We start from the raw sequence: 115343 nt of genomic DNA, 5'->3' as shown, positions 1-115343 counted from the left end.
CACCCTGCGAATGACCCACCACCGCGTCCGGAACAACACCGAACGAACGCCACACCTCCGCCAACGACACCATCACCGCCCACAACACCGGCTGCACCACATCCACCCGCGCCAGCAGCACCTCCGAACCCAACGCCTCCGTCAACGACCAGTCGACATAAGGCGCCAGAGCCCGACCGCACTCCGCCATCCGCCCCGCGAACACCTCCGACCCGGACAGCAACCCCGCAGCCATCCCCACCCACTGCGAACCCTGACCCGGGAACACCAGCACCACACGACCGTCGACCGGGCGGCCGCCGTCCCACGCTCCCGAGTCGTCGTCGGCCATCTGCCCCAGCAGGGCGCGGAGTTGCTCCTGGTCCCCGATCAGTGCCTTCCGGTACTCGAAAGCGGTGCGCGCGTGCAGGGCGGACCCGACGTCGCGCGGGTCGGGTCCGGGGCCGCCGTCGAGGTGGCGGCGTAGACGGTCGGCCTGGAAGCGCAGTGCCCGCGGGCTCTTCGCCGACAGCAGCCAGGGCACCGCCGGCAGGGGGGTGCGCTCGGCCGGCGGGCCGTCGTCCTCCAGGGGGGTGTGTTCGAGGATGGTGTGGACGTTGGTGCCGCTCAGGCCGAAGGAGGACACCCCGGCCCGGAAGGGGCGACCGTGGGACGGCCAGGACTGCTGCTCGGTCGCGAGGGCCAGCGCTCCGCGCGTCCAGTCGACGTGGCCGGAGGGCCTGCCGACGTGCAGGGTGCGGGGCACCTGCCCGTGGTGCATGGACAGCACCGTCTTGATGACCCCGGCCACACCCGATGCCGCCTGGGCGTGGCCGAGGTTGGACTTGAGGGAGCCGACCAGCAGGGGCCGTTCGGCGGGCCGGTCCTGGCCGTAGGTGGCCAGCAGGGCCTGGGCTTCGATGGGGTCGCCGAGGGTGGTGCCGGTGCCGTGCGCCTCCACCACGTCCACCTCGGACGCCGTCAGGCCCGCGTCCGCCAGCGCCGCACGGATCACCCGCTGCTGCGACGGGCCGTTGGGGGCGGAGAGTCCGTTGCTGGCGCCGTCCTGGTTGACGGCGGAGCCGCGCACCACCGCCAGTACCGGATGCCCGTTGCGGCGAGCGTCCGACAGCCGCTCCAGCAGCAGGACGCCGACGCCCTCGCCCATGCCCATGCCGTCCGCGTCGTCCGAGAAGGCCTTGCAGCGGCCGTCCTCGGCGAGTCCCCGCTGACGGGAGAAGCTGATCAGGGCGCCGGGGGTCGCCATCACGGCGACGCCGCCGACCAGGGCGAGGGAGCAGTCACCGCCGCGCAGCGCCCGGCCTGCAAGGTGCATGGCGACGAGTGAGGAGGAGCAGGCCGTGTCGATGGTCACCGCGGGGCCTTCGAGGCCCAGGGTGTAGGCGACCCGGCCGGATACGACGCTGGGTGCGCTGCCGGTGAGCAGGTGGCCGTCTCCTTCCTCCGACCGGGCGACGACGGCCGCGTAGTCGGCGTAGTTGACGCCGGTGAACACTCCGGTGCGGCTGCCGCGCAGGGCGGCCGGGTCGATGGCGGCGCGTTCGATCGCCTCCCAGGTGGTTTCCAGGAGCAGCCGCTGCTGGGGGTCCATGGCCAGGGCTTCGCGCGGCGAGATGCCGAAGAACTCGGCGTCGAAGTCGGCGGCGTCGTGGAGGAAGCCGCCCCGCCGGGTGGTCGAGGTGCCGGGGCGGTCGGGGTCGGGGTCGTAGAGGGCTTCGATGTCCCAGCCGCGGTCGGTGGGGAGGTCCGAGACGGCGTCGCCACCGTCGGCGAGCAGGCGCCACAGGTCTTCGGGGGTGCCGATGCCGCCGGGGAAGCGGCAGGCCATGGACACGATCGCGATCGGCTCGTCGTCGGGCGCGGGCGGGTGCGCGGCAGCGTCCGAGTCGGAGGGGCGCGGCTCGGTGGCCTGCCGGCCGAGCAGTTCGGCGCGGATCTCCCGGGCGAGCGCGGTGGACGACGGGTGGTCGAAGATCAGGGTGGACGGCAGCCGCAGTCCGGTGGCGGTGTTGAGCCGGTTGCGGAGTTCGACCGCGGTGAGGGAGGCGAAGCCCAGGTCCTGGAAGGCCATGCCGGGCCGGATCGCGTCCACCGTGGGATGGCCGAGGACGGCCGCCGCGTGGGTGCGGACCAGATCGAGCAGCAGGCGGTGCTGTTCGGATTCGCCGAGGGCGGCGAGCCGTTGGCGCAGCAGTGCGGCGGCGGGTGCCACCGTGTCGCCGGTCGCGACCTCCAGCGCACGGCGGGCCTCGGGGACGCCGGTGAGCAGCGGGCTGGGGCGGGTGGAGGTGAAGACGGCGGCGAACCGCTCCCAGTCGACGTCGGCGACGGCGAGTACGGTCTCGTCGTCGTCCAGTGCCTGTTGCAGGGCGTGGACCGCGAGGTCGGGGGCGATCCGGGGCAGGCCGTGCTGCTCCAGTTTGAACAGGTCGGCGTCCGCTCCGGCGACGCGGTCCTGCCAGGGGTTCTCGGCCTGCCAGATGCCCCAGTCGACGGTGGTGGCGGTGAGGCCGCGGGCCCGGCGGTGCTGGGCCAGGGCGTCGAGGTAGGCGTTGGCCGCGGCGTACGCGCCGTGGTCGCCGCTGCCCCAGACTCCGGCGATCGAGGCGAACAGGACGAAGGCGTCGAGTTCGCGGTCGAGCAGGGCGTCGAGGTGTTCGGCGCCGGCGGCCTTGGCGGCGACGATCTGTTCGAACGCGGACATCGGTGTGCCGTCCAGGGGGGCGAGCGCGACGAAGGCGGCCGCGTGGACGACCGCGGTGACCGGGTCACCCGCCGCCTCCAGGCCGGTGAGCAGCTCCGCTACGGCCTGACGGTCCGCCAGGTCGCAGACGGGCAGGGTCAGTCGTACGCCGAGGGCGGCCAGTTCCGCGGCGAGTTCGGCCGCGCCGGGTGTCTGGGGGCCGCGGCGGCCGGGCAGGACGAGGTGGGTGGCACCGCCGCGGGCCAGCCAGCGGGCGAGGTGCGGACCGACGGCACCGGTGCCGCCGGTCAGCAGGACGGTGCCGCGGGGCTTCCAGTGCTTCGTACGGCCGTCGTTGCGGGGGGCGCGCCGGAGGCGGCGGGCCAGGAGGCCGGTGGGGCGCAGGGCGAGCTGGTCCTCGCGGCCGACGCCGGCCGTGCCGGTGCCGGGGCCGCCGCCGGTGGCCGTCAGTACAGCGGCGAGCCGGGCCCTGGCGCGGGTGTCGAGGTCCGGCGGCAGGTCGATGAGTCCGCCCCAACGGGCGGACAGTTCCAGCGCGGCCACCAGACCGGTGCCCCAGACCAGTGCCTGGCGGGGGTGGGTGACCGGGTCGTCCGGGCCCGTGGACACCGCCCCGGCGGTGGCGCACCAGAGGGGTGCCGTGACGGCGAGGTCGCCCAGGGCCTGCACCAGGGCGACGGTGAGTGCCGTCCCGGTGGGCAGGGCCGGGTGGTCGGGGTGGGGCTGGTCGGCGGCGGCCAGCAGCGACAGCACGCCCGTCGGGACACGGTCGCCGAGGGCGGTGGCGAGCGTGCCGGCGAGGTCCGTGCGGCGGACGGCGTCGGCCGTGAGTTCGGCCGTGACGACGGTGGCGCCGGCTTCGGTGAGGGCGAGCAGCGGGCCGCGTACCCGTGCGTCGTCGTCGTGTCCGGCGGGCAGGACGACGAGCCAGGTGCCGGCGGCGGGGGTGGCGGCCGGCGGGTCGGGCAGGGGCTGCCAGCCGACGCGGTAGCGCCAGGAGTCGATGACGCTCTCGTCGCGCCGCTGTTTGCGCCAGCCGCGCAGGGCCGGCAGGACGGGGGCGAGGGCGTCCTCGTCGACGGCGAGGTGGGCGGCGATCTCGGCCGGGGCGTCGTGGTCGACCATGTGCCAGAAGGCCGTGTCGTGCGGGTCGGCGGCGGCCGGTCCGGTGTCCGGCACCGCCTCCGGCTCCAGCCAGTAGCGCCGCAGCTGGAAGGGGTATCCGGGCAGGGCGGTCGGGCGGGCACCGGTGCCGGCGTACACCACGGACCAGTCGACGGCCGCGCCCGCCACCCACAGTTCGGCGGCCGAGCGCAGGGCCCGGCGCAGTCCGCCCTCGTCGCGGCGCAGGGTGCCGACGACCACGGGCGGCTCCGCGGCGCCGGTGGCCTCGGCGGTGTCCTGGAGGGCCATGGTCAGCACCGGGTGCGGCGACACCTCGACGAAGACCTCGTGGCCCTGCTCGACCAGGGAGCGTACGGCCGCCTCGAAGCGGACGGTCCCGCGGAGGTTGCGGTACCAGTAGTCGGCGTCCATGGCCGTGGTGTCGAGCCGGTCGCCGGTGACGGTCGAGAACAGCGGGACCCGGGCCGGGAGCGGGCGTACGCCGGCCAGCGCCGCCAGCACCTCGGACCTGATCCGTTCGACCTGGGCCGAGTGCGAGGCGTAGTCCACGGGTACGGGCCGGGCCCGGACACCCTGGGCGTCGCAGTGGGCGAGCAGTTCGGCCAGGGCCCGGGTCTCCCCCGAGACCACCACGGCGGCGGGGCCGTTGACGGCCGCCACCGACAGCATCCCGGCCCAGGGGGCGATCTCGGCGCGGACCCGGTCCTCGGGCAGGGACACCGCGACCATGCCGCCGAGTCCGGCCAGCGCCCGGATGGCCCGGCTGCGCAGCGCGACGACCTTCGCCCCGTCCTCCAGGCTCAGCGCTCCCGCGACCACGGCGGCGGCGATCTCTCCCTGGCTGTGCCCGACGACGGCATCGGGCCGGACGCCCCAGGACTCCCAGTGCGCGGCCAGTGACACCATCACCGCCCACAACACCGGCTGCACCACGTCCACCCGTTCCAGGGAGGGTGCCCCGGGCGCGCCCTCCAGGACGGCGGGGAGCCGCCAGTCGACGTGGGCGGAGAGGGCGGCGTCGCAGGCGACGAGGCGGTCCCGGAAGACGGGGCTGGTGGCGAGCAGGTCCCGTGCCATGCCGGCCCACTGGGAGCCCTGGCCCGGGAACACCAGTGCCGTCCGGCCCTCGACGACCCGGCCGGTGCCCACGACGACGTCGGCGGGCGCGGCCTGGTCGGTGGGGAGGTCCGTGCCCGGTCCGGACAGGGCGGCGAGCCCGCCCAGCAGTGCGGGGTGCCCGTCGCCGATCACGACGGCCCGGTGTTCGAAGGCGGACCGGGTGGTCGCCAGCGAGAACCCGATGTCGGCCGGCCGTGCGGGCGCGTCCGTGGCGAGCCGGGCGCGCAGCCGGGCCGCCTGGTCCCCGAGCGCGGACGCGGTGCGGCCGGACAGCACCCAGGGCAGCACGGCCCCGGGCGCGCCCGGCCCGGCCACGGTGTCCGGCCCGTCGGTCACCGCTTCCGGTCCGTCGGCCGGTTCCGGCTCCGGTGCCTGTTCGAGGACGACGTGCGCATTGGTGCCGCTCATGCCGAACGAGGACACCCCGGCCCGGCGCGGCCGGTCGACGGCGGGCCAGTCGCGGGCCTCGGTGAGGAGTTCGACGGCGCCCGAGGACCACTCGGCGTGCGGGGTGGGCGCGTCCACGTGCAGGGTGCGCGGCAGGACACCGTGCCGCAGCGCGAGGACCGTCTTGATGACCCCGGCGACCCCGGCGGCGGCCTGGGTGTGCCCGATGTTCGACTTCAGCGACCCCAGCCACAGCGGACGCCCGGCGGGCCGGTCCTGACCGTACGTGGCCAGCAGCGCGTCGGCCTCGATCGGGTCGCCGAGGGTGGTGCCCGTGCCGTGCGCCTCCACCATGTCCACCTCGGACGCCGTCAGCCCCGCGTCCGCGAGCGCCGCCCGGATCACCCGCTGCTGGGAGGGGCCGTTGGGGGCGGTCAGGCCGTTGCTGGCGCCGTCCTGGTTGATCGCCGACCCGCGCAGCACGGCCAGCACCGTACGGCCGTTGCGGCGCGCGTCCGACAGCCGCTCCAGCAGCAGCATCCCCACGCCCTCGCCCCAGCCGGTGCCGTCCGCGGCCGCCGCGAACGGCTTGCAGCGGCCGTCGGGGGACATCGCACCCTGCCGGCTGAACTCGACGAACACCGCCGGCAGCGCCATCACGCTGACCCCGCCGGCGAGGGCGAGCGAGCACTCACCGGCCCGCAGGGCCCGCGCCGCGAGGTGCAGCGCCACCAGCGAGGCCGAACACGCGGTGTCCACGGTGACGGCGGGACCCTCGAGACCGAGCGCGTAGGACACCCGCCCGGACATCACGCTCATCGAGTTCCCCGTCATCAGGAACCCCTGGACGGCTTCGGCGGCGCCGGAGCCCAGCGTCGCGTACCCCTGGTCGATGGCCGCGGCGTACACCCCGGTACGGCTGCCCCGCAGGGTGAGCGGGTCGATGCCGGCCTGCTCGACGGCCTCCCAGGACGCCATCAGCAGAAGCCGCTGCTGCGGGTCCATCGCGACCGCCTCACGGGGCGAGATGCCGAAGAACCCCGGGTCGAAGTCCGCCGCGCCGTCCAGGAACGCCCCCTGCCCGGGGACCGTGCCGCCGGACGGCCAGGCGGTCTCCCAGCCCCGGTCGCCGGGGGCGGGCGCGATGGTGTCGCGGCCTTCGACGAGCAGTTCCCACAGGTCCTCCGGGGTGCCGACACCGCCGGGGAAGCGGCAGCTCATCGACACGATCGCGATCGGCTCGCTCGTGCGCGCCTCGGCCTCCCGGAGCCGCTGCCGGGTGTCCCGCAGGTCGATGGTCACCCGGTTGAGGTAGTCGCGCATCCTCTGGTCGCTCACTGGACACCGCTGCTTTCGTCTCGGGCTGCTCGGGTCTCGTCTCGGGCTGCGCGGGGTGCGCGGACGGCGCGGACCGGTGGCCTGGTCATGCGGATCCCAACTGCCGGTCGATGTAGTCGAACACCTCGTCGTCGCTGGCCGCCTCGATCAGCTCGGGGGCGAGGTCGTCCACGTCGCCCGTGGGGCGGACGGTGGTGGCCGGTGTCCCGCCGGGCAGCGGGCGGGACAGCACTTCCCGTATCCGGGCCGCGAGTTCGTCGCTGACGCCGTCCGGCGGCAGGGCGTCGAGCAGGGTCTCCAGGGTGTCGAGCCCGGCCCGGACCGCCTCGTCGCCCGTCGGGCGGGCGGCGGCGGCCCGCTCGGCGAGGTGGCGTGCCAGTGCCTCCGGGGTGGGGTGGTCGAACACGAGCGCGGCCGGCAGCCGCAGCCCGGTCGAGGACGCCAGCCGGTTGCGCAGTTCGACCCCGGTGAGGGAGTCGAAGCCGACGTCCTTGAACGGGCGGGCCGGGCGGATCAGGTTCGGCGAACTGTGGCCGAGCACCGCCGCGGCGTTGCCGCGCACCAGGTCGAGCAGGGTCCGGTACAGCTCGGCCGCGGGCAACTCGGCGAGCTGCCGCGCCATCGAGCGGGCCGGTGCCGCGGCGGAGGCGGCGCCGGTACGGGCGGGGCGGACCAGGCCGCGGAGCACGGCGGGCAGCCGGTCGTCCGCCCGCAGCACGGACGGGGCGATCCTGGCCGCGAGCCGGTAGGCGTACGGGGAGTCCAGTGCCGCGTCGAACAGGGCGAGGCCCTCCGCCGAGGTCAGCGCGCCCGCCCCGGCGCCCCGGCCCGCGGTGACCGCGGCGGTCATCCCGCTGCGCTCCTCCCACAGGCCCCAGCCGATGGACAGTCCGGGCAGCCCCTCGGCCCGGCGTTCGGCGGCGAGGGCGTCGAGGACCGCGTTGGCGGCGGCGTAGTTCGCCTGCCCGGCCGCGCCGAACTGGGCGGCGCCCGAGGAGAACAGGACCAGCGCCGCGAGGTCGAGGTCGCGGGTGAGTTCGTGCAGGGCCAGCGCCGCGTCCGCCTTGGGCCGCAGGACGCGGTCGAGCCGGTCCGGCGTCAGCCCGGCGATCGTGGCGTCGTCCAGGACACCGGCCGCGTGGACGACGGCGGTCAGCGGGTGCGCGGCGGGCACCGACCCGAGCAGGGCGGCGAGCGCGGCGCGGTCGGTGACGTCGCAGGCTGCCACGGTCACCGACGCCCCGAGCCCGGTCAGTTCCCGTACCAGCTCCGGCATGCCGTCGGCGGATCCGCCCCGACGGCCCGCCAGCAGCAGGTGCCGGGTGCCGTGCGCGACGACCAGGTGCCGGGCCAGGAGCCGTCCCAGGGTGCCGGTGGCCCCGGTGACCAGGACGGTCCCTTCGGGGTCCGGCGGAGCGGGCAGCAGCAGGACGTTCTTGCCGACGCCCCGGGCCTGGCCGAGCGAGCGCAGGGCGGCCGGGGCCTGCCGGACGTCCCAGCCGGTGACGGGCAGGGGACGCAGCACTCCCTGCTCGAACAGGCCCAGGACGTCGGCGAGCATCTCGCCGATGCGCTCCGCACCGGCCTCCATCAGGTCGAACGCCCGGTAGCGCACCCCGGGGTGCTGCCGGGCGACCGTCCCGGGGTCGCGGACGTCGGTCTTGCCCAGCTCCACGAACCGGCCGCCGTTCGGCAGCAGCCGCAGACCGGCGTCGACGAACTCCCGTGCCAGGCTGTCGAGTACGACGTCGACGCCGCGCCCGCCGGTGGCCGTCAGGAACTTCTCGGCGAAGTCGGTGGTACGGCTCGAGGCGATGTGCGCGGCGTCCAGTCCGCCGGCCCGGAGGACGTCCCACTTGGCGGGGGAGGCGGTCGCGAACACCCGCGCACCGGCGTGCCGGGCGAGCTGCACCGCCGCCATGCCGACACCGCCGGCCGCGGCGTGGACCAGGACCGATTCCCCGCGCCGCAGTCCGCCGAGATCGAACAGACCGTAGTAGGCGGTGAGGAACACCACCGGCACGGATGCGGCGCGGGCGAAGGACCAGCCCGCCGGTATCCGGGCGACGGTGCGGCGGTCGGCGACGGCGGTCGGGCCGAACGCGCCCCTGAAGATCCCCATCACCCGGTCCCCGGGCACCAGGTCGTCCACACCCGGGCCCACCTCGACGACGGTTCCGGCGCCCTCGCTGCCCAGGCCCTGCTGTTCGGGGTCGGGGTCCAGGCCGAGCGCGGCGATGACGTCGTGGAAGTTCAGCCCGGCGGCGCGCACCGCGATCCGCACCTCACCCTTGCCCAGCGGGGCGAGGGCCGCGGGAGCGGGCTCCGCCGCGATGTCCTCCGGGGAGCCCCGGCCGTCGGTGGTGAGCCGCCAGGCGGCGCCCTCCGGCAGGGACAGCGTGCCGTCCGGCCGGCCGCCGCGGACCAGCCGCGGCAGCAGCGGCGGGCCGGTCCGCAGCGCCAGCTCGGGTTCCCCGGCGGCGAGCGCCGTGGGCAGGGCGTCCGCCGGCCCGCCGGTCCCGGCCGCGTCGATGAGGACGAAGCGCCCGGGGTGCTCGGCCCGCGCGCTGCGCACCAGGCCCCACAGGGCGGCCTGGGCGGGATCGACGGGACGGTCGACCGGCCCGGTACGGACCGCGTCCCTGGTGAGCAGGACCAGCCTGGCCTCGGCGAACCGCTCGTCGGCCAGCCACTGCTGGACGAGGGCGAGGCCCTGGTGCGCGGTGGCGCGGACCCGGTCGGCGGGGTCGGGCAGGTCGGCGGTGGCGATGGCCGCCACGATCACCTCGGGGAGGGCGGCGCCCGCTCCGAGGGCGGCCCCCAGGGCGTCCAGGTCCGGCCACGACACCGCGCCGGGGACGGCACCGCCGAGGGCGGCCCAGGTGGGCACGGCGCTGTCGGCCGGCTCGGCGGCCGGGGTCCAGTCGAGGCGGTACAGCAGGTCGGCGTGGGCGGTCGCGGAGAGCGGCCCGCCCGCGGCCGGAGGCCGCAGCAGCAGGGACTCCACGCCGAGCACCTGCCGGCCGGACAGATCGTGGGCGTGCAGGGTGACGGTGTCCGGCGCGTCGGTCGCGAGCCGCACGCGCAGCGTGGTGGCCCCGGTGATCCCGCTGGTCACACCGTTCCAGCTGAAGGGCAGCCGGGCCCGGCCGTCCTGGTCGGGCAGCAGGGCGGCGATCTGGAGGGCCGCGTCCAGCAGCGCGGGGTGCAGCACGCAGCCGACGGCGTCGGCGTGCTGCGGCTCCGGCAGCACCACCTCGGCGAACACCTCGCCGCCGCGGAGCCACGCGGCACGGATGCCGCGGAAGGCGGGGCCGTAGTGGTAGCCGGCCTCGGCGAAGCGCTCGTAGAGGTCGCCGGTGTCCACGGGTTCGGCACCGGAGGGCGGCCAGTTCAGCAGACCGGACGCGGCTCCGGCCGGGTCCCCGGCGGGCCGGGATGCCAGGGTGCCGGTGGCGTGCTCGGTCCAGGGCGCGTCGGCGTCCAGTGCCGTCCGGGCGAACACGCTGAGCCCGCGCCGGCCGTCGGCGTCGGGCGCGGCGACCCGGAGCTGCAGGTGGACGGCTCCCTCGTCCGGGAGCACGAGCGCCGATCCGAGGGTGAGTTCCTCGACCACCGGGCAGTCCGCCTCGGCCCCGGCGCGCAGCGCGAGTTCGAGAAAGGCCGTGCCGGGGAGGAGGACGACGCCCGACACCGCGTGGTCGGCGAGCCAGGGGTGGGTGCTCAGCGAGATCCGGCCGCTGAGCAGCAGTTCGTCGGCGTCCGCGACCTGCACCGCCGCACCGAGCAACGGGTGCCCGGTCGTGGCGAGCCCCGCCGAGGCGACGTCCCGGCTCGTGGTCGGAACGTCGAGCCAGTAGCGGCTGCGCTGGAAGGCGTACGTCGGCAGCTCGACGCGCCGCGCCCCCGGGAACGCACCCGACCAGTCCACCCCCAGCCCCCTCTCCCACGCACGGCCCACCGCACGCAGCACCTGGTCCACGCCGCCCTCCCCGCGGCGCAAGGTCCCCAGCACCGCGGCATCCGCACCCGCGGCCTCCACCGACTCCCCCACCGCCACGCCCAGCACCGCATGCGGGCTGGACTCGACGAAGAACCGGAAACCCTCCCCCAACAGCGCCTCCGTGGCCTGCCCGAACTCCACGGTCTGCCGGAGGTTGCGGTACCAGTACCCGGCGTCCAGGACCTTCGTGTCCAGCCAACCGCCCGTCACCGTCGAGAAGAACGGCACGGAACCGGAAACAGGCACGATGCCGGCCAGGTCGGCGAGCAGCTGCTCGCGGATCTCCTCGACGTGCGCGGAGTGCGAGGCGTAGTCCACCTCGATCAGACGCGCCCGCACCCCTTCGCCGACCAGGGCGTCGACCAGCTCCGCCACCGCGTCCGCGTCGCCCGACACCACCGTCGACGACGGACCGTTGACCGCGGCCACCGACAGCAGGCCCGCCGAGGAGGCGATCCGCTCCCGCACCTCCTCCACCGGCAACGGCAGCGACGCCATCCCGCCACGACCCGCCAGCACCTTGATCGCGCGGGAACGCAACGCCACCACCCGCGCACCGTCCTCCAGACTCAGACCACCCGCCACACAAGCGGCCGCGATCTCACCCTGGGAGTGGCCGACCACGGCGTCCGGAACCACGCCGAACGAACGCCACACCTCCGCCAGCGACACCATCACCGCCCACAGCACCGGCTGCACCACATCGACCCGCGCGAGCAGGACCTCCGAACCAAGCGCCGCCGTCAACGACCAGTCCACGTAAGGCTCCAGAGCGCGTTCGCACTCCGCCATCCGCCCCGCGAACACCTCCGACCCGGCCAACAGCTCCGCAGCCATCCCCACCCACTGCGAACCCTGACCCGGGAACACCAGCACCGAACGACCGGAAACCAACCCGCCGCCGGACACCGCAGCACCCTGCGACAGCGCGGTCAGATGCTCGGCGAGGTCCTCCTCCGTACCCACCAGCACCGCGCGGTGTCCCAGCGCGCTGCGGCCCGTGGCCAGGGAGAAGGCCACGTCCGCGGCGCGGACGCCCGACCCGTCTCCGATCCGTGCCGACAGCGCCGCGGCCTGGGCGCGCAGCGCCTCCGGAGTGCGTGCCGAGAGGAGCAAGGGGACGGCGGCGGGTGCGGTCTCCGGTGTCCCGGACCCGTCAGCGAGCGTGGCCGCGGAAGCTGTCGGGTCGTCCGGGGCCTGTTCGAGGATGACGTGGGCATTGGTGCCGCTGACGCCGAAGGAGGACACACCCGCCCGGCGCGGGCGGCCCGTGTCGTCCCACGCACGGGCCTCCGTCAGCAGTCGGCCGGCCCCCGCCGACCAGTCCACCTCGGGCGTCGGACCGTCCACGTGCAACGTCTTCGGCATCACACCGTGCCGCAGGGCGAGCACCGACTTGATGACCCCCGCCACACCGGCGGCAGCCGAGGCGTGTCCGATGTTGGACTTCAGCGAACCGATCCACACCGGACGGTCCACCGGACGGTCCTGCCCGTACGTCGCCAGCAGCGCCTGCGCCTCGATCGGGTCGCCCAACCGCGTCCCCGTACCGTGCGCCTCCACCACATCCACCTCGGACACCGACAACCCCGCGTCCGCCAGCGCCGCACGGATCACCCGCTGCTGCGACGGACCGTTCGGCGCCGTCAGACCATTGCTCGCACCGTCCTGGTTCACCGCCGAACCACGGATCACCGCCAGCACCGGATGCCCGTTGCGCCGCGCGTCCGACAACCGCTCCACCAGCACCATGCCCGTGCCTTCGCCGAAGGCGGTCCCGTCGGCCGCCGCGGCGAAGGACTTGCAGCGGCCGTCCGGGGCGAGTCCGCCCTGTCGGCTGAACTCGACGAACAGTTCGGGGCTGCACATCACGTTGACGCCGCCGGCCAGGGCCAGCGAGCACTCGCCGGACCGCAGCGCCCGTACCGCGAGGTGCAAGGCGACCAGGGAGGACGAGCAGGCCGTGTCCACGGTGACCGCGGGGCCCTCCAGGCCGAAGAAGTAGGCCAGGCGTCCGGAGACGATGCTTCCCGAGTTGCCGGTGCCGAGGAACCCTTCGACGTCCTCGGGGATGTGGGGCAGCAGCCGGGCGGCGTAGTCCTGCTGCATCAGGCCGACGTACGTGCCGACCGGGGCGCCGCGCAGGGTGGACGGGTCGATGGCCGCGCGCTCGAAGAGTTCCCAGGTGGTCTCCAGGAGCAGCCGCTGCTGCGGGTCCATGGCCAGGGCCTCGCGCGGCGAGATGCCGAAGAACTCCGCGTCGAACTCGGCCGCGTCGTGCAGGAAGCCGCCGTTGCGGGTGATGGAGGTGCCGATGCTGTCGGGATCGGGGTCGTAGAGCGTCTCCGGGCTCCAGCCCCGGTCGGTGGGGAACCCGGAGATGCCGTCGCGGCCCTCGGCCAGCATCCGCCACAGGTCCTCGGGCGAGCGGACACCGCCGGGGAGGCGGCAGGCCGCGGAGACGATCGCGATCCGGTCGTCGTCCGCGTCCCGGTTCCGGTCGGCCGGCCCCGCGGGTACGGCGGCCGTGGCGGCTCCGGTGTCCGTGAGTCCGGCGCCCAGGAAGTCCGCGAGCGCCGCCGGGTTCGGGTGGTCGAACACCAGGCTGGCGGGAAGCCGCAGGCCGGTGGCGGCGGTCAGGCGGTTGCGCAGTTCCACCGAGGCCAGTGAGTCGAATCCCAGTTCGCGGAAGGCCCGTCCGGGGTCGAGGGTGTCCGGGGAGGCGTGGCCGAGGACTGCTGCCGCGTGGGTGCGGACGAGTTCGACGAGCAGCCGGGTCCGTCCGGTGCCGTCGAGGGCCGCGAGGCGAAGGCGCAGGGCGTTGTCGTCGGCCGTCGCCTCCGCGGCCGTGGCCGCCCGGCGCGGCGGTGTGCGCACCAGGCCGCGCAGCAGCGGCGGCAGGGTGCCGTCCGCCGCCGCGGACCGCAGGGCCACGGTGTCGAGGCGCATCGGGACCAGGACGGCCCGGTCCACGGTGAGGGCGGTGTCGAAGAGCGCGAGTCCTCGCTCGGTGGAGAGCGGCGGCATCCCGGACCGGGCGAGGCGTCGTACGTCGTCCTCGTCCAGGTGTCCGGTGAGGGCGCTGGGCTGCTCCCACAGGGTCCAGGCCAGGGACTGGCCGGCCAGCCCCGCCGCCCGGCGCCGGGCGGCCAAGGCGTCGAGGAAGGCGTTGGCGGCGGCGTAGTTGGCCTGTCCGGGGCCGCCGAAGGTGCCCGCGGCCGAGGAGAAGAGCACGAAGTGCGTGAGGTCGAGGTCGCGGGTCAGTTCGTGCAGGTGGAGGGCGGCGTCGACCTTGGGCCGCAGCACGGCGTCCACCCGTTCGGGGGTGAGTGCGGTGACGACGCCGTCGTCGAGGGTGCCCGCGGTGTGGACCACGGCGGTCAGCGGGTGCGCGGGCGGCAGGTCCGCGAGTACGGCGGCCAGGGCCACCCGGTCGGCGGCGTCGCAGGCGACGATGGCGGTCTCGGCTCCCAGCCCGGCGAGTTCGGCCCGCAGTTCTTCGGCTCCGGCGGCGGCCGGGCCGCTGCGGGAGAGCAGGAGCAGGTGCCGGACGCCGTGCCCGGTGACCAGGCGGCGGGCGACGTGGGAGCCGAGCAGGCCGGTGCCGCCGGTGATGAGGACCGTGCCGTCCGGCTCGAAGGCCCGGAGGGGCCCCGCCGCGTCGTCCGAGAGGTCCGGGTCGTTCCTGAGGACCCGGACCAGCCGGGGTACGCGCACCTCGTCGCCGCGGACCGCGGACTGCGGTTCTCCCGAGGCGAGGGCCGCGGCGACGCCCGCGGAGGTGCCGTGCTCGTCGTCGGCGTCGAGGTCGAGCAGGGCGAAGCGCCCGGGGTGTTCGGACCGGGCCGAGCGGACCAGGCCCCAGAGCGCGCTGTGCGCGGGGTTGCGTACGTCCTCCCCCTCCCCGGTGCCGACCGCGCCCCGGGTGGCGAACACCAGGCGCGAGCCGGCGAAGCGGTCGTCGGCGAGCCAGGTCCGGACGTCGGTGAGGGCCTGGTGGACGGCCGCGCGGACCGCCGCGGCCGGGCCGGCCGCGTCCGCGGGCTCCGCGCAGTCGAGCAGGACCGTTTCGGGCACCGGGGCTCCGGCGTCGACGGCGGCCAGCAGCGTGGCCAGGTCCGCCGTGCGGTGGACGGGTGCGCCGCCGCCGCGCGGGGGTGCGGTGACCCACTCCGTCGTGTAGAGGTCCTGGTGGCGGCGGCCGTGGGGGGCGCGGTCGGCGCCGAGGCCGACGGTGCCCGCGGGCCGCAGGACCAGCGCGTCCACGGTCGCCACGGGGGCGCCGGTCGCGTCGGCGACGGCGAGCGTCACCGCGTCGGGTCCGGCCGGGGCGAGCCGGACGCGGATCGCGTCGGCGCCGGTGGCGTGCAGGGTCACGCCGTTCCAGGAGAACGGCAGCCGTCCCTCGGGGTGGGCGTCCGCGCCGGGGGTGCCGGGCACGCCGGTGGCGTGCAGGGCCGCGTCCAGCAGGGCCGGGTGCAGGCCGAAGCGGGCGGCGTCGGGTGCGGGCGCGGCGGGCACGACGGCCTCCGCGAACAGTTCGTCGCCGCGCCGCCAGGCCGCCCGCAGCCCCTGGAAGGCGGGACCGTAGGCGAATCCGCCCGCCGCGAAGCGGTCGTACAGTCCGTCGAGGGCGAGGGGTTCGGCCCCGGGCGGCGGCCAGGGCATCGGCCCGTCGGCCTCGGCGCCTTCCGCGCCGTCCTGGGCCAGGACGCCTTCGGCGTGCCTGGTCCACTCGTCGTCGGGGTCGCCGTCGGCGGGTGTGTCCGGCCGGGAGTGCAGGCTGAGCGGGCGGTGGCCCAGGCCGTCGGGGGCGCCCACGGTGAGGCGCAGCACGATGCCGCCGTGTTCGGGCATCACCAGGGGGGCCTCCAGGGTGAACTCCTCGACCCGGGGGCAGCCGACGCGGGCTCCGGCCTGGAGCGCGAGTTCCAGGAAGGCGGTGCCCGGGAGCAGTGCCCGGCCGCCGACGGCGTGATCCGCGAGCCACGGGTGGGTGCGGGCCGACAGGCGGCCGGTGAGGAGCAGGCCCTCGTTGTCGGCGAGGACCACGACGGCGCCCAGCAGCGGATGGTCCGCGGGGGTCAGTCCGGCGGAGGTGACGTCGGCGACGGGCGCGGCGCCGTCCTCCAGCCAGTACGGGGCGCGCTGGAAGGCGTAGGTGGGCAGTTCCACCCGTCCGGGGCGGCGGCCGGCGAAGACGGCGTCCCAGTCCGGGGAGACTCCGCGCAGGTGGAGTTCGGCCAGCGACTCGGTGAACCGGCGCGGGCCGCCGTCGTCGCGGCGCAGGGTGCCCACGGCGGTGGCGTCGGCGCCCGCGTCCTCGGCGGTCTCCAGGACGCCGACGGTGAGGACGGGGTGCGGGCTGCTTTCCAGGAGGACGTGGTAGCCGTCGGCGAGCAGGGCGCGGGTCGCCTGTTCGAAGCGGACGGTCCCGCGGAGGTTGCGGTACCAGTAGTCGGCGTCCAGGGCGGTGGTGTCCTCCAGCAGGCCGCCGCTGAGGGTGGAGTAGAAGGGGACGGCGGACGGGCTGGGGGTCAGTCCGTCGAGCCGGGCGAGCAGTTCGGTGCGGATGTCCTCGACGTGGGCGCTGTGCGAGGCGTAGTCGACGGGGATGCGCCGGCTGCGGATGTCCAGGGCCGTCGTCCGGTCGAGGAACGCGTCGAGCGCGTCGGTGTCTCCGGAGACCACGGTGGAGGCGGGTCCGTTGACGGCGGCGACGGAGAGCCGGCCGTCCCAGGGGGCGAGGTGTTCGGCGACCTGTTCGGCGGGCAGGGCCACCGAGGCCATGCCGCCGCGGCCGGACAGGGCGCGGATCGCCCGGCTGCGCAGGGCGACGACCCGTGCGGCGTCGTCCAGGGAGAGGGCGCCGGCGACGCACGCCGCCGCGATCTCGCCCTGGGAGTGGCCGACGACGGCGCCGGGGGTGATGCCGTGGGAGCGCCACAGTTCGGCCAGGGAGACCATGACGGCCCACAGCGCCGGCTGCACCACGTCGACGCGTTCGGCCGGCGGGGTGCCCGGGACGCCGCGCAGGACGGCTTCCAGGGACCAGTCGACGAAGGGGGCCAGGGCGCGCTCGCAGTCCGCGATGCGGGCGGCGAAGGCGGGGGCGGAGTCGAGGAGTTCGACGGCCATGCCGACCCATTGGGTTCCCTGTCCGGGGAACACCAGGGCGACTTCGCCGCCGGTTCCGGCGGTGCCGAGGACCAGGCCTGGGGCTGTGCGGCCGGCCGCCAGGGCGTCGAGGCCGGCCCGGAACTCGTCGGGGTGGGTGCCGATCAGGACCGCCCGGTGCTCGTGCGCGGCGCGGGTCGTCGCGAGGGCGTGGCCGACTTCGGCCGGGCCGGGTCCGGGGTGGGCGTCGAGGTGGTCGCGGAGCCGTGCGGCCTGGGCGCGCAGCGCTTCGGCGGTGCGTCCGGAGAGCACCCAGGGGAGGACGGGCGGCGGTGTGCCGTCGGGGTCCGTGGTGTGCCGGGCGGGTCCCTGGCGGGCGGGGGCGTCGGCGTCCTCGGGGGTGGCCCGGTCCACGAGGCCCCCGGGTTCGTCCGCCTGTTCCAGGACGACGTGTCCGTTGGTGCCGCTGACGCCGAAGGAGGACACCGCGGCCCGGCGCGGCCGTCCGGTCTCGGGCCAGGGGGTGTTCGCGGTGACCAGGCGTACCGCGCCCGCGGTCCAGTCGATCTGCGGGGACGGGTCCTGCGCGTGCAGGGTGGGCGGGACGGTGCCGTGCCGCATGGCGAGGACGGTCTTGATGACGCCGCCGACGCCGGCCGCCGCCTGGGTGTGCCCGATGTTGGACTTCAGCGAGCCGAGCAGCAGCGGCTGCCCGTCCGCGCGGTCCTGCCCGTAGGTGGCCAGCAGGGCCTGGGCCTCGATCGGGTCGCCCAACGGGGTGCCGGTGCCGTGCGCCTCGACCACGTCCACGTCGGCGGGGGTGAGTCCGGCGTTGGCCAGGGCGTGGCGGATGACGCGCTGCTGGGCGGGGCCGTTGGGGGCGGTGAGCCTGCTGCTGGCGCCGTCCTGGTTGACGGCGGTGCCGCGGATCAGGGCGAGGACCGGGTGGCCGTTGCGCCGGGCGTCGGAGAGGCGCTCCAGCAGGAGCATGCCGACGCCCTCGCCCCAGCCGGTGCCGTCGGCGGCGGCGGCGAAGGACTTGCAGCGGCCGTCCCGGGCCAGGCCGCCCTGGCGGCTCATCTCCACGAACGGGACGGGTGTCGACATGACCATCGCGCCCCCGGCCAGGGCCAGGGTGCAGTCGCCGCCCCGCAGGGCCTGGGCGGCGAGGTGGATGGCGACCAGCGAGGAGGAGCAGGCGGTGTCGATGCTGACCGCCGGGCCCTCCAGGCCGAAGGTGTAGGCGACGCGGCCCGAGGCGACGCTGTCGGAGCTGCCGCTGCCGACGTAGCCGGCCACGTCGTCGGGGACCTGGCGCAGCCGTACCGCGTAGTCCTGGTACATCACTCCGGCGAAGACGCCGGTCCTGCTGCCCCGCAGGGTCGCGGGGTCGATACCGGCCCGTTCGAACGCCTCCCAGGTGGTCTCCAGGAGGAGCCGCTGCTGCGGGTCCATCGCGAGCGCTTCGCGCGGGGAGATCCCGAAGAATCCGGGGTCGAAGTGCCCGACGTCGTCGAGGAAGCCGCCCAGGGCGGTGTGGCTGGTGCCCTCGCGCAGCTGTTCCGGGTCGTCCAGGTGGTCCAGGTCCCAGCCCCGGTCGCGGGGGAAGCCGGTGATGGCGTCGGTGCCGTCGGTGACCAGGCGCCACAGGTCCTCGGGGGACCGTACGCCGCCGGGGTAGCGGCAGCTCATCGCGACGACCGCGATCGGTTCGCGGCCCGCTTCCTCGGCCTCGGTCAGGCGCCGGCGGGTGTGGTGCAGGTCCGCCGTCACGCGCTTGAGGTAGTCCCTCAGCTTGTCGTCGTTCACCATCGGGAGCCGCCGTCCTGGTTCGCGTGTCGGGTCGGTGTCATGACAGGCCGAGTTCGTTGTCGATGAGGTCGAAGAGTTCGTCGTCGCTGGCGCCGTCCATGCGGTCCTCGATGGAGTCCGCCGCCGTGCCGTCGCCGCCGGCCGCGGTGACCGCCAGGCCGAGGCGGCCCAGGACCTCCCGGAGCCGTCCGGCGAGCCGGTCGCGGTCCGCCGGGTCGTCGGGGGCGCCGGCGAGGGCGTCCTCCAGGCGGTCCAGTTCGGCGAGGCCGGGGACCGGGCCGGGCCCGGCGTCGGGGACCAGTTCGGCGGCGAGGTGTCCGGCGATCGCGGCCGGGGTGGGGTGGTCGAAGAGCAGGGTGGCCGGCAGGGGGTGACCGGTGGCGGCGCGCAACCGGTTGCGCAGTTCCACCGCGGTCAGCGAGTCGAAGCCGACCTCCAGCAGACCGCGTCCGGGCTCGACCGCGGCCGGGCCGCTGTGGCCGAGCACCAGGGCGGCGTGGGAGCGGACCAGGTCGAGGAGGACCCGGCCGCGCTGGGTCTCGTTGAGGGAGCCGAGGCGCTGCTTCAGGGCTTCGGGCCCGTCGGCGCCGGTGCCGGCGGCGGGGCCTGCGGCGCCGCGCCGGGCGCCGGGGCGCACCAGACCGCGCAGCAGGGCGGGGACGCCGCCGGTGGCGGCCTGGGCGCGGACGGCCGCGGTGTCGAGCCGCAGCGGGAGGACGACCGGCTCGTCGAGGGTGCCGGCCGTGTCGAAGAGCGCCAGTCCCTGGGCCGGGTCGAAGGCGACGATCCCGCCCCGGGCGATCCGTCGCAGGTCGGCCTCGGTGAGCCCGCCGGTCATCCCGGTGCTGTTGGCCCACAGGCCCCAGGCGAGGGAGCGGCCGGGCAGCCCGTCGGCGCGGCGCCGGTGGGCCAGTGCGTCCAGGAAGGCGTTGGCGGCGGCGTAGTTGCCCTGGCCCATGCCGCCGAAGACTCCGGCGATGGACGAGAACAGGACGAACTCGGACAGGTCCAGGTCGGCGGTGAGTTCGTGCAGGTTGACCGCCGCGTCCACCTTGGGGCGCAGCACGACGTCCAGTTGCTCGGGCGTCATGGTGGCGACGACGCCGTCGGCCAGGACGCCCGCGGCGTGCACCACCCCGGTCAGCGGGTGTGCGGCGGGCAGGGCGGCCAGCAGGGCCGCGAGGGCGTCGCGGTCGGCGGCGTCGCAGGCGGCGATCTCGGCGTCCGCGCCCAGGGCGGCGAGTTCGGCGAGGAGTTCCGCCGCGCCGTCGGCGGTGGGGCCGCTGCGGCTGGTCAGCAGCAGGTGCCGGACGCCGTGTTCGGCGGCCAGGTGGCGGGCGACGTGGGCGCCGATGGCGCCGGTGCCGCCGGTGATCAGGACGGTTCCGTCGCCGCCCCAGCCAGGAGTGCGTCCGGTGGCGGCCAGCGGTACGCGGGCGAGCCGGGCGATGTGGACGGCCCCGGCCCGGACCGCGAGCTGGGGTTCCCCGGAGGCGAGGGCTTCGGCGAGTACGGCGGGCGGGGTCTCGTGGGCGTCCAGGTCGAGCAGGACGAAGCGGTCGGGGTTCTCGGTCTGCGCCGAGCGGACCATGCCCCAGAGTGCGGCCAGGGCCGGGTCCGGGACGTCGTCGCCGGTCACCGGGACCGCACCCGCGGTGACCAGGACCAGCTTGGAGCCGGTCAGGCGCTCGTCGGCCAGCCAGTCGCGCAGCAGGGCGAGGACCGTTCCGAGGCCGTCGTGGACCGCGTCGCGAAGGGCGCCGGGCGGCGCGTACGGGGCCGGGGCGGGCGGGCAGGCGGCCAGGACCAGCCGGGGCGGCGGCGCGCCCGCGTCGAGCAGTGCGGACAGCGCGGCGAGGTCGGTGACCGTACGCCCGGGGAGCGGTGCGGCGCCGGAGAGCAGGGGCGTCCCGGTGCCGAGCACGGTCCAGGACTCCGGGCCGAGGACGGAGCCCGCCGCCGCGGCACGCTCGGGCAGGGCCTGCCACTCCGGGCGGAACAGTTCCTCGTGGTGTCCGGCGCGGGTGGCCTTGAAGCGGTCGGCCGAGACGGGCCGCAGGACGAGGGAGCGGGCCGAGACCACCGGCCGGCCGGTGGCGTCGGTCGCCCGTACGGCGACGGCGTCGCGGCCGGTGGGGGTGAGCCGCAGCCGGAGTTCGGTGGCGCCGGAGGCGAGCAGGCGCACCCCGTTCCAGGAGAACGGCAGCCAGCCCTGCGCGGGTCCCTCCAGGACGTCGAACACCAGCGCGTGCAGGGCGGCGTCCAGCAGGGCCGGGTGCAGGCCGAACGCGGCGGCGTCCGGCTGCTGCTCCTCCGGCAGGCTCGCGACGGCGTACACCTCGTCGCCGAGCCGCCAGGCCGCGCGCAGGCCCTGGAACGCGGGGCCGTAGGCGAATCCGCCGTCCGCGAAGCGCTCGTACAGGCCTTCCGTGTCGAGGGGGACGGCTCCGGGCGGCGGCCAGGCCGCGGGGTCCGCCGGGTCCACCGGGTCCACCGGGTCGACCGGGGCGGGTTCTCCGGCGGAGCTGAGCAGGCCGCTCGCGTGCCGGGTCCAGGGGGCGTCGGGGCCGTCGTCGGCGGCCCGGGCGTGGACGCTCAGCGGGCGGGTGCCGGAGGCGTCCGGGCTTCCGACGGTGAGCTGAAGTGCGACGGCTCCGCCCGCCGGGAGCACCAGCGGTGCCTCCAGGGTCAGTTCCTCGACCTGGTCGCAGCCGACCTGGTCGCCCGCGCGGACCGCGAGTTCCAGGAACGCGGTGGCGGGGAACAGCACGCCCTCGTAGACGCCGTGGTCGGCCAGCCAGGGGTGGCTGCGGACCGAGAACCTGCCGGTGAAGAGGAACCCGTCGGAGTCCGCGAGTTCCGTTCCGGCGCCGAGCAGCGGGTGGTCGACCGTCACCAGTCCGGCCGCGGGCAGGCCGGCCGCGGGCAGGCCGGCCTGCAGCCAGTAGCTGCCGCGCTGGAAGGCGTAGGTCGGCAGGTCGACGGCGGAGCGGGACGGGCCGCCGGCGTGGACGGCGTTCCAGTCCACGGGGACGCCCGCGACGTGCAGCCGGCCCAGGGCGGCCGTCGCCGCGGGTGCTTCGGGCCGGTCCCTGCGCAGCAGGGGCACCAGCACGGAACCGCCGGTGGCGCCGGTCAGGCAGTCCTGGCCCATGGCGCTGAGCGCGCCGTCGGGTCCGAGTTCCAGGAACGCGGTCACGCCGTCGCGTTCCAGGTGGCGTACGCCGTCCTGGAAGCGGACGGTACCGCGCACGTGCTCCACCCAGTAGTCCGGTGAGCCGAGTTGCTCGGCGGTGGCCGGCTCGCCCGTCAGGTCGGAGATGACGGGGATGGTGGCCTCCCCCGCGACGATCCGTGCCGCGACCTCGCGGAACTCGGCGAGCATGGGCTCCATCAGGGGCGAGTGGAAGGCGTGGGAGACCCGCAGCCGTCGGGTCTTGCGGCCGCGCGCGGCGAGCTCGGCGGCGATCTCGTCCACCGCCGCCGCGTCGCCGGAGATCACGGTCGAGGCCGGGCCGTTGACCGCAGCGAGGCCGACCTCGCTCTCGCGGCCCGCGAGCAGCGGCAGTACCTCCTCCTCCCCGGCGGCAAGGGCGGCCATCGCGCCGCCCGCCGGGAGGGCCTGCATCAGCCGTCCCCGCGCGACCACCAGCGCCGCGGCGTCGGGGAGGGTGAACACCCCGGCGACGTGGGCGGCGGCCAGCTCTCCCACCGAGTGGCCGAGCAGCCGGTCGGGGCGCAGGCCCCAGTGCTCGACGAGGCGGAACAGCGCGACACCGAGGGCGAACAGGGCGGGCTGGGTGTACTCGGTGCGGTCCAGCAGGCCGTGGCCGGGCTCGCCGGGCGCCGCGTCGATCACCTCCCGCAGCGGGCGGTCGAGCAGCGGGTCGAGTTCCGCGCAGACCGCGTCGAAGGCGTCGGCGAAGACCGGGAACCGCGCGTACAGTTCGGCGCCCATGCCGGTGCGCTGGCTGCCCTGGCCGGGGAACAGGAAGGCGGTCTTCGCGGCCGGGCCGGTCACACCGCTCACCAGGTCCGCCGACGGCTCGCCGGCGGCGAGGGCGGTGAGCCCGTCGAGCAGGGTCTGCCGGTCCGTGCCGGTGAGGGCGGCCCGGTGCTCGAAGGCGCTGCGGTTCAGCGCCAGGGAACGGCCCAGGTCCGCGACGTCGAGGGCCGGGGCGTGCTCCACGTGCCGGAGCAGCCGGGCGGCCTGCTCCCGCAGCGCGTCCGCGCCGCGGGCGGAGAGCAGCCAGGGCAGGGCGGGGGCGACGGGCGTGTCAGGGGTCGGCGCGGGGGCGGCGGCCGGGGCCGGCTCGGTGGGCTGTTCGAGGATGGTGTGGGCGTTGGTGCCGCTGACTCCGAACGACGACACCGCGGCCCGCCGGGGGCGGCCGGTCTCCGGCCACGGGGTGTCCTCGGTGAGCAGCCGGACCGCGCCGGCCGACCAGTCGACGTGGGGTGTCGGCGCGTCGACGTGGAGGGTGCGCGGCAGCGCCCCGTGCCGCATGGCCTGCACCATCTTGATGATGCCGGCGACTCCGGCGGCGGCCTGGCTGTGTCCGATGTTCGACTTCAGCGACCCCAGCCAGAGCGGCTGCCGCGCGCCGCGTTCCCGGCCGTACGTGGCCAGGAGTGCCTGGGCCTCGATCGGGTCGCCCAGCCGGGTCCCGGTGCCGTGCGCCTCCACCGCGTCGACCTCGGAGGCGGTCAGTCCGGCGTCGGCGAGGGCCGCCCGGATGACCCGCTGCTGGGACGGTCCGTTGGGGGCGGTCAGGCCGTTGCTGGCGCCGTCCTGGTTGACGGCGGAGCCGCGGACGAGGGCGAGCACCGGGTGGCCGTTGCGCCGGGCGTCCGAGAGGCGTTCCAGGACGAGCAGTCCGGCGCCCTCGGCCCAGGAGGTGCCGTCGGCGGCGGCGGCGAACGGTTTGCAGCGGCCGTCCTCGGCGAGCACCCGCTGCCGGCTGAACTCCACGAACGCGCCCGGTGTCGACATCACGGTCACCCCGCCCGCGAGCGCCAGCGAGCACTCGCCGGCCCGCAGCGACCGGGCCGCGAGGTGGACCGCGACCAGCGACGAGGAGCACGCCGTGTCGACGGTCACCGCGGGCCCTTCGAGGCCGAGGCTGTAGGAGATCCGCCCGGACGCCACGCTGCCCGCGCTGCCGATGCCGAGGTAGCCCTCGAACTCCTCGGAGGGTTCGGTGACGCGCGACCCGTAGTCGTGGTGGCTGCATCCGACGAAGACGCCGCTCGCGCTGCCCTTGAGCGACAGCGGGTCGATGCCGGCCCGCTCGAACGCCTCCCAGGAGAGTTCGAGCAGCAGCCGCTGCTGGGGGTCGATGGTCAGCGCCTCGCGCGGGGAGATCCCGAAGAAGGCCGGGTCGAAGCGGTCGGCGTCGTGGAGGAAGCCGCCTTCCCGCGCGTAGGTGCTGCCGGCCCGGTCCGGGTCCGGGTCGTAGAGGCCGTCCAGGTCCCAGCCGCGTCCGGTGGGGAAGCCGGTGATCGCGTCCTGTCCGCCCGCGACGAGCTCCCACAGCTCCTCGGGGGTGCTGACGCCGCCGGGGTAGCGGCAGCTCATGGCGACCACGGCGATCGCCTCGTCCTCGGGCACCGTGGCGGCCGCGGGCACCTGCCCGGGAGCGTCGGGCGTCTCCGTGGCGGGCGCGCCCGGCAGTTCGGTGCGCAGGTGTCCGGCCAGGGCCGTGGCCGTCGGGTAGTCGAAGGCCAGGGTCACCGACAGGCGCAGGCCGGTGGCCACGGCGAGCCGGTTGCGCAGTTCGACGGCGATCAGCGAGTCGAAGCCGATGTCCTTGAACGCCTGGTCGGGTCCCACCGCCTCGGGCCCGGGGTGGCCGAGCACGGCGGCGACCTCGCGGCGGACGAGGTCCAGCAGCGCCCGGTCCCGTTCCGCCGGGGGAAGTGCGGCCAGCCGCAGGGCCGGCGGCTCGGCGCCGTCGGCCGTGCTCCGGGACCCGCTCACGGCGGCGAGAACGTCCCGTACCTCGGGCAGGTCCCCGAGGGCGGCACTGGGCCGAAGCGCCGTGAACGCCCGGGTGAAGCGGTCCCAGGCGAAGTCGGCGACGAGGACGGCCGTGTCGTCGTGGTCGAGGGCCTGGCGCAGCGCGATGGTGGCCGCGGCGGGATCCATGGCGGGCAGGCCGTCGCGGATCAGCCGTTCGGCGACCGCTCCGGAGGCGAGGCTGTCGCCGCCCCACAGGCCCCAGGCCACCGAGGTGCCGGGCAGTCCGAGGTCGCGGCGCTGCCGGGCCAGCGCGTCGAGGTAGGCGTTGGCGGCGGCGTAGCTGCCCTGGCCGGTGCCGCCGAGCGTGCCGGCGAGCGAGGAGAACAGCACGAAGGCGGTCAGGTCGAGTTCACGGGTGAGCGCGTCGAGGTTGCGTGCGCCGTCGAGCTTGGGGCGCAGGACGCCGGCCGCGCGTTCGGGGGTGATCGAGTCGATCACCCCGTCGTCGAGGACGCCCGCGGTGTGCAGTACGGCGCGCAGCGGGCGCTCGGCAGGAATGCCGGCGAGCAGTTCCGCCAGTGCCTCGCGGTCGGCGACGTCGCAGGCCACCGCGGTGGCGGCGGCACCGAGTCCGCGCAGTTCGGCCAGCAGGGCGGCGGCCCCCGGGGCCTGTGCGCCGCGCCGGCTGGTGAGCAGCAGGTGCGCGGTGCCGGTGCGGGCGAGCCATAGGGCGATCTGGGCGCCGAGGCCGCCGGTGCCGCCGGTGATCAGGACCGTGCCCTCGGGTGTCCAGTCGCGGACGGGGGCGGTGTCACCGAGTCCGGCGTGGACGACCCTGCGGCCGTAGAGGCCGGTGGCGCGTACCGCCAGCTGGTCCTCGCCGTCGGGGCTCGTCAGTGCTTCGGCGAGCCGGGTCGCGGCCCGGTCGTCGAGCCGTCGGGGCAGGTCGACCAGGCCGGCCCACCGCTGCGGGTACTCGACACCGGCGACCCCGCCGAGGCCCCAGACCAGGGCCTGCAGCGTGCTGTCGATCCGGTCGGAGCGGCCGACCGACACCGCGCCCCGGGTGGCGCACCAGAGCGGGGCGTCGGTGCCGAGGTCGCCCAGGCCCTGGAGGAGTGCGACCGTCAGGGTGAGGCCGCGGGGAAGCGCCGATCCGTCGCCGTGCGGTTCTTCGGCCAGGGCGAGCAGCGACAGGATTCCGGCGGGCGGCCCGTCGGTGTGGTCGTGGGCGTCGCGGAGCAGTGCGGCGAACCGCGTCCGGTCGGTCGCGTCGGGGCCCGCCTCGACCAGGACGGGTGCGGCGCCGTGTCCGCGCAGGGAGTCCACGGCGAACGCGACGGCCGGGTCGTCGGCGGCGCCGGCCGGGGCGACGACGAGCCAGCTGCCGGTGAGCCGGGGCTGCTCGGGTGCCGGCAGGGGCTTCCAGGAGACCCGGTAGCGCCAGCTGTCGGCGGTCCGGTCGGCGGCCCGGCCGCGTGCCCACTCGGCGAGGGTGGGCACCAGGGAGGCGAGGGAGGCCCTCAGTTCCCCGTCCTCGACCCGCAGGGTGGTGGCGAGGGCGTCCAGGTCACCGTGGTCGACCGCCTCCCAGAAGCCGGAGTCGGCCGGACCGGTGCCGGTCATGGCGTCGGCGGGCCGGTCCGGGGTGGTGTCCAGCCAGTAGCGCTGCTGCTGGAAGGCGTAGGTGGGCAGGGGTCGTTTGCGCGCGCCGGTCCCGGCGAACACCGTGCCCCAGTCCACCGGCAGTCCACGCACCTGGAGTTCGGTGAGCGCGGCGAGGAAGCGGCCGGGGCCGCCCTCGGCGCGGCGCAGGGTGCCGACGACGGCTCCGTCGCCGGCCCCGGCCGCTTCGACGGCCTGCTGGAGCCAGACGGTCAACGCGGGGTGGGTGCTGCACTCGACGAAGGTGTGGTGTCCGTCGGCGATGAGTGCGTCGACCGCCCGTCCGAACTCCACTGGCCGGCGCAGGTTCTCGTACCAGTACGCGGCGTCCAGGGCCAGGGTGTCCAGGGGGCCGCCGCTGACCGTGGAGTAGAACGGGATGTCGGACGTCCGCGGCGCGGTGCCGCCGAGGAGGGTGAGCAGTTCCTCCCGCAGCTCCTCCACCTGGGGCGAGTGTCCGGCGAAGTCCACGCCGGGAACCGGCCAGGTCAGGACGCCCGCCTCGGAGTACTGCTCGCGCAGTCGTTCCAGTGCCGCCGGGTCGCCGGAGACCGTCACCGACGTCGGCCCGTTGACCGCGGCGACGTCGAGTGCCCTGTAGTCGGCGGACAGTATGTCGCGGACGGCCTCGACCGGCTGCGGCACGAACAGCATGCCGCCCCGTCCGGTCAGGGCCAGCAGGGCCCGGCTGCGCAGGGCGACGATCCGGGCCGCGTCGTCCAGCGAGAGCGCGCCGGCCACGCAGGCGGCGGCGATCTCCCCCTGGGAGTGGCCGACCACCGCGTCGGGGACGATCCCGTGCGCCCGCCACAGCGCGGCCAGCGACACCATGACGGCGAACAGCACCGGCTGCACCACGTCCACCCGGTCCAGCGGGGGCGCGTCGGGCTCCTCCCGCAGGACCGCGAGCAGCGACCAGTCCAGGTGCGGGGCGAGGGCGCGTTCACAGGCCGCGATCCGGTCGGCGAAGGCCGGGGCGTGGTCGAGCAGTTCCCTGGCCATGCCGGCCCACTGGGATCCCTGGCCGGGGAAGACGAAGACGGTCCTGGCCGATCGGGCGACGGTGCCTTCGACCAGGCCGGGTGCGCGGTCTCCCGCGGCCAGCGCGGCCAGGCCGCCCAGCAGGGTCGCGCGGTCGTCGCCGACGACGGCCGCACGGTGCTCGAAGGCGGTCCTGGTGGTGGCCAGGGAGTAGCCGACGTCGACGGGCGACAGCTCCGGATGTTCCGTCAGGTACGCGTGCAGCCGCTCCGCCTGGGCCTTCACCGCCTCGGCGGTCCGCCCGGACAGGACCCACGGGACGGCGGCCTGCGGAGTGTCCGGATCCGTCGCACCGGACACGGCGGACGGCCCGGCGGTGGGGACGGATACGGATCCGGCAGGCGCATCGGATCCGGCGGCGGGTACGGACCCGGCCGGCGAGGCGGGCAGCGGGAGTGCGGGCTCGGCGGGCGGCTGCTCGATGACGACATGGGCGTTGGTGCCGCTCAGGCCGAACGAGGACACTCCGGCCCGGCGCGGTCGGCCGGTCTCCGGCCAGGGTGTGGCCTCGGTCAGCAGTGCGACGGCGCCCGCCGTCCAGTCGACGTTCGGGGACGGCCGGTCGATGTGCAGGGTCCGCGGCAGCTCGCCGTGCCCCATGGCCAGCACCATCTTGATGATGCCGCCGACCCCGGCGGCGGCCTGGGTGTGCCCGATGTTCGACTTCAGCGACCCGAGCCACACCGGCCTGTCGGCCGGCCGGTCCTGGCCGTAGGTGGCCAGCAGCGCGTCGGCCTCGATCGGGTCGCCCAGCCGGGTACCGGTGCCGTGCGCCTCGACGGCGTCCACGTCGGCGGCCGTCAGCCGGGCGTTGGCCAGCGCGTCGCGGATCACCCGCTGCTGGGCCAGGCCGCTGGGCGCGGTCAGCCCGTTGCTCGCGCCGTCCTGGTTGATCGCCGAGCCGCGCAGCACCGCGAGCACCGGGTGGCCGTTGCGGCGGGCGTCCGAGAGGCGTTCCAGGAGCAGCAGGCCCACGCCCTCGGCCATCCCGAAGCCGTCCGCCGAGGCGGCGAAGGACTTGCAGCGCCCGTCCTCGGCGAGCCCGCGCTGCCGGCTGAAGCCGGTGAACGACAGCGGGGTGCCCATCACCGTGGCGCCGCCCGCCAGTGCCAGCGCGCACTCGCCCGAGCGCAACGACTGCGCGGCGAGGTGGACCGCCACCAGTGACGAGGAGCAGGCCGTGTCCACGGTCACGGCGGGCCCCTGGAGGCCGAGTTGGTAGGCGATCCTCCCGGACAGGACGCTGGTGGAGATGCCCGCGATGAACAGGCCCTCCAGTTCCTCGGGAATGTCACGCAGGGTGCCGCCGTAGCCCTGGTAGGAGGCGCCGGCGAAGACCCCGGTCGGGGTGCCGTGCAGGGACGCCGGGTCGATTCCGGCGCGCTCGATCGCCTCCCAGGAGGTTTCGAGCAGCAGTCGCTGCTGCGGATCCATGGCCAGTGCCTCGCGCGGCGAGATCCCGAAGAATCCGGGGTCGAAACGGTCCGCGTCCCTGACGAACCCGCCCGCGGCGGTGTAGCTCCTGCCGGGCCGGTCAGGGTCCGCGTCGTACAGCGCGTCGAGGTCCCAGCCCCGGTCGGACGGCAGCCCGGAGACGGCGTCGCGCCCGTCGGCGACCAGGCGCCACAGGTCCTCGGGGGTGCGTACGCCGCCGGGGTAGCGGCAGCTCATGGCGACGATCACGATGGGGTCGTCGTCCGCGGCGGGTGCCACCGACGGCGGCTGCCGGACGGTGGCGGGTTCCTCGGCGGCGCCCAGCAGTCCGGTCTCCAGGCGCCGGGCGAGCGCGGTCGCCGACGAGTAGTCGAAGACGACGGTGACCGGGAGCCGCAGGCCGGTGGCGGTGTTGAGCCGGTTGCGCATGTCCACGGCGGTCAGGGAGTCGAAGCCCAGGTCGCGGAAGGCGCGGCCGGGGGCGACCGCGTCCGGCGAGTCGTGGCCGAGGACCGCGGCCGCGTGGGTCCGGACCAGGTCGACCAGCGCCCGGGTCCGCTCGGCCGGCGGGAGCGGCTCCAGCCGGTCACGCAGCGCCGAGGGCGTGCCCTCGGCCCCGGCCCCGCCGGTCTCCGGTTCGGCGGCCAGCGCGGTGCGCACCTCGGGGAGTTCCCCGATCAGTGGGCTGGGGCGCGCCGAGGTGAAGACCGTCGCGAAGCGGTCCCAGTCGATGTCGGCGACCACGACCACCGTCTCGTCGTGGTCCAGGACCTGCTGGAGCCCGGTGATCGCGACCGCGGGCGGCATGAAGAGCACGCCGTGGCCGCGCAGGGTCTCCTCCGCCAGTTCGGCCGCCATCCCGGCCCCGCCCTCGGGGTTCCAGATCCCCCACACCACGGAGGTCGCGGCGAGGCCGCGGCTCCTGCGGTCCTCGGCGAGGCCGTCGAGATAGGCGTTGGCGGCGGCGTAGGCGCCGTGGACGGCGCTGCCCCACACCCCGGAGATGGAGGAGAACAGCACGAACGCGTCGAGCGTGTCCCGGTCGAAGAGCAGGTCCAGGTTCCTGGCCCCGCCGACCTTGGCGTGGAGGGTGCCGGCGAACTCGTCCGCGTCGGTGGCGGGCAGTGGCACCAGCAGCCCGGCCCCCGCGGCGTGGAAGACGGTACTGATCCGGTGGCCGTCCTGTTCGAGGCCGTCCTTCAGTGCGCGCAGGGCCTCCAGGTCGGCGACGTCGCAGGAGGCCAGGGTGACCCGGGCGCCGAGGGCGGCCAGTTCCTCGGAGAGCTCCGGCGCACCCGGCGCGTCCACGCCGCGCCGGCTGACCAGCACCAGGTGCCCGGCTCCCCGCCGGGCCAGCCAGCGCGCGATCTGCGCGCCGATCCCGCCGGTACCGCCGGTGATCAGCACGGTGCCCCCGGGCTGCCACCTCCGCCGCGGCGCGGTGTCGCCCAGGGCGGACCGGACCAGCCGCCGGCCGTGGCAGCCGGTGGCCCGTACGGCCACCTGGTCCTCGTCCCCGGCCTCACCGGCCAGCACCCGGCACAGCCGCGATGCGGTGTCCGCGCCCAGGACCTCCGGGAGGTCGATCAGACCGCCCCAGCGCTGCGGGAACTCCAGCGCGGCGACCCGGCCCAGACCCCAGAGCAGGTTCTGCGCGGCGCTGACCGCGCTCCCGGTGTCCGTGCCCCCGACCGACACCGCACCCCGGGTCGCCCACCACAGGGGCGCGCCGATCCCGGCGTCGCCGAGGGACTGCACCAGGGCCAGGTTGAGCGCGGTGCCCAGCGGGACGGAGGGGTGCGCCGAGTGCGGGCGCTCGTCGAGGCCCAGCAGCGACAGCACTCCCGTCACCGGGCCGGGCAGCGCGTCGAGGGACGCGCGGACCCGGTCGGCCAGCACGGCGCGGTCGGCCTCCGCCTCGGTGATCCGTACGTGGACCACCGCGGCGCCGGCCTGTTCCATGACGTGGACGACCGCCTCCGACCGGCGCACCCCGTCCTCGGGCTGACCGTCCGACGACAGGACGAGCCAGCTGCCGTCCAGTGGGACCGGAGGGCCCTCGGGCAGGGCTCGCCAGGTCACGCGGTAGCGCCAGGAGTCGAGCACCGAACGCTCGGTGCGCTCGTCGCGCCAGGTGGCGAGCGCGGGCAGCACCACGTTCAGCGGGTCCTCGGGCGCCACCCCGAGGGCCGTGGCGAACCGGTCCAGATCACCCCCGCCCAAGGCCTCCCAGAAGTCGTCGCCCTCCGAGGACGTTCGGGAAGGACCGCCCGCCGCGGGGCCGGTGTCCTCCAGCCAGTACGGGCGACGCTGGAAGGGGTAGGTGGGCAGGGAGACGCCGTCCGGACGGTGTCCGGCGAACACCCGGTCCCAGTCGGGCATCAGACCGCCCGCGTGGGCCTCTCCCAGGGACGTCAGGAAGCGGTCGAGGCCGCTCTCGCCGCGCCGCAGCGTGCCCACGACCACGGCGGGGCCCTGCGCGGAGCCGGCGGTGTCGGCCTCGTCGGCGCTCTGCTGGACACCGAAGGTGAGCACGGGGTGCGGGCTGGACTCGATGAAGAACCGGAAGCCCTCCCCCAACAGCGTCTCCGTGGCCCGCCCGAACTCCACGGTCCGACGGAGGTTGCGGTACCAGTACTCCGCGTCCAGCACCTCCGTGTCCAGCCAGCCACCCGTCACCGTCGAGAAGAACGGCACCGAGCCCGCCCCGGGAGCGACCCCGTCCAGGTCGGAGAGCAGGCGCTCGCGGATCTCCTCCACGTGCGAGGAGTGCGACGCGTAATCGACCTCGATCAGACGCGCCCGCACACCCTCCGCGACCAGTTCTTCCACCAGTGCCGTGACCGCGTCCGCGTCACCCGACACCACCGTCGACGACGGACCGTTCACCGCCGCCACCGACAACCGGCCCACCCACGGGGCGATCCGCTCCCGCACCGCATCCACCGGCAGAGGCAGCGACGCCATCCCACCACGACCCGCCAGCACCTTGATCGCGCGGGAACGCAACGCCACCACCCGCGCCCCGTCCTCCAGACTCAGACCACCCGCCACACAAGCCGCAGCGATCTCACCCTGCGAATGACCCACCACCGCGTCCGGAACAACACCGAACGAACGCCACACCTCCGCCAACGACACCATCACCGCCCACAACACCGGCTGCACCACATCCACCCGCGCCAGCAGCACCTCCGAACCCAACGCCTCCGTCAACGACCAGTCGACATAAGGCGCCAGAGCCCGTTCGCACTCCGCCATCCGTCCCGCGAAAACCTCCGACCCGGCCAACAACTCCGCAGCCATCCCCACCCACTGCGAACCCTGACCCGGAAACACCAACACCACACGACCCGACGACACCCCGTCGCCCCGCACCAGCCCCGGCACCGACCGGCCCTCGGCCAGCGCCTTCACGCCGTCGATCAGCCGGTCCGGGTCGGTGCCCACGACCACGGCCCGCCGCTCGAAGGCGGTACGCGTGAGGGCGAGGGCGCGGCCGGTGTCGGCGGCCCGCACGGGTCCGGGACCGGCGCTCAGGTGCGCCAGCAGCCGGGCCGCCTGGTCGCGCAGCGCCTCGTCGGTACGCCCGGACAGCACCCAGGGCAGCGGGTGCGCATCGCCACCGGCCGCGGTGTCGGCCACCGGTTCGGCTTCCTTCGCCGGGGCCTGTTCCAGGATCAGGTGGGCGTTGGTGCCGCTGACGCCGAAGGCGGACACCCCGGCCCGGCGCGGGCGTCCCGTGTCGTCCCAGGCGCGGGCCTCGGAGAGGATTTCCACGGCTCCCGACGACCAGTCCACCATGGGCGTCGGCCGGTCCGCGTGCAGGGTCCTGGGCAGTTCGCCGTGCTCGATCGCCAGCACCATCTTGATGACGCCGCCCACGCCGGCCGCCGCCGAGGTGTGGCCGATGTTCGACTTCAACGAGCCCAGCCACAACGGCCGTTCGGCGGGCCGTCCCTGGCCGTAGGTGGCCAGCAGGGCCTGCGCCTCGATGGGGTCGCCGAGGGTGGTGCCGGTGCCGTGCGCCTCCACCACGTCCACCTCGGACGCCGTCAGGCCCGCGTCCGCCAGCGCCGCACGGATCACCCGCTGCTGCGCCGGGCCGCTGGGCGCCGTCAGTCCGTTGCTCGCACCGTCCTGGTTGGTGGCCGAACCGCGGATGACGGCCAGCACCGGGTGCCCGTTGCGCCGGGCGTCCGACAGCCGCTCCAGCAGCAGGACGCCGGCGCCCTCGGACCAGCCGGTTCCGTCCGCGTCGGCCCCGAACGCCTTGCAGCGGCCGTCGGCCGACAACGCGCGCTGGCGGCTGAACGCCACGAACGCGTCGGGGGTCGCCATCACCGACACCCCGCCGGCCAGGGCCAGCGTGCAGTCACCCGCCCGCAGCGCGCGGATCGCCAGGTGCAGGGCGACGAGAGAGGAGGAGCAGGCCGTGTCCACGGTCACCGCGGGCCCTTCCAGGCCCAGGGTGTAGGCGATCCGGCCGGAGACCACACTGCTCGCGGTCCCGGTGTCCAGCAGGCCCTGGACATCGGGGAGGTGGCGCGAGCCCGCGCCGTAGCCGTTGCCGATCGCCCCGAGGAAGACACCCGTGCCGGTGCGCCGCAGCGTGCGGGGGTCGATCGCGGCCCGCTCGACCGCCTCCCAGGCGGTCTCCAGTGCCAGCCGCTGCTGGGGGTCCGTCGCCAGGGCCTCGCGCGGCGAGATGCCGAAGAACTCCGCGTCGAACTCGGCCGCGTCGTGCAGGAAGCCGCCGTTGCGGGTGTAGGAGGTGCCGGACCGCTCGGGGTCCGGGTCGTAGAGGCCCTCCAGGTCCCAGCCGCGGTTCACCGGCCAGGCGGAGATCGCGTCGGCGCCCCGGGAGACCAGGTCCCACAGCCGTTCGGGCGTGTCGGCGCCGCCGGGATAGCGGCAGGCCATCGAGACGACGGCGATCGGTTCGTGGCGGGCCTGCTCGGCCTCGCGCAGCTGCCTCCGGGCGTCACCGAGGTCAGCGGTGGCGCGCCTGAGGTAGTCGAGCAGCTTCTTGTCGTCGGACATCAGTGCCAGCTCTCTTTCAGGCGTTGCCGAAGTCGTTGTCGATCAGGGCGAACAGCTCGTCCGCTGTCGCCGTTTCCGTCGCCGTGGCGGTGTCGTCCGGTCCGGGTGGTGGTGCCTCGCCGCCCGGTACGCCGGCTCGCCGGCGCCAGCCGCGCAGCAGTTCGTCCAGTCGTTCGCCGACCCCGTCGGTGTCGGCCGCTCCGGGCGGGACGGCCGCGAGGAGCGCGGCCAGCCGGTCCAGCTCGGCCGGCAGCGGCGAGGGGGGTTCGGGCGCGGCGGACAGCTCCGCGTCCAGGTAGGCGGCGAGCGCCTCGGGCGTCGGGTGGTCGAAGACGACCGTCGGCGGGACGGTCAGCCCGGTCGCCTCACACAGCGCGTTCCTGAACCGCACCGCGAGCATCGAGTCGAAGCCGACCTCGGAGAAGGAGCGTTCCGGTCGCACCGGACCGGCTCCGGGATGGCCGAGGACCGCGGCCGCGTGCCGGATGACCAGGTCGGTCACCGCTTGACGGCGTGCCTGCCGGTCCAGCGGGGCCAGCCGGGCGGCCAGTCGTACGGCGGGGGTGCCCTCGTCGTCACCCGCGGCCTCCGGCGTGTCCTCGGCCGGCACCCCGGTGGCGGCCGGGACGGCCGTCCGGCCCGGTGTGGGCAGCCAGTACCGGTCGCGTTGGAAGGGGTAGGTCGGCAGCAGGACGGGTGCCGGGCCGCCCGGCCCGGGGGTCCCCGTCCAGGGCGACCAGTCCACCGGACCGCCGCCGGCCGCCCACGCCTCGGTCAGTGAGGCCAGCAGCCGGTCCCGGCCACCGTCGCCGCGCCGCAGCGTGCCGACCGCCGCCACCTCCCGCCCGGCCTCCGCGGCCACCGCCTCGATCCCGGCGAGCAGCACGGGATGCGGGCTGACCTCGACGAACAGGGTGTGACCCACGTCCAGCAGGGCGCGGGTCGCTCCGACGAAGTCGACCGGCTCGCGCAGGTTGCGGTACCAGTAGGCGGCGTCGAGCGATTCTCCGGCGACGGGTTCGCCGGTCACCGTCGAGTAGAGCGGGACGGCCGAGGCGCGGGGGCGTATCCCGGTGAGGGCTTCGCGCAGTTCGTCCTCGATCTCGGCGACCTGGGCCGAGTGGGCCGCGTAGTCCACCGGGATCGTCCTGGCCCGTACGCCTTCCCGGTCGCAGGCCGCGAGCAGGGCGGCCAGCTCCTCGGGCTCCCCGGCGACGACCACGGCTGCGGGGCCGTTCACCGCGGCCACGCACGCGCGTCCGCCGGCGGGCAGCAGGCTCGTGGTCCGCTCGGCGGAGGCGGCGACCGACACCATGCCGCCGCGTCCCGCCAGCCTCAGCAGCGCCCGGCTGCGCAGCGCCACCACGAGGGCCGCGTCGTCGAGCGACAGCGCTCCGGCGACGCAGGCGGCGGCGATCTCGCCCTGGCTGTGCCCGACGACCGCGTCCGGGGTGACCCCGGTGTCGCGCCAGTGCGCGGCCAGCGCGACCATCACCGCGAAGAGCACCGGCTGGACGACGTCCACGCGCTCGAGCGTCGGTGCGCCGGGCGCACCGCGCAGCACCTCGGTCAGGGACCAGTCGGTGTGTGGGGCGAGCGCCCGTTCGCAGGCGGCGATGGCGGCGGCGAACGCTCGGGAGGAGTCGAGCGCCGCCGCGGCCATGCCGGCCCACTGCGAGCCCTGGCCGGGGAAGACGAAGACCGTACGGCCGCCGCGCGCCCGGTCCTGCACGGCGTCGGGCGCGGGTTCTCCCGCCGCGAGGGCGTCCAGCCAGCCGAGGAGCGCGTCGCGGTCGCGGCCGGTGGCGGCTGCCCGGAAGGGCAGGGCGGGGCGGGTGGTGGCGAGCGCGCGGGCCAGTCCGGCGGCGCCCCCGTCGGGGTCGGCCCGCAGGTGCTCGCCCAGTCGGCGCGCCTGTCGGCGCAGGGCCGCAGGGGTCATGGCGGAGAGCAGCCACGGAACCGTGGTCCCGGTGCCCTCGGACGGTTCGCCGTGCGTGCCTTCGGGCAGCGGGGCGTCGGCGTCGGCGGGTGCCTCCTCCAGAACGGCGTGGGCGTTGGTGCCGCTCATGCCGAACGCGGAGACGCCGGCCCGGCGCGGCCGGTCCCCGTCCGGGGCGTCCCAGGGGCGGGCGTTCGCGAGCAGCCGGACCGCGCCGGCCGACCAGTCCACCCGGCTGGACGCCTCCTGTGCGTGCAGGGTGCCGGGGAGCACGCCGTTCCGCAGTGCGAGCACCGTCTTGATGACCCCGGCGACCCCGGCGGCGGCCTGGGTGTGCCCGATGTTGGACTTCAGCGACCCCAGCCACAGCGGGCGGTCGGCGGGCCGGTCCTGGCCGTAGGTGGCCAGGAGGGCCTGCGCCTCGATGGGGTCGCCCAGCACGGTGCCGGTTCCGTGCGCCTCGACCAGGTCGATGTCGGCGCCGGACAGTCCCGCCGTGGCCAGCGCGCTCCTGATCACCCGCTGCTGCGCGGGGCCGCTCGGGGCGGTGAGGCCGTTGCTGGCACCGTCCTGGTTCACCGCGGTGCCCCGTACCAGGGCGAGGACCGGATGCCCGAGGCGGCGGGCGTCGGAGAGGCGTTCCACGAGCAGGACGCCCACCCCTTCGCCCCAGCCCGTACCGTTCGCCCCTTCGGCGAAGGAGCGGCAGCGGCCGTCGGGTGACAGGCCCTGCTGGCGGCTGAACTCGACGAAGACGTCCGGGCTCGCCATCACCGCCGCGCCGCCGACCAGGGCGAACGAGCAGTCGCCGGCGCGCAGTGCCTGGCCGGCCAGGTGCAGTGCCACCAGGGAGGACGAGCAGGCCGTTTCCACGGTCACGGCGGGGCCGCCGAGTCCGAGGGTGTAGGCGACGCGGCCGGAGGCGACGCTGGTGACCGTGCCGCTGAGGAGGTGCCCCTCGACCTCGTCGGACGGGTTCTGCGGGCCGGTGCCGTAGCCCTGGGCGGCGACGCCGACGTAGACGCCGCCCTCGCTGCCGCGTACCGACGCGGGATCGAGTCCGGCCCGCTCCAGTGCCTCCCAGCTGGTTTCGAGCAGCAGTCGCTGCTGTGGGTCCATGGCCAGTGCTTCGCGCGGGGAGATGCCGAAGAACTCCGCGTCGAACTCGGCTGCCCCGTCCAGGAATCCGCCGCCGGTGGTGTAGAAGGTGCCCGGGTGCAGGGGGTCCGGGTCGTAGAGGGTGTCCAGCGGCCAGCCGCGGTCGGCGGGCAGCGCGGCGACCGCGTCCACCCCGTCGGCCACCAGTCGCCACAGGTCCTCGGGCGAGCGGACGCCGCCCGGGAATCGGCAGGCCATCGAGACGATCGCCAGGGGTTCGTCGGCCGCTCCGGGCCCGGCCGCGCCGTCGACGGAGGCTGCGGAGTCCGTCCCGGCCATGCCGGTCGTGCCGTCGGCGTCCGGTTCCGTGCCGCTCAGCGCGGCGAAGAGGTGCGCGGCGAGGGCGGCTGCCGTCGGGTGGTCGAAGACGGAGGTGAGCGCGAGCGGCAGAGCGGTGGCCTCGGCCAGCCGGTTGCGGAGTTCCACGGCGGTGAGCGAGTCGAAGCCCACCTCGCGGAACGGGCGGTCGGCCGCGAAGCCGGCGGCCGACTCGTGGCCCAGCACGGCGGCCGCTTCGCTCCGGACCAGCTCCGTCAGCAGTTTGCGGCCCTCCGGCTCGGACAGCCGATGCAGCCGGTGCAGCCACGACGGGTCGCCGCCCGTACCGGGTCCGGACCCGGCGGAGGTGTCCGCGGCTACGGGGCCGCCGTCCGCCGCCCGGGGCTCCGGGGCGGTCGGCAGACCGCGCAGCAGCGCACTGTCGCGCACTGAACCGAAGGTGGGCGCGAAGCGGCTCCAGTCCAGCTCGGCGACGACCGGTTCGCCCTCGTCCAGGGCCAGCGCCAGGCCGAGCGCGGAGAGCGCTGCGGCGGGGGCCATCGGCACCAGCCCGTGGCGGCGCAGGCCGTCGCCCACGGCGCCGTCGGCCATGCCCGCTCCGGCCCAGGGGCCCCAGGCCACCGAGGTCGCCGGCAGGCCCCGGCCGCGCCTCGCCGCGGCGAGGCCGTCCAGGTAGGCGTTGGCCGCCGCGTACGCGCCCTGGCCGCCGCTGCCCCAGGTGCCCGAGATCGAGGAGAACAGCACGAAGGCGTCCAGCGGGCGGCCTTCGAACAGGGCGTCGAGGTGGGCCGCGCCGCGTGTCTTGGCCGCCGTCCGCCGGGCCAGTTCCTCCGGCGTGCAGTCCATCAGCGCGGTGTCCGAGGTGAGTCCCGCGGTGTGCACCACAGCCCGTACGGTGTCGCCCTCCTCGCGCAGCCGCTCCAGGACCCGTTCCAGCGCGGTGCGGTCGGCGACGTCGCAGGCCACGAGGGTGCTCCGGGCGCCGAGCGCCGCCAGAGCGTCGACCAGCGCAGCGGCTCCGGGGGCCTCGGGGCCCCGTCGGCTGAGGAGGACGAGGTGTTCCGCGCCGCGCTCCGCGAGCCAGCGCGCCACCTGGGCGCCGAGGCCTCCGGTGCCGCCGGTGACGAGGACCGTGCCGCGCGGCGTCCACGGTGCGGGCGCGGGTGTCGCGGGCTCCGGCGCGGGGACGAGCCGGCGGCCCAACGGCAGCGGCGCGCGTACGGCCACCTGGTCCTCGCCGTCCTGTCCGGCCAGCACCGCGCACAGCCCGTCCAGCGCGGGCCCGTCCAGCAGCTCCGGCAGGTCGACCAGGCCGCCCCAGCGCCGCGGGTGCTCCAGTGCCGCCACCCGGCCCAGGCCCCACACCTGGGCCTGTTCGGGGCGGACCTCCTCCGTGCCGTGAGCCGCCACCGCGCCGCGGGTGGCGCACCACAGGGGTGCGTCGATGCCGCTTTCACCCAGTGCCTGGAGCAGCAGCAGGGTCCCGGTCAGGCAGGCGTCGAGGGTCCGCAGGCCCGGGTGGGGTCCCTCGGCCAGGGCCAGCAGGGACAGGACGCCCTCCAAGGCGCCGAACTCCGGGAGCAGCAAGGCCAGCTCAGCGCGCTCGACGGCGGCCCCGACCCGGATCACGACCACGTCGGCGCCGTGTCCGGCGAGAGCTTGTTCGCAGGCGAGTGCGGTGTCCTCGGCGCCGGGTCCGTCCGGGGTGACGAGCAGCCAGCGACCGGAGAGACGGGGCTCCGCGGGCGCGGTGAGCGGCTCCCATGCGATGCGGTAGCGGTGGGGGCCGGCGGGGACCGCGGTCCCCCGGCGGGAGCGCCAGGCGGCGGGGGCCGGGTCCAGCGCGGCTTCCGGCCAGAAGCGCCTGCGCTGGAAGGCGTAGGTGGGCAGGTCGACCCGCCGCACGTCGGTTCCGCTCCAGCCCGCCGACCAGTCCACCGCTACGCCGCGCAGGTGCAGCGAGGCGAGTGCGGTGCGGACGGCGTCCGGCTCGCCGCGGCCACCGCGCAGCAGCGGTACCGTCCCGGGGCCGCCGGGGGCGGGGCCGGAGGTGGTGGCGGAGGTGGGGTCGGGGAGGCAGGCCTGGAGCATGCCGGACAGCACGCCGCCCGGTCCGAGTTCGAGGTAGGTCGTCGCACCCTCGGCCCGCAGCCGGCGGGCCCCTTCCAGGAAGCGCACGGTGCCCCGGACGTGGCGTACCCAGTGGTCGGGGGAGCGGAGTTCCGCGGCCGTGGCCGTACGCCCGGTCAGGTTGGAGACGATCTCGATGCCGGGCGCGTGGTAGGTCAGCGACTCGGCCACCTCCCGGAACGCGTCGAGCATCCCGTCCATCCGGGCGGAGTGGAACGCGTGGCTCACGCTCAGGCGCCGGGTGCGCCGTCCGCGGGAGCGGAACGCCCCGGCCAGGCGCCGTACCGCGTCCGCGTCACCGGACAGGACCACGGAGGTGGGCCCGTTGACGGCGGCGATGTCCACCGCGTCCCGGCCCGGGTCGTGGTCCGCTTCGCGCTCCGGGACGGGGTGCCCGGTGCCGTCGTCCAGCAGGGCCCGGCGCACTTCCTCCTCGGTGGCCTCCACCGCCACCATCGCCCCGCCCTCGGGCAGTTCGTCCATCAGCCGTCCCCGGGCCGTCACCAGTGCGCAGGCGTCGGGCAGGTCCAGTACGCCCGCCGCGTGGGCGGCCGCGAGTTCGCCGACGGAGTGCCCCATCAGCAGGTCCGGCCGCACACCCCAGTGCCGTACGAGCCGGAACAGCGCCGTCTCCAGGGCGAACAACGCGGGCTGGGTGTACCGGGTGCGGTCGAGCAGATCCGCACCGGGGGTTCCGGGCTCGGCGAACAGGATGTCGCGCAGGCGCAGGTCGAGGTGCGGGTCCAAGCCGGTCAGCACCTCGTCGAGGGCGTCGGCGAACACCGGGTCGTCGCGGTAGAGCTCCGCACCGGCTCCGGCCCGCTGGCTGCCCTGTCCCGGGAAGAGGAAGGCGGTCCGGCCGGAGCGTACGGCGCCGCCGGTGAGCAGTCGGCCCGCTGCCGTGCCGCGCGCGAGCGCGGTGAGCGAGCGCCGGACGGATGCCCGGTCCCGTCCCAGGACGGCGGCCCGGTGTTCGAGCGGGGCTCGTCCCGTGGCGAGCGAGTAGGCGACGTCCGCCAGTTCGACGTCCGGGTCGGCGTCGAGCCGGGTCACCAGCCGGCCCGCCTGTGCCCGCAGTGCCTCCGGTGTCCTGGCCGAGAGCAGCAGCGGCACGGGCGGGCCGGTACGGCGGGCGGTGGGGGTGGCGGTGACCGCCGCGACGGCCATCGTGGCGGTCGCGGCGGTGTCCGAGGTGGGCACGGCCGGGGCGTCGGTCCGGTCCGGGGCGTCGGTCCGGTCCGGGGCGTCGGTCCGGTCCGGGGCGGGCACGACCGCGATGGCAGGCGCCTGCTCGACGATCGCGTGCGCGTTGGTGCCGCTGATGCCGAACGACGACACGCCCGCCCGACGCGGGCTCCCGGTCTCCGGCCACGGAGTGTGCTCGGTCAGCAGGCGGATGCCGCCGCCGGACCAGTCGACGTGCGGGTTCGGCGTCCCGGCGTGAAGGGTTCCCGGCAGTTCGCCGTGGCGGATGGCCAGCACCATCTTCATCACCCCGGCCACCCCGGCCGCCGCCTGGGTGTGCCCGATGTTCGACTTCACCGAGCCGAGCCACAGCGGACGGTCCGCCGTGCGCGCCGGTCCGTGGACGGCCTGGAGCGCCTGCGCTTCGATGGGGTCGCCGAGCCTCGTGCCGGTGCCGTGGGCCTCGACCGCGTCGATCTGGTCGGCGCGCAGCGCGGCGTCGGCCAGGGCGGCGCGGATGACCTGCTGCTGGGACGGGCCGTTGGGAGCGGTGAGCCCGTTGCTGGCGCCGTCCTGGTTCACGGCGGTGCCGCTGATCAGCGCGAGTACGGGGTGGCCGTGGCGCAGGGCGTCGCTGTGGCGCTCCAGCAGCAGCACTCCGGCGCCTTCGCCCCAGCCCGTGCCGTCCGCCTCCGCCGAGAACGCCTTGCACCGTCCGTCGGCGGCGAGCCCGCGCTGACGGCTGAACTCCACGAAGAGCCGCGGGGTGCTCATCACCGTCACCCCGCCCGCGAGGGCCTGCTCGCAGTCGCCGCGCCGCAGTGCCTGCACGGCCAGGTGGAGCGCCACCAGCGACGAGGAGCACGCGGTGTCGACGGTGAGTGAGGGCCCCTGGAGGCCGAGGACGTAGGACAGCCGCCCCGAGAGCACGCTGGCCGTGTTCCCGGTCAGCAGATGACCCTCGGACACTCCCTCGGCGCCCTCCAGCAACGCGGAGTAGTCCTGGCCGTTGGTACCGATGTAGACGCCGACCTGCCGGTCCTTCAGCGCGGTCGGATCCTGCCCGGCGCCCTCGACCGCCTCCCAGGCGGTTTCCAGGAGCAGCCGCTGCTGCGGGTCCATGGCCAGGGCCTCGCGCGGCGAGATGCCGAAGAACTCCGCGTCGAACTCGGGGACATCGTGCAGGAAGCCGCCCTGCCTGCTGTACGTGGTGCCGGCGCGGTCGGGGTCCGGGTCGTACAGCCCCTCGGTGTCCCAGCCCCGGTTCGACGGCCAGTCGCCGACGGCGTCGGTGCCCTTGGAGAGCAGGTGCCAGAAGTCCTCGGGCCGTGTGACCCCGCCGGGGAAGCGGCAGCCCATGCCGACGATCGCGATCGGCTCGTTGCTGCCGGGCTCCGCCGCCCGGCTCGGCTCGGCGCCGACGGGGCCGGCGGGGCCGGCGGGGCCGGCGGTACCGCTCGCCGTGTCCGGCAGGTCCAGGTCCGCGAGCAGCCGGCCGGCCAGGGCCGACGGTGTGGGATGGTCGAACAGGACGGTCGCGGGCAGGGCCAGTCCGGTGACGGCGGCGAGCCGGTTGCGCAGTTCCACCGCCGTCAGCGAGTCGAAGCCGAGCGCGGAGAACGCCCTTCCGGGCTGGACCGTGTCGACGTCGGGGTGGCGCAGGACCGTCGCCGCGTGGGTGCGCACCAGTTCGGTGAGGGTCCCGACCCGGTCCTCGTGGCGCGGCAGTACGGCGATCCGCTGCCGCAGGCCGTCGGCGGAGCCGCCGCCTTCGCGGGCCGCCGACGGTGCGGTGGTGTCCGGGGCGGGCCTCGCGGCAGCCGGGTCCGGTATCCCGTCGAGCAGGGCGGCGGACCGCAGGCCCATGCCCGTGGTGAAGCGCCTCCAGTCGACATCGGCGACCACGACCAGCGCGTCGTCCTCCGCGAGGGCTCGGCCGATCGCGGTGACGGCCGTTTCGGGCTCCATCACCGGCATGCCGAGGTCCCGCAGCCGCGCGGCGACGTCGTCCGCCAGCATGCCCGGCCCGGCCCAGGCGCCCCAGGCCACGGACGTGCCGGGCAGCCCGGCGGCCCGGCGGGCGGCGACGAGCGCGTCGACAGCCGCGTTGGCGGCCGCGTAGTTGCCCTGCCCGGCGTTGCCCACGACGCCCATCACCGACGAGAACACCACGAAGGCCGACAGGTCGAGACCCGCGGTGGCCTCGTGCAGGTTCCGTGCGGCGGTCAGCTTGGCGCGCAGCACCACGGCGAGCCGCGCGGGGTCCAGCGCGTCGAGCACACCGTCGTCGAGGACGCCCGCTGCGTGGATGACGGCGGACAGCGGGTACCGCGCCGGGATGCCGGCGACCAGCGCCGCCAGTGCGTCCGGGTCGGCGACGTCGCAGGCCGCGAAGGTCACTTCGGCGCCCAGCGCCGTCAGTTCCGCCCGTAGCGCGTCCGTACCGGGTGCGTCGGCACCGCGACGGCTGACCAGCAGCAGCCGCTCCGCGCCCTGGCCCGCGAGCCAGCGCGCCGTGTGCGAGCCGACGCCACCGGTGCCACCGGTGACGAGGACGGTGCCCTGCCATCGCGGTCGCGTCCGCCCCCGGACGGCCGCGCCACCCTTGCGAGCCTTCGGCGGCGCGGACGACGCGGGCCGGAGGCGGCGTCCGTGGACCCCGGTGGAGCGCACCGCCACCTGCTCCTCGTCGGCCACGGCTCCCGCGAGCACCGCGCACAAGCGGCGGGCCGCGCGTACGTCCAGCGCCTCGGGCAGGTCGATCAGACCGCCCCGGCGGTGCGGGTGCTCCAGCGCCAGCGTCCGGCCCAGGGCGGCGGACGCGGCCTGACCGACGTGTCCGGGCCGCTCCACGCCGCCCAGGACCGCCGTTCCCTTCGTCAGCGTCCAGAGCCGGGCGTGGATGCCCGCGTCCTCCAGCGCCTGGGCCAGCGCGAGGGTCAGCGCCGGACCACCGGGCAGGTCGGGGTGTTCGGGATGGGGGCGCTCCTCCCAGGACAGCAGGGACAGCGCGCCGGCGATCGGCTGCTCCCCGGCGGTCTTCGTGAGCAGAGCGGCCAGTTGTTCGCGGGTCGTGCCCGGATCGGCGACGACGCACGGGAGGAGGTCGGCTCCGGCCTCGCCGAGGGTGTCCAGGACGGCCGCCGCGTCGTCGCCCTCGGGACGCAGGGCGAGCCAGCGACCGGGGAGGCCGTCCGCCGGCGCGACCGACAGGGGTGCCCAGGCGACGTGGTAGCGCCAGGACTCCGCCCTCCGTTCACGGTTCCTGGCGGATCGCCAGGTCGTCAGGGCGGGCAGGACTTCGTCCAGGGCCGCACGGCCGACCCCGAGGGTTTCGGCGAGCCGGGCGGGGTCCTCGAGTTCCAGGTCGTCCCAGCGGTCTTCGGCGGGGGCGGCCGGAACGGCGACGGGGGCCGTCAGCCAGTAGCGCCGCCGCTGGAAGGCGTACGTCGGCAGGTCCACCCGCCGCCCCTCCGGGAACGCCGCCGACCAGTCCACCTCCAAGCCGCACTCCCACCCGCGGCCCACCGCGCGCAACACCTGCTCCAGGCCGCCTTCTTCACGCCGCAACGTCCCCAGCACCGCGGCGTCCGCACCGGCGGCCTCCACCGACTCCCCCACCGCCACGCCCAGCACCGGGTGCGGGCTGGACTCGATGAAGACGCGGTGCCCGGCCGCGAGGAGCGCGCGGGTCGCCTGCTCGAACTCGACGGTCTCCCGCAGATTCCGGTACCAGTACCCGGCATCAAGGGACTTCGTGTCCAACAGGCCACCCGTCACGCTCGAATAGAACGGCACCGCACCGGAAAGAGGCACGATGCCTCCCAGGTCGGAGAGCAACCGCTCACGGATCTCCTCCACGTGCGAGGAGTGCGACGCGTAATCGACCTCGATCAACCGCGCCCGCACACCCTCCCCCACCAGGACCTCGACCAGCTCCGCCACCGCGTCCGCGTCACCCGCCACCACCGTCGACGACGGACCGTTCACCGCCGCCACCGACAGTCGGCCCGCCCAGGAAACAATCCGCTCCCGCACCTCCCCCACCGGCAGAGGCAACGACGCCATCCCACCACGGCCCGCGAGCACCTTGATCGCGCGGGAACGCAACGCCACCACCCGCGCCCCTTCCTCCAGACTCAGACCACCCGCCACACAAGCAGCAGCGATCTCACCCTGCGAATGACCCACCACCGCGTCCGGAACAACACCGAACGAACGCCACACCTCCGCCAGCGACACCATCACCGCCCACAACACCGGCTGCACCACATCCACCCGCGCCAGCAACCGCTCCGAACCCAACGCCTCCGTCAACGACCAGTCGACATAAGGCGCCAGAGCCCGACCACACTCCGCCATCCGCCCCGCGAACACCTCCGACTCACCCAACAACTCCGCAGCCATCCCCACCCACTGCGAACCCTGACCCGGAAACACCAACACCACACGACCCGACGACACCCCGGCACCGCCGGCCACCGATCCCGGTGCCAAACGCCCCTCCGCCAGCGCCTTCACCCCACCGAGCAACTCACTCCGGTCCCCGCCCACCACCACCGCACGGTGTTCGAAGCACGCACGCCCCACCGCCAGCGAGTAGCCCACGTCCGCCATGTCGAGCCCGGGCTCCGCCACCACCCGTGCCGCCAACGCCTCCGCCTGCGCCCGCAGAGCCTCCGCACTGCGCGCCGACACCGGCCACACCACCGTCCCCGGACGCCGGGCACCCTCCACCGCCCCGACCGGAGCCTCGGCCGGCGCAGACTCCAAGATCACGTGAGCGTTGGTCCCGCTGATGCCGAAGGAGGACACACCCGCCCGGCGCGGACGCCCCGTTTCGTCCCACGCACGGGCCTCCGTCAGCAGTCGGCCGGCCCCCGCCGACCAGTCCACCTCGGGCGTCGGACCGTCCACGTGCAACGTCTTCGGCATCACACCGTGCCGCATCGCCAGCACCGACTTGATGACACCGCCCACACCCGCCGCGGCCTGGGCATGGCCGATGTTGGACTTCAGCGAACCGATCCACACCGGACGGTCCACCGGACGGTCCTGCCCGTACGTCGCCAGCAGCGCCTGCGCCTCGATCGGGTCGCCCAACCGCGTCCCCGTACCGTGCGCCTCCACCACATCCACCTCGGACACCGACAACCCCGCGTCCGCCAGCGCCGCACGGATCACCCGCTGCTGCGACGGACCGTTCGGCGCCGTCAGACCATTGCTCGCACCGTCCTGATTCACCGCCGAACCACGGATCACCGCCAGCACCGGATGCCCGTTGCGCCGCGCGTCCGACAACCGCTCCACCAGCACCATGCCCACGCCCTCGGCCAGGCCGAAGCCGTCGGCGGCTGCCGCGAAGGCCTTGCAGCGGCCGTCCGGGGCCAGACCGCCCTGACGGCTGAACTCCACGAGCATGCCGACCGTGGACATCACGGTCACGCCGCCGGCCAGCGCAAGCGAGCACTCGCCCGACCGCAGCGCCCGTACCGCGAGGTGAAGGGCCACCAGCGAGGAGGAGCACGCCGTGTCCACGGTGACCGCCGCTCCCTCCAGACCGAGGGTGTAGGCCAGTCGGCCCGACGCGACGCTTCCGGTGTTGCCGGTCAGCAGGTGGCCGCCCTCGTCGGCGCCCTGTTCGAGAGAGGGCCCGTAGTCCATGGTCATCGCCCCGACGTAGACGCCCGTCGGGGTCCGCCGCAGGGTGGCCGGGTCGATCCCGGCCCGTTCCAGCACCTCCCAGGTGGTCTCCAGCAGCAGCCGCTGCTGCGGGTCCATCGCCGCCGCCTCGCGCGGCGAGATGCCGAAGAACTCCGCGTCGAACTCGGCCGCACCGGCGAGCGAACCCGCCTCTCGCTGGTAGTACCGGCCCGGCGTCCCTGGTGCGGGGTCGTACCGTCCGGCGGTGTCCCAGCCGCGGTCGTCGGGCAGCGCGGAGACCGCGTCGGCACCTGCCGCCACCAGCTCCCAGAGTTCGTCGGGGCTGCCGACACCGCCGGGGTAGCGGCAGCCCATGCCGACGATCACCACGGGGTCGTCGTCCTCGGCCCGCCGCACCGGCTCGTCCGCGTCCGTGTTCCCGTCGGGCCGGTCGCCGCTGATCCCGGCGCAGAGGTACGCGGTCAGGGCCGCCGGTGTCGGGCAGTCGAAGACGACCGTCGCCGGGATGCGCAGCGCCGTCGCCGCACTCAGCCGGTTGCGCAGTTCCACGGCGGTGACGGAGTCGAATCCCAGGTCGAGGAAGGCCAGGTCGGCGGGGACCGGATCGGACCGCCCGGTCAGCGCGGCGATCTCCTCGCCCACCAGCCGTGCCAGCGCGGCACGCCGCTCCGGTACGTCCAGTCCGGCCAGCTCCGCGCGGAACGCGATGCCGGCATCCCGGTGACCGCCCGCGCCGCCCGCGCCGACCGGCCCGTTCGCGTCCCCCGGGCCGGGCTCCGCGAGCGCCGCCAGGGCAGCCGCCGGCAGTTCCCGTACCCGGGCGTGCTGCCCGGCGAACAGCACGTCCCGTTCCGGGGTGACACCGCGCACGTACAGGTCACCGAGCGAGGTCAGGAACCGGCCCGGACCGCCCTGGTCCCGGCGCAGCGTCCCGAGGACGGCGGCCCGTGCACCGTGTTCCTCCGCGCAGTCCGTGAGGGCGGAGGTCAGCACGGTGTGCGGGCTGACCTCCAGCAGGACGCCGTACCCGTCCCGCAGCAGGGCCCCGGCCGCCTGGTGGAACCTGACCGTGTTGCGCAGGTTGCGGCACCAGTAGTCGGCGTCCAGGGCCGGGACGTCCAGTCGTTCCCCGGTCAGTCCGGAGTAGTAGGGCAGATGCGGTGTGCGGGGCCGGATCGGTGCGAGGTCGGCGCGCATCCGGGGGACGATCGCGTCGATGTGGGGGGAATGGGCGGCCAGGCCCACCGCGATCCGCCGTGCGTGCACCGCGTCCGAGGCCAGGTCGGCGAGGAGTTCGGCCGCGGCGTCGCGGTCGCCGGAGACGATCACGGACCGCGGGCCGTTGTACGCGGCGACGACGAGGCGGCCGTCCCAGCGGCGCAGCCGCGGCTCGACCTCGCCGGCCGGGGCCATGACGGAGACCATGTCGCCCTGCCCGGCCAGGGTCGCCTGGGCCTGGCTCCACAGCGCCACCACCCGCGCGGAGTCGTCCAGGGACAGCGCGCCGCAGACCGCGGCGGCGGTGACCTCGCCGACGCTGTGCCCGAGCACGGCGGCCGGTTCCACACCGTGGGACCGCCACAGCGCGGCGAGCGACACCGTCACGGCGAACAGCAGGGGCTGCACCACGTCGGCCCGGTCCCCGGCGGGTGCGCCCGGCGCGTCCGGGTCGCGGAGCACGTCGATCGGCGACCAGTCGACGAACGGTTCCAGGGCCTGCGCGCAGGCGTCCATCCGGTCGCGGAACACCGTGGAGGTGTCCAGCAGGTCGACCGCCATCCGGGGCCATTGCGCGCCCTGTCCGGGAAACACGAAGGCGACCCGGCGGCCTGCCCCTGCGGCGCCCTCCACCAGGCCGGGCATGCTCCTGCCGTCGGCGAGCGCGTCCAGCCGCTGCAGGAATCCGTCACGGCCGTCCGCCACCAGTGCCGCCCGCCGGCTCCCCTCGGACGCGGTGCGGGCGAGGGTGAACGCGATGTCCTGGGGACTCCAGTCGTCACGACCGGCCAGGTACGCGTGCAGGCCGCGCGCGCCGGCCGCCAGCGACTCCTTGCCACTGCCGGCCAGTGTCCACAGCAGCGGTGCTTCCGTACCGTCGGGGTGCGCCATCGTGTGTTCGGACTCCTTCACGCGAGCAGGACCATCAGTCGCCGGATCGTGGCGGGGCGCCCGCTCCCACGGGTCGCGCGGCGACCGGGACGCCTTCGTCATGCCCGGCGTGTACCGCCACCGGACCTGCGACGTCGATCTTGCCCAAGTCGCATAGCGGCCCGATAGCGCAGGCCGCGACACGACGCGGATACGGGGAGCGGGCGGGTCACGGAGCCGCGGGAGAGCCGCGCGCACCCCGTGGGGCGGGTCAGCCGTGCGTTCCGGCGGACCGCTGCGGGCCCGGGGTCCGGGTCATCCCCAGCTCCCGCCAGATCCCGTCCAGCGCCGCGACGAACTCCTCGACCTCCGAGGGCTGGTGGACGGCGCCGGGCGCGCTCCTGAGGATCTCCTGGCCCGCGCGCACGCTCGGCGCGTTGATGGCCTGTACGTAGATGCCGTGGCGTTCCAGCAGCAGGGCGGAGATCCGGCGGGCGAGTGCGTCGTCCCCGACGAAGATCGAGACGATGTGGGACTCGTCGGAGACGAAGGGGATTCGGTGTTCGGTGAGCAGCCGGTGCGTCAGTCGCGCGTTCTCGCGGAGCCGGTCGCGTTCCTCGTTCGAAGCCCGCAGGTGCCGGACCGCGGCGAGCGCGCCCGCCACGACCGCCGGTGGCAGGGCAGTGGTGAAGATGAAGGAGCGGGACAGGCCGCGCACCGCGTCGACCAGCTCGGCGGGACCGGCGATGTATCCGCCGGTGGTGCCGAATCCCTTGGCGAGTGTTCCCATGATCACGGTGAACTCGTCCGCGATACCCAGGCTCGCGGCGATACCGGCGCCCTCCGGCCCGTACATTCCGACCGCGTGGACCTCGTCGAGGAAGGTCATCGCGCCGTGCTCGCGGGCGATCCGGGCGATCTCGGCGAGCGGGGCGACATCACCCGCCATCGAGTAGACCGACTCCATGACGATCATCTTCGGCCGGTCGGGATCGGTGGCGGATATCAGCTCTTCCAGATGCGCCGTGTCGTTGTGGCGGAAGATATGCTTCTCGGCGCCGCTGTGGCGGAGTCCGTCGATGATCGAGGCGTGGTTCATCTCGTCGGAGAAGACGGCGCAGTTCCCCAGCCGGCCGGCGAGGACGGTGAGGGCTCCGTCATTGGCGGGCGGCGGAGTTGACCGTCCTGGTCCGGTCGGCCGCGCAGGCCCTGCACCGGCACGCCGGCGGGACCGGCGGCGAGGCTGTGGTCGCCATCCTGACCGTCACCAACACCGCCCCGACCCTGGTCCTGCGGTACGCCGCGAATCTGGTCGGGGCCACGGTGGTCCATCTGCACACCACCAACGCGGTCGACCCGGCGGACCACCTGGCCACCGGCGCCGAGCTCAAGATCCTCCGGGAGACCGGTGCGACGTACCTGGCCGTCGACGCGGAGAACCTCGCCACCGCCCGTGAGCTGCGCGAGCGGCTGGGCACTCCGCTCGCCCTCGTCGCCCTCGGCGATCTCGGCCCCGATGTCCTGGACCTGACGGCCGGGGACCCGGACGCGCTGGACCCGGCCGGCATCGAGATCGGACTCGACCGGCCCGCGGTGGTGACCTACACGAGCGGGACGACCGGCGAGCCGAAGGGCATCGCCTTCGACTTCCGGACCCGCAACGGCTTCATCTCCGCCGGACTCCAGATGGGCTGGCGGTCCGTCTACCTGGCCTGCCTCCCGCTCAGCCACTCCAGCGGCGCCACGGCCGACGACTCACTCGCGTCCGGCGGCTCGGTGGTCCTGCGGGACGGCTTCGACCCGGGCGACACGCTGCGCTCCATAGAGCGGCACGGGATCACCCGGATGCTGCTCTCCCCTCCCCAGCTGTACCTGCTGATGGACCATCCCGAGGTGGGCTCGACCGACCTGTCCAGTCTCCGGATGGTCACGTACGTGGGCTCCCCCGCGTCCCCCGAGCGACTGGCCGAGGCGGTCAAGCTCTTCGGCGACGTGCTGATCCAGGTGTACGCGACCAGCGAGGCGGGCTTCGTCAGCATGCTCTCGCCCGCCGAGCACCTCGACCCCCGGCTGCGGGTCACGGTCGGCCGCCCGATGCCCGACTGGGTCCGGATCACCGATCCGGGCGACCACCGTGACCTGCCGCCCGGCGAGATCGGCGAGGTCTGCGTACGGTCGCCCTTCACGATGAGCGCGTACGTGGCCGAGCCCGAACTCACCGCCCGGACCGTACGGGACGGCTGGGTGCACACCGGTGACCTCGGCTTCGTCGACGGTGACGGCTACCTTCACCTGCGCGGCCGGATCGGCGAGGTGCTCAAGACCAATGGCATCAAGATCCATCCGGTGACGGTGGAGAACGCCTTCCTGGCCCATCCCGATGTGGCGCAGGCCGCCGTCTTCTGCGTCCGGGACCGGGACCGGATCGAGTACCTGCACGCCGCCGTGGTGCTGCGCGAGGCGGGCACGGCCGACCCCGACGAACTGGCGGAACACATCCGGGCCACCATCTCGCCCAAGCACGTCCCCGCGCAGATCCGCATCCGCTCCACCCTGCCCCTCACCGGCGTCGGCAAACCGGACAAGGCGCGGCTGGCCGTGGAAGCGAGCGGGTGACACCCCATGACCCTCTCCGTGGCGGCCGTACTCGCCGAATCCGCGCTACGGCGGCCGGAGCACCCGGCGGTCGTGTTCGGTACGCGGAAGATCACCTACCGCGAGCTGTGGGACGGGGCGCGGAGGTACGCGGCGGCGCTGCGCGCGCGGGGCATCGTCCCCGACGACAAGGTGGCGCTGCTGCTGCCCAACACACCGCACTTCCCGCTCGCCTACTTCGGTGTGCTCGCGCTCGGCGCGATCGCGGTCCCGGTCCACACCCTGCTCCGGGCGGACGAGATCGCGTACGTCCTGAAGGACTCCGGGGCGGCGGCGCTGATCTGCGCCGCCCCGCTCCTGGCCGAGGGCGGCAAGGCTGCGGAGACGGCCGGCACGCCCGTGCTCACCGTCATGGAGGAAGAAGGGGACGAGGAAGAGGGGGGCGCCCGCGCGCCGCGGCTGGACGCGCTCGCGGCGCGGAGCCACCCGATCGACCGTCAGGTACCGCGCAACCCCGGGGACATCGCGCTGGTCCTCTACACCTCCGGCACCACCGGCCGGCCCAAGGGCGCCCTGCTCACGCATCTCAACGTGGTGATGAACGTCGACACGACCATGCTGTCGCCGTTCGACTTCACCGCGGACGACGTCCTGCTCGGCTGTCTGCCGCTGTTCCACACCTTCGGTCAGATCTGCGGCATGAACACCTGCTTCCGGGCGGGGGCGACGCTGGTGCTGATGCCACGGTTCGACGGACCGGGCGCGCTGGACCTCATGGTGCAGGAGGACTGCACCATGTTCATGGGGGTCCCGACGATGTACACGGCGCTCCTCGACGCGGCCCGCGCCGACCCGCGCAGGCCCGCGCTCGACCGCGCGTTCTCCGGGGGCGCCGCGCTGCCGGTGGCGGTCCTGGACGCGTTCCGGGAGACGTTCGGCTGCCCGGTCCTCGAAGGGTACGGGCTGACCGAGACGTCTCCGGTGGTGGCCTACAACCAGAAGGCGTGGCCGCTCAGACCGGGCACGGTGGGCCGGCCGATCTGGGGCGTCGAGGTCGAGATCGCCAGAGCGGAGGTGGAGGACAGGATCGAGCCGGTGCCCGCCGGCGAGACGGGGGAGATCGTCATCCGGGGGCACAACGTGATGGCCGGCTACCTGAACCGGCCGGAGGCCACCGCCGAGGCCATCGTGGACGGCTGGTTCCGCTCGGGCGACCTCGGCGTCAAGGACGACGAGGGCTATCTGTCCGTCGTCGACCGCAAGAAGGACGTCGTGCTGCGCGGCGGATACAACGTCTACCCGCGCGAGGTGGAGGACGTCCTCGCCCGCCACCCGGCGATCGCCCAGGCAGCCGTCGTCGGGCTCCCCCACCCCGTCCACGGCGAGGAGGTGTGCGCGGTGGTGAGGGCCCGCCCCGGCAGCGCGCCGGGCCCGGCCCTCGGCGCCGAGATCGTCGCCTGGTCCAGGGAGCGGATGGCGCCGTACAAGTACCCGCGGCGGGTGGAGTTCGTCGACGCCTTCCCCCTCGGCCCCAGCGGCAAGGTGCTCAAACGGGAGCTGGTCGCCCGGCTGAGCGCCGCGGATCCGGACGAGCCGCCGGGCGACCGGCCGCGCCCGCACTGAGCCCGCGCCCAGGCGGTCGAACGGGTGCGGCCCGATCGGGCCGCACCCCCGCCACCTCCCGTACCCACGGATGCTCCGTCCGGCGTGCGCACCCCGGTCCGGGGCGGGCTACGGCCTGGTGTCGTAGAGGTTGAGCCCGCCGATGATGTCCGAGCCGTCGACCCAGAACTCGCTCCTGTTGCCGTACCGGTCGTAGGCGGCGATCTCCAGCGTGTACCACTCCCCCCAGTCCGTCAGCGGCCCGTTCGGGAGGTGCCAGCCGTCGCCGCCGGTGGTGGAGTGCACCCAGGTGAAGCACAGGTAGCGCTCGGGGTAGCTCCGGTCGTAGATCCTCGCGTAGTCCCACCACTTGTTCCCGTCGGGGAAGTTGACGACCTCGCCCAGGCTGTGGCCGTCCGACGGGACGTAGTACGCGGAGTCGTGCGGCTCCTGGTTCCAGACGTAGCCGCCGTAGAAGTTCTTGCGGTGGTTGTCGGACGGGATGTGGCTGGAGAAGAACCCCTGGTAGCCGGACTGGCTGAAGCAGTTCCACACCTTGAAGGTGACGAAGTGGTTGTCCCTGGAGTCCAGCGACAGGTAGTAGTTCCAGGCGTCCGTCGTCACGTACTTGGTGTTGCCGCCGTACTTGGTCGTCGTGCGCGCGTACTCCCAGCTGACGTCCCCCCGCCGGTACACCACGGCCGACCTCGGCTTGAGCGTGACCTTGTCGTGGAACGTGCCGTTGAGGGAGCTCGTGACGCTGTCGTCGGTATCGGTCCTGACCAGAACACCGATCGACTTCGGGTTCGCCACCCCGGACCCGCAGTACACGTAGAAGGTGATCTGCTGGATCCCGTTCTCCGTGGTGGACACCACGGCGCGTTCCTCGGAAACGGAGTCGGGGGCGGAGTCGGAGTCCGTGGACCCGGGAATCGCGGTGAACTGGTTCGCGCTGTCCGTGTAGGACCAGCTCGAGCCGCTCTTCCAGGAGAGCGTCGACTCGTCGACGTAGTCGATGAGCCACATCCGGGAGAGCAGGTGCCCGGGGTCGACCCAGATGACCTCCGCGTCCTCGTCGGTCGGCTGGATGCTGACCGTGACGGCGATCCTGTTCTGTCCGTTCGCGTAGATGTCGCAGTTCTGATAACCGCTCTCGAGTACGACCGAGAGCGTCGACACACCTGTCCAGGTCGGCATGCGCTGTCTCCTTCGTCAGAGGGCCGTGTGGTACCAGTCCACCCAGGGCGAGTACGAATAGGTCGGCTCCAGCCCCAGGAAGTGCAGGACCGCGTCGTCGTTGCGGCTGTGGCAGAAGGCCGCGATGACCTCGCGGCCGACCTCGCCCTGGAGGATCTCCCCGATCCGGTCGAACGACAGGTCGGGCGTGCTGTACACCTGGACCCGCGGCTCCCAGAAGCTTCGCTTCGGCCCCCGCCGCATCCCCCTGGTCATCACCATCCTCTGGCCGAGGTCCTCGAAGTAGAAGTCCTCCTCCCGGAAGTCCAGGGTCCGTTCACCGTCCGGGCCGCCGTGGGTGCCGCTGAGGATGTCGACCTTCTTGCCGCGCCTCAGCGCGTCCTCGGCGACCGTCCTGACCAGGCCGCCGTGCACCTCGTCCTGACTGACCCAGACCCGCTCACCGTTGGCGTTCAGCACGGAGTCGAACTCATTGAGGTTCCGCTCCGGCAGGACGATCGGCCGGCCGTGGACCTCGGGCCTGGTCCTGGCGAGGTTCCCTTCGAAACGAGGGGCCAGGCTCACCTGCTCGCCGATGCCGCGCGCGGTCTCCCCGCCGAGGCGCGCGCCGCGACCGGCCGCGGTGCGGGCGAGGGCCGCTCCGCCCTCGGCCAACCCGGCCAGCCCGGTGCCGAGCGAGACCCAGCCGAGGATGCCCGAGGCCTTGGGCGAGGCGGTTTCCAGGGCGCCGCCGACGATGGCGGTGACGTCGGAGGCGACGCCCAGCCCGCCGACGACCAGGGTGGTGGCGGAGGCGGCGCTGATCGCGGCCATCACCCCGCCGGCGGCGACGATCGCCATCCCGCCGGTGACGGCGGCCAGGGCCAGGCCCGCGATGCCCAGACCGATGCCGAGCCAGGCCATCCAGCTCAGATGGCCGGAGGGGTCGATCCGGTTGACGGGGTCGCCCGCGCAGTACGTATAGGGGTTGACGCCGCCCGCGCCGAAGGGGCTCAGGGTGTCGGGGGTGGTGAACCTCAGGAGGACGGGATCGTAGGCGCGGGCCCCGTTGCCGAGGTGGTACCAGCCGGTCACCGGGTCGCCGCGCCGGCCGGTGAAGCCGAGGACGCTGTCGGCGCCGTCGACCGGCCGCTCGCCGTACGGGGTCCGGGCGTACGGCTCCTGGCCCTCGGCGCCGGCCGCCAGGTAAACGGTACCGGCGCCGTCCGTCGTGAGCAGCCGGGTGCGTCCGTCGCGGGACTGGGCCACGTAGGCGCCGTTGCCGAGTTGCAGCAGGCGGGCGGGGCGGCCGTCCTCGGTGACCGCCGCGAGGGATTCGCCCCGGTAGTGCAGGACGGTGGTGCTCCCGTCGGTCCGCTGGGTGAGCAGCCGGTTGAGCGGGTCGTAGCCGTACTGGTTCGCCGGGCCGGTCGACCGCAGGCGGCCGAGGGTGTCGTAGGCGAGGGTGCGACCGGCGGCGTCGGTGGTCAGCCGCCCGGCCGCGTCGTAGGCCAGCGCGATCCGCGGCGGGTGGCCCCCGCCGGTGTGGGTGACGGCGGTGAGCTGGCACGGGTCGGCCGGGTTCTCGTACAGGTAGGTGGCGGTGTCGGAGCCGTCGGTGAACCGGGACCGGCACGAGGTGACGTTGCCGAAGGCGTCGTACGCGAAGGTCTGCGCGGTGACCCGGTTGCCGCGGACGTCCGTCGGAGCGGCCGGTCCGTCGCAGGTGTAGGCGGTGAGCCGGCCCAGGCTGTCGTAGCCGAAGGTCTCGTCGCGCAGCAGCGTCGCGCCGGAGGTGGACGTCCGGCGGCCGAGGAGGCCGTTGTCCCGCCACTCCTGGCCGAGCGACCAGGTGCGGCCCTGGCTGTCGCGGGTCGAGCGGGTCACCTCGCGGCCGAAGTCGTCCAGGGTCAGCGTGGTGGTGAGGGTGTACCCGGACCGCGGGTCCCTGGCGGTCCACGACGTCGGACGGCCCCCGGCGTCGTAGGCCAGCGAGACCCCCATCGCGGGGTCGGTGATGCCGGTGGTCCGGCCGAAGGCGTCCCGCACGGTCTGCCGGGTGGCGCCGTCCACTCCGGTGTAGGCGCTCTCCAGGCCGCCCGGGGTGAAGGTCCACCGCGCGGTGGTGTCGGACGCCTCGGACCGGGTGGTGGTCTCGGTGCTCGGCAGACCGGCCGGGGTGTAGCCACGCGTCACCGTGACGTCGTCCTCCTGCGCGCTCGTCAGGAAGCCGGAGACCGGGTCGTGGCCGAACGACCGGGTGAGGGGGCCGGCCTGGACCGACGAGACGGCGTTGCCGAGCTGGGGGACGTAGGTGTAGGTGATCTGCCGCTGGTCGGGCGTGGTGACCCGGGCGGGGAGCGGATCACCGTCCTGGGCGTAGCGGTACGACCAGGTGCGCCCGCCGGCGCTGCTGGTGGTCAGCCGGCCCAGGCCGTCGAACGCCTGCGTGCCGTAGGCGGTGCCGTCCACGGTCAGCGCCGTCGGCAGGCCGTCGGCGGAGAACGGCGCGAACGCCCGGGTGGTGATCGTGCCGTCCGGCAGGGTGGTGCGAGCGAGCCGGCCGCGCGCGTCGTAGTCGTACCGCGTGGTGTTCCCGGCCTCGTCGGTCTCCCGGCGCACCCGCCCCCAGCCGTCGCGTTCCAGCACCCGGCGGCCGGCGGCCTGCCCCTTGAGGTCGAACCGTTCGGTGGCCACCGGCTCGCCCCGGGTGTTGAAGGTGGTCACCTCCGTGCCGCTGACCGGGCCTCCGCCGCCCAGCCGCTGGACGGTGGTCGTCAGCCCGACCGGATCGGTCCGGGTGAGCCGGCCGGTGCCGTCGCTCCAGGTGGTGGCCGAGACCTGGCCCCAGTCGTCGTACTCCGGGGTTCCGGTCAGTTCGGCCGACCGGCCACCGGTGTCGGGCAGGTGGTGCGACACCGTGGCCGTGCGGCCCTGCTCGTCGTAGCCCAGCCGCTGGACGACGTACCAGGTGCCGTCCCCGGCGTACCGGCGTTCGCCGAGGACCGGCCGCCCGGCACCGTCGTGGCTCGCGCGGCGCTGGTTGCCCAGCGTGTCGGTGGAGATGGTCACGAACGGCGTGGAGGTGCCCACCTCGTAGGCGTGGGTCTCGGTCGCCTCGTACGCGGTGCCCGGATTGACGGTGCGCGAGAGCGTGCGGCCCAGGCCGTCGTAGGCCAGGGCCACGGCGCTGCCCTGCGGATCGGTGGCGGACCAGAGCCGCCCGGTGAACCGCGAACGCCGCTGCGAGCGCGTCGTCGTCAGTCCGTCGTGGGTCGTCAGCCGGTGGGTCTGGACCAGCGCCTCGCCGTCCGACTGGAAGGTGAAGGCGTGGGACGCGGTGTACGAGGCGCCGCCCTCGCCGTCCGGGTACTCGACCTCGGCCAGCCCGGTGATCCGGCCGAACTCCGGGCCCGAGGTGCCGTACGCGACCTCCTCCCGCCGCAGGAGGAGGGCGTCGGCGTACCTCCGCTCGGTGGCCTTCACGACCACGGTGGGCACGCGCGGGTCCGGTGTCGGGTACGCGGTGTAGGTGTAGGACGTCCGGTGGACGGGGGCGTCGAACGCGGTGGCCGGCGGAGTGTGGGTGACGGACTTGAGCCGGCGGGTGAACCCGTGCGGATCGGGCGGGCAGTCCCCGCCGCTGCCGCCCGCCGGGTAGTACTCCCAGTCGGTCCGGGTTCCGTCGGGAGCGGTGCGGACGCGCGGGTTGCCCGCGTCGTCGAAGTCGGTGGTGGTGACCTCGCCGCGCGGACGGCCCTGCGCATCGGTCCAGGTGACCGTCCGCGTGGTCGGGAGCTGGAAGCGGTCGTCCTGCTGGTCGAACGTCCGGCCGACCACCGCGTAGTACTCGGTGCGCAGGTGCCGGGAGCAGCCGTTGCGGCTGGTCGTCTCGTCCGTCTGCAGGTGGTAGTTGTTGTAGGCGCGGCTGGTCCGTGTGGTCCCGTCCTCGCCGGTCACCGACTCCGTGGACCCGTACGAGTAGGTCGTCAGGACGCCGTAGAGGCTGTCGCGGTCGGGGTCCCAGGCGGCGCCGGAGTGGCCGCCGAGGAAGTTGTTGTCGGTGTAGTCGTAGTCCACCTGGACCGGCGGCTGCCCGCCGCCCGGCTTCCGGACGTGCCGGGTCACATAGGGCAGGGCCGGCAGCCGGGCGGAGTCCGGGAAGCGGTGGCCCGTCCCGCCCTGGGAGTAGGTGACCGTCTCGGACATCCCGCCCGGCATGCTCACACCGGTGATCCAGGAACCCCAGAACCCCTGCTGTCCGACCGGGCTCGGGGTGAGGTCCCACACCAGCGGCGCGTCCGCGCCGAGGCCGAAGTGGTGCACGCTCGTCAGCAGGCCGTTCTGGAAACGCAGTTCCACGGTGTAGCCCTCGGAGCGCCCGGGCAGCACGGTGAGGGTGGCCTTGGCGGTGCCGGAGTAGTCGACGGTCAGCAGGGTGTCGCTCCCGTCCGCGACCGTCCTGAGACGCGGCACCGGGCCGGCGTTGAAGTCCCAGGTCAGCGCCAGCGCATGGCCGGCGGGCGTCAGCAGCGCGACGGGCACCTTGAGACCGGACCCGTTCCGGGGGCCGGTCAGGACCTCCACGTCGCCGGACTTGTGCACCAGGCGGTAGGCGTCCGGGTCCTTGGTGAAGCGGAGCGTGTCGAGCTTCTTCTGCAGCGGGGTGACGCCGGCGGAGGTCTCCTGGACCTTGTACTGCTCGCCGGAGGACAGGGCGAGGAGGCGGTTGTCCCTGTCGTAGGTGGTCAGTCCCAGCGAGACGCCCCGGCCGAGTCCCGCGTTGACGCCGCTGAGCGGCGAGTACCTCAGGACCAGTGGCAGCGCCGGTCCGAGATTCCGGTTCCCGACCAGGTTCCCCAGATCGATCCGGACGTTGAACAGACCGGTTCTGGGATCCACGCCTCCCGCCACCGCGCTCCCGAAATTACCGGCCTGCGTGAAGAACGACGGCGTTGAACCCATCCTGAGACTCCCGTGGCGGGCGGACAGTGGGTGGGACACGAGCAGCCTCCCACCAGCCTGACGCCCCGTCACCCTTCCCGCTGCGGGAGCGCCGGAGATTGGCCGGTTCCCGTCGCGGCCCGCCGGAGCGGAGGTGGTGAGGCCTCCGCCGGCGCCGCGTCTCACTCCTTCCTCTCGGCCTCCCCGCCCTCCGCCTCGGGCAGCGCGGGCCGCTCCGCGTCCTCGATCCCGGCCGCCTCGCGCAGGTGCTGCATCCGGTCCATCAGCGCCTCAAGACGGCTGATCGGCAGCGTGTCGAGGAACGCCGAGAGATCGCCCCCGCTGATGACCTGCGGCACGGGTGCCTGGGAGATCTCCCTGAGCATCTTGAGCACCATGACGTTCGGCAGGCCGAGGGACTCGATCTCGGCCTCCAGTGGCAGCCTCAGACGCCGCCGCTCCGCTTCCACCCGCACCTTGTCGATCGCGTCCTCGCGCTCCGCGTTCTCCAGTTGCAGCGCGAGTTTCTCGCTCTCCATCTCCTCGTCGGCCGTCCGCTTGAGCATCTCGTTGAGCCTCTCGTCCTCCGCCCGGAACTCGCCCAGGTGGGTGCTCTCGGCCTCCACCCCCCAGTCACGGAGTCCGTTCTCCACCATGGTGGCGAGGTCGAGCCGGTTCTCCCGGTAGTTCTTCACGAACTCCAGCACGGTCGACGAGGTGGCGATCTGGTTGAAGTACGAGGTGACGATGGGACCCAGGACGCGTTGAACGAAGCGCTGGACGGGCAGCCGGTTGGCGTCGAGGCCGCCGATGTCCGAGATCAGGGCTCCGCCGTTCCTCCGGACCAGTCCGGGAGCGGACTGGGCGGGAATCCGGATGACCTGCTTCACATCCACGGACAGCCGGTAGCCCTGGACCGTGACCGTGATCCTCCCCAGGTGCACGTCGTAGTTGTCCTGCTTCTCGGGCGTCTTCTCGTCCCACTCCAGGACGAGGAGGCTCGTCGGGATCAGCATGACGCGGACGAAGTACGGGTTGAGCGCCGCGACCGTTCCCCCCTTGAGGACCTCCTCCTGCACCCCCCGGCGGCCGCCGTTGCGCAGGAACACCCAGGGCAGGTGGAACCCCTGGTGGTCCGGTACCACCGGTCCCATCTCGTCGCCGTCCCCCGGCTCCGCGCCGTCGAGCGTGATCACCACACCGGTCCGGTCGGCGGGGATGGCGATCTGCTTCAGGTGCTCGACGTTCAGCGGTCCGCCGCGCGCCTTCGCGTTGAGCACGGTGATGACGTCGAACAGGGCCGGGTTGATGTCGTAGTAGGCACCGCCCTGGAGAACGGCGAGCTGCTTGCCCTGCTGGCCGCCGCCGGCGAGGAACCGGTGGCCGTCCTGGAAGTCGTCGCACTCCACATGACGACCGAAGAGCGCCCCGGGCGGCCGGTTCCCGCCGGCCCTCGCGTCGACCAGGCCGATGGTGCCCGTCGGAACGTGCACCCGGTCCACCAGCGTCACCTGGAACAGGTCCGTGTTGATGGCGTAGGACTGTCCACCGGCCAGGACGCCGACCTGTGTGCCCTGTTCCCCGCCGTTCAGCAGGAAGCCCGCGCCGTCCTGGAAGTCGTCGCAGGGCACCGGCAGCGCCAGCGCCCGGTTCCCCGGCCGCGTCCGGCCCGCCTTCGCCGTCACCAGGCCGATCCTGCCCTCCGGCACCTGCGTCCGGGGGACGGTCCAGGTGTGGACGAACGGTGAAACCCGGTGGCGCCCGGGCAGGAACGTGGAGGCGAGCACCCCGTGGGTGGCGTACGGGGTGACCAGCGGGAAGTCCGGGTGGGTCCGGCCGTACCGGCGCCGCGCGAGGCCGACGTGGCCGGGTGGCACGTAGAGGACACAGAACCGGATGACGGTACCGAGCACCATCAGGAGCAGGAGGGAAACGAGGAGGACACCCATGTAAGAGACCTCTGCAAGTGTGATTCGGATCAGGACGGCGAAGGAGATGCAGGTCAGGTAGAGTTCGGACCGCTTCCCTTCCCCAGCGCGCACTTTCCGTAGGACGTAGGGGGTGTAGGCCCAGAGGCCGAAGACGTTCACCACCCCGTGGACGGAGATCGCCAGTCGAGTGCCGACGGCCAGCGAGCACAGCGCGGCCAAGGACCCGACCAGGTAGATCGCCAGATCCATCCGACTCGTCCACTTCACCGGCTCACCTCCTTTCCCCTCTGCGTAGATGCACGGCCAGAACCGTGGAAGTCCACTCGTCGTACCAGTGGTTGAACGGTTCGTTCTGCGGGTTGCGCAGCGTCGGGTAGTACGCGCCGCGGGGGCCGGGCCCCGCCCGCTCCGTCACCTCGGGGTAGAACCGCGGCACCAGCGCCTCGGCGGAGCTGCGCCAGCCGCAGGCCACCGACAGCGCGAGGAAGTCCGCGTGCCGGTTTCCGCGTACCGCGGCCCGTGCCGCCTGGGCGCTCCAGCCCTGCCGTCCGTGCGTGTGGTCGGCCCAGATGCCGTCGACGCGGGCCAGGACCTCGACGGGGATGCGGCGTGCGTGGCGGGTGCCCAGCCAGCCCTCGTCGAGACGGTCGGCCGCTTCCAGCACGATGGCGGTGGTCTGGAGGTCCGCGTGCGCGAAGTTGCCCTCGGCGAGATAGCCGTCGAGGCGTCCGAGGGAGACGGCCGCCGGCACCCGCACCGTCTGCACCGCGGGCCGCTGGAGCGGAGCCGGGAACAGGGCGGACATCTCGTCCGGCGAACTGCCGTTCCGGGAGGCGGTGTCGATGTCCCGCAGCCGGCCGAGTTCCTCCGGGCTCAGCAGTCGACCGTCCCGGGCGTCGACGTACCAGGCGTGTGCCAGAAGGTAGTTGCGCTTCCCGTCCAGCAGGACCGGGAAGAAGGGACGCTGGTGGTGCATCGCCTCCAGGACCATGTCCGTGACGTCGTCCGAGTCCTGGGAATGCGGTGACATCAGGACGATCACGGCCGTCGCGAAGTCCAACTGCTGGCGCCTCACCCAGACGTGCGAGTCCCCGGCCTTGAGGTCCGCGACCGACCAGACCTGCAGTCCGGCTCCTCTCACCTGGTCGGCGAGCGCGTGGGCGTACGCCGTGTCGGCCTTGTCGTAGCAGAGGACGACAGCGGGGCGGGCGGGCGGCACGAGGGGCCGGGGCGGCGACGGCTGGGCCGACGCGATGTTCTCCGCGTGCCCCGGTGCGACGGATCCGCCGGGACCGTGCGGGCGGATCTCGCCGCGGATGGCGGCGACGAGTTCGTCCACCTTCCGCTCGTAGTCGGCGGCGTCCGGGCTCCTGAAGTCGCGCCAGACCCGGCTCGCGGCCAGGGGCGGGAGCGGGGCGTCCCCGATCAGCAGCGGGATGAGCCGCAACTGCCGCCGCGCTCCGGCCGTGACCAGGGCCGCGTACTCCTCGCGGGCCCAGGACGAGGTGCGCGAGGCCGGGCTGATGACGACCAGGACACACCCGGCGTCCTCGATCGCGGCCTCGGTGTGGTGCACGCCCACGTCACCGGGCAGCACGTCCCACTCGTCGAAGAGGACGGTCAGGGCGCTCTGCCCGAGACGGGCCGCCAGCGCTCTCGCCCAGTCGGCGTCCTCCCTGGCGTAGGAGAGGAACACCTGGGTCATACGGCTTCGCCCCGCGGCCGAACCGCTCGCACCAGTGCGGCGAGGTTCGCGTCGTAGGCTGCGCTGCCGGGATCGCGCAGGTCCGCAGGCCGGCGGATCCGGGCGAAGGGCGGCAGTTCCACGTCGTCCACGAGCACCGGGATGAACCGCCGTCCACCGGTGTGCACGCGCTGGAGCAGCGCCGCGTACTCGTCGCGGATCGCGGCGTCGTTCATCGTCGCGCTGCTGAAGAGCAGGATCCCGTTGGCCGTGACGCGCAGGGCCGCTTCCTTCTCCAGGCTCTCCACCAGCCCCGGGCCGATCCACTCGGCCAGGAAGACCCGCAGCCCTTCGGCACGCAACCGGGTGGCGAGGGTCCGCGCAACCTCGCTGTCCGCCGCGGTGTAGGAGACGAACGCGTCGTACGTGCCGCCGGGTTCGGCGTCGGCGGCGGGTTCGGTGGCGGCGGGTTCGGCGCCGGGCTCCAACGCGGGCGGGGCGTCCGCGGAACGCCGTAGCCGTGACAGCCGCTCACGCACATCGATGCCTGCCGAGAGTGCGGCGGCCCCGGCGGTGAACAAGGCGGTGGCCGCGCCCGCGGCGGCGATCGCCACTTCCCATGACCCCATGTCCGGAGATTAGCCCCTTCGCCCGGCACTGCTGACCCCTTTGCGCCAGCCTTGAGCTTCTTCAGAGGTAGCGGCCGGCACGGTGACGGCCGACGAGATCACAACGGGCAAGTGCCCCAGGGCCGTTGACCGGGCTGTCCGACGTCTCGATCACGCTGTTCGGGGGCGTTCGCCGGTTGTCCGTCCTGCCGCGCTCGACCTGCCCCACCCGTTCGTGGAGCGGGTCGCCGTACTCATCGTCACCCGTGAGGGCGAGCCGCACCGCAGGCTCCGCCGCTCTCGGCGCGCGATGGTGGCACCGGTGCACCTGCGCGAACACGTCACCCTGGCGAAGACCGCTGCCGGGTTCGGGATCAGCGAGTCCACTGCCCCCGCTCACAGAGGCCGCCCTCGCCAACACCGCATAGCCGCCCAACCCCCTTTGCCCGCAACCTTGGCACCGACATCATCCGCTGACCTGATGGTCGACATGCCTCTGCACGATCGGTCAGGACGGCAGGGTGATCGACTGGGCGTGGTGGAACACGTTGTCTGGGTCCCAGAGCTGCTTGGCGTGTTGCAGGCGGGCGTAGTTCTGCTTGTAGTACAGGCGTTGGTAGGGGGGCGTCCGGTCGGCGGTGGTGCCGAGGTCGGTGTCGGGGTAGTTGACGTAGGCGCCGTCGGTGTCGGTGCCGGTCTCCGGGATGCCGCCGGTGGTGCGGTAGGTGTCCTGGTAGAGGCCGCGGAGGTAGGCGAGGTGGGCGGCGTCCTGGGCGGGGTCGGTCCAGTAGGTCTGGTACTGGAGCTTCATCACCGAGTCGCGCTGCGGGACGGCGGTGTCGGTGGTGGCGCGGTCGTTCACCCGGCAGCCGTAGGAGTCGATCTGGACCAGCGTCTGGGTGAGGTCGGCGCCCTCGACGTCCTTGGTGAGCCAGGTCCACCAGGTGTCGATCTGGGCGGGCGTGAAGGCCTTGCGGTGGTAGGCGGACTTGTACTTGCCGCGCTGGTTGGCGCCGGAGCCGCTGACCGTCATGGTCGCCTGGAACCAGGGAAGTTGGCGCCGCTTGTCGGGATAGGGCAGGTAGAACAGACCCGCCGGACCGCTCTGGACGGTGGCTCCGGTGCGCATGCCGGCCTCCACCTGGGCGAGGAACGCGTCCAGCGGTGCCGGGTCCTCCTCGTCCCACTGGCTGAACAGGACGACGTTCCCGTTCGAGTGGTGGGTGAGGTGGAGGATCGAGAACAAGCCCCGGTAGACCGCCTCCGCCGTCCCACTGTGGGCGGCGAAGAAGGCGCCGAAATTGGTGAGCAGGGTGCGGAAGTCCTCGGGGTGCCGGCGCAGTTCCTCCCACTTCCAGGCGACGCTGCTGAGCCAGACCCGGGGCGGCGGCGCGGGCAGGCGATGGGCGAAGTGGTAGCGCAGGACGACGCCGAAGTTGCCGCCTCCTCCTCCGGTGTGGGCCCAGAACAGCTCGCGCTCGGGTGAACCCTCGGGGTCCGCGCGGTTCGCCCGGGTCACCTCGACCCGGCCGCCGCGGACGGTGACCACGTCGACCTGGACCAGGTGGTCGACGGTCAGCCCGTGCCGCCGGGAGAGCAGGCCGTACCCGCCGCCGCAGATGTGCCCGCCGGCACCGACCGAGTAGCAGGAGCCGGCGGGGATCGTCACGCCGTAGCGGCGGAACAGGCCGGTGTAGACGTCCCAGTTGGTGGCGCCGCCCTCGACGGCGTAGGTGGCGGCGCCGAACTTGTCGGTCGCGGCGCACACGCCGCGCAGGGTGCTGAGGTCGAGGATGACCCCCTCGTCGTTGTCGACGAACCCCTCGTAGCAGTGGCCGCCGCCGCGCACCGTCGGCCGCAGCCCGTGGTCGAGCGCCGACCGCAGTTCGGCGACGGCGTCGGCCTCGTTGCCCACCAGCCGGATGTAGGCCGGCCGGCTCCGCCAGCGTTGGTTGAAGCCCTGGCCGAGCGTCTCGTAGCGGAGGTCGGAGGGGCGGACGGTCACCCCCTCGGGCTGTGCGGCCGACGCGGCATCGGCGGTCAGGCCCGGGGAGGCGGCGGCGGACGCTCCGACAGCGGCCATTCCGGTGCTGCCGAGAAACCCGCGGCGGGAGAATTCATGAGGCATTCCGGGGACCCTCTTTCCCGACTCCGAGAAGCTGGCGGCGGCGCACGCTAGCACGGACTACGGGGAGCCGCAGATCTTGCACAAATCAATGTGAAAGTATGCAAGCGAATTTCAGCCATCCCCGATGGTGCGCCAACAGCGGCGGCCGGGCCGGGGTCTTCGGCCGCCGGGCGGGCGAGCGGGCGGACAGGCGCCGGTGCGGGCGGGCGAGCGGGCGGACAGGCAAGCGAGGGGGCGACTTGACCACGCATCTGATTAGCCGCCATATTACTTCCATGGCTCAGCAGCACGAGGCCGGAAACGGCGCACCCACGCTCGACCAGGCCCGCCGGCAGCTCTCCCGGTACGGCCTGTCGGCCGACCCGCAGGCGGTTCTGGTCGCGGCGCGACTGATGGCCGCCGGCTCCCGGCTCGGCCAGGCCGGCGAGGCGCACTTCGCGCGCTTCGGCCTGTCCACCGGCCGCTACCGACTGCTGGCCGAACTGGAGGACCACGGCGGCGAGAAGTCGCCCTCGCAGCTGGCAGCCTCGCTCGGGGTGTCCCGCGCGACCGTGACCGGCCTGGTCGACGGGCTGGAACGGGACGGCCTGGTCGCCCGGCGCCCGTCCACCGAGGACGGACGGGGCAACGTCGTGGTGCTGACCACGCACGGTGCCCTGCGGCTGCGCGAGATGGCACCCGAGCACTTCGAGCGGATGCAGGCGATGGTCGGCGGCCTCACGGTCGAGGAGCGCACGGTCTTCCTCGACCTGCTGGCCCGGCTGGTCGAGGGCATGTCCGCCCTGACCGACGACTGACCACTCCCCACCCCACCCCGCTCCACTCCCCCGGGAGGCCGGCCACAGCCACCGGCGGAGCCCTTCACACTCAGATAGTTAGCCTCCTTAGCACTTATAGTTAGCCGCCTAATCACTCTGGAGCCATCCATGCCCAGCACCGTCCACCAACAGCCGGCCGCTCCGGCCACCGCGGCCCCGCCGCCCTTCGTCCTCTGGCGCGAGGTGCTGGTCTCCTATGCGGCGCCCGCCGTCATGGCCGGGATCGGCGGCTTCGCCACCGGCCAGACGGAGCTCAAGATCGCGGCCGTCACCACCATCGCCGGCACCTCCGCCCTGGTCGCCGCCCTGCTCGGCGCCCGGCACCGCCGCCGCCCGCCCGGCTCCTGGGTGGAGCGCGGGCCGCGCCCGCTGCTCGCCCTCGCGTTCGGCCTCGGCGCCGCCGCCCTGGCGCTGACCGCCGGCCTGGCGGGCGCGCAGTGGCTGCCGCGGATCCCGGCCCTGGCCGACAGCCCGTGGCCGGGTCGGCTCCGGTTCGACCTGCCGGTCTCCGCCGCCATCGCGGGGACCGCGATCACCTGGCGCTGGCGCGGCAGCCGCCCCCGGCGCCGCCGGGCGCGCTGACCCGGCCCCACCCCGACACCCAGCAACACCGAGCACACCGAGCATCCTCCCGAGAAGAGAGAGACCCGGAATGATCACCATCATGGGCGCGTCCGGCGCCACCGGCGGCGCCACCCTGCGCAGCCTCACCGCCCAGGGCGTCCCCGTCCGCGCGCTGAGCCGTGACCCCGGCCGGCTGTTGGCCGGCCTCGACGAGCGCACCCGCCCCCTCGTCGAGCCGGTCGCCGCCGACGCCGAGGACCCGGACTCGCTGCGTTCCGCCCTCCAGGGGACCCGACAGCTCTTCCTGACCATGGCCAACGGCCCGCACCAGGTCGACCACGAGCTGCTCGCCGTCGACCTCGCCGTGCAGGCCGGGGTCGAGCACATCGTCAAGGTCTCCGCACCCGCCGCCGAGCCGGACTCCCCGGTCGCGGTCTCCCGCGGCCACCACCTGATCGAGCAGCGGCTGCGCGCCCACGGCGTCACCGCCACCGTGCTGCGGCCCTACGCGTTCATGCAGAAGCTGCTGCTGCTCGCCCCCGGCATCGCGGTGGCCGGGCTGATCCACGGCGCGATGGGCACGGCCCGCTGCAACTACGTCGACTGCCGGGACATCGGCGACGTCGCCGCCGCCGCGCTCACCCGTCCGGAGGCGGCCGGCGGCAGCATCCCGCTCACCGGCGGGCGCGCCTACAGCTACCCGGAGCTCGCCGGACTGCTGGGCGCCCTGCTCGGCCGGCCGGTGGCCTACGTGGACCTGCCGCCCGGGGAACTGCGCGCCCACCTGGTCGCCCGGGCCGGGATGCCGGACTGGCTGGCCGCCCACGTGGTGGAGATCCAGCGGCTCGCCGTCGAGCGCCCGGAGGCCCCGGACGACGCCGCCACCCGGCTGATCGGACGGCCCCCACGTACCCTGGAGGCGTTCCTCCAGGAGCACCTCGACCGGTTCCGCCACCCCCTCCACTGAGCGCCCGCACCACCCCGCAGGGCCCGCCGCACCCCCGCGCGGCGGGCCCGTCACCCCGAAGGAGCAGCATCCGGTGTGGCATGGGTCACGGTCGGAAAACTGACCTGACGGACCGTCAAAACGACTGACAGGTCGTCACATGCAACCCACGAAGCCTCAGTTGTGAGCTGACACTCCGTCAGATTCGGCCACTTGCGGGCCAGTTGGGCGGAGGATCGGTCGAACCTTCGTTCATCACCCGGGGCTACCATCAGTCGGGTTGTCCGCTCCGGCCCCGGAGTGGGGTCACCCGGACAGGCGAGTGCTCCCACAGCCCCCAAGGGTCGGACATCGATCGGGACGGGGCGAGGACAAAGGAGCACACGGCAGCCATGACAGCCGAACCCAGCCGGGAACCGCGCCCGGACGCCACGACCGAGCAGACCCCGGCCGCCACCCCGACGTCGCCCGCCGAGCCGCCTCAGCAGCCCGCGCAGGCCGACCGACGTGAGCAGGCCGAGCTGCGCAAGCAGGCCGCGGAGCCCGAGCAGCCTCAGCAGGCCGCGGAGCCCGAGCAGGCCGAGAAGCAGGCCCGCTACCCGGGCCGCCCCGCCGCCGCCCCGCGCACCCTGGTCGACATCCTCGACGCGACCGCCCGGCAGCACCCCACCGAGCCCGCCCTCGACGACGGCCGCACCGTGCTCGGCTACCGGGCGCTGGCCGCCGAGGTCGAGCAGCTGCGCCGCCGCCTCGCCGCCGCCGGCATCGGCCGCGGCGACCGGGTCGGCGTGCGCGTGCCCTCCGGTACCAACGACCTCTACATCTCCGTCCTCGCGGTGCTCGCCGCCGGCGCCGCCTACGTCCCCGTCGACTTCGAGGACCCGGACGAGCGCGCCCAGCTGGTCTTCGAGGAGGCCGCCGTCGCCGCCGTCCTCGGCGCCGAGCGCGTACTCACCCCCGTCGGAGCGGCCCGCGAGCCGCTCGCCGACCAGACGCCGGCCGCGCAGCGCCCCACCCCGGCGGACGACGCCTGGATCATCTTCACCTCCGGCTCGACCGGCCGCCCCAAGGGTGTCGCCGTCACCCACCGCAACGCCGCCGCCTTCGTCGACGCCGAGGCCGCGCTCTTCCTCCAGGACGAGCCGATCGGCCCCGGCGACCGGGTGATGGCCGGCCTGTCCGTCGCCTTCGACGCCTCCTGCGAGGAGATGTGGCTGGCCTGGCGGCACGGCGCCTGCCTGGTGCCGGTCCCCCGTTCCCAGGTGCGCTCCGGCGCCGACCTCGGCCCCTGGCTGGCCGAGCAGGAGATCACCGTGGTCTCCACCGTGCCGACGCTGGCCGCGCTCTGGCCGGCCGAGGCGCTGAACGAGGTCCGGCTGCTGATCTTCGGCGGCGAGGCCTGCCCGCCCGAGCTGGTGCAGCGGGTGGTCACCGAGGGCCGCGAGGTGTGGAACACCTACGGCCCCACCGAGGCCACCGTGGTCGCCTGCGGGGCGCTGCTGACCGGCGAGGGCCCGGTGCGGATCGGCCTGCCGCTGGACGGCTGGGACCTCGTCGTGGTCGACGAGGCCGGCGAGCCGGTCGCGCCCGGCGGCACCGGCCAGCTGGTGATCGGCGGCGTCGGCCTGGCCCGCTACCTGGACCCGGAGAAGGACGCCGAGAAATACGCCCCGCTGCCCTCGATGGGCTGGGAGCGCGCCTACCGCAGCGGCGACCTCGTCCAGGCCGACCCGGAGGGCCTGCTCTTCCTGGGCCGCGCCGACGAGCAGATCAAGCTCGGCGGCCGGCGGATCGAGCTCGGCGAGGTGGACGCGGCGCTGCAGGCGCTGCCCGGTGTCGCCGGCGCGGCCGCGGCCGTGCGCACCGCGCGCGGCGGCAACCAGCTGCTGGTCGGCTACCTGGTGACCGGCGAGGGCTGGGACCGCGAGCAGGCCGTGCAGCGGCTGCGCGCCGAGCTGCCGGCCGCGCTGGTCCCGCTGCTCGCGCCGGTCGACACCCTGCCCACCCGCACCTCCGGCAAGGTGGACCGCAACGCGCTGCCCTGGCCGCTGCCCGACCTGGAGACCGCCGGGCCGACCGAGCAGCTCTACGGCACCGAGGCCTGGCTGGCCAAGCAGTGGACGGAGATCCTCGGGGTGCCGGTGAGCGGCCCCCGGGAGGACTTCTTCGCGATCGGCGGCGGCAGCCTCGCCGCCGCCCGGCTGACCACCCTGCTGCGCACCCGCTACCCGAACGCGGCGGTGCTGGACATCTACCAGCAACCGACGCTGCGCAAGCTCGCCCGCCACCTGGAGCGCACCGCGGTCGGCACCGGCGAGGCCCGGACGGTCGACCCGGTGCCGACCCGCGCCAAGCTGCTGCAGCTGCTCCTGCTGATCCCGCTGTTCACCGTGGTCGGCCTGCGCTGGACGGTCGCCCTGCTGGCGCTCGGCAACCTGCTCTCCCACCTGGACGGCTTCGGCTGGGCGCCGACCGCCTCCTGGTGGGCGGTCGGCGCGGGCGCGGCGGTGCTGTTCACCCCGGCGGGCCGGCTGGCGATCGCGGCCGGCGGCGCCCGGCTGCTGCTGCGCGGCCTGCGGCCGGGCAGCTACCCGCGCGGCGGCGGCGTCCATCTGCGGCTGTGGACCGCCGAGCGGCTGGCCGAGGTGAGCGGCGCGACCGCGCTCTCCGGCTCCTGGCTGGTCCGCTACGCGCGGGCGCTGGGCGCCAAGGTCGGCGAGGAGGTGGACCTGCACTCGCTGCCGCCGGTGACCGGCATGCTCAAGCTGGGCCGGGGCTGCGCGGTCGAGGCCGAAGTGGACCTCAACGGCTACTGGCTGGACGGCGACCGGCTGGAGGTCGGGCAGCTCAAGGTCGGTTCGGGCGCCGTGGTCGGCACCCGTTCGACGCTGCTGCCGGGCGCCCGGGTCGGCAAGCGGGCCCAGGTGGTGGCCGGCTCCAGCGTCACCGGGCACGTCCCGACCGGCCAGCGCTGGGGCGGCGCGCCCGCCGTCAAGCTGGGCCGCGCCGAGCGGACCTGGCCCAAGGAGCGCCCGGTCCGCCGGGCCCGCTGGTCCGCGCTGTACGGGCTGAGCGGTACCGCCCTGAGCCTGCTGCCGCTGCTGCCGGCGGTGGCCGGCCTGGCGGTGCTCGCCCCGTTCGTCGACCCTGCGGACGGCCTGGGCGGCGCGCTCGGCGGCGCCCTGCTCGGTCTGCTGCCGGCCACCCTGGCGTTCGGGGTGCTGTACGCGGCGCAGCTGGTCGCGGCGGTGCGGCTGCTGTCGATCGGCCTGAAGCCGGGTGTCCACCCGCTGCACGGCCGGGTCGGCTGGCAGGCGTGGACGGTCATGCAGCTGATGGACCAGGCCCGGGAGGTCCTCTTCCCGCTGTACGCGGGTCTGGTGACCCCGCTGTGGCTGCGGGCGCTGGGCATGCGGGTCGGCAAGCACGCCGAGGTGTCGACGGTGCTGGCGCTGCCGAGCCTGACCACGGTCGGGGACGGCGCGTTCCTGGCCGACGACACCCTGATGGCGCCGTACGAGCTGGGCGGCGGCTGGGTGCGGCTCGGTGAGGCGAAGGTCGGCGAGCGGGCGTTCCTGGGCAACTCGGGGATGACCGCGCCGGGCCGTTCGGTGCCCAAGCGCGGCCTGGTGGGTGTGCTGTCGGCGACGCCGGAAAAGGCCAAGAAGGGCGGCTCGTACCTGGGCATGCCGCCGGTGCGGCTGCCGCGCTCGGCCGACCGGGCGGACCAGAGCCTGACCTACGAGCCGCCGACGCGGCTGCTGTGGGCGCGCGGGCTGGTCGAGGTGGCCCGGCTGCTGCCGGTGGTGGCCTCGGGGGCGCTGGGCGCGCTGACGCTGGCGGCGCTGTCCTGGCTCTCCACCGCGTGGTCGCCGCTCGCGGCGGCGCTGCTGTCCGGCGCGGTGCTGCTGACGGCGGGCACGGCGGCGTGCGCGGTCGCGGTGGCCGCGAAGTGGCTGCTGGTCGGCCGGTTCCGGGCCGTGGAGCACCCGCTGTGGAGCTCCTTCGTGTGGCGCAACGAGCTGGCGGACACCTTCGTGGAGGTGCTGGCGGTGCCGTGGCTGGTGGGCGCGGTGCCGGGCACGCCGGTGCTGAACCTGTGGCTGCGGGCGCTCGGCGCCAAGGTCGGGCACGGCGTGTGGTGCGAGAGCTACTGGCTGCCGGAGGCGGACCTGGTGACGCTCGGGGACGGGGTGTCGGTCAACCGCGGCTGCGTGGTGCAGACCCACCTCTTCCACGACCGGATCATGCGGATGGATACTGTCGTCCTCCGCGAGGGCGCCACCCTGGGGCCCGGCGGCATCGTGCTGCCCGGCAGTACGGTGGGCGCGCGCAGCACGCTGGGCCCGGCCTCGCTGGTGATGCGCGCCGAGTCCGTGCCCGCCGACAGCCGGTGGCTCGGCAACCCGATCGAGGTGTGGCAGACCACCTCCTGACCGCCGTCCCCCGGGGGCCGGCCGGGGTTCGCCCCGTCCGGCCCCCGGGTGTCCCCGTCCCTGCCCACGTCCGGCCCCGTCCCTGTTCCCGTCCCCTGCCCAGTCCCGTGTTTCCAGGAGCGTACGACCCGGTGAACCCCCGCCCGGCGCAGTCCCCGCAGTCCCCGCAGCCCCCGCAGCCCGCCGCCCCGCCGGACCCCTACTTCCCGAACAGCGGTGACCCGCGCTACCGGGTCCACCGGTACGAGCTGGCGCTGGACTACCGGCCCGGCCCGAACCGGCTGGGCGGCACCGCCCGGCTGAGTGCCGTCTCGGTGAGCGCCCTGACGGAGTTCGCGCTGGACCTCGCCGACTTCCGGATCGGCCGGGTGCTGGTGGACGGCAAGGCGGCCCGCTACACCCACCGGGCCGGCAAACTGCGGATCCGCCCGCCCAAGCCGCTGGCGGCGGGGGCGGCGTTCACCGTCGACGTGCACTACACCGGCAACCCGCGGCCGGTGCGCAGTCCCTGGGGCGGCCTGGGCTGGGAGGAGCTGACCGACGGCGCCCTGGTGGCCAGCCAGCCGATCGGCGCGCCGTCCTGGTTCCCTTGCAACGACCGGCCGGCGGACAAGGCGACCTACCAGATAGCGGTCACCACGCCGTCCCCGTACACGGTGGTGGTGGGCGGCCGGCTGCTGACCCGGACCACCGGTTCGTCCAGCACCACCTGGGTGTACGAGCAGTCCGCGCCGACCTCGACGTACCTGGTGACGGTCTCGATCGGCCAGTACCGGCCGGTGGTGCTGGCCGAGCACCCGCAGGTGCCGCAGACCGGGTACGTGCCGGAGCGGCTGGCGGGCGCGTTCGCCGGGGACTTCGGGCGCCAGCCGAAGATGATGGCCTACTTCGGGGAGGTGTTCGGTCCGTACCCGTTCGGCGAGTACACGGTGGTGGTCGCCGACGAGGAGCTGGACGTCCCGGTGGAGGCGCAGGGGGTGGCGACCTTCGGCACCAACCACCTGGGCGGCGGCTGGGAGCGGGAGCGGCTGGTGGCCCACGAGCTGGCGCACCAGTGGTTCGGCAACAGCGTGTCGATCGGCGACTGGAGCCACATCTGGCTGAACGAGGGGCTGGCGAAGTACGCGGAGTGGCTCTGGTCGGAGCGCTCCGGAGGGCCGACGGCGGGCGCCCGGGCGGCGTTCGCGCACCGGCTGCTGGCCGGGCTGCCGCAGGACCTGCGGCTGGCCGATCCGGGCCGCAAGCTGATGTTCGACGACCGGCTGTACCAGCGCGGCGGCCTGGTGGTGCACGCGCTGCGGCTGGCCCTCGGCGACACCGCCTTCTTCCGGATGCTCAAGGACTGGGCGTCGTTCCACCGGCACGGGGTGGTGACCACGGCGGACTTCCGCGCCCATGCCGCCCGGTACGCGCGGGGGCCGCTGGACGAGCTGTTCGAGGCCTGGCTGCAGCGGCCGGAGCTGCCGCCGCTGCCGGCGGGCTGACCCGGCCCTCCGCGGTCCGCCGCACCGGGCCCGGGCCCCGGGGGGCGGGCCCCGCGCCCGGGAGCGGGGGGCCCGCGGGGGGCGGGGCCCGGGGGGGGGGGGGCCCCCCCCCCCCCCGCGGGGCCCCCCGCCGGGGGCGCGCGCGGGGGGCGCCGGACCGCGCTCAGGCGAGCTCGGGCACGGTGCGGTGCAGGCCCTTGCGGTCGTAGTAGCGGGTCATCGCGAAGCCGAAGAGCAGGGCCGCGACGGTGCCGATGCCGATCCAGATCCAGGCCCGGGTGAGGCCGGCGTCGGCCTGGGCGTCGAAGAACAGGATGGCCCGCACGCCGTCGGTGAGCTGGCGCATCGGTTCGAACAGCGCGAGGAACCGGTAGAAGGACGGCAGGGCGTCCAGCGGCACGGTGGCGCCGGAGGACGGCAGGCCGAGCACGATGAAGACGAACATGCTGACCAGCAGGCCGAGGCCGCCGAAGGCCGCGTTGATGGCCTGGACGCCGAGGCCGACCGCGCTGCTGGCGCAGACCGAGAAGATCCACAGCAGCGGCAGGTGCGCGGCGTCCATGTCCAGGATCACCACCCCGGCCAGCATGATGAGCGAGGAGGTGAGCAGCGACAGGCCCACCGACATCACGCTCTTCACGGCGAGGGTGCTGGTGCGGCTGATCGGCACCACCGGGTGGCGGGCCCGCCAGGGGCCGATCTCGTTGTCGGCGTAGCCGAGCGCGACGTCGACGCCGTTGCCGATGATGTTGGCGCCGAAGAAGCCCGCCAGGACGAGCAGCAGGGTGTAGTAGAAGGCGGAGAGCCCGAGTCCGCTGCGGTTGCCGATCGGGTGGCCGACGGTGGTGCTGAGGGCGATCGGGTCGGCGATCAGCAGCCGGGCCGCGTCGTCCAGACCCTGGGCCTGCGGGAGGGCGGTGAGCCGGGTGCCGAGGGCCAGCGAGGCCTGGTGCACGGCCTGCTGGCCGATCTGGGCGGCGATCGAGGAGCCGAGGCTGCCGACGCCCGGGTTGGTGTACTGGATCACGGTGGGGCGTGCGGGCTTGGCGCTCGCGCCACCGAGGGCGACCACGGTGGCGGTGAACTCGGGCGGCACCTGGAGCGCCCCGTAGAGCTTGCCGGAGGCCAGTTGCCGCTTCGCCTCGGCCTCGTCGAGCCGCCGCCAGGAGACGGTGTCCCCCTGGCCGGGGGCGGTGGCGATGCCGGTGACGAGCTGTTCGCCGAGGTTCTGCGGCTGCCCGCCGGCCTCGGCCCCGCGGTCGCTGTTCACCAGGGCGATCGGCAGGTGGTGCAGATCGCCGCGGGGGTCGAGGATGCCGCCGAGGTAGAGCAGCGACATCAGCAGGCTGAGCAGGCCGACCAGCACGGCCGGGACGGCCCAGACCTTGGGGTTGCGGAGCACCCGGCGGGCCTTGACGCCGGCGGGCGGCTCTGGCCGGCGCGGCTCGGGAAGGGTCGGCTCGCGGTGGGAGGGCATGACGCTCCGTGGGGTGGTCGGCGGTCAGACGGACCCTAGGAGCGCGGCGCTCATGCGGGTCGGCGCCACGCCGCCGGGGTCACCCGCCCGCACGGCGGCAGCGGTACGGCCCGGCCCCTCCGCCGAGGGGCCGGGCCGGGTCCGTGCCGTGGGTGCGTCAGCCGGTGAAGCCGGCCGTCACGGAGGTGAACTGCCAGTCGTTCTGGGCGATGCCGGAGCAGGTCTCCTGCTGGCCGCCGCCCGGGCAGCCGCGGTCGCGGTTGACCGACCAGAAGGCCATCCGGGCCAGGTGGTGGCTGTTGGCCCAGTCGCGGATCGCCGTCCAGTTCTGGACGGTGGTGATCTCACCGGTGTCGCTGAGGCCGTTCATGCCGGAGATGCCCATGTGCGCGTAGGCGGTGGCGTCGTCCCAGCCGAAGACGGACTTCAGCTTGCTCTTCAGGCCCTCGGAGGCGCTGACGGTCGCGGCGTACATGTCGGTGGACGCGTTGCCGAAGTCGAACGGCATGATGGTGAAGACGTCGATGTCCGCGCCGAGCGCCTTGGCCTGCTCGATCAGCCGGTTGCCGTAGTAGGTCGGGCCGGTGGTGGCGGTGCCGAAGGTCACGATGGTCCGCAGACCGGGGTTGTTCTGCTTGACGATCTTGAGCGCGCCGAGGATCCGGTCCTGGACGGCGGTGTTCTCGAACTCGTCGGTGTTCTCGATGTCGACGTCGATCGCCTTGAGGCCGTACGCGTCGATCACCTTCTGGTAGGCGGCCGCGAGGTCGGCGGTGGTGGCGCAGTTGGGGCCGAGCTTGTTGCCGCTCCAGCCGCCGATCGACGGGACGACGTCGCCGCCGGCCGCGCGCACCGCGTTGATCGTGGCCTGGTCGACGCCGTTCAGCAGCGGCCGCTGGCTGTCCCAGGTGGGGTTGCAGCCGTTCTGGGCCAGGACGAACGCCAGGGTGAACCACTTGATGCCGGTGGCGTTCATGACGGTGGTGGCGGCCGGCGGGTTGCCCCAGCCGTTGTAGAGGTAGGGCGCGGCCTGCTTGAAGCCGCTCGGGGCGGGGCCGCCGCCGTTGGCGTCGGTGGTGACGGTCAGGGCGGTGGAGCCGGCGGAGGTGTTGCCGGCCGCGTCGCGGGCCCTGACGGTGAAGGTGTAGGCGGTGGACGCGCTCAGACCGGGCACGGTGGCGGTGGTGCCGGTGGCGGTCGCGACCTTGGCGGCGCCCTGGTACACGTCGTAGCCGGTGACGCCGACGTTGTCGGTGGCGGCGTCCCAGGCCAGGGTGACGCTGGTGGCGGACTTGCCGGTGGCGCGCAGGTTGCCGGGCACGGTGGGGGCCTGGGTGTCGGCCGGCGGGGTGGTGCCGCCGCCGGGGCCGTCGAGGACGATGTCGTCGGCGTAGTAGGTGCCCTGGCCGTACCAGCCGTTGACGTAGACCTCGGCGCTGGTCTGGGTGGCTCCGGTGGTGAAGGAGGCGCTCAGTTTGCTGTAGTCGGCGGCGGAGGTCCAGGCGGATCCGCCGCCGGTGACGCCGAGGTAGACGTAGCTGCCGCGGACCCAGCCGGAGAGCGTGTAGGTGGTGGAGGGCTTGACCGCGACGGTCTGCACGCACTTGGCGGTGTCGCCCGCGGTGGCGGCGCCGGCGAGCGCCATGCCGCCGCTGTGCACGGGGGTGGTGACGACCGAGCCGAGGCCGCCGGAGCAGCTCCAGCCGGACAGTGTGCCGGTCTCGAAGCCGCCGTTGGTGAGCTGGTCGGCCGCGTGGGCGGCGGTGGGCGCGGTGAACGCCGCGGCGGCCGCGAGCAGCGCGGCGGCGCCGGCGGCGGGCAGTCGGGTGCGCTTGTGCACCGATGACCTCCAGTGGGGGTGTGGGGGTGGAGGTGCGGGGAGGGCCCCAAAATGGACTGGACCAATTGCTCATGTCAAGTGATGTCCGCCGGACGGACGGTGCCGGAGTGTCGGACGGGGAATCGGCGATCGGGAGAAAATGGGTGGAACCACGCGCCCGGAGCGAACTAGGTTGGGGCCGCTGTGCCATGGCACCGCGGAACGAACCCGACCGAAGCCGACCGCACCATGTCAGAGGATCAGATGACCGACCTGTCCGACGAACTGCTCCCCACCACCCGCCGCGCGCTGCTGCACCGCCTGGCCGTCGCCCAGAGCGAGGGCCGCGCCCCCTCGATGGTGGCCGCCGTGGTCCGGGACGGGCGGCCGGTCTGGAACGGCGCCCGCAGCATGGTCGACGGCCACGCGCCCACCGCCGACGTGCAGTACCGGATCGGCTCGATCACCAAGACCTTCGTCGCCGTGCTCGTCCTGCGGCTGCGCGACGAGGGCCTGCTCGACCTCGCCGACCCGGTCGAGCGCCACCTGCCCGGCACCCCCGCCGACGGCGCCACCGTCGCCCAGCTGCTCTCGCACTCGGCCGGCCTCGCCTCCGAGACCCCCGGCCCCTGGTGGGAGCGGACCGAGGGCGCGCTGCGTCCCGCCCTCGCCGACCTGCTGGAGGAGGAGCGGCCCCGGCGCCATCCGGCCGGGCGGCTGCACCACTACTCCAACCCCACCTACGCGCTGCTCGGCGCGCTGGTCGAGCGGCTGCGCGGCGAGCACTGGGGCGAGGTGCTGCGCCGCGAGGTGCTCGAACCCCTCGGCATGGACCGCACCACCCTGCTCCCGGAGCACCCGCACGCCGGCGGCTTCGCCGTCCACCCCTGGGCCGACGTCCTGCTGCCCGAACCGCTCAACGACACCGGACTGATGGCCCCGGCCGGCCAGCTCTGGTCCACCACCGCCGACCTCGCCCGGTGGGCCGCCTTCCTGGCCGACGGCGACCCGAAGGTGCTGTCCGCCGACACCCTGGCCGAGATGCGCCGCCCCGCCGTCGCCCCGGACACCGACGACTGGACCGAGACCTACGGCCTGGGCCTGCAGCTGATCCGGCACGACGGCCGCACCCTGTTCGGGCACAGCGGCTCGATGCCCGGCTTCACCGCCGGACTGTGGGTCAGCGAGGCCGACGGCCTGGCCGCGATCGCCTTCGCCAACGCCACCCACGGCTCCCGCACCCCGCTGGTCGCCGCCGAGCTGATCGCGATCACCGCGCAGCACGAGCCCCGCCTCCCCGAGCCGTGGCGTCCGCTGTCCGAGGTCGACGAGCAGCTCCTCGCCCTCACCGGCCCCTGGTACTGGGGCGCCGCTCCGCACGTCCTGCGGCTGGCGGCCGGGCGCGCGCTGGAGCTCTCGGTGCTCGGCCGCGGCGGCCGCGGCTCCCGGTTCCGCCCCGAGGAGGACGGCACCTGGACCGGGCTCGACGACTACTACGCGGGCGAGACGCTGCGCGTGGTGCGGGCCGCCGACGGCTCGGTCAGCCATCTGGACATCGGCTCCTTCGTCCTCACCCGCGAGCCCTACGGGCCGGCCGAGGTCATCCCGGGCGGCCTCGATCCGCAGGGCTGGCAGGCGTACTGACCCGACCCGACCGCCCCTCGGCCCCGCCGAGACCCCGGCGCCCACCCGCCCGGCCCCCGTCCGACCCGCTACCCGCCCGTGCCCCGGCCGGGTGCCGGGGCGACGGCGGGGCCGGGCGGGTGGGCGCCGCTGCGCAGCGTGTGCACGGCGCGCACCACGTACCCGGCGAGCAGCAGCCCGCCCGCCATCGCGCCCGAGGCATAGGTGTCCGCCGCCTGCGCCTCCGCCCAGCCGGCCGCCACCCCGATCAGCAGGTACGGCGCCACCGCGACCAGCAGCGCCACGGCCAGCGCCACCAGCGCGGCCCGCGGTCGGCGGTCGTCCTCCCAGCAGCGCTCGCCGACCAGGTGCAGGGCGAGCGCCATCGCCACCACCAGGCACCACCACGGCGAAGGTGCCAGTCCGACCGCCCTGGCCAGCAGATAGACGACGGCGAGCCCCGCCGTCGCCGCCGCCTGGCACCGCAGTACGCCTGACATGTCGCTGGCGAGTCCTCGCCAGAATCCCGCCCCCGGAATCCACCCCATGCAGCGGAGGATAGGGCGGCGCGCCGGTGCCCAACAGGTGTCCCGCACACGTCGAGTGACCGCATTCAGCAGGTGCACATCTGCGCTCCGCCGAACGGCAACGTGGATGCCAGCCGACTTGGAGAGACATACGGGTGCCGGTTCGCAGACCCGTCGACCGTACGGGCCTGGCCGGGCCGGTGCCACGGGAACCCCGTGGCCGCCGCCGTCGTCCGTGCTGCCCTGGAGGGTCCGCCATGACCACCGCCCCCACGTACGCTCCGCCCGCAGTCACCCCCGGCCGGGCCGCCGACGCGGTGCCCGCCGCGCGCCAGGACGGCGCCGCCGGCTCCGCCTCGGCCGTCTACACCGTAGCGCTGGCCCGCGACGAGGCCGACGTCCGGGCCGCCCAGCGGCTGCGCCACCAGGTCTTCGCCGACGAACTCGGCGCCACCCTGCACAGCACCGTCCCCGGGCTGGACGTCGACCCGTTCGACGAGTTCTGCGACCACCTGCTCGTCCGCGAGGGCGAGGACGGCGCGGTCGTCGGCACCTACCGGCTGCTGCGCCCCGAGGCCGCCCGCCGGGCCGGGCGGCTCTACTCCGACGGCGAGTTCGACCTCTCCGGCCTCGCCCCGCTGCGCGAGGGGCTGGTGGAGCTCGGCCGCTCCTGCATCGCCGCCGAGCACCGCGGCAACGGCGCGGTCATCAACCTGATGTGGGGCGGCATCGCCCGCTACCTCGCCGACACCGGCAACACCTGGGTGGGCGGCTGCTGCTCGATCTCGCTGGAGGACGGCGGCGCCACCGCCGCCCGGGTGTGGGACACCGTCGCCGCCAAGCACCTCGCCCCCGAGCAGTACCGGGTGACCCCGCACCGCCCGTGGGACGCCACCGGTGTGGAGCGGGCCGCCAAGGCGCCGCTGCCGGCCCTGCTCCGCGGCTACCTGCGGCTCGGCGCCTGGGTCTGCGGCCGGCCCGCGCACGACCCGGACTTCGACTGCGCCGACCTCTACGTGCTGCTGTCGCTGGAGCGCACCGACCCGCGCTACCTGCGGCACTTCCTCTCCGGCGTGGGCGGCGTCGGCACGGCGGCCCCGGCCCCGGCCCCGGCCCCGGAACAGGTCTCATGAGTGTCTGGCTGCCGACGGCCTCCTGCACCCCGGAGGCCTGCCTGACCGACCCGGCGCCCACCGTCGCCCTCCCCCGCCGGGTCCTGCGGCTGGCCGCCTGTCTGACGGTGCTCACGGTCGGGCTCGCGCTCACCGTGCCGACCCGGGCCCTGCCGCGCGGGCCGCGCGACCGGCTCGCCCGGTTCTGGGCTCGCACCCTGCTCGGCTCGTTGGGGGTCGCGGTGCGGATCGAACCCGGCCCCCAGGCGGAACCGGGGGGCGGGAGCGGGATGCTGCTGGTGGCCAACCACGTCTCCTGGCTGGACATCCCGCTGATCGCCGCCGCCAGCCCGGGCCGCTCGCTGGCCAAGACCGAGGTGCGGCGCTGGCCGGTGCTCGGTCCGCTGGTCGCCCTGGGCGGGACCGTCTTCCTCGACCGCAACCGGCTGCGCTCACTGCCGACGACCGTCGCCGAGGTGGCCGCCGCGCTGCGGGCCGGTCACCCGATGATCGTCTTTCCGGAGGGTTCCACCTGGTGCGGCCGGGAGAGCGGCCGCTTCCGCCCGGCCTTCTTCGAGGCCGCCGTCCGGGCCGCAGCCCCCGTCCAGCCGGTGGCGATCCGCTACCGGCTGGCCGACGGCCGCCCCACCAGCGCGCCCGCCTTCGTCGGCGAGGACGGTCTGCTCACCTCGCTGGCCCGGGTCGTCGCCGTCCGGGGCCTGGTCGCCGAGCTGGCCTTCCGCCCGGCGATCCCGGCCCCGCCCGGCGACCCGTCCCGCCGCTGGGAGGCCCGCAAGTCCCTGGCCCGCGCCGCCCAGTGCGCGGTGGAGGGCATCCGCTGAGCGGGCTCCAGGTCGGCGGGTGAGCGGGCGCGGGCGCTACGGCGCGGTCCCGGCGACGGATCCGGTCCCGGCTCGAGCCCCGGCCTCGGCCCCCGCTTCGGCCTCGGCGGCGAGGTCGTGCTCCGCGGGGCCGGGGGCCGCGGCGGCCGGCGGACGCCGACCCGCGCGCAGCAGCAGGGCGACCAGCACGGCGGCCACCGCCAGGGCCGCCGCGCCGCAGCGCAGGGCGAGGTGGATGCCGTCGGTGAAGGCGTGCTCGACGGCGTACCCGACCGGGGCGGGCAACGACTCGGCCGGGGCGGTGGTGGCGGTGGCCAGGGTGTCCGCGGCGCGGCCGAGCGTCCCGGACGGGAGGCCGAGGCCGGCCGGCGAGGCGGTCAGCACGGTCGTCAGGCGGTGGGTCAGCACGGCGCCGAGGACGGCGATGCCGAGGACGCCGCCGAGCTCGCGCAGGGTGTTGACGGTGGCCGACGCGGTCCCCATCCGCTCGGGGGCGACCCGGTGGAGAACGGCGATCGACACCGGCGTGAAGGTCATCCCCATGCCCAGGCCGAGCACGAACAGCGTCCACAGGTACTCGGCGTAGCGGGCCTGCTCACCGTACAGCGACAGGCCGGCCAGGCCCAGCGCGCACAGGGCGATGCCCAGGACCAGCGGCAACCGGGGCCCGTGGCGGCCGGTCAGCCGGGCCGAGACGGGGCCGGCGACGACGATCATCGCCGTCATCGGCAGGCCGGCGAGGCCGGCCGCCGTCGGTGACCAGTCCAGCACGCCCTGCATCAGGAGCGGCAGGAAGAACAGCGCACCGAACATCCCGAAGCTCACCATGAACCCGCCGAGCAGCGCGCCGCCGAGCACGCCGTCCCGGAACAGCCGAAGGTCCAGCATCGGCTCGGCGATCCGCCGTTCGAGCAGCACGAAGGCGACCAGCAGCAGCACCGCGAGCACCGCGGTGGTGATCACCCGGGTGTCCGTCCAGCCGCGCCCGGGGCCCTCGACGAGGGTGTGGACGGCGGCGGCGAGGCCCGTCGAGGACAGCACGAGGCCGCCGAGGTCGACGCGGCGGGCGCGACCCGGGATCGCGGGCAGCACCCGGCCGGAGAGGACGAGCGCGGCGACGCCGATCGGCACGTTGATCCAGAACACGCTCGCCCAGCCGAAGGCCTCCACCATCGGGCCGCCGACCACCGGGCCGACCGAGAGGCCGAGCGCGGAGACGCCGGACCACGTCCCGATCGCCTTGGTGCGCTCGCGCTCGTCGGTGAACACCTGCCGCAGGATCGCGAGGCTGCCCGGGGTCAGCAGGGCGGCGCCGACGCCCTGGAGCATCCGCGCGGCGACCAGCGTCCCGACGGTTCCGGCGAGCGCGGCGGCGGCCGAGCCGGCCGTGAACAGCGCGAGCCCGAGCCGGAAGACGGCAGTGCGGCCGTAGCGGTCGCCGAGCGCGCCGCCGGTGAGCAGCAGGGCGGCGAAGACCAGGCTGTAGCCCTCGGCCACCCACTGGAGGCCGGTGATGCCCGCGTCGAGGTCCCGGCCGATGCGGGGCAGGGCGTTGTTGACGATGACGTTGTCCAGCATGGACATGAACATGGTGATGCAGAGCGTCGCGAGCGCGAGCCGGCGGCGCCGGGCGCCCGGCGCCGCGGTCCCCTCGGTCTCCCCCATCGGGTGGCCCTCCTGATTCGGTTGATTCGGTCGCACGAAGTGCTTCGACCCACAGAGTCCCTAACGGCGTTAGGGACTCGTTCGACGGAGGACAGCGTGCACCTAACGGTGTTAGATTGCAAGTGCGATCGCCGCCCGCCCGACGAACAGCGAGGACCACATGCCGGCCGACGAGCAGGACGCCGCCCAGCCCGCACTCACCCGCGAGGCACTCGCCCAGGCCGCGCTGCGGGTGCTGGAGCGCGACGGCCTGGCCGGCCTGTCGATGCGCAAGGTGGCCGCCGAGGTCGGCGTCAAGGCCGCCTCGCTGTACTGGCACGTCCGCAACAAGGAGGAGCTGCTGGACCTCCTCAACGACGCCCTGATGGCCGGTGTCGAGGCCCCGCCGCGCACCGGCGACTGGCGCGTCCAGCTGCGCGGCTACTGCGATCGCCACCGCGCCCACCTGCTCGGCAGGCGGGACGCGGCCAAGGTGGTGGCGGGCCGCCTCGCACCCGGTCCGAACCTGCTGCACCTGATGGAGGACCAGCTCGACCGGCTGCGCGGGGCCGGCTTCTCCGCCGCCGATGCCGCGATGGTGTCCTACCTGCTCGGCGCGTACGTGCAGGGCTTCGTGCTCCAGGAGCAGTCCCCGATGGCGGCGGCCGAGACCACCGGCACCGGCCGGCGCGCGGTCGCCGACGCCGCCGCCGAGCGGTTCCGGGCACTGCCGGCCGACGAGTTCCCGCGGCTGGTCGCGATGGCCGACGAGCTCACGGGGCCGGACCTCGACGCCCGGTTCGCCTTCGGCCTCGAACGCATCCTCGACGGGCTGGCGGCGCTGCTCCCGGCCGAGCGCCGCTGACCGTCCGGGCGCGGGACCCTCGGCGCCGTCCGCCTCACGATGGCGCCGGCATCGGGCGGGTGCCGTCCGAAATCGTTCGACCACCGTCCGTCAGACCGCTAGTCTCGCGGGCGCGCACGATCCGTCCCAACGAGGAGGCACCCGCATGACCGCTTTCCACCCCGTCGGCGAGCCCTACGCGGAAGGCCTGCTGGACGTCGGCGACGGCCAGCGGATCCACTGGGAGGTGTCCGGCAACCCGGACGGCAAGCCCGCCGTCGTGGTGCACGGCGGACCGGGCTCCGGACTGAACACCGGAAACCGGCGGTACTTCGACCCCGAGCGCTACCGGCTGGTGCTGTTCTCCCAGCGCAACTGCGGCCGCAGCGAGCCGCACGCCGCCGACCCGGCGACCGGCCTGGAGCACAACACCACCGCGCACCTCGTCGCCGACCTGGAGCGGCTGCGCGAACACCTGGGCATCGAGCGGTGGCTGATGTTCGGCGGCTCCTGGGGCTCCACGCTGATCCTCGCCTACGCGCAGGCGCACCCCGAACGGGTGTCGGAGATCGTGATCAGCGCCGTCACGACGACCAGGCCCGAGGAGATCGACTGGCTCTACCGGGGCGTCGGGCGGCTGTTCCCGCGCCCCTGGGAGGCCTTCCGCGACGCGCTGCCGCCCGAGGACCGCGACGGCGACCTGCTCGTCGCGTACGACCGGCTGCTCAACGACCCGGACGAGTCCGTGCGCCGCGCGGCCACCCTCGCCTGGGCGACCTGGGAGGACGCGGTCATCTCCCACGAGACCCAGGGCTCCCCGAACGCCTACACGAACCGGCCCTCCGAGGCGCTGACGGCCTTCGTACGGATCACCGCGCACTACTTCTCCCGCCGGGCCTTCCTGGAGCCCGGCCAACTGCTGCGCGACGCGCACCGGCTGGCCGGCATCCCGGGCGTGCTGATCCACGGCGCCCTCGACCTCGACAGTCCGCTGGACACCGCCTGGGCGCTCGCCAAGGCCTGGCCGGACGCCGAGCTGACGGTGATCCAGAACGCCGGACACACCGGCTCCCCCGCCACCCGCGAGACCGTCCTGGCGGCGATGGAGCGATTCGCGGGCGAACGGCCCCCACACGTTCAGTGACGGGTCATCAACGGTCCGGAGCAGGGGGGTGACAGGCCGGCGCCGGCCGCCGACACTGGGAGGAGAAGCTCGCCAGTCAACGGGTCGGCCGGTGCCGGCCGGTACCGGCCGCGGAGAGGGCAGGCCGGCCATGAGCACGCCGTCCGCCGGGCTCCCGATCATCTACGTCCGGGGATACGCCGGAGGCACCCCCGGGATCGAGAAGGCCGTCACGGATCCGTTCTACGGATTCAACCAGGGCTCGACGCACATCCGCGTCGGCCGCCAGGACAACCCCGTTCTCTACCAGTTCGAAAGTCCGTTACTGCGACTGCACCTCGACGACGGCTACCACATCGTCGTCGAGGGCGGACCGCGGCCACAGAAGGAGGAGGACCCTCCCCCCGAGAGCATCTGGATCCACCGCTTCTACGACCTCTGCTCCGGCAGTTGGGGCGGCCGAGCGCAGTCGTTCGACCTGGAGACGGCCGCCCGTGACCTGCTGCGGCTGATCGACCACGTACGGGAGCGGACCGGCGCGCGCCGGGTGAACCTGGTCGCCCACTCGATGGGCGGGCTGATCTGCCGCTGCCTGCTGCAGAAGATCATCCCGGCCGAGCGCAACGAACGCGCCACCGACTACGTCGCGAAGCTGTTCACCTACGGAACGCCGCACGGCGGCATCACCTTCGCCGTCGGCTTCGGGGTCCCGGAGGCGCTGCGCGACCTCTTCGACATCAACGGCGCCGACATCTTCGGCCCGGACCGGATGTACCAGTACCTGACCCCGGCTCCGGACCCGGACGGACCGCCGGACGGCTGGCGCGCGGTGGACATCGGCGACGACGACGGCAGCGGGCCGGCCGCGAACGCCGCCGGCCGCTTCCCGCTCGACCGGGTGTTCTGCATGGTCGGCACCGACGCCCGGGACTACGACGTCGGCCACGGCATCTCGTCCGAGGCGGTCGGCCCGCGCAGCGACGGGCTGGTGCAGATCGAGAACGCCCAGGTCACCGGCGCCAACCGGGCGTTCGCCTACCGCAGCCACAGCGGCGCCTACGGGCTGGTCAACTCCGAGGAGGGCTACCAGAACCTGCGCCGCTTCCTGTTCGGCGACGTGCGCGCCGACACCGACCTCGTCGACGTCCGGCTGCCCGGGGACCCGGAGGTCACCTGGCAGGCCGAGGTGCGGGTCACGGCGCGCGGGCTGCCGGTGCTGATGCACGAACGGGCCGCGCCGCACTGGTGCCCGATCCAGCTGTCCGATCCGACCGAGGCGAGCCTGCGCGCACGGGCCGCCACCGCCGGGGACGGCGCCGTCCCGCTGGCGACCACCTTCCTCTCCAGCCGGCTCCGCCCGCAGGACTCGGGCGCGCTGCGGTTCGTGCTCGACCTGAACCTGCTCTCGCTGCGCGAGACGCACGGGCTCTTCGGCTTCGGCGACCACCTGGAGCAGACCGCCGACTTCTCGGACACCCTGATCGTCGACGTGGCCGCCGACGGTGAACGGCCGGCGGCCTGGGCGCACTGGAACTCCGAGGTGCCCGGGGCGATCCGGGACCTGAGCCCGACCGGCGACCCGCTGCCCGACGAGGCCCCGCAGGGCGACGGCTCCTGGCTCACCCATGTGCCGCTGCCGGCCACCACCCGGCCGATCCTCGGACCGGACGCCCGGATCCGCCTCACGGTCGGGCCCTGGAACTGACGGCCCGCCGCCTCGGGACGGTCTCCGGCGTGCCGACCCGGCCGTGTCGGATCAGCCGTGCCGGATCAGCCGTGCCAGCCGGTCTCCGCGCGGTCGGTCCGCGGCCGCAGGCGGTCGGCCGGGGCCTCCGGCACCGGCTGCTCGGCGGCCAGCAGGACGCGGCGCAGCAGGTCGGAGAGCTGACGCCGTTCGACCGGGGTGAGGACGCCGAGCAGGCGCTGCTCCTCGTGGCCGACCACGTCCAGCGCCCGCCGCCAGGCCAGCCGGCCCGCCTCGGTGAGTTCGACGTCGACCCGGCGCCGGTCGTCGCTGGAGGGGGTGCGGACGACGAATCCGCGCCGCTCCAGCGCCTCCAGACGGCCGGTCACCGAGGCCGGCGCCAGGTTGAGGTCGGCGCGCAGGTCGGAGGGGGTGGCCCGGCCGCCGCGGCCGGCCAGCCCGTGCAGGGTGTCGAACTCGTGCTTCTGCAGGCCGTAGTCGGCCACCCCCTGCTCGCGGACCCGCCCGAGGTGGCGGGTGAGCTTGCTCATCCGGGTGACGGCGCCCTCGACGTCCGGGTCGAGGTGCGGCAGCACCGGCCGCCAGCGTTCGACGTGGCCGTCGGTCCAGTCGCGGGGCCGCTCGGCCGCCGTCCGGTGGGTCGCGCGTGTCATGCCCCGAGTGTAGGCGTCCGTGAGCTGCGGGTTTCGGGTCGCCGATATTTCGTTGCCGAAACTTCGGCAACGAAATACAGTGCTTCCCGTGACCCTGCTTCAGCACCCGCTGCGCCTACCCGACTTCCGGCTGCTCTTCCTCGGCCGGACGATCTCCACCCTGGGCGACGCCGTCGTGCCCGCCGCCCTGGCCATCGCCGTCACCCGGGCGACCGGCTCCTCCGGCGCGCTCGCCCTCGTGCTCGGCTGCGCGATGGTCCCGCGTCTGCTGCTGCTCCCGCTGGGCGGCGTGGTCGGGGACCGGGTCAACCCCCGGCTGGTCGCGCTCGTCACCGACCTGGTCCGGGCCGCCGCCCAGCTGGCCGTCGGCCTCGAACTCTTCGCCGACCAGCCCCGGCTGGCACCGATCGCGGCGGCCGAGGCGGTCGGCGGGATCGCCTCCGCGTTCGCCATACCGACGGCGACGCCGCTGGTCGCCGCCACCGTGGCGGGGCCGCACCGGATGCGGGCCAACGCGCTGCTCGCCTCGGCCGCGAACGCCGCACGGCTCGGCGGCCCGGCACTCGCCGGACTGCTGATCTGGACGGCCGGCCCCGGCTGGGCGTTCCTGCTGGACGGCCTCTCCTTCCTGGTCAGCGCGGCACTGCTGACGCGGCTGCGGGTGCGGCACACCCCCGGCGAACGCCGCTCGCTGCGCACCGATCTGGTGCGCGGGTGGAGCGAGGTGCGCTCGCGCGACTGGTACTGGACGAGCCTGATCGGCCACGGCGTGTGGAACGGCGCCGCCGCCGTGCTGCTCACCCTCGGCCCGCTGATCGCCACCCGGCAGCTGGGCGGGGACGGCGTCTGGATCGCCATGACCCAGGCCGCCGCGGGCGGCGTGCTGGTCGGTTCGCTGCTCGCCGGCCGGTACCGGCCGCGGCGGCCGGTGCTGGTCGCCAACCTGGGCCTGGCCCTGTACGCCCTGCCGCTGACCTCCCTCGCCCTGGCGGCGCCGGCCCCGGTCACGGTGGCCGCGTACGCGCTGGCGATGACGGGGCTGGGCTTCCTCAGCCCGGTGTGGCAGACGGTCGTGCAGCAGGAGTTCCCACCGCAGGTACTGGCCCGGGTGACGTCCTACGACTGGCTGCTGTCGCTCGCCGCCGCCCCGCTCGGGTACGCGCTCGCACCGCTGGCCGCGGACGCCTGGGGCAGCACCGGGCCGCTGCTGGTCACCGCTGTCCTGGTCGCGCTCGCCTGCGCCGGCACCGCGGCCGTCCCCGGCGTCCGCCGGGTCGGCCGGCCGGTGGAATCGGACCGGGACGGCGAGGGAAAGGCGGTCGAAACGGATACTACCGGCGGGTATCCCGCGGACCGGGAGGCCCGCGCCGAAGCCGTCCGGCCGGACCCTACGATACGGACATGATCGCCTATGCCCCAGCGGCCTTGTTCTTCCTCCTGTGTGGGATCGGAGTCCTTCGCGACCGCCGCCGGTTCAGCAACGCCGTCCTGCTCGGCATCGCGGTCTCGCTGCTCGCCCTCGCACTGATCGCCGAGCTCCGCCGGGCACCCAGCCTGGTCGCCGAGCTGGCGGTCGCCCTGATCGCGCTGCTCCCGACCGTCGGCACCATCGCCCTGGTCTGGTTCCTGCTCTCCAACGGGCTGACGATGATCCGCAAGGAGGGGCGGCGGCCGGCGAACCTGCTGTCCCTGCTCGCCGGACTCGGCATCCTGGGCCTGATCGGGCTGTTCATCGTGGCGCTGCTCACCAAGTCCCCGAGCATCGGCATCCTCGCCGCGACCGCGCTGCTGGTGGTCGGCTACGTCTCCTTCCTGTTCGTCTGCTTCGTCGGCTACGCCTTCCTCTACCAGCTCCACCGGCCGCGTGGCGACGTCGACTTCGTCGTGGTGCTGGGCTCCGGGCTGATCGGCGGCGAGCGGGTGCCGCCGCTGCTCGCCAGCCGGCTGGAACGCGGCCGCGACCTCTACGAGAAGCAGGCCGCGCGCGGCAATCCGCCGGTGCTGATCACCTCGGGCGGCCAGGGTCCGGACGAGAAGCTGCCGGAGTCCCACGCGATGGCGAACTACCTGACCGAACGCGGCTTCCCGGCCGAGCGGCTGGAGCGCGAGGACCGCTCGCGCACCACCGAGGAGAACCTGCTGTTCAGCAAGGTGATCATGGAGCAGGCCAAGGCCGACTACCGCGCCGTCGTCGTCACCAACAACTTCCACGCCTTCCGTGCCGCCCTGACGGCCCGCAAGACCGGTGTCACCGGCCAGGTCTGCGGCTCGCCCACCGCCCGGTACTACTGGCCGAGCGCGACCATCCGCGAGTTCGCCGCCGTCTTCCTCTCCCACAAGGTGATCAACCTCGGGATCTGCGGCTTCGTCGCCGTCTGCGGGCTGGTCGCCGCGGCCCTCGGGGCGTAGTGGTGTCCGGGGCACGGTGCCGCCGCCGCGCACCGGCCGCCGCCCACCGGCCACCACCCGTCGGCCGCCCCGTCACGGCCGACGGGCCCCGCGGTCGGCAACCGCGCCGACGCGCGCGGGCGAACCGCCGGGAGCCCGGAGCCCTGGGCCCGTTCGGGTGCGTCAGCCGGCCCGACGCGGGGCCAGGACGGCACAGGTGGTGGTCGCGTGCGCGAAGAGCCGGCCGTCCTCGCAACCGATGATCCGCGCCTCCGCGGTGGCGATCGTCCGACCGACGTGCAGGGCGACCCCCTCGCAGCGCACCTGGCCCGAGTCCGCGAACAACGGCCGCACCATGTGCACGTTCAGCTGGGTGGTGGTGTAGCCGACGCCGGCCGGCAGCCGGCTCAGCACGGCGCAGCCGAGCGCCGAGTCCAGCAGGGTGGCCAGGTACCCGCCGTGGACGGTGTTCATCGGGTTGAAGAGGTGGTCGCCGAGCTCGCCGTCGAAGACGGCCGTCCCGGGACCGGCCTCCACCAGCCGGAAGCCCATGGTGCTCCCGATCGGCGGCTGCGGGATCCGGCCGGCGATGATCTCCTGGAGGATCTCCTCGCCGGTGAGGTGCGGGAACGCGGAGATGGGCGGACCGGACTGCCAGTGATGGGTGCGGGTGCGCGGCGCCCCGGCGGCCGACGGGTCGGCCGGATCGATCTCGAAGGTGGTCATGGCATCACCCTTCCGGTCCCCCGCCGCGCGCTCAAGCGTGACCCCGCCCACACACAACCGGTCATGGTCATGGCGACCTTGACGAAAGGTTGACCTGCTCACGGCAGAACGTTGGGGGCGACAAATCCTATGGTCGGCCCATGCCTCCACTGCCCGCCGGACGGACGGCTCCCCTTCCCGTCCTGCCCTACCGCAAGCCCACTCCCGGCCGCGACTACTGGGTGTTCGACGACGTCCTGCCCGACCCGGACAGCGTCCGGCGCCGCTGCCTGGAACGCAACGACTGGGCCGAGGGCTACCCCTACCGCCCGGAGACCTGGCCCGGCCTGCGGACCATGCCCGGCCTCGAACCGGACGAACTGGTCCGCGTCGAGGCACTGGTCCGCAAGGCCACCGGGGCACCGCGGCTCTGGGTGCAGACCGCTCCCGGCGGCGGCACCCTGAACCACAACTGCGTCCAGCTCGTCGGCGCCGCCGAATCGGAGCCGCGCCCGCACACCGACTCCCGCGCCCTCTGCCGCTACGCGGCCGTCCTCTACCTGACCCCCGGCGCCCCCAAGGGCGCCGGCACCGGCTTCTACCGCCAGCAGTTCCCCGGCGGCCGGCTCGGCGGCAACCTGGTCACGGCACCGCACAACAACCTCGTCGAGGCCCTCGGCACCCGCCGGGTCCCCGCCGACGCCTTCACCGAGGACGTCTGTGTCCCCAACCGCTTCAACCGCCTGCTCGTCTACCACGCCAACCTCATCCACAGTGCCACCGCCTACCACGGCCTGTCCCTGGAGGACCGGCGGATGACGGCGGTCTTCTTCTGGATGGCCTGACCGAGCAGGAACGCACCCGCGCGCAGGCGCAGGCGCGCCACCACGGACCTGGCAGGATGCCGGGGTGATCCACGTGCTCCACCCCGACCGCGTCCTGTGCGGCCTCGCCGCCAACCCCGCCCTGCCCGCCGACCTGGTCGACCGGCTGATCGCCCTCGCCTCGACCACCCCCGACCGGACTCGCGCCGACGACCTCGCCGCCGAGCTCACCGACCGGGACGACCTCACCGCGTCCCAGGTCCGCGCGCTCACCGCCGCCGTCGACGGCGCGAGCCGGCCCGAGGCCGCGCTCACCCTGCTGGAGCGCGGCGAGAGCCGGCCGGACCTGGCACGACGGCTCGCGGCCGACCCCGACCCCTGGCTGCGCGGCCGGCTCGCCGCCTGCCCCGACCTGCCGGACGACGTCATGCGGCGCCTCGCCGAGGACCGGGACCCCGAGGTCGTCGCGGAACTCGCCCTCGCCGCACCGCCCGATCTCGCGGCGGCCCTCGCCCACCACCCGCACACCACCGTCCGCCGCGCGGTGGCCGCCAACGACCGGACACCGCCGGACGTCCTGCTCGCCCTGCTCACCGGCGACGCCCTGCTCGCCGGCGATGCACTGCTCGCCGGCGACACGCTGCCACCGGCCGGTGCCTGCCCGGTCTGCGAGCGGCACACCGTGCCCTACGAGCACGGCCAGGACTGCGAGTTCCCGGACTGCCCGGCGCTGCCCGGCAGCGCCTGCTCCGGCGAGCACGAGACCGCCCGGCACCACATCACGGCCAACGCCCTCGCCCACCCCGCGACGCCCGCCGCCCTCGCCGCCCGGTTCGCCGACCACCCCGCGGTGCCGCCACGCTCCGAGCTGGCGACCCGCACCGACCTGCCGCCGGAGGTGTACCGCCGGCTCGCCACCGACCCGGTGCGGTGGGTTCGCAGCACGCTCGCCGAGAACCCGGCGATCGACGAGGACGTGATCCGCATCCTGGCCGAGGACGAGAGCAGCGACGTCACCGGGCCCCTGACCGACCACCCACGGCTGCCGCTCGACGTGCTCACCCGACTGGCCGTCCGAGGCCGCAGCCACCCCGTCCTGGTACCCCGGATCGCGGCCGCCTCCCCCGCCGAGGTCGCACAGCTGGCCGCCTCCCCGATACCGGCCGTCCGGATGCTGGTCGCCGAGCGCCGCGACCTGCCGCCCACCGTCCGCGATGCCCTCGCCGCCGACCCCGATGCCAAGGTCCTGAAGGCGATCGCCCCGCACCCCGGTCTGCCCGAGCCGCTGCTGCGCGCCATGCTCACCCGGCACGGCGTCCGCGTCGCCGCCCGGATGGCCACCAACCCGGACGCCTCACCGGCCCTGCTCACCGACCTGGCCCACCACCGCCCGCCCGTCCAGAAGGCCCTGCGCGCCATCGCCTCCCACCCCGCGGCCCCGCTACCCGCCCTGACCGTCTGCCTGGCGGACCAACAGGCCCGCCCGATCGCTGCCGCCCACCCCTCCCTCCCGCCCACCCTCCTCACCGAACTGATCGGCGACCCCGTCCCCCACCTCGCCGAAGTCGCCGCCGCCAACCCCGCCCTCCCGATCCCCCTCGCCCGCGCCCTCCTCAACCAGCTGACACCCCCCACCTGAGCAGCCCGGTCATCGACCCGCCCGGTCGCTGCTGCTGCCGCGCCCAGGCGTGCCACGGCGGTCGAGGTCAAGCCCAGGCCTGCCGCGATCTCGGCGGCCTCACGCGCTCGGCGGCGGCGAGGAGCGGGTCGCCGTGGGGGTGGCTCAGGCTGAGGCGGGTGAGGGCGGCGGCGAGGCGGGCGAGGTCGTGCGGTGGGGTCAGGGCGGCGAGGGCGGTGGGGGTGTGGGGCAGGCCGAGGTCGGCGGCGGCGCGCAGGGTGCGGGCGTCGAAGGAGGGACGCAGGGTGGGCCAGACGGCCTGGGCCTCGCGGCAGAAGATGCCCGCGCCGACCGGGCCGATCCGGGGGAACTCGCGGAGCAGTTCGGCGATGCGGTCCGGGTCGCCGCCGGCCTCGTCGCGCAGGCGGCGGAGGTCTCCGTGCCAGCGGCCGAGGAGCAGTTCGGCGCCGTGGCCGAGGGCGGTGGCGGTGCTCTCGTCGTAGCGGACGTAGTGGGCGCGGCCGAGGGCGTCGACCCGGTCCTGCCGGCGGGAGGCGGCCATCGCCTTCGGGGTTCGCAGGCCGGCCGCGGAGAGTTCCCACGCAGCCGCGACCGCGAGGGCGGCGCCGATCCGCACCGAGCTGAGCGTGGTGAGGACCAGCAGCCGGTAGAGCGGCGACGGTGTGTCGCGGAGCCTGATGCCCGCCTCGTCGGCGTAGGTGCGGCCGAAGCGTTTCAGCAGGGCGGCGACCGTCTCCTCGTGGCCCACGGCCCTCTCCTTTCCTCGCCCGTGCGGCGCCTGCCCCGGTTGCCGGCCGTCATGCGCGGGGAGGGAGGCGGTATGGACGACACCGACCGCCCGGCCACCGAGGTGGTGCGGCCGCAGTGGGCCGGCCTCGACCGGCTGGGGACGCTGGAGCTGCTGCGGCTGCTGAACGCCGAGGACCGTACGGTCGCCGGGGCGGTGGCCGGGCAGCTGCCGCGGATCGCCGTCGTGGTGGACGCGGTTGCGGAGCGAATGGCCCGGGGCGGGCGGCTGGTCTACGCGGGCGCCGGGACGGCGGGGCGGCTCGGGGTGCTGGACGCGAGCGAGTGCCCGCCGACCTTCAACACCGCCCCGGGTCAGGTGGTGGGCGTGATCGCGGGCGGCGCGCAGGCGCTGGTGCGCGCCGTGGAGGGCGCGGAGGACCGTCCCGAGCTGGCGACCGCCGACCTGGCGGCGCTGGCGCTGACCTCCGAGGACACCGTGGTGGGCGTCTCCGCCTCCGGTCGCACCCCGTACACGGTGGCGGCGGTGCGCAGCGCCCGCGCCGCCGGGGCGCTGGCCGTCGGACTGGCGGGGACCGCCGGGTCGCCGCTGGTCGCAGCCGCCGAGCTGGGCATCGAGGTGGTGACGGGGCCGGAGGTGGTGGCGGGTTCGACCCGGCTCAAGGCGGGCACGGCGCAGAAGCTGGTGCTGAACCTGCTCTCCACGGCGGTGATGGTCCGGCTCGGCAAGACGTACGGAAATCTGATGGTCGACGTCCGGGCGGGCAACGCCAAACTGCGCGACCGGGCGCGGCGGATCGTCACCGGGATCACCGGCGCGGACGAGGAGACGGCACGACGGGCGCTGGCGGCCACCGGCGGCGAGGTGAAGGACGCCGTGCTGGTCGTCCTCGCCGGGGTGGACGCCCCGGCCGCCGCCCGGCTGCTCGCCGCGGCGGACGGCCGGCTGCGCGAGGCGCTGGAGCTGGCGCGGGGACAGGCCGAAGGCTGACGACTTCGGAACGCCATGGAGGTGTTGACAGCGCGGCTAGGTTCGGATCATGAGCGTACGAGGGGCGGACGGCAGCGCGGGGGATGCGGACTACGGCACGATAGGCGGCGGATACGCCACCTACCGGCAGCCGGACATCAGGATCGAGCAGGCGATCACCGCCGCCTTGGGCGGGGCGCGCACGGTGGTCAACATCGGGGCCGGGGCGGGGTCGTACGAGTCGACGACGCTGGAGGTGACGGCGGTCGAGCCGTCGGCGTCGATGCGTGCCCAGCGCCCCGCACACCTGTCGGCCGCCGTCGATGCCGTGGCCGAGAACCTGCCGTTCGACGACGGCGTGTTCGACGCGGCGATGACCACCTTCAGCGTGCACCAGTGGGGCGACTTCCGGGCAGGGCTTCGCGAGATGCGCCGGGTGGCGCGCGGCCCCGTCGTCGTGCTCACCTGCGACCCCGATCTCGTTCGGGACTTCTGGCTGTACGAGTACGCGCCGGAGGTCCTGGACACGGAGGCGCGCCGCTATCCGATGATCGCGGATCTGACCGGGGCTCTCGGCGGACACACGACGGTGACCCGGGTGCCGATACCCGTCGACTGCACCGACGGCTTCAACGAGGCCTACTACGCGCGCCCCGAGATGCTGCTCGACCCTCGTGCTCGACAGGCGTGCTCGGCGTGGAGCTTCGTCGACGAGCAGTCGCGCGAACGATTCGCCGCGGATCTGCGGGACGACCTGGACAGCGGAGCATGGGACGCCCGGTTCGGCGCCCTGCGGCAACAGCCTTTTTACGAAGGCTCGTTGGTTGTGATCCGATCCGTTCCTGCCTGATACCCGCGTCGCAGCCCCGCTCGCGCCGTGAGCCGGGCCCAGGGAGCCGGGCCCAGGGAGCCGGGCCCAGGGAGCCGGGCCCAGGGAGCCGGCCGCAGACCGGAGTTCAGCCGAGGTCGCGACCGAGGCTGAGACCGCTCCGGTCGACCACCTCGCCGAAACGGGGCAGCGAGAGGGCGACGGACGCCCGGTGCTCCTCCTCGGTCAGGGCCGTCATGGCCGGCTCGACGAACACCGCCGCGTAGCCGTGGTCGGCGGCCGACCGGGCGGTGGACTCGACGCCGAGGTTGGTGGCGATGCCGCCGAACACCAGGGTGTCGACGCCGCGCGCCTGGAGCAGCTCGTGCAGGCCGGTGCGGTGGAAGCCGCCGATGGTGCGCTTGACGACGACCTCGTCGGCGAGGGCGGCGACCTCGGGCAGCAGGTCGCTCCCGGGCGGCTGCTCGGCGACGCCGGGGCGCTCGACGCGGATCGCGATCACCGGAGCGCCGGCGGCCCGGAAGGCCGTCGCGAGGTCGAGCGCCGTGGCGACCACCTCACTGCCGGGGCGAGGGGCGAGCGGCAGAGCGGCGATCCGCTCCATGAGGTCGACCAGGACGAGGGCGGTGCGGGCGGGGTCGAGAGTTCTCATGGACGGTCAACTTAGCGAATCGGTCCGGGACCCGGCCTCCCCTGCACCCGCGGCCTCGCGGGCGATCTCGGCCCGGAAGCCCTCGATCAGCACCCGCAGCCCGTACTCGAAGTCCGCGTCGTGGTCCGTCATGCGCAGGACGTCGGCGGCCTCGCGCAGCAGCGGAAGCCCGCGCAGCACCTCGTCCGGGAAGGGCGCGCCGTCCCGCTGTTCGGCGTCCTGCCGCCACGCCTGCTCCTCGGTGACCCAGCCCATGATGTAGCGGTCGATGGTCAGCAGCAGCCGCAGCGCGGTGCGCGGACGCAGACCGGCCTCGCAGAGCGCGCTCAACTGCGCTTCGACGGCGGGCAGTTCGTCGGCCGTGGGCAGGGTGCCGGCGTGCACCCGGGCGCCGTCGCGGTGGGCGAGCAGGGCGGCGCGCTTGGCCCGGGCGTCGGCGGCGAGCCAGTCCGGCCAGTGCGCGGGGTCGGGTTCGCGGTCCGGCGGCAGGGCCTCGGCCAGCATGGCCTCCGCCATCAGGTCGAGCAGTTCCCGCTTGCTCTTGACGTGCCAGTACAGGGCCGGGGACTGCACGCCGAGCTCGCGGGCCAGGCGGCGGGTGGTGAGTCCGTCGATGCCGACCTCGTCGAGCAGCCGCAGGGCGGTGCGCACCACCGTGTCCCGTGTCAGCGCCATCGTGCACCGCCCTTCCGCCGCCGGGGCCGGCCCCCGGTTATTGCCTTGGCACCTCACTTTATCGCTGCTAAGTTCCGGCTCGGACTTTATCAGCGATAAGGAACCGTCACCGCGTCTCCGCGCCTCCCCGGAAGGGACCCACACACTCATGACGACCACCGGTACGGGCCCGGGCCGCCCGTGGTCCCGGCTGCTGCCGAACACCGCGCCCTGGCGGTCCTCCCCGGACTTCCGCCTGGTCTGGACGTCCGGCGCCGTCACCATGCTGGGCTCGGTGTTCACCCTCACCGCGATCCCGCTGCAGATCGCCGACGCCACCGGCTCGCCACTCGCGGTGGGCGCCGTCGGCGCGGTGGAGCTGGTGCCGACGGTCCTGCTCGGCCTGTACGGCGGGGTGCTCGCCGACCGGCTCGACCGCCGGACGGTGGCCCTGGCCACGGAGATCGCGCTCGCCGTGCTCTGCGCGCTGCTGCTGCTCAACGCGCTGACCGGCGAGCCGATGACCTGGCCGCTCTATGCGGCGGCGGGCTGCGCCGCCGCGCTCCAGGGGATCCAGCAGCCCTCGCTGGAGGCGATGGTCCCCCGGCTGGTGCCGCACGACCAGCTGCTCGCGGCCGGAGCGCTGCTCTCACTGCGGTGGACCGTGGTCGGGCTGGCCGCGCCCGCCGCCGCGGGGGTGGTGATCGCGACCGCCGGGGTGCGCACCGCCTACCTCGTCGACCTGGCCACCTTCCTCCTCTCGATCGCGCTGCTCGCCCGACTCCGCCCGCTGCGCCCGGCCCGGGAGGAGCAGGCCCCGGCGCTGCGCGAGCTCACCGAGGGCGCCCGCTACGTGGCCCGACGGCCGGACCTGGTCGGCGCCTGCCTGGCCGACCTCGCGGCCACCGCCTTCGCCCTGCCGACCGCGCTCTTCCCCTTCCTCGCCGACGAGCTGGACGCGCGCTGGGCGCTCGGCCTGCTCTACTCGGCCTCGGCGGCGGGCGGGCTGCTGGCCGCCGCGACCAGCGGCTGGACCGGGCGGGTGCACCGGCACGGGCGGTTCGTCCTGCTGTCCTGCGCGGCGGTCGGCGCGGCGACGGCGACGGCCGCGCTCGGCTCCGGCGTGTGGGCGGTGCTGCTCTGCCTGGCCGTCGCGGGAGCCGCGCACTGGGTGGGCGACACCTTCCGAAGCGCAATCTGGAACCGGTCCGTCCCGGACGGGCTGCGCGGGCGCGCGGCCGGGCTGGAGCTGCTGGTCGGCGCCGCCGGGCCGGCCCTCGGCGACCTCCGGGCCGGCGGCCTGGCCGCCCGCTACGGCATCCGGGCCGCGCTGCGCACCGGCGGCCTGGCCTGCCTGGTGAGCGGCGGGGTGCTGGCCGCCGCGCTGCCGGCGCTGTGGCGGTACGACGACCGCACCGACCCGCACGTCGCCGAGGTGCGCGCGGAACGGGCAACGGCACCGGATCCGTCCTGATCCCCCGACGCCGTTCGCGGCGCCGAGGGAGGCACCGAAGGCGGCGGTCAGACCTCCTGGGTCTCCAGCCAGTGCAGCAGCACGGTGCGCTCGGTCTCGGTGCCGGCCCGGCTGGCCGGGTCGAGCGCCCAGGCGCGGATCCGGCGCAGGGTCTCCAGGTCGAGGTCCAGGTAGAGCCGCCAGTGCGCGTGGTGGCACTCGACGTCGCGGGGCTCGCCGCACTCCCGGCAGTGGGTGAAGAAGGCATCGACCAGACGGTGCACGATCGTCTCGACGGGCATGGGCGGCGTGGGTCCTCACTCGTTCGGCTACCGGGTCTGCTGGTGGGTCCGCCGGTCTTCGTGAACCGGCGGACCCGCATTCCAGGGTGCGGAACCCAACGGGGCGGGCGGCAGGGACCAACGTCACCTCCCCGGAGACCCAGCTCCGCCCGACCTGCCGGGGCGGCACCCCCGCGGCACCCCGGCAAGTCGGAAACGGGCCCGCGGCCCGGCCCCGGGACACACCGCCGTGACCGCCGCCCTCCCCCACCCGACGGCGGTGGCCACCCATCCGGGACCCGGGCCGGGACGGGACGGCGAGCGCGGCCGACCGGGACGTGCCCGGGACACCCGGGACCCGACCGCCTCCCGGCCCCGGGCGGAAACCCGGACCGGAAGGCGGCCGTCGCCCCAGGCGGACGGGACATCGGGCGGCCGACCTTGGGAGTCACGCCCGGTCGGCGCACCGGGCGGCCGTACCGGCCCCCGACCTCAGGGAACCCCCTCATGACCGCAGAGTCCGTCCCGTCCGCCGTCCTCCTCGACGCCGTCCGCCGCTCCCTCTGCCTGCCCGACCTGCTCCGCGCCCAGGCCGCCACCCGGCCCGACGCCACCGCCGTGACCGGCGAGGCCGGCCGGCTCACCTTCGGCGAACTGCGCACGGCCGCCGACGCCCTCGCCGCCCGGCTGCACCGGCTGGGGGTGGCCGCCGACGACTGCGTCGGCCTGTACACCGAACCGTCCCTGGAGCTGATGACCGGGGCCTGGGGCATCCTCCACGCGGGTGCCGCGTATCTGCCGCTCTCGCCCGAGTACCCGCAGGAGCGGGTGCGCCGGATGATCGAGTCCAGCGGGACCAAGGTGATCGTCGCCCAGGAGCACCTGCGGGTCCGGCTGGCCGAACTGGTCCCGCCGGGTACCCGGATCGTCACCCCGGCCGACGCCGCCGAGGACGCGGAGCACCCCGGTGCGCCCCCGATCCCGCACCAGAGCCAGGGTCCCGCCGCCCCGGAGCCGGAGTCCCTCGCCTACGTCATCTACACCTCCGGCAGCACCGGCCGCCCCAAGGGCGTGATGATCGAGCACCGCAGCATCGTGTCGCAGCTGCGCTGGCTGGCCGACGCCGGGCACCTCGGCCCGGACACCACCGTGCTGCAGAAGACACCGATGAGCTTCGACGCGGCGCAGTGGGAGATCCTGGCGCCCGCCGCCGGGGCGCGCGTGGTGATGGGCGCGCCGGGCGTCTACCGGGACCCGGAGGCGCTGATCGACACCGTCCTCGCGCACGGGGTGACCACCCTCCAGTGCGTGCCCACCCTGCTGCAGGCGCTGCTGGACACCGAGCGGCTGGCGGACTGCACCGGTCTGCGCGGGCTGTACTCGGGCGGCGAGCCGCTGTCGGTGCGCCTGGCGCGGGCGCTGACGGCCGCGCTGCCGGATGCGGCGCTGGTCAACCTCTACGGCCCGACCGAGTGCACCATCAACGCGACCGCCCACCGGGTCGACCCCGAAGCGCCGGGCGACCCGGGCGGCTCGGTGCCGATCGGCGTGCCGGTCGACCGCACCCGCTGCTTCGTACTGGACGGGGAGCTGGCGCCGGTGGAGGCCGGGGCCACCGGCGAGCTGTACATCGGCGGCGTCCAGCTGGCCCGGGGCTACCTCAACCGGCCGGATCTGACGGCCGAGCGGTTCGTCGCCTCGCCCCACCTGCCGGGCGAGCGGCTGTACCGCACCGGCGACCTGGCCCACTGGAACACGGACGGCACGCTGCGGTGCGCCGGCCGGGTGGACAACCAGGTCAAGCTGCGCGGCTACCGGGTGGAGCTGGACGAGATCGCGCTCGCGATCGAGGAGCACACCTGGGTGCGGCGGGCGGCGGCCGTGGTCACGGACGACGCGCGGACCGGGCACCGGAACCTGGTGGCCTGCGTGGAGCTGAATCCCAAGGAGGCCGCCCTGATGGACCAGGGCAACCACGGCGGCCACCACCAGTCCAAGGCGAGCCGGCTCCAGGTGCGGGCGCAGCTGTCCAATCCGGGCGTGCGCACCCCGGCCGAGCTGGCCGGGCGGCCGGTGGTGGAGCTGCCGGGGCGCCGGGAGACCAGGCGGCAGCGGCGGGAGACCTTCGCCCGCAAGACCTACCGCTTCTTCGAGGGCGGCCCGGTGACCGCGGACGACCTGCTGGCGCTGCTGGCCGCCCCGCACCCGGCCCCGCCCGCGGTGCCCGCCGCACCCCGGGAGGCTCCCGTCACGCTCGCCGAACTCGGCCCGGTGCTGCGGTGGTTCGGGCAGTTCCACAGCGAGGAGCGACTGCTGCCGAAGTACGCCTACGCCTCCCCCGGCGCGCTGTACGCCACCCAGCTGTACCTGGAGACGGACGGCTCGCACGGCGCGCCGGCGGGCGTGTACTACCACCACCCGGTGGAGCACACCCTGGTCCGGGTCGGCGAGGCCGACCCCGCGGGGCCGCCGCTGGCGGTGCACTTCCTGGGCCGGCGTGGCGCGATCGAGCCGGTGTACCGCAACAACATCCGGGAGGTGCTGGAGTTCGAGACCGGCCACATGCTGGGCGTGCTGGAGGAGGTGCTGCCGGAGTACGGGCTGGCGGTGCGTCCGCTGGGCCACGAGCCGGCCGTCCGGCGACGGCTGGACGTCGCCGAGGAGGACTTCTACCTGGGCAGCTTCACCGTCGCCACGGACGACGGGCGACCGCGCCGGGACGACACCGAGCTGTTCGTCCAGACCCATCCGGGCGGGGTCGAGGGCCTGCCGGCGGGCCTGTACCGGTACGAGGGCGGCGAGCTGGTCCGGGTCTCGGACGAGATCGTGGAGTCCCGGCACGTCATCGCGATCAACCAGCAGGTGTACCGGCGGGCGGGTTTCGGCATCACCGCGGTGAGCCGGGCCGCCGAGCCGTGGCTGGAGTACATCGGCCTCGGCGCCCGGCTGCACCACCTGCAGCGCAACGGTCTCGGCTTCGGCTTCATGTCCTCGGGCTACAGCTCGCGCAGCGGCCACCCGCTGCCGTCCGCCCGGCGGATCGAGACGGTCCTGACCGGCTGCGGGATCCCGGCCGGGCCGTCGTACTTCTTCCTCGGCGGCCGGGTGAGCGAGGAGCAGATCCGCAGCGAGGGCATGCGCGAGGACGCCGTGCACATGAAGGGCCCGGCGGAGCTGATCAGGGACGAGCTGGCGGCCGTGCTGCCGGACTACATGATCCCCAACCGGGTGCTGGTGCTGGACCGGCTGCCGCTGACCGCCAACGGCAAGGTGGACGCCAAGGCGCTGGCCGCCGCCGAGCAGGTCCGCGACGCCGGCACGGGCGCGCCCTTCACGGCGCCGTCGACGCCGACGGAGCGCCGGCTGGCCGGGGTGTGGGCGGCCGCGCTGAAGTACGAGGCCGTCTCGACGGCGGACGAGTTCTTCGCGGCGGGCGGCAACTCACTGATCGCGGTGGCGCTGGTCAACCGGGTGAACCGGGAGTTCGGCACCCGGCTGCCGCTGCAGGTGCTGTTCGAGTGCCCGAAGCTGACGGACCTGGCGGCGCGGATCGACGCGGCCCGGGCCGCCGGCGGGGCGGGCGGCGGCGGGCCGGTGTCCCGGCTGGTGCCGCTGGCCCGCGACGGCGCCGGGGAGCCGGTGTTCTGCTGGCCGGGGCTGGGCGGCTACCCGATGAACCTGCGCCCGCTCGCCGGACGCTCGGGCCGGCCGTTCTTCGGGGTGCAGTCGTACGGGATCAACCCCGGGGAGACGCCGTACCCGACGATCCGGGAGACGGCCGCCGCCGACCTGGCGGAGATCCGGCGGATCCGGCCGCACGGCCCGTACACCCTGTGGGGGTACTCGTTCGGCGCCCGGGTGGCCTTCGAGACGGCCTGGCAGCTGGAGCGGGCCGGGGAGCGGGTGGCCGACGTCATGCTGATCTGCCCGGGCAACCCGGAGCTGCGGCGGGCCGACGGGGAGCGGTACGGGCGCGAGTCCTCCTACCGCAACCCGGCGTACCTGACGATCCTGTACTCGGTGTTCGCGGGGTCGATCGGCGGGCCGGAGCTGGCGCGGTGCCTGGCCGAGGTGCGCAACGAGGACGGCTTCGCCGGCTTCGTCCACGGGCTGCTGCCCGACCTCGACGAGGAGCTGATCCGCCGGATCGCCCGGATCGTCGGCGAGACGTACGAGTTCGAGTACAGCTTCCGGGAGCTGGCCGAGCGGCGGCTGTCGGCCCCGGTGACCGTCTTCAAGGCCACCGGTGACGACTACTCGTTCATCGAGGGCATCGAGGGCATCGAGGGCGCCGACGGCATCGGCCGCAACGGGGGCGGCGGCCAGGGCCTCGCCGGCCGACCGGTGGCCGCGCCGCGCACGCTGCGGCTGGCCGGCGACCACTACGGCGTGCTGCGGGAGCCCGGGGTGGCGGAGCTGGCCGCCGCGCTCGCCGCCGCGACGCACGGCTGAACCCGACCGGCCGTCACCACCCGCGCCGTCGACGCCTCCCGGGGCCCGGTCACCGGCTGTCGGTGACCGGGCCCCGGGCCGGCCGCCGGTTCCAGTCGGCCGCGAGGCCGGCCAGCCAGCGCGCCGCGGAGTCCAGGGCGGCCGGGCGGACGGTGTAGCGCACCTCGCGCCCGGCCCGGTGCCCGGCGACCAGGCCGGCGGCGTCCAGCACCGCGAGGTGCTTGACCACGGCCTGCCGGGAGACCGGCAGGCGCCCGGCGAGGGTGGTCGCGGTGGCCTCGCCCTGGGCGGCGAGCAGATCGAGCAGCCGGCGGCGGGTCGGGTCCGCGAGGGCGCCGAGCACGCCGTCGACCGCCGCGTCGCCGGGGCCGCGGTCCACCGTCGCGGTGTCGTTCATGGGGCTGCTCCTCGGCCGTCGCCAGCGGTTGCAACCTCATGGTTGCACGTGGCCGGGAGCAGCGGCAATCCGACGGCCGGCCGCCCCGGGGTCAGCCCCACCACTGCTCGGGAACGGCGGCCGGCTCGCGCTCGGCCCCCTCCGCCGCGACCACGGCCCGGGCGGGGCCGCCGGTGACGACCAGTCCGTCGGGGCCCGCCTCCGCCACCCGGTAGCCGGACTCGCGCAGCACCGCGGCGACGGCACCGGTGACCGCCGCCCGGATGCCCCGGGCGGGCGGCGGGTCGCCGGCCGCGCCGTCCACGGACGGCCAGCCGATCACCACCCCCTGCGACTCCCGGTCGATCCGCAGGCCCGAGGGCCCGCTCCCGGTGTCGAAGCCGGCCCTGGCCAGGTCGGCCGTCACGTCCTCGAAGAGTTCCGCGTGTTCCACCATTGGCGCAGCGTAGGCCCGGCCCCGCACCCTCCCCGGGTGCGGCGCGCGCCGAAACGCTTCACCGTGCCGCCAACAGCACCCGAGCGCAGCATCGGGGCTGCGGCGGGGGCCGGAACGGTGCGCCGCACCCCCCGGACGGGCCGACACGAGCGGCCGGACGGGCCGATGGACGTGCACAGTCGGCGTGCTCCCGACAGCATGACAGAGTAAGCGCTCCATCACTTTGAGCAACGGGGCGGCGGGTCGCCGGATCCGCGCGCCGGCCTGCCCGGCACCCCCGTATCGAGAGGTCCGATGATCACATCACTCCATCGGCCGGCCGTTTCGCGGCCGGGCGTCCAGGACGTGCCGCGGCGGACGCCGGGGAGCCCGTCGTGAGAGCCGACCGCAAGCCGGGCCCGGAGCCGGCCACCAGCACCCGCGCGGAGCCCGCCAACAAGGTCGAGGCCCTCGCCGACTGGACCGACGGACGGCTCGGCATCTACGCCCTGTCCAAGTCCAACCTGCGCAAGATCTTCCCGGACCACTGGTCCTTCATGCTGGGCGAGATCTGCCTCTACACCTTCATCATCATCATCCTGACCGGCGTCTGGCTGACCCTCTTCTTCGTCCCGTCCATGGGCGAGGTCGTCTACGACGGCAGCTACGTGCCGCTCAAGGGCATCCGGATGTCGGAGGCCTACGCCTCGACGCTGGGCATCAGCTTCGAGATCCGCGGCGGCCTGCTGATCCGCCAGATCCACCACTGGTCCGCGATCGTCTTCGTGGCCGCCATGTTCACGCACATGTTCCGGGTCTTCTTCACCGGCGCGTTCCGCAAGCCCCGCGAGATCAACTGGCTGTTCGGCGCGGGCCTGCTGATCCTCGGCATGTTCGACGGCTTCATGGGCTACTCGCTGCCCGACGACCTGCTCTCCGGCACCGGCATCCGGTTCATGGAGGGCGCGGTCCTCGCCGTGCCGATCGTCGGAAGCTACATCGAGATGTTCATGTTCGGAGGCCAGTTCCCGGGCTCCATCATCATTCCGCGGCTCTTCACCGTGCACGTCCTGCTGATCCCGGGCATCATGCTGGGCCTGCTGGTGGCCCACCTGATCCTGGTCTTCTACCACAAGCACACCCAGTTCGCCGGGCCCGGCCGGACCAACGAGAACGTGGTCGGCATGCCGCTGATGCCGGTCTACATGGCCAAGGCGGGCGGCTTCTTCTTCCTGGTGTTCGGCGTGGTCGCGGCGATGGCCGCGATCGCCACCGTCAACCCGATCTGGCTGTACGGCCCCTACCGGCCCGACCAGGTGTCCACCGACGCCCAGCCCGACTGGTACATGGGCTTCTCCGAGGGCCTGATCCGCATCATGCCGGGCTGGGAGATCGGCCTCTGGGGCCACACGCTCGTGATGGGCGTGTTCCTGCCGCTGATGATCTTCCCGCTGATCCTGGTGGCGATCTGGTCCTACCCGTTCCTGGAGGCCTGGATCACCGGGGACAAGCGCGAGCACCACATCGCCGACCGGCCGCGCAACGCGCCGGTGCGCACCGCCTTCGGTGCCGCCTGGATCGCCCTCTACCTGATCCTGCTCGCCGCCGGCGGCAACGACCTGCTCGCCACCCACTTCCACCTGTCCATCAACGCCATCACCAACGCGGCCCGGATCGGCTTCTTCGTCGGGCCGGTGATCGTCTTCGTGATCACCAAGCGCTGGTGCCTGGGCCTGCAGCGGCGGGACCGGGAGAAGGTGCTGCACGGGCGCGAGACCGGCGTCATCCAGCGGCTGCAGCACGGCGAGTTCGTCGAGATCCACGCGCCGCTGCCGCAGGACCGGCTCTACACGCTCACCTCGCACGACCAGCCGCAGCCGGTCGTCCTGCCGCCCGCGGTGGACGAGAACGGGGTGCCCCGAAAGGTGTCCATCTGGAAGCGCGCCCGGGCCAAGCTCTCCCGCGGCTTCTACGGCGAGGGCGCCCAGATCACCAAGCCGACCGCCGAGGAGCACGAGAAGATCAGCAGCGGCCACGGCCACCACTGAGACCCGCGCACCGCGCGTACGGGCCCGCCGCGCACCCGAGGGGTGTGCGGCGGGCCCGTACGCGGCCGGTGGCGGGCCGTCAGGCGCGCAGCGCGGCCGGGAGGACGGCGAGCAGCGCCGCGGCGAACGCCACCGCCAGGCAGACCGCCGCCCAGCGGGCGCAGACCCGGCGGCACTCGGCGCGGTAGCGGGCGGCCAGCTCGCGGCAACGGCCGACGGCCCGGTCGACGACCTCCTCGGCGTACCGCAGCCGGTCGTCGGCGTAGGCGCGCTCCACCGCCTCGCGGTCGTCCTCGGGGAGCCACGGGAAGCGGTCGGCGAAGGCCCGGGCGTCCCGCTCGGCCGCCGCGACCTCCGCCTCCCAGGCGAGGTAGCCCTCCAACCTCGCGATCTCCGCCCCGGTGTCCGCCACCGAGCGGACGTTCCGCGCCTTCGGCGGACGCTGCCTGCCACCCATGACCGCTCCCTCTGCCGTGCCGTCCCCGGCTGTCCCGACCTCCACCCCCGGCGGATCGCTCCGCAAGCACGCCATCACTACCAGTGACCGTCCACCATCCGGCCGCCGACTCGCCGGACCGCCGCGCACCGCCCCCGGGAGCCGCCCGGCCGGCAGGCGGCGCGCACCCGACCGCGCGCGCCGGGGCCGCTCCGGCGCACCGCGGCAGGCACACCCGGCCGATGGCTCCCCCGCGCCACCGTGGACACGCTCCGCACACACCCGTGTACCATCGGCGATCGAGGCGGCGCCCCTGCCCGGCGCCGGAGCGGCCCGCCGTCCCCGGCCCCGTCCGGGACGCGAACCAGGAGGTCAGCCATGCCCGACGCCGGTCGGTTCAGCGAGTTGGGCGAGCAGGGCTCGCGCGCGGTGATGGAGGCGGCGGCCGTCCTGGAGCGCGAGCTGGCCGCCGGACTCGCCGACGCCAGGGCGGCGACGGAGCGGCTGACCGGCGAGCACCGCGTCGACCAGGAGGAGTTCGACCGGCTGGTGCGCCGGGTCTCGGAGAACACCCACCAGCTCATTGACGCGGTCAGCGAGCGGGTGCTCGCCAACACCACCGGCGAGGTCTCCGAGCACACCCAGCGGCTCACGGCCAACGCCCATGACGTCCTCGACCTGCTGCTCGGCCTCGGCTCGCTCGTCCCCGGCCTCGCCAACCGCGGGCTGCAGGACGCCTTCGGACCGCAGCGCACCGCACGGCCGGGCGACGGCGCCGGCCCGACACCCGGCGCGGCGCCCGGCGAGCGGCCGGACGAGCGGCCGCGGGGGTGAGCGCCCCGGCCGCGCCCCCCGCCCTCGGCGCGCCGCTGGTCGAACACGTCCTGGCCCGCTACCGCGAGCGGACCGTCGCCGAACTCCTGCGCCACATCCCCGAGCAGAGCCCGCCGTACCTCTACGACCTGGCCGCCGACTACCCGACCCGCCCCTGCAAGGGCCTGCGCGGGGCACTCTGCCTGGCCACCTGCGCGGCCTTCGGCGGGCGCTCCGAACGGGCCCTCAACCCGGCCGTCACCGTGGAGCTGTTCCACAACGCCTTCCTCGTCCACGACGACATCCAGGACGGCAGCGAGCTGCGCCGGGGCGCGCCCACCCTGCCCGCCCGGTACGGGGTCGAGGTCGCGCTGAACGTCGGCAACGCGATCAACCTGCTCGGACTGCGCCGGGTGATGGCCAACCGGAGCGGGCTCGGCGGCGAGCTGGCCTGGCGGCTGTTCGAGGAGACCGAGCTGATGTGCCGCCAGTCGCTCGAGGGCCAGGCGCTGGAGATCGGCTGGATCCGGGACAACGCCTGCGAGTTGACCGCCACCGACTACTACCGGATGTGCCTGAAGAAGACCTCCTGGTACACCTTCCTCTACCCGTGCCGCTCCGGCCTGCTGGTCGCCGAGGGCGCGGGCGCCGACGCGACCCGGCTGGACCGGTTCGGCTGGTACCTGGGCGCCGCCTTCCAGATCCAGGACGACGTGCTCAACCTGACCGGGGCGGCCGAGGAGTACGGCAAGGAGATCGCCGGGGACCTGTGGGAGGGCAAGCGCACCCTGATGCTGATCCACCTCCTGGAGCGCGCCACCCCCGCCGAACGGGCCCGGGTGGTGCGCCACCTGAGCCTCACGCGGGCGCAGCGCGGCCCCGGGGCGGCGGCGGAGGTGGCCTGGCTGCTCGACCGGATGGCGGCGTACGACTGCGTGGCGAGCGCCCGGGAGGCGGCGGCCGGGCTGGTGGCGGCCGCCGGACGGGAGGTCGGGGCGGTGCTGGCGGGGGCGCCGGAGCCGCCCGACGAGGAGGCGGCGCAGGCGCTGGCGTTCCTCGCCGCGCTGCCGGACTTCGTGGTGGCCCGCGGCCGTTGACCCTCCGTCCACTCCCCGCCCCGGACGATGTCACCCCCGTTGCGTAGGATCCGCGACACCGGTCCCGGAGACAGGGAACCGGCCGCGCGGCGCTCCGCGTCACCGGGGGTGACGTCGCACAGGTCGAGCTGGGGGTGGGGTGGCCGATGTCCTTACGGTCAGGTCTGCGGGAACTCGAACGGCTCGCCGGGCGGTTGCCGGCCGGCGCCGAGCTGTACCGGCTGCGCCCCGACGGCCGCGTGCTGCTCGCGGACCGGGACGGCGCCCGGGAGTTGGGACCGCGGTCGGCGCACGGTCCGGCCGGTGAGGAACTGCTCCGGTTCATCGACGAGGGCCAGTTCGCCCACTACCTGGTCGGCGACGCCAAGACCTCGCCGGAGCGGCCGTCGAACGCCACCTACAAGCTCGGCATCGTCGCGCCGCGCAGCGCCTTCACCCCCCACGCGCACGGCGGCGAGCACCTGGTGCTCAGCCTCGGCCACGCCGCCTGCGGCCTCTACGACGCCGAGCGGCGCCGGGTGGTGGACGTCCCGCTGACGCCGGGGCTGCTGATCCGGATACCCGAGCTGATGCCGCACTCCTTCGCCAACCGGGGCCGCGAACCGCTCAACATCCTGGCCGCCAACACCGGGTACGGCATCGACCACGAGGACTACGCGATCACCGCGGCCGAGGCCGAGCGCCGCGCGGAGGCCGAACTCGCCGAGGCGCTGCGGGCGGTGGAGCGCGGTCAGCGGATCGGGCCGGTCGGCCGGCGGGAGCGGCTGGCCGCGGGGCTGCGCAGGCTGGCGGCGGCGCTGGAGGAATCGGGCCGATGATCTGTCCGCACTGCGAGGCCCGGTTACGCGGCCGTGAACGCGCCGGGCGGGTCTGCGGACGCTGCCGGAAGCCGTTCGCGCTGGAGCCGAAATTCACCCGGGGCCTGCACGACCTGCGGGTGCGGCGCACGGTGGAGCGGCTGGGCGACGGCGGCCGGGTCGTCCTGACGGTGGAGCAGCTGCGCTGGGCCTTCCACGAGCGGCGGCCGCCCGGGCCGGTGCCCCGCGAGAACCCGCCCGCGCGACCGAATCCGCCGAGGTTCGACCATCCGGTCGTCATCGCCGTCAACTTCGTCGTGGCTGCGGCGGCGATGACCGGTGTCTGCTACCTGCTCACCCTGTCGATCGGCCTGATCGTCTTCACGCTCCCCCTCGCCGCCATCGGCCTCATGGTGCTCCACGGGGCGGTGACCGAGCTGGTCCGGTGGTCCCGGCGGCACGGGCTGAGATCCGCCCACGAGCAGGCCGAACGGGCCTGGCAGGAACGGAGCAAACGCCTCAAGCAGGAGCAGGCCCAGTGGACCTCACCGCTCAGCAACGACTCCGCCTGGAACGCGGACATGTTCCGCAGCTCGGTCGTCGAGCGCTGGATCGCGGTCCACGGCGCGCTCCCGGAGGGCGTGGTCGAGGAGTCCGCCGTGCGGCCGGCCGAGCTGGACGGCCCGGCGGCGCTCGGCGTGCTCTGCCCGGATCGGACGGTCACCGCGTTCCTGCACGCCAACGGATTCCCCGCGCGGTACCGGGCGGTGCTTGTCGCCACGCCGGCCGAACTGCCGAAGGGCCTGCCGGTGATCGTCCTGCACGACGCCTCGCCGGCGGGCTGCCTGCTGGCCGGTGAGGCCCGCGCCGCGCGGCCGGACAGCCCGGTGGTGGACGCCGGGCTGTCGGCACGCACCGTCCTCGCGGCGGGCGCGCGGGCCGTCCAGCTGTACGAGCATCAGCTGCGCGAGCCGCTGAGGCGGCAACTGCGGCGCCTTCCCGCACTCACCGGGGCGGAGCGCGCCTGGTTCGCCCGGGGCCTGTGGAGCCCGCTCGCCGCCCTACCGCCCAGGCGCGTCCTGGCGACGGCCGAGCGGGCCGCCGACCGGGCGCTGCGCCGCGATGTCGGATTCCTCAGCTGGCCGGTACCGGAGGTGCCGCAATGATCTGCCCGCACTGCTCGAAGGACCTGCTCCAGCGTCAGCGCCCCCGGCACCGCTGCTCGTACTGCCGCAAGGAGTTCGCGCTCGACCCGAAGAGCGACGGGGTCGGCCTGCACGACCTGCGGATCCGCAAGGTGATCGCGAAGCTGACGGACGAGGGCCGGCTGACCGTCACCAGTGGACAGCTCAACTACGCCCTGCAGCACCGCGGGCGGCCCCCGGTGAAGTTCCGCGGCAGCCGGAGCGACGCGGCGGCGCTGTTCACCTTCGCGGTGATCGGCCTGGTGGTGTCCCTCGTCCTGAGCGGGACCGGTTTCGGCCGGTGGATCCTGCTGGCCGCGCTCGTCATGATCGGCTTCGGCATCCGCACCTGGGTGCTGGCCGACTCCCCCGTGCCGGACACCTCGGTGAACTCGCGCTGGACCGAGGAGCAGTTCCGCCGCACCGTGCTGGACCGCTGGCGGGCCGTCTACGGCGCCCTGCCGGCCGGGCTGGTGGAGGACGGGCTGGTGCAGCCCGGACCGCTGCCCGCCGACCCGGCGTTCGTCGTGCTCTGCCCGGACCGGACGGTCGGCGCGTTCCTGCACGCCAACCGCTACCACGAGCGCCACCGCGCGCTGGTCGTCACCGATCCGCGCGCCGTCCCGGCGGGCCTGCCGCTGGTGGTCCTGCACGACGCCTCGCCCTACGGCCACCTGCGGGTCGCCGAGGCCCGGGCCGGACGGCCCGGACTGCGGGTGCTGGACGCCGGGCTCTCGGTGCGCACCGTGCTGACCGACGAGCACAGGTACACGCTGCTGCGCGACATCCACCGCTCGGCGGAGCTGCCGGCCCGGCTGGAACGGGAGCTGCCCGAGCTGACCGGCAGCCAGCGCGACTGGTTCGCCGAGGGCTGGTGGACCCCGTTGGCGTCGCTGCCGCCCAAGCGGCTGCTGGCGCTCGCCGAGCGGGCCGCCGAGCGGATCACCGCGCCCCCGGCGCCCCGGGACCCGGCCGTCCCCCGGAGCGGACCGGTGCGCTCCCCGGCGGCGGGGCGGCCGGAGACCCCGGTCGAGACCCGTCGGCGGGCGCTCGCCGTGGGCTTCATGACCTGGCCCGAGCCCGGGCCGGACGGCACGACCGAGGACGGCGGCCGCCCCGGCGGCACCGATCTCCGCAAGGGCCCCGCGTGACGGCGGGGACGACGAGAGGCAGGAACCCATGACGCTGCGTCCGCTGCTGGACGGCGCGCTGACCGTCGCCGCCGCCCGGGCCGGGGCGCCCGGCGGGCTGCGGTACACCGAGCGCCAGCTCTACTACGAGCTGTGCCGGGTGCTCCAGCCGCTGCACGCCGGACCGCGCCGGATCCCGTACACGCTGGCGCCGCCCGTGCGGTACGCCCGGTTCGCCGCCGCGCTGGCCGCGCGCCGCGAGGAGCTGCCCGGCCTGCTGCCGGCGCCGCCCGCACCGCGTCCGGCCGGTCCGGGGGCGGCCCGTCCGGGGGCGGCCGACGCGGCCGAGCCCGACCTCTACGACTACGGGCTGCCCCGGCTGCTGGTCTGCCAGAGCCGGGAGATCACCGCGATGCTGCTCGCCAACGACCTGCACCTGGAGGCCGCCTGCCCGATCGTCGCGGCCGGTGACCTCCCGCTGGACGCACGGCTGGTGGCCGCGCTGGAGCGGGCCGGGGGCGCCGTCGTGCACGTGCTGCACGACGCCAGTCCGTCGGGGCTGGCCTGCTTCGAGGAGGTCCGGGCCGCGAACCGGGAGGGCGGGACGGCGAGCGCGCCGCAGGGCGTCCGGGTGCGCTCGATGGGCCTGGTGCCCCGGCACGCCGCCACCCTGCACCTCACCTCCGGACGCGGCCCGCACGGCTACCGGGGGCCGCTGCCCGCCGGGCTGCGCCCCGAGGAGCGGGCCTGGCTCGGCAGCGGGCGGACCATCGAACTGGCCGCCGTCGCCCCGGCCCGGCTGCTGCACACGGTGATCCGCCAGGTCCGCGGCGACGGCACGGCCGGACCGCGCCGCACCCCGCTGCGCCGGCGCGTGCGCACCGCGCGCGGCAGCGGCTTCCTCAGCTGGCCGACCGGCTGAACCCGCACCCCCTCCCCGTCCCGTCCCGATCCGTGAGGACCCCGCACCCATGAGCAACGCACGCCACCTCGGCTACCGCGACGAACTGCTGGCGGACGGCCAAGTGCACCGCCGGTACGAGGACGGCCGCAGCGAGTGGCGCCGGCGCGGCACCGACCGGCAGATCCACTGGCACGACAGCCTCGGCCGCTCCGGCACCGACGAACCCCTCGGCCGCGACCTCGTCAAGCGGCGGCACGCGGACGGCGCCACCGAGTACGGCCGTGACATCGGCTACGGGCGCACCGTGTGGGGCGGCGGGCTGGTCACCCTGAACCGCAGCTCCTTCGGCGGGCGGCTGGGCGTGGTGGTCGGCGCGCTCGGCGTGGCCGGGGTCGCCGCGATCACCGCCGCGCAGCTGCCGCCGGACGAGCTGTCGGAGGCGGAGGAGGAGGAACTGCGCGCCGAGGCCCGGCGACAGGCCGCCGGCGGCGGAGGCGGTGACGGGGGCGGGGGCGGCGACGTCTCCACCGGCGACGACGGCGACAACGGCCACCACGTGGACCCGGCCGCCGACGACGGGTCCGCCGACGACTTCGGCGACTGGAACGACTCCGACGACGGCTGGGACGGCGACGACTTCGGCTGAGCCGCCCCGCCGCCCCGCGCGGCCCCCTGCACCACCCCGGCCCCGCCCCGGCGGGCCGCCTCTCGATCGAAAGGCACCGCACCACCATGCCCCGCTGCTGCGCCTGCGCCGGTCCGGACGCCGACCGGGCCCGGACCCACCTCGCCGCCCTCACCGGCTCCCCCGCCCCCGACGGCGCGCAGGCCGCCCTGCTGCACGCCGAACCCGGCTTCGCCACCGGCCCGTTCACCGTCGACGGCACCACCGCCGTCGGCGAGGTCACCCTGCACAACCGCCCCGAGCTGCTCGCCGCCCTCGCCGCGGCCGGCTCCCCCGCGCCCGCCGGCTGCCCCGACGGCGAGCTGCTGCTGCGGCTGTGGCGGCGGCTCGGCGCGGACGGCCTGCGGCGGGCCGACGGCATGTTCGCGCTCGCCGTCGTCGACGGCACCGACCTCGTCCTGATCCGCGACCACGCCGGCACCCGCACCCTGTTCTACGCCCGCGCCGACGACTGCTGGGCCGCCTCCACCTCGCTGCGCGCCCTGCGCCACTGGCCCGCGCTCGGCACCGGCCTCAACCTGGCCGCCGTCCGCTCCTTCCTCACCTTCGCCTACCTGCCCGGCGAGGAGACCCTGCTGCGCGGCGTCCACGAGGCGCTGCCCGGCCGCGCGCTGCGTCTGGCCGCCGACGGTTCCGCCCGTCAGGAGCCGTTCTGGGAGCCCGCCGAGCGCCTGCCCGAGGGCGAGGCGCCGCCGGCCGAGGCGTACGCCCGGGAGCTGCGCGGGCTGCTCGAACAGGCCACCGCCCGGCGGCTGCCGGACGACGGGCCGGTCGGGGTGCTGCTGTCCGGCGGCGTCGACAGCTCGCTGGTCACCGCGCTCGCCGCCCGGCTGCACGACCACCCGGTGCACACCTACTCGATCAGCTTCGGCGACCGGCTGCCCAACGAGCTGGGGTACTCCGGACTGGTCGCCGACCACTGCGGCACCCGGCACCGGATCCTCACCGTCTCCGGCGAGGAGGTCGCCGCCCGGCTCGCCGACACCGTCGCCCTGCTCGACAGCCCGGTCGGCGACCCGCTGACCGTCCCCAACCTGATGCTCGCCGAGGCCGTCGCCGCCGACGGGATCACCGTCTCGCTCAACGGCGAGGGCGGCGACCCGGTGTACGGCGGGCCGAAGAACCTGCCGATGCTGGTCCACGAGATGCACCGGGACGACCCGTCCCCCGAGGCACGGGCCGAGGCCTACCTGCGGTCCTACCGCAAGTGCTACGAGGACCTGCCCCGGCTGCTCACCGCCGACGCCCTGCACGCCCTGGCCGGCGAACCGCGGCCGCACCGCTTCGTCGCCCCCTACCTGGCCCCCGGGCCGATGCGGGCACTGCTCAACCAGCTGCTGCACTGCAACCTGCGCACCAAGGGCGCCCACCACATCCTCACCAAGGTCGAGCGGCTCACCGCCTCGCGCGGGGTGCAGGGCCGCTCACCGCTGTTCGACCGGCAGGTCGTCGACCACGCCTTCGCCACCCCGCCGACCCTCAAACTGCGCGGCACGGTGGAGAAGTGGGTGCTCAAGGAGGCCGTGCGGGACCTGCTGCCCGCGGCCGTCGTCGACCGGCCCAAGAGCGGCATGCGGGTCCCGGTCCAGCAGTGGCTGCACGGCCCGCTGCGCGAACTCTCCGGCGAGCTGCTGCTCGGCCGCACCGCCCGCGAACGCGGGCTGGTCCGCCCGGACACCGTACGCACCTGGATGCGCCGCGAGGGCACCCTGCTGCCCCGTCAGGGCGGCAAGCTCTGGCTGGTGCTCACCCTGGAACTCTGGCTGCGCTCCTACGATCTGTGACCCGCTCGCCCACGTCCCCTGCTGCCCCGGCCCGGGAGGCCCCGCCATGGCACCGTCCACCGCTTCCGCCACCGACCTCGCCACCGATTCCGCCACCGATTCCGCCGCCGCACCCGAGCTCCACCTGACCGACCCTCGCACCGGCCACACCCGGGGCACGCTCGTCCCCGCGCGCGCCGGGCAGGTCGCCACGACCGTCACCCGCGCCCGGGCCGCTGCCGCGCGCTGGCGCGCGCTCACCCCGCGCGAGCGCGAGCGCCGCCTGGACGCGCTCGCCGACCTGATCGAGCGCCACCTCACCGAGTACACCGTGCTGGAGCAGGCCGGCACCGGGAAGCCCGAGGCGGAGGCCACCGCCGAGATACGCGAGGTCGCCGACCTGTTCCGGTTCTACGCGGGCGCCGCGCGCACCGGCACCGCGCCGGCCGCCGGCCGCTACCTGCCCGGCCACGAGAGCTGGGTGCGCTGGGAGCCGGTCGGCGTGGTCGCCGCCGTCGTGCCGTGGAACTATCCGCTGCTGATGGCCGCCTGGCGCGGCGCCCCGGCGCTCGCCGCCGGGAACGCCGTCGTGGTCAAGCCCGCCGAGACCACCCCCGACTCCGCGACGCTGCTCGCCGCCCACGCCGCCGAGGCGCTCGGCGAGGACGTGCTCACCGCCCTGCCCGGGGACCGCGACACCGGCCGGCTGCTGGTCGCGGCCGAGGTGGACCTGATCGCCTTCACCGGCAGCGCGACCGCGGGCGCCGACATCGCCGCCCGGGCCGGGCACCGCCGGGTCAGCCTGGAACTCGGCGGCAACAGCCCGGTGCTGGTGCTGCCGGACGCCCCCGCGCACACCTGGTCCGCGCTCGCGGCGGCGTGCACCTACAACGCCGGGCAGAGCTGCGCCGCGCCCGCCCGGGTGATCACCCTCACCTCGAAATACGAGCGGACCGTCGAGGCCCTCGCCGCCGCGCTCGGCGAGCGCGAGGCCGGCCGGGACTTCGGCCCGCTCAACAACCCCGACCAGGCCGCCCGCCACGACCGGATCCTCGCCGCCTCGGGCGCCGGGCGCTCGCTGCCCGCGCCCGGCCGGAGCGACGGCCTCTGGCGCCCGGCCCGGCTGCTCGCCGACCTCCCGGACGACGACCCGGCGGTGGTCGAGGAGGTGTTCGGCCCGCTGCTCACCGTCCAGCACGCCCCCACCGTCGACGCCGCGCTCGCCCTCGCCAACGCCGTGCCGCAGGCGCTCGGCGCGAGCGTCTGGACCGCCGACCTGTCCGCCGCTCTGGACCTCACCGCCCGGCTGGACGCCGGCGAGACCTGGATCAACTGCCACCTCGTCCAGACCGCCGAACTCCCGCACGGCGGCCGCGGCGCCTCCGGCCAGGGCACCGACCTCTCTGTGCTGGCCCTGCACGAGTACCAGCGCCCCAAGACGGTGACTGCCCGGCTCTGAGGACCGGCTCCGAGAACCGGCTCCGAGGCCCGGGGGGGGGGGGGGGGCCCGCCGGCCCCCCCCCCCCCGGGGGCCCCCCCCGGGCGCGGGGGGGGAGGGCGCCGCCGCAAACCCCCAACACCCCACACCCCGGGGGGGGGTGA

The 115343-nt window shown here is 74.8% G+C and carries 54 protein-coding genes and 2 pseudogenes (1 of these 56 running past the window's edge); 32 read left to right on the top strand and 24 right to left on the bottom strand.

Going from position 1 to position 115343, the window contains the following annotated elements; genetic code table 11:
• The 5 genes and pseudogenes from ACFVUH_RS13380 to hemA all read right to left on the bottom strand — a co-directional run.
• Window positions 1-6658 carry the 5' portion of a type I polyketide synthase gene (locus tag ACFVUH_RS13380; RefSeq protein WP_387913186.1) on the bottom strand. Its footprint begins 3647 nt before the window's first position, so the window shows 6658 of its 10305 coding nt (coding positions 1-6658); it begins with the start codon at window positions 6656-6658; the stop codon falls past the left edge of the window.
• Window positions 6659-6758: 100 nt separating this feature from the next.
• On the bottom strand, window positions 6759-18605 hold the full coding sequence (locus tag ACFVUH_RS13375; RefSeq protein ID WP_387913104.1) for an SDR family NAD(P)-dependent oxidoreductase: 11847 nt from the start codon (window positions 18603-18605) through the stop codon (window positions 6759-6761).
• Between the two features lie 37 nt (window positions 18606-18642).
• The gene (locus tag ACFVUH_RS13370) at window positions 18643-33750 is read right to left on the bottom strand and encodes a type I polyketide synthase (RefSeq protein WP_387913103.1); all 15108 of its coding nucleotides are present in this window, start codon (window positions 33748-33750) and stop codon (window positions 18643-18645) included.
• A gap of 16 nt (window positions 33751-33766) precedes the next feature.
• Window positions 33767-48214, bottom strand: coding sequence for a type I polyketide synthase (locus ACFVUH_RS13365; RefSeq protein WP_387913102.1), 14448 nt, complete (start codon window positions 48212-48214; stop codon window positions 33767-33769).
• A 250-nt stretch (window positions 48215-48464) separates the two neighbouring features.
• Window positions 48465-49358: pseudogene (hemA, locus tag ACFVUH_RS13360) on the bottom strand (5-aminolevulinate synthase); the annotation flags it as partial.
• 11 nt (window positions 49359-49369) lie between these two features.
• Here hemA and ACFVUH_RS13355 point away from each other — a divergent pair.
• On the top strand, window positions 49370-50809 hold the full coding sequence (locus ACFVUH_RS13355; RefSeq protein WP_387913100.1) for a fatty acid--CoA ligase family protein: 1440 nt from the start codon (window positions 49370-49372) through the stop codon (window positions 50807-50809).
• 6 nt (window positions 50810-50815) lie between these two features.
• Complete coding sequence (locus ACFVUH_RS13350; protein WP_387913098.1) at window positions 50816-52411, top strand: long-chain fatty acid--CoA ligase; 1596 nt, start codon at window positions 50816-50818, stop codon at window positions 52409-52411.
• A gap of 108 nt (window positions 52412-52519) precedes the next feature.
• Here ACFVUH_RS13350 and ACFVUH_RS13345 read toward each other — a convergent pair whose 3' ends face one another.
• The 5 genes from ACFVUH_RS13345 to ACFVUH_RS13325 form a co-directional block, all read right to left on the bottom strand.
• Complete coding sequence (locus ACFVUH_RS13345) at window positions 52520-53587, bottom strand: hypothetical protein (protein ID WP_387913096.1); 1068 nt, start codon at window positions 53585-53587, stop codon at window positions 52520-52522.
• A 15-nt stretch (window positions 53588-53602) separates the two neighbouring features.
• Complete coding sequence (locus ACFVUH_RS13340) at window positions 53603-58468, bottom strand: RHS repeat-associated core domain-containing protein (protein WP_387913094.1); 4866 nt, start codon at window positions 58466-58468, stop codon at window positions 53603-53605.
• Between the two features lie 224 nt (window positions 58469-58692).
• Window positions 58693-60708 (bottom strand): hypothetical protein, encoded by a 2016-nt coding sequence (locus ACFVUH_RS13335; RefSeq protein ID WP_387913092.1) that lies wholly within the window; start codon window positions 60706-60708, stop codon window positions 58693-58695.
• A 4-nt stretch (window positions 60709-60712) separates the two neighbouring features.
• Window positions 60713-62146, bottom strand: coding sequence for a TIR domain-containing protein (locus tag ACFVUH_RS13330; protein WP_387913090.1), 1434 nt, complete (start codon window positions 62144-62146; stop codon window positions 60713-60715).
• A complete protein-coding gene (locus tag ACFVUH_RS13325; RefSeq protein ID WP_387913088.1) occupies window positions 62143-62754 on the bottom strand; it encodes a toll/interleukin-1 receptor domain-containing protein in 612 nt (203 codons plus the stop codon). The genes ACFVUH_RS13330 and ACFVUH_RS13325 overlap by 4 nt, the downstream gene beginning before the upstream one ends.
• Window positions 62755-62953: 199 nt before the next feature.
• Here ACFVUH_RS13325 and ACFVUH_RS13320 point away from each other — a divergent pair.
• Window positions 62954-63133 (top strand): annotated as a pseudogene (locus tag ACFVUH_RS13320) (transposase family protein); the annotation flags it as partial.
• A gap of 108 nt (window positions 63134-63241) precedes the next feature.
• Here ACFVUH_RS13320 and ACFVUH_RS13315 read toward each other — a convergent pair.
• Window positions 63242-64816: an FAD-binding oxidoreductase gene (locus ACFVUH_RS13315; protein ID WP_387913086.1), complete on the bottom strand. Its 1575-nt coding sequence runs from the start codon at window positions 64814-64816 to the stop codon at window positions 63242-63244.
• A 320-nt stretch (window positions 64817-65136) separates the two neighbouring features.
• On the opposite strand from ACFVUH_RS13315, the gene ACFVUH_RS13310 reads away from it, so the two are divergent.
• The 5 genes from ACFVUH_RS13310 to ACFVUH_RS13290 all read left to right on the top strand — a co-directional run bounded on the left by ACFVUH_RS13310 (window position 65137) and on the right by ACFVUH_RS13290 (window position 73109).
• Window positions 65137-65658 carry a MarR family transcriptional regulator gene (locus tag ACFVUH_RS13310; protein WP_355361322.1) on the top strand — a complete coding sequence of 174 codons (522 nt, stop codon included), beginning with the start codon at window positions 65137-65139 and terminating at the stop codon, window positions 65656-65658.
• Between the two features lie 129 nt (window positions 65659-65787).
• The gene (locus tag ACFVUH_RS13305; protein WP_387913084.1) at window positions 65788-66261 is read left to right on the top strand and encodes a hypothetical protein; all 474 of its coding nucleotides are present in this window, start codon (window positions 65788-65790) and stop codon (window positions 66259-66261) included.
• Between the two features lie 70 nt (window positions 66262-66331).
• Window positions 66332-67210, top strand: coding sequence for an NmrA family NAD(P)-binding protein (locus ACFVUH_RS13300; protein ID WP_387913082.1), 879 nt, complete (start codon window positions 66332-66334; stop codon window positions 67208-67210).
• 371 nt (window positions 67211-67581) lie between these two features.
• Complete coding sequence (locus ACFVUH_RS13295) at window positions 67582-71625, top strand: Pls/PosA family non-ribosomal peptide synthetase (protein WP_387913080.1); 4044 nt, start codon at window positions 67582-67584, stop codon at window positions 71623-71625.
• A 131-nt stretch (window positions 71626-71756) separates the two neighbouring features.
• Window positions 71757-73109, top strand: coding sequence for a M1 family metallopeptidase (locus ACFVUH_RS13290; protein ID WP_387913078.1), 1353 nt, complete (start codon window positions 71757-71759; stop codon window positions 73107-73109).
• A gap of 163 nt (window positions 73110-73272) precedes the next feature.
• Here ACFVUH_RS13290 and ACFVUH_RS13285 read toward each other — a convergent pair whose 3' ends face one another.
• Window positions 73273-74586: a YhgE/Pip domain-containing protein gene (locus ACFVUH_RS13285; protein WP_387913076.1), complete on the bottom strand. Its 1314-nt coding sequence runs from the start codon at window positions 74584-74586 to the stop codon at window positions 73273-73275.
• A gap of 157 nt (window positions 74587-74743) precedes the next feature.
• The gene (locus ACFVUH_RS13280; RefSeq protein ID WP_387913074.1) at window positions 74744-76426 is read right to left on the bottom strand and encodes a carbohydrate binding domain-containing protein; all 1683 of its coding nucleotides are present in this window, start codon (window positions 76424-76426) and stop codon (window positions 74744-74746) included.
• A 243-nt stretch (window positions 76427-76669) separates the two neighbouring features.
• Here ACFVUH_RS13280 and ACFVUH_RS13275 point away from each other — a divergent pair, with 243 nt between their 5' ends.
• Window positions 76670-78049, top strand: a complete 1380-nt coding sequence (locus ACFVUH_RS13275; RefSeq protein WP_387913072.1) for a serine hydrolase domain-containing protein — start codon at window positions 76670-76672, stop codon at window positions 78047-78049.
• A gap of 68 nt (window positions 78050-78117) precedes the next feature.
• On the opposite strand, the gene ACFVUH_RS13270 is transcribed toward ACFVUH_RS13275, so the two are convergent.
• Window positions 78118-78528, bottom strand: coding sequence for a hypothetical protein (locus tag ACFVUH_RS13270; protein ID WP_387913070.1), 411 nt, complete (start codon window positions 78526-78528; stop codon window positions 78118-78120).
• Window positions 78529-78812: 284 nt separating this feature from the next.
• On the opposite strand from ACFVUH_RS13270, the gene ACFVUH_RS13265 reads away from it, so the two are divergent.
• Together ACFVUH_RS13265 and ACFVUH_RS13260 are read left to right on the top strand one after the other, a co-directional pair.
• Window positions 78813-79688, top strand: a complete 876-nt coding sequence (locus ACFVUH_RS13265) for a GNAT family N-acetyltransferase (RefSeq protein WP_387913068.1) — start codon at window positions 78813-78815, stop codon at window positions 79686-79688.
• The gene (locus ACFVUH_RS13260) at window positions 79685-80509 is read left to right on the top strand and encodes a lysophospholipid acyltransferase family protein (RefSeq protein WP_387913066.1); all 825 of its coding nucleotides are present in this window, start codon (window positions 79685-79687) and stop codon (window positions 80507-80509) included. Before ACFVUH_RS13265 ends, ACFVUH_RS13260 begins: the two co-directional genes overlap by 4 nt.
• A 36-nt stretch (window positions 80510-80545) precedes the next feature.
• Here the strand turns inward: ACFVUH_RS13260 and ACFVUH_RS13255 are convergent, their stop codons facing one another.
• Window positions 80546-82174 carry an MFS transporter gene (locus ACFVUH_RS13255; protein ID WP_387913064.1) on the bottom strand — a complete coding sequence of 543 codons (1629 nt, stop codon included), beginning with the start codon at window positions 82172-82174 and terminating at the stop codon, window positions 80546-80548.
• Between the two features lie 160 nt (window positions 82175-82334).
• Between ACFVUH_RS13255 and ACFVUH_RS13250 the strand changes: the two genes are divergently transcribed.
• The 3 genes from ACFVUH_RS13250 (at window position 82335) to ACFVUH_RS13240 (ending at window position 85825) form a co-directional block, all read left to right on the top strand.
• Entirely contained in the window at window positions 82335-83018 is a 684-nt protein-coding gene (locus tag ACFVUH_RS13250) for a TetR/AcrR family transcriptional regulator (RefSeq protein ID WP_355361344.1), read from the top strand.
• Window positions 83019-83163: 145 nt separating this feature from the next.
• The gene (gene pip, locus ACFVUH_RS13245; RefSeq protein ID WP_387913062.1) at window positions 83164-84141 is read left to right on the top strand and encodes a prolyl aminopeptidase; all 978 of its coding nucleotides are present in this window, start codon (window positions 83164-83166) and stop codon (window positions 84139-84141) included.
• A 130-nt stretch (window positions 84142-84271) separates the two neighbouring features.
• Window positions 84272-85825, top strand: a complete 1554-nt coding sequence (locus ACFVUH_RS13240) for an esterase/lipase family protein (RefSeq protein WP_387913060.1) — start codon at window positions 84272-84274, stop codon at window positions 85823-85825.
• 65 nt (window positions 85826-85890) lie between these two features.
• Here ACFVUH_RS13240 and ACFVUH_RS13235 read toward each other — a convergent pair whose 3' ends face one another.
• The gene (locus ACFVUH_RS13235; RefSeq protein WP_387913058.1) at window positions 85891-86478 is read right to left on the bottom strand and encodes a MarR family winged helix-turn-helix transcriptional regulator; all 588 of its coding nucleotides are present in this window, start codon (window positions 86476-86478) and stop codon (window positions 85891-85893) included.
• A 94-nt stretch (window positions 86479-86572) separates the two neighbouring features.
• On the opposite strand from ACFVUH_RS13235, the gene ACFVUH_RS13230 reads away from it, so the two are divergent.
• Both ACFVUH_RS13230 and ACFVUH_RS13225 read left to right on the top strand, forming a co-directional pair.
• Window positions 86573-87883, top strand: coding sequence for an MFS transporter (locus ACFVUH_RS13230; RefSeq protein ID WP_387913184.1), 1311 nt, complete (start codon window positions 86573-86575; stop codon window positions 87881-87883).
• A complete protein-coding gene (locus ACFVUH_RS13225; protein ID WP_355361354.1) occupies window positions 87880-88887 on the top strand; it encodes a YdcF family protein in 1008 nt (335 codons plus the stop codon). The genes ACFVUH_RS13230 and ACFVUH_RS13225 overlap by 4 nt, the downstream gene beginning before the upstream one ends.
• 162 nt (window positions 88888-89049) lie before the next feature.
• On the opposite strand, the gene ACFVUH_RS13220 is transcribed toward ACFVUH_RS13225, so the two are convergent.
• Window positions 89050-89592 carry a PaaI family thioesterase gene (locus tag ACFVUH_RS13220; RefSeq protein ID WP_387913056.1) on the bottom strand — a complete coding sequence of 181 codons (543 nt, stop codon included), beginning with the start codon at window positions 89590-89592 and terminating at the stop codon, window positions 89050-89052.
• 140 nt (window positions 89593-89732) lie between these two features.
• Here ACFVUH_RS13220 and ACFVUH_RS13215 point away from each other — a divergent pair, with 140 nt between their 5' ends.
• Window positions 89733-90416 (top strand): DUF6445 family protein, encoded by a 684-nt coding sequence (locus ACFVUH_RS13215; protein ID WP_387913054.1) that lies wholly within the window; start codon window positions 89733-89735, stop codon window positions 90414-90416.
• A 64-nt stretch (window positions 90417-90480) separates the two neighbouring features.
• Window positions 90481-92034, top strand: coding sequence for a hypothetical protein (locus ACFVUH_RS13210; RefSeq protein WP_387913053.1), 1554 nt, complete (start codon window positions 90481-90483; stop codon window positions 92032-92034).
• A 67-nt stretch (window positions 92035-92101) separates the two neighbouring features.
• Here the strand turns inward: ACFVUH_RS13210 and ACFVUH_RS13205 are convergent, their stop codons facing one another.
• A complete protein-coding gene (locus ACFVUH_RS13205) occupies window positions 92102-92782 on the bottom strand; it encodes an endonuclease (RefSeq protein ID WP_387913051.1) in 681 nt (226 codons plus the stop codon).
• Window positions 92783-92854: 72 nt separating this feature from the next.
• On the opposite strand from ACFVUH_RS13205, the gene murQ reads away from it, so the two are divergent.
• Window positions 92855-93772, top strand: a complete 918-nt coding sequence (gene murQ / locus ACFVUH_RS13200) for an N-acetylmuramic acid 6-phosphate etherase (protein WP_387913049.1) — start codon at window positions 92855-92857, stop codon at window positions 93770-93772.
• A 49-nt stretch (window positions 93773-93821) separates the two neighbouring features.
• Entirely contained in the window at window positions 93822-94601 is a 780-nt protein-coding gene (locus tag ACFVUH_RS13195; RefSeq protein WP_387913047.1) for a class I SAM-dependent methyltransferase, read from the top strand.
• 106 nt (window positions 94602-94707) lie between these two features.
• Here the strand turns inward: ACFVUH_RS13195 and ACFVUH_RS13190 are convergent, their stop codons facing one another.
• Together ACFVUH_RS13190 and ACFVUH_RS13185 are read right to left on the bottom strand one after the other, a co-directional pair.
• On the bottom strand, window positions 94708-95232 hold the full coding sequence (locus ACFVUH_RS13190; protein ID WP_387913045.1) for an isochorismatase family protein: 525 nt from the start codon (window positions 95230-95232) through the stop codon (window positions 94708-94710).
• A 6-nt stretch (window positions 95233-95238) separates the two neighbouring features.
• The gene (locus ACFVUH_RS13185; protein ID WP_387913043.1) at window positions 95239-95907 is read right to left on the bottom strand and encodes a TetR/AcrR family transcriptional regulator C-terminal domain-containing protein; all 669 of its coding nucleotides are present in this window, start codon (window positions 95905-95907) and stop codon (window positions 95239-95241) included.
• A 148-nt stretch (window positions 95908-96055) separates the two neighbouring features.
• On the opposite strand from ACFVUH_RS13185, the gene ACFVUH_RS13180 reads away from it, so the two are divergent.
• On the top strand, window positions 96056-97360 hold the full coding sequence (locus ACFVUH_RS13180) for an MFS transporter (protein ID WP_387913042.1): 1305 nt from the start codon (window positions 96056-96058) through the stop codon (window positions 97358-97360).
• 47 nt (window positions 97361-97407) lie between these two features.
• Here ACFVUH_RS13180 and ACFVUH_RS13175 read toward each other — a convergent pair whose 3' ends face one another.
• Window positions 97408-97641, bottom strand: a complete 234-nt coding sequence (locus tag ACFVUH_RS13175; RefSeq protein ID WP_355361372.1) for a hypothetical protein — start codon at window positions 97639-97641, stop codon at window positions 97408-97410.
• Between the two features lie 486 nt (window positions 97642-98127).
• Between ACFVUH_RS13175 and ACFVUH_RS13170 the strand changes: the two genes are divergently transcribed.
• The gene (locus ACFVUH_RS13170) at window positions 98128-102072 is read left to right on the top strand and encodes an amino acid adenylation domain-containing protein (protein WP_387913041.1); all 3945 of its coding nucleotides are present in this window, start codon (window positions 98128-98130) and stop codon (window positions 102070-102072) included.
• Between the two features lie 49 nt (window positions 102073-102121).
• On the opposite strand, the gene ACFVUH_RS13165 is transcribed toward ACFVUH_RS13170, so the two are convergent.
• Window positions 102122-102469 carry an ArsR/SmtB family transcription factor gene (locus ACFVUH_RS13165; RefSeq protein WP_387913040.1) on the bottom strand — a complete coding sequence of 116 codons (348 nt, stop codon included), beginning with the start codon at window positions 102467-102469 and terminating at the stop codon, window positions 102122-102124.
• A 91-nt stretch (window positions 102470-102560) separates the two neighbouring features.
• Window positions 102561-102905, bottom strand: coding sequence for a hypothetical protein (locus ACFVUH_RS13160; protein ID WP_355361378.1), 345 nt, complete (start codon window positions 102903-102905; stop codon window positions 102561-102563).
• A 374-nt stretch (window positions 102906-103279) separates the two neighbouring features.
• Between ACFVUH_RS13160 and ACFVUH_RS13155 the strand changes: the two genes are divergently transcribed.
• Window positions 103280-104932: a cytochrome bc complex cytochrome b subunit gene (locus ACFVUH_RS13155; RefSeq protein ID WP_387913038.1), complete on the top strand. Its 1653-nt coding sequence runs from the start codon at window positions 103280-103282 to the stop codon at window positions 104930-104932.
• A gap of 79 nt (window positions 104933-105011) precedes the next feature.
• On the opposite strand, the gene ACFVUH_RS13150 is transcribed toward ACFVUH_RS13155, so the two are convergent.
• Complete coding sequence (locus tag ACFVUH_RS13150; protein ID WP_387913036.1) at window positions 105012-105389, bottom strand: hypothetical protein; 378 nt, start codon at window positions 105387-105389, stop codon at window positions 105012-105014.
• 357 nt (window positions 105390-105746) lie between these two features.
• Here ACFVUH_RS13150 and ACFVUH_RS13145 point away from each other — a divergent pair, with 357 nt between their 5' ends.
• From ACFVUH_RS13145 to ACFVUH_RS13105, 9 genes are all read left to right on the top strand, one after another.
• Window positions 105747-106202 (top strand): hypothetical protein, encoded by a 456-nt coding sequence (locus tag ACFVUH_RS13145; protein ID WP_387913034.1) that lies wholly within the window; start codon window positions 105747-105749, stop codon window positions 106200-106202.
• A complete protein-coding gene (locus tag ACFVUH_RS13140) occupies window positions 106199-107278 on the top strand; it encodes a polyprenyl synthetase family protein (RefSeq protein WP_387913033.1) in 1080 nt (359 codons plus the stop codon). The genes ACFVUH_RS13145 and ACFVUH_RS13140 overlap by 4 nt, the downstream gene beginning before the upstream one ends.
• Window positions 107279-107424: 146 nt before the next feature.
• Window positions 107425-108096, top strand: coding sequence for a cupin domain-containing protein (locus tag ACFVUH_RS13135; protein ID WP_387913032.1), 672 nt, complete (start codon window positions 107425-107427; stop codon window positions 108094-108096).
• A complete protein-coding gene (locus tag ACFVUH_RS13130) occupies window positions 108093-109241 on the top strand; it encodes a hypothetical protein (protein WP_387913031.1) in 1149 nt (382 codons plus the stop codon). The genes ACFVUH_RS13135 and ACFVUH_RS13130 overlap by 4 nt, the downstream gene beginning before the upstream one ends.
• Window positions 109238-110410: a hypothetical protein gene (locus ACFVUH_RS13125; RefSeq protein ID WP_387913030.1), complete on the top strand. Its 1173-nt coding sequence runs from the start codon at window positions 109238-109240 to the stop codon at window positions 110408-110410. The genes ACFVUH_RS13130 and ACFVUH_RS13125 overlap by 4 nt, the downstream gene beginning before the upstream one ends.
• Window positions 110411-110438: 28 nt before the next feature.
• Window positions 110439-111311, top strand: a complete 873-nt coding sequence (locus ACFVUH_RS13120) for a hypothetical protein (protein ID WP_387913028.1) — start codon at window positions 110439-110441, stop codon at window positions 111309-111311.
• Window positions 111312-111360: 49 nt separating this feature from the next.
• Window positions 111361-111939 carry a hypothetical protein gene (locus ACFVUH_RS13115; RefSeq protein WP_387913027.1) on the top strand — a complete coding sequence of 193 codons (579 nt, stop codon included), beginning with the start codon at window positions 111361-111363 and terminating at the stop codon, window positions 111937-111939.
• 86 nt (window positions 111940-112025) lie between these two features.
• On the top strand, window positions 112026-113762 hold the full coding sequence (locus tag ACFVUH_RS13110; protein ID WP_387913025.1) for an asparagine synthetase B family protein: 1737 nt from the start codon (window positions 112026-112028) through the stop codon (window positions 113760-113762).
• Between the two features lie 46 nt (window positions 113763-113808).
• Window positions 113809-115200: an aldehyde dehydrogenase family protein gene (locus ACFVUH_RS13105; RefSeq protein ID WP_387913023.1), complete on the top strand. Its 1392-nt coding sequence runs from the start codon at window positions 113809-113811 to the stop codon at window positions 115198-115200.
• Window positions 115201-115343 lie beyond the last annotated feature (143 nt).

Origin of the sequence: Kitasatospora sp. NPDC058032, from assembly GCF_042885845.1 — a bacterium.
GTDB lineage: Bacteria > Actinomycetota > Actinomycetes > Streptomycetales > Streptomycetaceae > Kitasatospora.
This window is presented reverse-complemented; position numbering and strand designations above follow the sequence as displayed.

Excerpts from the sequence above, each read along its gene's own strand:
- ACFVUH_RS13375 (WP_387913104.1), bottom strand. The coding sequence starts at position 18,605 with ATGGTGAACGACGACAAGCTGAGGGACTACCTCAAGCGCGTGACGGCG.
- ACFVUH_RS13370 (WP_387913103.1), bottom strand. The coding sequence starts at position 33,750 with ATGTCCGACGACAAGAAGCTGCTCGACTACCTCAGGCGCGCCACCGCT.
- ACFVUH_RS13365 (WP_387913102.1), bottom strand. The coding sequence starts at position 48,214 with ATGGCGCACCCCGACGGTACGGAAGCACCGCTGCTGTGGACACTGGCC.
- ACFVUH_RS13350 (WP_387913098.1), top strand. The coding sequence starts at position 50,816 with ATGACCCTCTCCGTGGCGGCCGTACTCGCCGAATCCGCGCTACGGCGG.
- ACFVUH_RS13345 (WP_387913096.1), bottom strand. The coding sequence starts at position 53,587 with ATGCCGACCTGGACAGGTGTGTCGACGCTCTCGGTCGTACTCGAGAGC.
- ACFVUH_RS13330 (WP_387913090.1), bottom strand. The coding sequence starts at position 62,146 with ATGACCCAGGTGTTCCTCTCCTACGCCAGGGAGGACGCCGACTGGGCG.
- ACFVUH_RS13325 (WP_387913088.1), bottom strand. The coding sequence starts at position 62,754 with ATGGGGTCATGGGAAGTGGCGATCGCCGCCGCGGGCGCGGCCACCGCC.
- ACFVUH_RS13315 (WP_387913086.1), bottom strand. The coding sequence starts at position 64,816 with ATGGCCGCTGTCGGAGCGTCCGCCGCCGCCTCCCCGGGCCTGACCGCC.
- ACFVUH_RS13310 (WP_355361322.1), top strand. The coding sequence starts at position 65,137 with ATGGCTCAGCAGCACGAGGCCGGAAACGGCGCACCCACGCTCGACCAG.
- ACFVUH_RS13305 (WP_387913084.1), top strand. The coding sequence starts at position 65,788 with ATGCCCAGCACCGTCCACCAACAGCCGGCCGCTCCGGCCACCGCGGCC.
- ACFVUH_RS13300 (WP_387913082.1), top strand. The coding sequence starts at position 66,332 with ATGATCACCATCATGGGCGCGTCCGGCGCCACCGGCGGCGCCACCCTG.
- ACFVUH_RS13295 (WP_387913080.1), top strand. The coding sequence starts at position 67,582 with ATGACAGCCGAACCCAGCCGGGAACCGCGCCCGGACGCCACGACCGAG.
- ACFVUH_RS13285 (WP_387913076.1), bottom strand. The coding sequence starts at position 74,586 with ATGCCCTCCCACCGCGAGCCGACCCTTCCCGAGCCGCGCCGGCCAGAG.
- ACFVUH_RS13275 (WP_387913072.1), top strand. The coding sequence starts at position 76,670 with ATGACCGACCTGTCCGACGAACTGCTCCCCACCACCCGCCGCGCGCTG.
- ACFVUH_RS13270 (WP_387913070.1), bottom strand. The coding sequence starts at position 78,528 with ATGTCAGGCGTACTGCGGTGCCAGGCGGCGGCGACGGCGGGGCTCGCC.
- ACFVUH_RS13265 (WP_387913068.1), top strand. The coding sequence starts at position 78,813 with ATGACCACCGCCCCCACGTACGCTCCGCCCGCAGTCACCCCCGGCCGG.
- ACFVUH_RS13260 (WP_387913066.1), top strand. The coding sequence starts at position 79,685 with ATGAGTGTCTGGCTGCCGACGGCCTCCTGCACCCCGGAGGCCTGCCTG.
- ACFVUH_RS13255 (WP_387913064.1), bottom strand. The coding sequence starts at position 82,174 with ATGGGGGAGACCGAGGGGACCGCGGCGCCGGGCGCCCGGCGCCGCCGG.
- ACFVUH_RS13250 (WP_355361344.1), top strand. The coding sequence starts at position 82,335 with ATGCCGGCCGACGAGCAGGACGCCGCCCAGCCCGCACTCACCCGCGAG.
- pip (WP_387913062.1), top strand. The coding sequence starts at position 83,164 with ATGACCGCTTTCCACCCCGTCGGCGAGCCCTACGCGGAAGGCCTGCTG.
- ACFVUH_RS13240 (WP_387913060.1), top strand. The coding sequence starts at position 84,272 with ATGAGCACGCCGTCCGCCGGGCTCCCGATCATCTACGTCCGGGGATAC.
- ACFVUH_RS13235 (WP_387913058.1), bottom strand. The coding sequence starts at position 86,478 with ATGACACGCGCGACCCACCGGACGGCGGCCGAGCGGCCCCGCGACTGG.
- ACFVUH_RS13225 (WP_355361354.1), top strand. The coding sequence starts at position 87,880 with ATGATCGCCTATGCCCCAGCGGCCTTGTTCTTCCTCCTGTGTGGGATC.
- ACFVUH_RS13220 (WP_387913056.1), bottom strand. The coding sequence starts at position 89,592 with ATGACCACCTTCGAGATCGATCCGGCCGACCCGTCGGCCGCCGGGGCG.
- ACFVUH_RS13215 (WP_387913054.1), top strand. The coding sequence starts at position 89,733 with ATGCCTCCACTGCCCGCCGGACGGACGGCTCCCCTTCCCGTCCTGCCC.
- murQ (WP_387913049.1), top strand. The coding sequence starts at position 92,855 with ATGGACGACACCGACCGCCCGGCCACCGAGGTGGTGCGGCCGCAGTGG.
- ACFVUH_RS13195 (WP_387913047.1), top strand. The coding sequence starts at position 93,822 with ATGAGCGTACGAGGGGCGGACGGCAGCGCGGGGGATGCGGACTACGGC.
- ACFVUH_RS13190 (WP_387913045.1), bottom strand. The coding sequence starts at position 95,232 with ATGAGAACTCTCGACCCCGCCCGCACCGCCCTCGTCCTGGTCGACCTC.
- ACFVUH_RS13185 (WP_387913043.1), bottom strand. The coding sequence starts at position 95,907 with ATGGCGCTGACACGGGACACGGTGGTGCGCACCGCCCTGCGGCTGCTC.
- ACFVUH_RS13180 (WP_387913042.1), top strand. The coding sequence starts at position 96,056 with ATGACGACCACCGGTACGGGCCCGGGCCGCCCGTGGTCCCGGCTGCTG.
- ACFVUH_RS13175 (WP_355361372.1), bottom strand. The coding sequence starts at position 97,641 with ATGCCCGTCGAGACGATCGTGCACCGTCTGGTCGATGCCTTCTTCACC.
- ACFVUH_RS13170 (WP_387913041.1), top strand. The coding sequence starts at position 98,128 with ATGACCGCAGAGTCCGTCCCGTCCGCCGTCCTCCTCGACGCCGTCCGC.
- ACFVUH_RS13165 (WP_387913040.1), bottom strand. The coding sequence starts at position 102,469 with ATGAACGACACCGCGACGGTGGACCGCGGCCCCGGCGACGCGGCGGTC.
- ACFVUH_RS13160 (WP_355361378.1), bottom strand. The coding sequence starts at position 102,905 with ATGGTGGAACACGCGGAACTCTTCGAGGACGTGACGGCCGACCTGGCC.
- ACFVUH_RS13150 (WP_387913036.1), bottom strand. The coding sequence starts at position 105,389 with ATGGGTGGCAGGCAGCGTCCGCCGAAGGCGCGGAACGTCCGCTCGGTG.
- ACFVUH_RS13145 (WP_387913034.1), top strand. The coding sequence starts at position 105,747 with ATGCCCGACGCCGGTCGGTTCAGCGAGTTGGGCGAGCAGGGCTCGCGC.
- ACFVUH_RS13135 (WP_387913032.1), top strand. The coding sequence starts at position 107,425 with ATGTCCTTACGGTCAGGTCTGCGGGAACTCGAACGGCTCGCCGGGCGG.
- ACFVUH_RS13130 (WP_387913031.1), top strand. The coding sequence starts at position 108,093 with ATGATCTGTCCGCACTGCGAGGCCCGGTTACGCGGCCGTGAACGCGCC.
- ACFVUH_RS13125 (WP_387913030.1), top strand. The coding sequence starts at position 109,238 with ATGATCTGCCCGCACTGCTCGAAGGACCTGCTCCAGCGTCAGCGCCCC.
- ACFVUH_RS13120 (WP_387913028.1), top strand. The coding sequence starts at position 110,439 with ATGACGCTGCGTCCGCTGCTGGACGGCGCGCTGACCGTCGCCGCCGCC.
- ACFVUH_RS13115 (WP_387913027.1), top strand. The coding sequence starts at position 111,361 with ATGAGCAACGCACGCCACCTCGGCTACCGCGACGAACTGCTGGCGGAC.
- ACFVUH_RS13110 (WP_387913025.1), top strand. The coding sequence starts at position 112,026 with ATGCCCCGCTGCTGCGCCTGCGCCGGTCCGGACGCCGACCGGGCCCGG.
- ACFVUH_RS13105 (WP_387913023.1), top strand. The coding sequence starts at position 113,809 with ATGGCACCGTCCACCGCTTCCGCCACCGACCTCGCCACCGATTCCGCC.